The sequence below is a fragment of the Salinarimonas ramus genome (genome assembly GCF_014645695.1).
GTDB classification, from domain to species: domain Bacteria; phylum Pseudomonadota; class Alphaproteobacteria; order Rhizobiales; family Beijerinckiaceae; genus Salinarimonas; species Salinarimonas ramus.
Genome location: NZ_BMMF01000014.1, coordinates 55698 through 167986 on the forward strand (window position 1 = coordinate 55698; position 112289 = coordinate 167986).

The window sequence follows — 112289 nt, forward strand, 5'->3', positions numbered from 1 at the left end:
GGCGGCGGGGGCGTCGGCGCGGGGGCGGTACGCCTTCTGGATGAAGAAGATCGCCGCCGCGAGCCCGACGCCGATCGCGTCCGTCACGAGCCCGCCCTCGATCATGAAGAGGGCCGCTACCGCGAGCAGGACGCGCATGTACCAGGGCGAGCGTCCGCCCAGGAACCAGCCCTGCACCGAGGCGGAGAGCAGGAAGACGCCGACCACCGCCGTGACCAGCGCGCGGGCGATCTCGAGCCAGGTGCCGTCCATCAAGAGCGCGCCGTTGTAGAAGAACATGAACGGCACGATGAAGGCGGCGATGCCGATCTTGAAGGAGGCGACGGAGGTCTCCATCGCGTTGGCGCCCGAGATGCCCGCCGCCGCGTAGGAGGCGAGCGCCACCGGCGGCGTGATCGCCGAGACGACGGCGAAGTAGAACACGAAGAAGTGCGCCGTCAGCAGCGGGATGCCGAGCTGCACGAGCCCGGGCGCCACGACGGAGGCGGCGACGGCATAGGCCGCCGTCGTCGGCATGCCCATGCCGAGCAGGATCGCGATGAGCATGGCGAAGACCATCGCCAGCAGCTGGGAGGCCTCCGCGAGCCCCAGCAGCAGCGAGGAGAAGCGCGCGCCCACGCCCGTGAGCGAGATGACGCCGACGATGATGCCGGCGCAGGCGCACACGACGATGATCTGGATCGACATGATGCCGGCGAGCTCGAGCGCCTTGAGGATCGAGCGAATCCCCATCCGGTAGGGCGTGAGCCAGCTGACCACGGCCGCGGCCGCCGTCGCGAGCGTGCCGGCTCGGATGACGGAATAGCCCATGAACAGAGCCGCGATCAGGATGATGATCGGGATGAACAGGAACACCCGCTTGAGCATCGCGGGGAGCTTGGGCAGCTCGTCGTCGCGCATGCCGCGCATGCCGAGCTTCGCCGCCTCGAAATCCACCATGAAGTAGATCGAGGCGAAATAGAGGATCGCCGGGATGATCGCCGCGATGGCGATCTCGGTGTAGGGGATGCCCGTCACCTCGGCCATGATGAAGGCGCCCGCGCCCATGATCGGCGGCATGATCTGCCCGCCCGTGGAGGCCGCGGCCTCGATCGCGCCGGCGGTCTTCTTGTGGTAGCCGACCTTCTTCATCAGGGGGATCGTCAGCGAGCCCGTGGCGACGACGTTGCCGGCGGACGTGCCGTTGATCATGCCCATCAGGCCCGATGCGAAGACCGCGACCTTGGCCGGCCCGCCGCGGGCGCGGCCGGCGAGCGCGAAGGCGAAGTTGACGAAATAGTCGCCCACCTTCGAGGCCTGCAGGAAGGCCGCGAAGATGATGAACAGGATGATGTAGGTCGAGGAGACGGCCGTCGTGGGGCCGAGCACGCCGACGTCCGTGTAGAGCTGGCTGAAGAAGCGCTGCCACGTCACCCGCGGCGCCTCGAGGAAGCCTGGCAGCCAGGGCGCGACGAAGACGTAGGCGAGGAAGATCACGGAGATCATCACGAGCGCCATGCCCGCGACGCGGCGCGTGAGCTCCATGATGAGCAGCGTGCCGGCGACGGCCGCGAGCGAGATCCCGATCGGCGCGAAGGGCGTGCCGGTCGAGTTGCGCATCAGCGTGCCGTAGATGGTGATCAGGTAGGCCGCCACCGCGAAGCCGCACACGGCGAGGACGAGGTCCGGCGCGGTGACGCGGGCGCGCTCGCGCTTGTGCATCCACGACAGGACGATGGCGCCGATCGTCGCGAGAAGCAGCGGCGCGCCGTACAGCCAGGTCTCGCGGAACTTGATGGTGGCGTCGAGCCCGTTCCACATCACGCCGCCGTCGATGAGCCGTGCGAACCAGAGCGCGACGCCGAAGGCGAAGAGGGCGGGGATCATCAGCATCCAGCCGGCGATCTCGACCATGCGGGTCTCGCCCATCGCGTCGTCGGCGAAGCGCGTTCCGGCGAAGAGGACGAAGCCGAGCGCCAGCGCGCCCGCGACGTGGACGATGCGGAAGTTCCACGTCTCCATGGGGAGCGTGGGCAGGAAGCCCAGGCGGATGCCGGTCCAGTCGGAGATGGACAGGCCGTTGAGCGCCGCCAGGTGGAAGCCGGCATAGATCGCCGCCAGCGTCGCGACGACGAGGTAGAGCCGCGGCCCGAAGAGCCGGCGGTTGCTCTCGATGGGCTCCTCGTCGACGCCCTCCGCCAGGATGAGCGTATCGTCGGCGATCTTGTTGCCGGCCATCTTGTCGCTCGCCATCGTCTCGCTCGCTCGCTGTCCTGTCGCGTCGCGACCGCCCGCGCGGGATGCGCGGGCGGTTTCTCGTGTCGGGGTCGGCCGGATCAGCCGCCGTGGATCATGTCCTGCGGGATGGAGGCGCCGTTCTCGTTGAACCAGCGCGCCGCGCCCGGATGCCAGGGCAGGACGGTGTTCTTGTCGGCGTTCTCGACCGTCGTCGCCTCGGCGGAGCGGTGGATGCCCATCATCCGCTCGTTGTCCGACATCACCACGTTGGTGACCTCGTAGATGAAGCTCTCCGGCAGGTCGCAATTCGCGATCGCGAAGTTCCACATCGACACGGCGCGGGCCGGCTCCTCCAGCGTCGTGTAGGTCGAGGCCGGGATGTCGAAGGCCGCGACGGGGAAGGCGTCGACGATCTGCGCCTGCTCCTCCTCGGTGAACTCGATGATGTTCACGTCGGTCTGGACCTCGAGCTGGCTCACCGCCGGGACCGGCACGCCGGCCGCGAAGGCGATGACGTCGAGGAGCCCGTCCTGGAGCTGGCCGCCGAGATCGTCCCAGCCGCCGTTGCGGCGCTCGAAGTTCACGCCGAGCTCCTCGAGCATCGCCGGGAAGTAGGTGTCGGAGGTGGAGCCCGCCGGGCCGAAGCCGATGCGCGCGCCGTCCGGGATGTCGGAGATCTGCTCGATGCCCGAGGACGACAGCGCCGTGATCGAGAACGGCGTCTCGTACATCGGGAAGACGGCGCAGACGTTGTCCATGGCGAGGCCCGGGGCGATGGGGTTGTTGCCCTCCATCGACTCCCGAGCCGGGCCGAGCGTCGTCAGGCCGAGCGCGGCCTCGCCGGTGTGGACGAGGGCCATGTTCTGCATCGGCCCGCCGGTGACCTCGCCGGCGCCCGACACGCCGAGCTCCTCGGAGATCAGGTTGGCGACGCCCGATCCGTAGACGAAGAACGTGCCGCCCTGCGAGGCGGTGCCGATGGTGAAGCTGGAGGGCCAGCCCGAGCGGTCCTGGGCGGCGGCGGCGCCGGCGCCCAGCGCGAGAGCGGCTGCGGCTGCGGTGCAGACGAGATGAGACGTCTTCATTGCGTTCCTCTCCATGTCGATCGCTTATCGTGCGTTGGGCTCGGCCGTGCGCGGAGGAACGGACGCGCGTGTGCGCCCCGCGGGGCGCGAGCCTCGCGGGCGTGACGGCGAGCCGAAAATCGGGCACCTCGTCAAGCGCGGCGTCCCCCCTTGCCGAATGGTCGCACCCCTCTAAATCGAGGGTAGCGCCACTCGTGCGTGTGAGCGCGTGCCGCGGCGGCTTTCACCGCCTCGGCCAAGCTGCGTGCACGATAGGAGGGAATACGAGGTGGCGGCAAGCCACGCCGGTGCAATGTGGGATGATTTGACGTCGGGTCGAAGCGCGTCGTCTCGCCGCTGTCAGGCGGCGCGCTCGCGCTGAAGCCGACGCCGGCCCTTCTCGCGGTTGCCGCACACGTCCATGCGGCACCAGCGTCGCGACCCGTTCTTGGACGTATCGAGAAACAGCCATTCGCAGGTGGACGAGCCGCAGGTCTTCACCCGGCCCAGGCGCTCCGCCGTGAGCAGCGCTTCCGCGGAGGATGCGACGGGGACGAGCGCGTCGAGCAGGCGCGGTTCACCCTCGCCCGCCTGTGCGCGCACGAGCCCGTTCGCGCCCCAGGCGAGACGCGTCGGGCCGCGCGCAACGGAGAGAACACGGTCGAGCGCCGCGAGGTCCTGCTCCGCAGGCGCTCGCCCGGCGATCGCCGCGCGGAAGATCCGGGAGAGCGCCTCGCGCAGCGCCCGGACCTCGCGCATGAAGGCCTCGGAGGCGGCGTCGTCGCTCGCGGCGAGACGCACGAGCGTACGGAAGCGCGCCTCGTCCACCGCTTCGCGTCCGCGCAGCCAGGTCAGCGTCGCGAAGGCGTCGGTGAGGCTGTCCTCCCAGCGCCGAGGGGAACGTGCGCGGCCGGTCGTGCTGTTCACGAAGTCCAGGGCGAGGGCGCCCGACTCGAAGAGCGCTTCAACCGGTGATCCCAAAGTCATGGCATGACGCCTCGTTAGGTCGATGATTTCCAAGGCTATTTTTACATCTTAACCGCCTATGTGCAACACCCCGGACAATTAACCCCCAAAATACGGTTGACAGGATAAAGCGCGCTCGCATAACTACGTACACAACCAAGCCATGCGCTGCGGAACGATCAGGGGGTGTGTCACGGTCGCCCGCGACGAAGCGCAGAGGCACGACGAGCACGAACGCCGACGGGTCGGCGCTCGGGCAGGATCCTCGACCCCACGAAACCAGCGACCTGGAACGCAGACCAGGGCGCGGCCGCCGTGCCGTCGCCCTGACGGGAGATCGTGTGCCATGCGAAACGAACCCACCGCGCAGACGCCACTCACGGGTCTCGTCGTCTTCGATTGCGACGGCGTCCTCGTCGACAGCGAGACCGTGAGCGCCCGCGTCCTCGTCGTCATGGCCGCCGATCTCGGCCTGTCCTTCACCCACGAGGAGGCGCTCGCCTTCCTGCGCGGCCGCAAGGTCGCCACCTGGGTGGCCGAGCTCGAGGCGCGGCTCGACCGCGCCATCGCCGACGCGTTCATCCCCGCCTTCCGCAGCGCCGCCGCTTCCGCATTCGAGCGGGAGCTCGAGGCCGTCCCGCATGTCGAGAGCGCGCTCTCGCGCATCGCGGCACCCTTCTGCACCGCCTCGAGCGCGCCGCGCGAGAAGATCCGCCAGACGCTCGGGCTCACGGGGCTGCTGCCGCATTTCGAGGGGCGCATCTACAGCGCCTACGAGGTCGGCCACTGGAAGCCGGACCCGCGGCTCTTCCTGCACGCGGCGAAGGACATGGGCGCGGCGCCGCAGGACTGCATCGTCGTCGAGGACAGCCTCGTCGGCGTCCAGGCTGGCGTCGCGGCCGGCATGACCGTCCTCGCCTACGCCCCCGGCGACACCGCGCCGATGCTCGCCGATGCCGGCGCGACCCCCTTCTCCTGCATGACCGAGCTCCCCGGCCTCCTCGCCGAGTGGCGGCCCGGCTCGGTCCTGCCCGAAAACCAGAAAACGCCTGCCCCCCTCGCGGTCGCCGTCTGACCAGCACGAACCCGGAGCGCACCGATGCCCCTCCCGTCCGTCCTCGAGAAGCTGCAAGCCGCCGCCCCCGCCGCAGAGATCTGGTGGGATTCCTCGCCCCTCGTCTACCCGGCCTTCAAGGAGAGCACGCTCGCCCTGGCGCCGGACGCGCAGACGCGCACGCGCTGGGCGGCCCAGCTCGACCGCTTCCTCGACACCGCCCATCCCACGGGATCGCTGGTGCGCGGCGTGACGACGAACCCCTCGCTGATGGCCAAGAGCATCATCGAGGCGCCGGAGACCTGGGCGCCGGAGGTGCGCGAGGCGCATCTGCGCCAGGCGCGGCCCGACGTGCGGGAGACCTACTGGATCATCTACCAGGAGGCGCTGCGGCGCGCGGCGCAGGTGATGCTGCCGCTCTGGCGCGCCACCAACGGTAAGTACGGCTGGGTCTCCGGCCAGCTCGACCCGCGCTGCATCTTCGACGCCGACGCCATGCTGGAGCAGGGCCTCCAGCTCGCCCGCATCGCGCCGAACCTGATGGTGAAGGTGCCGGGCACCCGCCAGGGCTACGAGACCATCCGCCGGCTCGTCTCCCGCGGCATCTCCGTCAACAACACGCTCTCCTATTCCGTGCCCCAGTTCACGGCCTGCATCCGCGCCGTCGAGGCGGGCCTCGCGGAGGCGCGCCGCCAGGGCGTCGACACGAGCCGCTGGCGCACCGTGATCACGCACATGATCGGGCGCTTCGGCACGCAGGGCGATCTCCTCGACGAGGCGGCCGCGCGCGGGATGTCGCTCTCGCCGCGCGAGATCCGGCTGGCCGAGATCGCGATCCTCAAGCGCATCCAGCGCACCATCGTCGCGAACGGGCATCCCGTGACGATGCTGCTCTCCTCGCTCGAGACCGACGCGCCCGAGACTGGGGCGCTCTCCATGCACCTCGAGGAGACCGCCGGCGCGGCCATCGCCTACACCTGCAAGCCGAGCTTCGTCGCCGACCTGATGCGGCGCGAGGCCGAGTGCGGCGAGCTCGACCCCGGCGCGATCGACCGCGAGGTCCCCGCCGAGACGCTGCGCAAGCTCCAGCGCCTGCCGTACTTCGCCAAGGCCTACGACCCGGACGGCATGCCGCCGGAGGACTTCGCCAATTACGGCGCCTTCATCACGACCTACGCCGAGGTGGCGCGCAACGCCCGCAGGCTCGTCGACTTCGTGGCCCAGCACGCGATGGCGCCGGAGGCGGCCGAGGCGGGCGAGCCCGTGCTCGATCCCGCCTACGCCACCGCCGCCGAATGAGGGAGCCGACGATGCATCTCTCCATCGCCCTGTGGGGCCACCCGCGCTCCATGTCCACCGCGCTCGAGCGCTCCTTCATGGAGCGCGGCGACTTCAAGGTCTTCCACGAGGCCTTCAGCTACGTCTACTTCGTGCACGAGAGCCGAACGACCCTGCCGCACCAGAACCCCGACCCGGACCATCCGCGCACCTACGAGGCGGTGCGCGACATGATGGAGCGCGCGCGCCTGGAGAAGCCCGTCTTCCACAAGGACTTCCCCTACCACGCGCTGGAGCACCTGCTCGCCGATCCCGACTACCTGAAGGGCCAGATCAACACCTTCCTCATCCGCGATCCGGAGGAGGCGGTGCTCTCGCACGCCAACGTCCATCCCGACGTGACGCGCGAGACGCTCGGCTACGAGCAGCAGGCGCGGCTCTTCGATTTCGTCGTCGAGCTCACCGGCGAGATCCCCCTCGTCGTCAACGCCGCCGATCTCGCCGACGACCCGAAGGGCACCATCGCCACCTTCTGCGCCCGCACCGGCATCGACCTCGTGCCCGAGGCGCTGAGCTGGGATGCCGGCACACGGCCGGAATGGTCGACCTGGGAGGGCTGGCACAAGGACGTCATCGGCTCGAGCGGCATCGGCAAGCCGAAGAAGGCCTATCGCTACACCTACGAGGACCTGCCGCATCTGCGCGATTACGTCGCCTATTGCAGGCCCTTCTACGAGCATCTCGACCAATACCGGATCTCGCCGGTGAAGGAGGCAGCGGAATGAGCGTCTCGACCGTCATCGTCACGGGGGCCGCCGCCGGCGTCGGCCGCGCCCTCGTCGGCCTCCTCCTCGATCGCGGCATGACCGTGATCGCGAGCGACATCGACGAGCCCGGCCTCGCGAGCCTGCGCGACGCCCATGCGGGGCGCCCGCTCGCCGTCTCCACCTGCGACGTCGGCGTGCGCGCCGAGTGCGACGCCTTCATGGAGCGCACGCTCGCCGCCTTCCCGCAGGTCGACGGCCTCGTCAACAATGCCGGGCTCTACCTCGGCCGGCCCGTGTGGGACTACGACGACACGACCATCGAGCGCGTCATCGCCGTCAACGTGAAGGGCCCCGTGTGGCTCTCGCGCGCCTTCGCCGGGCACCTGCTGCCGCACGAGCGGCGAGGCGCGATCGTCAACCTCGCCTCGGTCGCGGGCGAGGTCGGCTCGTCGGACGCGCTCTACGGCACGGTGAAGGCAGGCGTCATCGGCCTCACCAAGTCGAATGCGATGAACTTCGCGCCGTACATCCGCGTGAACGTCGTGTCTCCCGGGCTCATCGTGAATACGGCCATCGCCGATCGCATCCCGGAATATCGCTACAAGGAATACAAGCGCCAGGAGATGCTCGACTACGACATCCTCCCCGAGGACGTCGCGCGCATCTGCGCCTACGCGCTCTCCGACGACGCGAAGTCCATGACCGGCGCCGTGCTGCGCGCCGACAACGGCTGCTACCCCCGCTGACGACAGACCCGGCGAGGCCCGATACGGCGCCCGAAGGAGACGAGATCATGCCTGGTACCTATCTCGAGGACGGCAAGCCCACGATCATGATCGTCGGGATGGGCGACCTCTCCTGCAATGTCCTCACGCTGCTCGCCCAGGACCCCGACACGAACCGTCTCGTCCTCGCCGGGCGGGACGTCGAGACGGTGCGCCGGCGCGCGAACCTCGTGCGCTTCACCGCCCACAATCTCGGCCACGTCCCGGAGATCGAGGCGGTCGGCATCGATCTCGACGACATCGACGCCACCGCCGAGACGCTGGCGCGGGTGCGCCCCGACATCGTCTTCATGGGGGCTTCGCTCCAATCGTGGCGCGTCATCACCGGCCTGCCGGCGGCGGTGTTCGAGGCCCTCGACGAGGCGCAGTTCGGGCCCTGGCTGCCCATGCACCTCACGCTGAACTACAAGCTGATGCAGGCGGTCCGCCGCTCGGGCGTCGACGCCAAGGTGGTCAATGCCGCCTTCCCGGACGCGGTTGGGCCCGTCCTCGCCAAGGTCGGCCTCGCGCCGACGATCGGCATCGGCAACGTCGCCAACATCATCCCCGCGCTCACCTACGGGGTCGCGCACGTCACCGGCAAGGACGTCGCCGACGTCGAGCTGCGGCTCGTGGCCCAGCACTACTTCAGCCACTACGTCCCGCGCTTCGGCGATGCGGGGCGCGGCGCCTACCACCTCACCGCGCGCGTCGGCGGCCAGCGGCTCGACGGCGAGCTCGACCATTCGGCCGTGTTCTCGCAGCTGAACGGGCGCCTCAAGCGGCTCGGCGGCGTCGCCGGGCAGCTGCTCACGGCCTCCTCCGCCGTGCGCGTCGTCGAGGCGATGGCCACCGACAGCGGCATCCTCGCCCACGCTCCGGCGCCGGACGGTCTGCCCGGCGGCTATCCGGTGCGCGTCTATCGCGACGGCGGCGTGCTCGATCTCGACGAGAGCCTGGACCGCGCGGAGGCGATCCGCATCAACGAGGATTGCCAGCGCGCCGACGGCATCGAGGCCATCGAGGACGACGGCACCGTCGTGTTCACCGAGCCCGAAATGGCGATCATGAAGTCGATGCTCGGCTACGAGTGCCGGCGCATGGCGCTCGCCGACGTCGAGGACTGGGCCGAGGAGCTCGGCTCCAAGTATCGCGCCTTCGCCGACCGGTATTCCTGACAATCTCGGAAACAGGAGGCCGATCATGGCCGACACGCAGACCCTCGCGCCCGCGCCGGCGCCCACCGGCGACGCACGCCCCGCGCCCGAGCGCTTCGCCGAGCAATACGTGCCCCGTTTCGTCGACAAGTGGGACGCCCTCATCGACTGGGATCGTCGCAAGGCCTCGGAGGCCGACTTCTTCGTGGAGCGCCTGCGGGCGGCGGGAGCGCGGCGTGTCCTCGACGTCGCGGCCGGGACGGGCTTCCACTCGGTCGCGCTCATCGAGGCGGGCTTCGAGGTCGTCGCGGTGGACGGCAGCGCGGCGATGCTGGAGCAGGCGCGCGCCAACGCCGCGCGGCGCGGGCACACGCTCGAGGCGATCCACGCCGACTGGCGCGAGCTCGGCACCAAGGTGACCGGCACGTTCGACGCCGTCGTGTGCCTCGGCAGTTCCTTCCCGCACCTGTTCGACGCGGGCGATCGCCGCCACGTGCTGGGCGAGTTCGCCGCCCGCATCGCGCCCGGCGGGCTTCTGATGCTCGACCATCGGAATTTCGACGCCATCCGGGCGCATCGCTACAAGTCGAGCGGCAATTTCTATTATTGCGGCACCGGCGCCAAGGTCAGCGTCGATCACGCCGACGAGACGCTCTGTCGCTTCCGCTACGACTTCGCGGATCGCGAGACCTATACGCTCGAGGTCTACCCGGTCCTCGAGAACGAGATGCGCGGCCTCCTGGAAGATGCCGGCTTCGAGGCGGTCGAGACCTTCGGCGACTTCAAGCGCGTCTTCGACATCTACGCCACCGACTTCGTCATTCACGTCGCGCGCCGGCCCTGAGGCCCCGCGCGCGAGCTTTCGTCACGAGACACCGAGGGGCATCGCCGTGACCACCGATACCAACGCCGCCAGCGGCACCACGAGCGCGCTCGCGGGCGTGCTGATCACGATCCTCCTGACGAGCTTCGTCGCCGCGACCTACGGGTTCGGGTTCTACCTGTTCTCGCAGCTCGTGCCGGACATGCGGGCCGATCTCGGCTTCGACATGTCGACGGTGGGCATCATCACCGCCGCGGGCCAGCTCGGCTTCCTCGCCTTCGCCGTCGCGGGCGCCTGGCTCGCGCCGCGCATCGGCGGCGGGCAGGTCGTCATCGGCTCGGTCGCGCTGTGCGCGGCGTGCCTGATGCTGCTGCCGATGACGGACTCGATCCTCGTCGTGGGCGCGCTGCTCACGATTCTCGGCGGCACGGCCGCGTCCGTCTACGTGCCGATGGTGGAGATCGTCTCGCGCGCCATCGGCTACCAGCACCGCGGCAAGGTGCTCGGCCTCGTCTCCAGCGGCACGAGCTACGGCGTCTTCGTCAACAGCCTGCTGGTGCCGATCTTCGTCGCCAACGAGGATTGGCGCGGCGTCTGGTTCACGGTCGGCGCGGGCACCTTCGTCGTCACCGCGATCGCGACGGTGACGTTCTGGAAGCTCGGCCTCTTCCGCCACACGCCCGAGCCCGCGCCCGCCGCCGGCGAGAAGAAGGGCGGCCTCCTCTCCGGCGCGACCGCCGTGATGGTGCCCTGGGTCCTGATCATCTGGGCCATCACCTTCATGAACGGCTTTTCGACGCTGCCCTTCCAGAACTACCTCTCGCCCTACCTGCGCGAGGAGCTGGGCTTCTCCGTCGAGTTCGCGGCGTGGGTCTGGGGCGTGATCGGCTTCATCGGCATGTTCGCCGGCTTCGTGGTCGGCTGGATGTCGGACAAGACGGGCGTGCGCCTCGCCCTCGTGTTCACCTACGTCTGCGTCTTCGCCGCCTCGACGATCCTCGTCGTCGCGCCCACCGAGACCCTCGCGATCGGGGCCGGCGTGCTCTTCGCGGTGGCGTTCTACCCGATCTTCGGCCTCGTGCCGGCCTACGTCGCCAAGACCGCCAAGGGCGCGCAGGCCACCGTGATCTTCGGCGTCGCCAACGTCACGCTCGGCGTCGGCGGCATGGTCGGAAACTACTTCTTCGGCGTCCTCGCCGACGTCACCGGCACCTTCGTGTGGATCTACGTGGCGATCGCCGCCTCGGCGGTCCTGCTCGGCATCCTCTCCGTCGTCCTCCCCACCGAGGGCGCCGCCGAGGAGAGCCGCGCATCCACCGACGACGGCGCCACCGACGCCGGCGCAAGACTCGACGCCGCCGAATGACCCCACCCGCGTCGGCGCATCGCCCGCGCCGGCGCGGACCTCTCCCATCGACGAGCCTTCAGGAGCCGAGGACATGACCGCGACCCTCGAACCCGAACGCATGCCCGCTTTCTACCCGGGACGTGCCGAGACCGACGCCGAGACCGCCGCCCACCTCGCCGAGCTGGAGGCGCGCACGATCTACATCCTGCGCGAGGCCTATGCCCGCGTCTCCCCGCTCGGCATGCTCTGGTCGATCGGCAAGGATTCGAACGCGCTCCTGTGGATGGCCCGCAAGGCCTTCTTCGGCCGCGTGCCCTTCCCGCTGGTCCAGCTCGACACGGGCATGGAGCTGCCCGAGGTCTACGCCTTCCGCGACCGGGTGGTCGCCGAGTGGGAGCTCGACCTGCGCGTCGAGCACTGCCCGCCCGAGGAGGACATGGACCAGACCCTGCCTCCCGCGACCCGCGCCGCCGCGCGCAAGACGGTGGGCCTGCGCAACGCGCTCGCCCGCGACAAGTATCGCGGGGTCATGGTCGGTATCCGTCGCGACGAGCAGGCGACCCGCGCCAAGGAGCGCGTCTTCTCGCCTCGCGCCCTCGACGGAGCCTGGGACTTCCGCAACCAGCCGCCCGAGTTCTGGGACCAGTACAAGACCGACTTCCCCGACGGCGTGCACGTGCGCATCCACCCGCTGCTCCATTGGAGCGAGCTCGACATCTGGCGCTACACCAAGGCCGAGGGCATCCCCGTCGTGCCGCTGTACTTCTCGCGCGACGGCAAGCGCTACCGCTCGCTCGGCGAGAAGAACATCACCTTCCCCGTCCCCTCCGACGCCTCGACGATCGACGAGATCATCGAGGAGCTGATGGTCACCAAGGTCTCCGAGCGCGCCGGGCGCACGATGGACAAGGAGACCGAGGACAGCTTCGAGCGCCTGCGCTCCAGCGGCTACATGTGAGGAGCCGAGATCATGACGACGCTTCTGAACCCCATGAAGATCTCGCCCATGAAGATCGTGGTCGTCGGCCACGTCGATCACGGCAAGTCGACGCTCATCGGCCGCCTGCTGCACGACACCGGCAGCCTGCCCGACGGCAAGCTCGAGGAGCTGACCGCGATGGCGGAGCGCCGCGGCATGCCGCTGGAATGGTCGTTCGTCCTCGACGCCTTCCAGGCCGAGCGCGACCAGGCGATCACCATCGACACGACGCAGATCAACTTCAAGTCGGACAAGCGCCCCTACGTCATCATCGATGCGCCGGGGCATCGCGAGTTCCTCAAGAACATGGTCTCCGGCGCGGCCTCGGCCGATGCGGCGGTGCTCGTCGTCGACGTGGCGGAGGGCGTGCGCGAGCAGTCGCGCCGCCACGCCTTCCTGCTGCACCTGCTCGGGCTGCGGCAGGTGGTCGTCGTCGTCAACAAGCTCGACCTCGTGGGGCGCGACGAGACGCGCTTCCGCGCCGTGGAGGCGGAGGTGCGGGCCTATCTCGCCGAGATCGGCCTCGAGCCCTCCGCCATCGTGCCCATCGCCGCCCGCGACGGCGAGAACCTCGCTGCGCGCGCCACCACCATGCCCTGGTACGACGGGCCGACGCTCGTCGAGGCGCTCGACGCGCTGGTTCCCCTCGCGCCGCCCCTGGAGCGGCCGCTGCGCCTGCCCATCCAGGACGTCTACAAGTTCGACGAGCGGCGCATCCTCGTCGGTCGCGTCGAGGCGGGCGGCTTCGAGGTGGGCGACGAGCTCGTCTTCTCGCCCTCGAACCGCCGCGCGCGGGTGAAGTCCATCGAGACCTGGAACGCGCCCGCGCCCAAGCTCGCGGCGCGCGCCGGCGAGGTCGTCGGCTTCACCCTCGACGAGCAGATCTTCGCCGAGCGTGGCGACGTGGCGAGCCACGAGGCGTCCGCGCCCAAGCTCACCAACGTCTTTCGCGCGACGCTGTTCTGGCTCGCCGAGCGCACGCTCTCGCCGGGCGACACGCTCAAGCTGAAGGTAGGCCCCGACGAGGCGAACGTCACGCTCGAAGCCATCGAGAACGCCATCGACACGCAGACGCTGGCGCGCGCGCCCGCCGTCGGCGTGGGGCACAACGAGGTCGCCGAGGTGGTGCTGCGCACCCGCGAGATGCTCTCGCTGGACGACCACCGCACCAACCCCGCGGGCGGGCGCTTCGTCCTCGTCGACGGCTTCGACACCGTGGCCGGCGGCGTGATCTCGACGGACGGCTATCCGGACCAGCGCGAGGCCATGCGCGTGAAGGGCACGAACCTCTACGAGGTCGATCACCTGCTCTCGACGCAAGGGCGCGCCTTCCGCAACGGCCATCGCGGCGGCGTGATCTGGATGACCGGACTCTCGGGGGCAGGCAAGTCGACGCTCGCCATGCGCGTCGAGCAGCGCCTCTTCGCCAAGGGCTACCAGGCCTTCGTGCTCGACGGCGACAACGTGCGCAAGGGGCTCAACGCCGATCTCGGCTTCTCGCCGGAGGATCGCGCGGAGAACATCCGGCGCGTGGGCGAGGTCGCCGCGCTCTTCGCCGAGGCGGGGATGATCGTCGTGACGGCGTTCATCTCGCCCTACCGCTCGGACCGCGACCGCGCCCGCGCGGCGGCGGGCGAGGCCTTCCACGAGGTCCACGTCGCCGCCGACCTCGCCACCTGCGAGGAGCGCGATCCCAAGGGGCTCTACCGGCGCGCCCGCGCCGGCGAGATCGGCGAGTTCACCGGCATCACCGCGCCCTACGAGGCGCCCGAGACGCCCGAGCTCGTGGTCGATACCTCGAAGGCGTCCATCGAAACCTGCGTCGACGCCATCGTCGCCTATGTCGACGCCCACCTCGCCGTGCGCGCGCGGGCCGTGGGCGCCTGAGCGTAGGCACGTCTCGGAACCGGTCCGGGCGCGCCCGCATTGGACGGCGGGCGCGCCCGTCCTCTATGTCTCATGCGCGGGTGCGCGTGAGAAAGGGGGCGCTTCGATGAGACGAGCCGCGATTTCGAGCCTCGCCGTCGCCGGTCTGGCGGCGGCGGCCATCTTCATCGGCACCGCGCGGGCGCAGGAAGACGCCGAGACCGGTGCCGCCGCCATCGGCGCCGCCCCCGGCGCCACAGCCGAGTGGGTCGACGTCGCGCTGCACTGGATCACGCGCACCATCGAGTTCGGCGGCATCGCCGTCATCGTCATCGGCGCGCTCGCCTCCACCATCGGCTACCTGCGCCGCAAGCTCGCCGGCGAGCGCGGCGAGGATCCCTACCACGATTACCGCGCGAGCCTCGGCCGCTCGATCCTGCTCGGGCTCGAGTTCCTGGTGGCCGCCGACATCATCGCCACCGTCGCCATCGAGCCCACGGTCGACAGCGTGCTCGTGCTCGCCGGCATCGTGATCATCAGAACCTTCCTGTCCTTCGCGCTCGAGGTCGAGATCGAGGGGCGCTGGCCCTGGCAGAACCAGGAGGACGCGCCCGGCGCGCGTCAGCGGCGCGCGCAGGACGCGCGGGAGTAGAGGCTCAGGTCGGCTCCGGCAGGAACTTCTCCTGCGCGGCGGCGATCGAGCCCGGCTCGCGCGCGCCCGCCGGCGTGTAGGCGTCGGGCTGGGGCTCGCCGAAGCGGGTGAGGATCGGCACCACGCCCGCCCACAGGTTCGAGGCGAGGTCCTCGTCGTCGTCGATCGGCGGACCGGTGCGCACCTTCATGGTGATTTCCTCGACGTCGAGGGCGACGACGCCCGTCGCCTTGCGCTCCTGCGCCGTCATGGCGCGGATCTCGCCCGTGCGGCCGGGCAGCAGATGGTCGGTGACGAGATCGAGCGCGCGGTCCATCTCCGCGCCCTCCACGGCGCGACCCGTGCCGTGCACGACGACGCCGCGATAGTTCATCGAATGGTGGAAGGCCGAGCGGGCGACGACGATCCCGTCCATGTGCGTGACGGTGAGGCACAGCTTCGCCGCGCGCCCCAGCACCACGAGCCGCGTCTTCGAGGCGCCGTGGAGGTAGAGCGTGTCGCCGTCGCGCGCGTAGATCATCGGGATGACCATCGGCCGGTCCTCGTGGACGAAGCCGACATGGCCGTAGAGGCTGCGGTCGAGGAGATCGTAGGCCGCCGCGCGCTCGGGCACCGCGCGCTTGGCGTTGCGGATGCGCGCGAAGGCGGGCTTGCGCTCGGAGGTCCGCGTGGAGGCGGGGGGAGAGGGCTGGCTCGGGATCTGGTCCATGATGCGGATCTTTCGCGGATGACGCCGGCACCTATCGCTGCCACACTGGTTCCCGTGAAGCTCCAATTCGGACGAATTTCATGGAACCAGCGGCCCTGCGCAGCCTCGTCGACGCCGCGGCGGCGACGTCCGAGCCCGGCACGATCGTGGCGCGGATCTTCGTCGCCCTGCGCGACGCGATCCGCGCGGGACGCCTCGCCCCCGGTGCGGACCTCGTCTCCAGCCGCCGCGCGGCGACGGCGCTCGGCGTCTCGCGCAATTCCGTGAACGCCGCCTACGAGCTGCTGAGGGCGGAGGGCCTCGTGACCATCGCGCAGGGGCGCACGCCCGTCGTCGCGGCGATCGGACCGTTGCCGGCGCAGGTCGCCGCGCCGGCGGACGCGATCGCGCTCTCGCGGCGCGGCGAGATTCTGTGCGCGGACCGCCGGGCCGACCTCTACAGCCGCGCGAGCGGCGCCTTCCGGCCGGGCGCCCCGGACGAGCCGCTCTTCCCGCGGGAAATCTGGGCACGCGCGCTGCGGCGCGCGGCGACGACGCGGCTCGGCACGGCCTCCGAATACGGGGACTATGCCGGGCTCCCGCGCCTGCGGCGTGCGCTCGCCGAGCATCTGCGCCGGGAGCGCGGGCTCGTCGCCTCGCCCGGGAGCGTCGTGATCACCACCGGCGCGCAGTCCTCCCTCGCGCTTCTCGCGGGCGCGCTCTCGGATGCCGGCGATCGGGCGCTGATCGAGGATCCCGGCTATCTCGGCGCGCGCGCCGCCTTCGAGAATGCCGGCCTCGCGCTTCTGCCGCTCCCCGTGGACGAAGCCGGCGCCGACATCGAGGGGGCGCCGGCGGAGCGAGCGAACGCGCGCCTCGTCTACGTGACGCCGTCGAACCAGTATCCGCTGGGCATCCGCATGGCCCTGCCGCGCCGGCTGCGGCTGATCGCGTGGGCGCGGGCAGCGGGCGGCGTCGTGATCGAGGACGATTACGACGGGGAGTTCCACTGGCACGGGCAGGAGACGGGCGCCATGCAGCCGCTGGCGCCCGACGTCGTCGTCTATGTGGGATCGGCGGCGAAGAGCCTGATGCCGGCGCTGCGCATCGGTTGGATCGTCGCGCCCGAGCCGCTCGCCGCGCGCCTCGCGAGCGCGGTGCGCAACGCCGGCGCCGCCGCCAACGTCCACGCCCAGCTCGCCTTGGCGAGCCTGATCGAGGAGGGGACGTGGAAGCTCCACCTGCGCCGAGTCGCCCGCGCCTACGAGGCCCGCGCGCGCATCCTCACGGACGCGATCCGATCACGGCTGGGCGAGCGCGTGCGCGTCGGTCTGCCGAACGGCGGGCTCCAGCTCGCGGTGCGCCTGCGCGACCGTGCCGCGGAAGACGCGGCCCTGCACGCAGCGGGGGAGGGCGGCTTCTCGGTGGCGCGGCTGTCGGGCTACGCGCTGGGCGCGAGCCCCGTCACCGGTCTCCTCGTCAGCTTCGCCGACGCCGACGAAACCCGCGCCGCAGCCTTCGCCGCGCGGCTGGAGGGGGCGGTCGGTCAGAACTAGGTGCAGCAGCGCGGCGTCGCTCAGACCGGCTCCCGGGCGAGCGCACGCTCGACGGCGTCCGGCTCCGCATCGATCACCCTGAGATAGGCGATCAGGGCGGAATCCGGCGTGTAGCGGCCCTGCTCCAGGTCCCGTAGCCGCGCGAGCCCGATCCCGAAGCGCTCGGCAAACTGGGGCTGGCTCAAGCCGAGCCGCCGACGGGCGCGACGGGCGATGGCGGTCGCCTCCAGGCGATCGAGCATCGGCCCCTCGAGCGGCGGATTGTCCGGGTCGCTGGCCGCCGCCGCCTCGATCTCCGCATCCGACATCACGCGACGCGTCGGCGCCGCACGGCTCGCGGCGGCGCGGATTTCCTCAGCGCTCCTTCGTACGATGGCCATGCCGACGTCGCTCCATCCTGCTCGCCCGGCGTGCCGAGATGATCCGGCACGTCTCTCCACGCATCGTATAGACCACCGCATGCAAGACGTCTTCGATATAGGCGAAACAGATGCGCCGTTGCTCGCCATAGGCATGTCGATCATCGACGACATCGGAGTACTCCTCGCTCAGCAGCACCAAGGAGGCCGTCTCGAACGAGACGCCGTGCTTCGCCTCGTTGCGCTCGGCCTTCGCCTCGTCCCACTCGAAGAAGCGTGGTCGATCCATAGAGTGCGGGATACCCGGATGCGTGTCAACGGTCGATTCGCGACCGGAGGATGCTACCCGATCCCCGCACCCCCCGCCACCCGCGTCAGCGCGCGGGAGAGCTCCTCCTGGCCGAAGGGCTTGGAGAGGCGCGCGTCCACGCTCGCGTCCGTCCCCTCGGGCAGCTCCGCGTAGCCGGTGGCGAGGACGAGCGGGAGGTCGGGGCGGCGGGCGCGGACGGCCTGGGCGAGCTGCAGGCCCGTCATGCCTGGCATGGCCTGATCGGTGATAACGACGTCGACGGCGAGGCCGCCGTCGATGAGCGCGAGAGCATCGGCCGCCGAGCCAGCCTCGATGGGCACGTGGCCGAGATCCTCCACCATCGTCGCCGCACCCATGAGGACGAGGGCGTCGTCGTCGACGACCAGGACGCGAAGCCGCCGGCTCCGCGTCGGCCCGGACGCGGTCGCGATCGCCGGTGCCGGCGGGAGCGCCTCGGCGAGGGCGGCTTCGGCGACGGGGAGCAGGATCTCCGCATTCGTGCCCTCGCCGGGCGTGCTCCTGAGGGTGAGGCGTCCGTTCGACTGCTCGGCGAGGCCGTAGACCATGGCGAGGCCGAGCCCCGTGCCCTTGCCCACGCCCTTCGTCGTGAAGAACGGCTCCACCGCCCGCGCCAGCGTCTCGGCGTCCATGCCCGAGCCGGTGTCGGACAGGCACACCCGCACGAAGCGGCCCTCCGGCCGGTCGTCGTTCCCGCCCTCCACGGCATCGACGCCGACGGTCAGGACGCCGCCGTCGGGCATGGCGTCGCGGGCGTTGACGGCGAGGTTCACCAGCGCGAGCTCGAGCTGGTTGGGATCGACCAGAGCCGGCGGCGTGCCCTTCGCAAAGTGTGTGCGAATGGCGATCTGCGGGCCGATGGAGCGGCGCAGGAGATCGGTCATCCCGGTGACGAGCGCCGGCACGTCGACGGCGGAGGGGGCGAGCGACTGGCGGCGCGCGAAGGCGAGCATGCGCTGGGTCAAGGAGACGCCGCGCTCGGCGCCCTGGACGGCGTTGGCGAGGAGCCGCTCCGCCCGCGCGTCCTCGGGGATGCGCTTGCGCAGGAGGGAGAGCGAGGAGAGGACGGCCATCAGGAGGTTGTTGAAGTCGTGCGCGATGCCGCCGGTGAGCTGGCCCAGGCTCTCGAGCTTCTGCAGCTGCACGAGCTTCGCCGCGCCCTCCGCGACCCGCGCCTCGAGGTCGGCGTTCAGGCGCTCCAGCGCGGCGCGGGCCTCGCGGCGCTCCGTGATGTCGTAGTTCACGCCGATCATGCGAACCGCGCGCCCAGTCCCGTCCCGGACGACCTCGCCGCGCCCGGCGAGCCAGCGCACGCCGCCGTCGGGGCGCACGATGCGGAACTCGATGTCCAGCTGCGCTTCGCCGGCGAGCGCGGCGCGGACCGCCTCCGCCACGCCGGCCCTGTCGTCCGGATGCGTCTGCTGCACGAAAGCGTCGTAGCTCGGCGAGCGGCTGTTCTCGGGAAGGCCCAGCAGCGGGCGCATGGGGCCCGTCCAGGTGATGTCGCCGGTGGCGACGCTCCATTCCCAGGTGGCGATCCCGCCCGCCTCCTGGGCGAGGCGCAGGCGTTCCTCGCTCGCGAGGAGCGCCTCCTCGGCGCGCTTGCGCTCGGAGACGTCCTCGAAGGTCGAGACGGAGAGGACGATGCGCCCGGTCTCGTCCCGGATCGGCGCGGCGGAGACCTCGAGATCCGTGAGCGTGCCGTCGCCGCGGCGATAGGCCATGGGCTCGCGATCGACGGTGACGCCGCGCAGGAGCGCGCGGGCGATGGGGTAGTGCGAGGGATCGTAGGGCGTGCCGTCCTCGTGCAGCGCGCCGTGGGCGGCATGGCCGCCATGCTTGTCCCAGGGGATCAGCGGGTGGCCCAGGATCGCCACTGCGCGGCTGTTGTGGAAGAGCAGCCTGCCCGAGGGCGCCTGCGCGACGGCGACGCCGGTCGTCATCTGCTCGAGCACGGCGCGCAGCCGCCACTCGTTCTCTTCCAGCGCCGCCGCCGCGCGCCGCTCCGCCGTCACGTCGCGGAAGAAGACGGTGAGGCCCTCGTTCGTCGGGAAGGCGTTGGCCTCGAACCAGGTCTCCAGCGGCTCGAAATAGGCGTCCGCGCGCGCCGGGCTGCCGGTGCACATGGCGCGGGTATAGGCGTCGAAGAAGGGCGTGCCGATGGCGGAGGGGAAGCTCTCCCAGATGTTGGCGCCCACGAGGTCGCGCCCGCCGGCGATCTGAGCCATCGCGCGCGGGTTGAGGTAGGTGAAGCGCCAGCTGCGATCGAGCAGGAAGACGCTGTCCGTCGTGCTCTCCAGGACGTCGGCGAGGCGTGCCTGCGAGCGCAGGAGCGCTTCCTTGCCGCGCCGCTCGTCGGCCGCCGCCGCGAGGACGAGAGTGACGAGCGCGGTGGCGGAGGCGAAGTTCTGCGCGAGCACGACGCGGGCCTCCGCCGTCTGCGCGAAGAGGTCGAAGGGCCCGCGCCCCAGCGTCGCGCCGAGCGTCGCCGCTCCCGCCGCGACGAGGAGCGCCGCCGACGCGCCGCGGACCTGAAAGGCCAGAGCCGCCCAGATCAGCGGCGGATAGACGAGCCAGGTGCCGAGCTCGCGCGCGGGCTCGCGCAGGAAGAGATGGACGCTCAGCCCCAGCGTGACCGCGAGAATGGCCGCGAGGTGCACGGCCTCGAAGGGCGTCGTCGCGCGCGCGCGCTCGTCGCTCCAGGAGAGGATCAGCGGGGCGATGGTGATGGTGCCGACGAACGCGCCGAGGAACCAGTTGGCGGCCGTCTCGAGAACGATCTCGGAGGGCAGCGCGATGGATATCCGCAGCGCCAGCGTGCCGATCACCGCCGAGATCGCGGCGCCGGCCGCGGCCGCGAGCGCCAGCGCGATCACGTCGCGCATGGCGGGGAGGCGCGGGTCGAGGCCGAGCCAGCGCCGCAGCGCCAGAGCGGGCACGGCCGCAGCGGCGGCGTTGCCGAGCGCGATCAGGAGCTCGACGGCGAAGGCGTGCTCCGAGCCGACGGTCAGCCCGGCGGCGAGACGCGCGACGGCGATCGCCGGCCACAGCCGCACACCCAGCAGCAGAAGGCCCGCCAGGCCGATTCCCGCCGCCGGCCAGACGCTCGAGCCCGCCCCGCCCACGGCCGCCCATTGCAGGCCGACGAGGGCGGCGATCCAGTAGGCGAGCCCGAGGCCCGCGGCTCGCCCGAGAGCGCGCGTCGTGCGTATCACGAATCCATCCGTTCCGCGCTCGTCGCGCGCGTTGGTTCCCGGCCCGGCCGATCGGCGCCGTCGACGGGGCCGGCCGGTCTCAGCCGTCGAGATAACCCCGCTCGCGCAGGTGCCGTTCGAGCACCTCGGGAAATGAAGCCGGTCGCTCGGCGCCGGGCGGGCAGGAGCCGTCCTCCGCACGCGGGGCGGCGCAGATCGTCAGCGGCCAGTCGCCGGAGCGATCGTGGCTCGCCGCGATGCGCGAGCGCGCCTCCTCCCAGCGCCCGAGCCGGGCCATGGCCGCGGCCCATGCGGCGAGGAAGCCGTTCTCGCGCCACAGGCCGGGGCTCTCGCGCGCCGCGTCCTCCATCCAGGCGAGGTCCTGCTCGTAGGCGGAGCGGAAGCGCGGATCGCGCGCGAGATCGACGATCTTCTTGCCGCCGAAGCGCTCCAGCACCAGCGGCGCGAAGGAGCCGGCATAGGGTGCGTAGGCGTAGAGGAAGGACTGGTCGAGGCTCGCGAGCTCGTAGATGCCGTCGCCGTCGACGTCGCGCAGGTCGTAGCCGCGCTCGCCGTCGAGCGTCGCGCCCTCGATCAGCACCCAGTCGTCGCCGATACGATTGGCGACGCGCGTCACCGCGCAGCAATGCGCCCCGCCGGTGAAGGCGCTCGCCACGATCTGGCGGGCGTCGGGATCCTGCGGATCGAGGGGGGCGATGGAGAGCCACGCCGTGGCGGAGAAGGAGCCCGCCTCCTCGAAGGGGATCGCGAAGGCCTCCACGCCGTTCTCGTAGGCGGCGAGGCGGGGGTAGAGGAGATCGCCCTCGTCGCGCAGCGTCTCCAGCACGAGGGTCGCGCCGTCCGCGCCGAAGACGAGGGGCGTCGTGCCGTCGAAGCGCAGCGTCTCGAGCCGCGGGCGCTCGGACGACCAGAAGGGCGCCTCGAAGCGCGCGCCGTCGGCGAGGAAGAGGTCGTCGGGCAGGCCGGGCTCCGCGCGCAGCCGCGCCTGCTGGGCGCCGGCATCGTCCACGGCGAGCGGGCCCGCGACGATGGCGTGCCAGCCGTTGGCGGAGGTGAGAACGTGCGTCGCGTCGAAGCGCCAGCGGAAGTCGCGCGCGAGCGCGATCGCTTCGCCGGGGTCCTGCCGGCTCGCGAGAACGACCCACATCCGGCCGTCGGGGAGAGCGCTCTGCGCCGCCGCCGGCCCGATGGACGGAGGCATCGCCGCGAGCGCTGCCGCGATGAAAAGGCCGCAGCCGATGAGGCACGCTCGCGCCGTTCGGCGCGCACCGTCACGCCAGAGCATCTCGACCTCCCCGCGTCCCGCACACGTCCGCGCCCGCGGGGAACCATGCCCCGCGACATCACGGCAGGCAAGGCCGCCATAAGCCCTGCGCGCGTCGCTCAGAGCCCGTCGTCGCGCGCGCCGTGCCCGATGCGGGCTGCGTCCTCCAGGCAGGCGACGGCCGTCGCGAGGTCGCCGTGCGCCTCCGCGAGGAGCAGGTAGGCCTTCACGAGCATGCTCTCGCGGTGGTCTTCGGGAATCGTATCGAGCCGGTCCGAGAGGTGCGGCATCAGCGCCTGTGCCGTGCCGCGGCCGCGCTCGCCCGAACCCGCCATCTCCTCGGTCTCCTCGAGGCGCCGTTCCGACATGGCGCTTCTTCTCCGTTCCCCAGCCTCACTGGCTACGCGATTCTGCTTAGCGGCCGGAGAGCCGCAGGACAACCCATGTTAAACGCGGGTTGTGCCGGGAGGGTTGCATGCTCGGCATGGCCGCGGCCGTGGAAGCCGAGCCGGCTCAAGGAGAGTAGGGCAGACGCTCCGGCGGCGGCCCGCTCGCCCGCGCCACCATGTCGCTCTCCTCCGCGAGCCCGCGGATCAGCCCCCAGCACATGAAGAGCATGATCACCGAGAAGGGCAGCGCCGCGATGATGGACGCGGCCTGCAGCGCACCGAGCCCGCCGGACACGAGCAGCACGGCAGCGACGAAGCCTTCGCCCAGCCCCCAGACGACGCGGTGGGGCGTCGGTGGGTCCATGTCGCCCACCGAGAGCAGCGTCGTGATGACGAGGGTGCCCGAATCGGAGGAGGTGATGAAGTAGGTGGCGATGAGCAGCGTCGCGACGACGGTGAACAGCCAGCCGACCCAGCCCGCCCCCATCGCCTCGATGGTGCGGTAGAGCGCGAGCGTCGTGTCCTCGTTGACCGCCTCCACGATGCCGCCGCCGCGCCACAGCTCCAGATGCAGCGCCGTGCCGCCGAAGACGGTCAGCCACAGCATGCCGAGCAGCGTCGGCACGAGGAGGACGCCGAGCACGAACTCGCGCACGGTGCGCCCGCGGGAGATGCGGGCGATGAACATGCCGACGAAGGGCGCCCACGCGATCCACCAGCCCCAGTAGAAGGCCGTCCAGCTCGCCTGCCAGCCGGAGGTGCCGGCGGCGTCCGCGCCCGCGTTCGTCCAGAACGAGAGCGGCACGACGTTGATGAAATAGTCGCCCATGCCCTGCACGAAGAGGTTCAGGAGGTAGCGCGTGGGGCCGAAGGAGAGGAAGAAGACGAGGATCGCGAGCGAGAGCCAGAGATTCAGCTCGGAGAGGATGCGCACGCCCTTGCCGACGCCCGACACGACCGAGATCGTCGCGATCACGGAGATGACGGCGATGAGCCCGAGCTGCCAGCCGACCCCGATCGGCATGCCCACGATCTGGTTGAGGCCGGTGTTCATCTGAACGACGCCGAAGCCGAGCGAGGTGGCGATGCCGAAGATCGTGCCGAACACCGCGAGCACGTCGACCGCGTGCCCCCAGAAGCCGTAGATCCGGTCCCCGATCAGCGGGTAGAGCACCGAGCGGATCGAGAGCGGCAGCTTGCGGCGGTAGCTGAAGAAGGCGAGCGAGAGCCCCACGATGACGTAGATCGCCCACGGGTGCAGGCCCCAGTGGAAATAGGTGAGCCGCATCGCGAGCGCGGCGGCGGCGTTGGTCCCCGCCATCGTGTCGTCGAGGAAGGGGTTGTCCTGGAAGTGATAGATCGGCTCGGCGATCGACCAGAAGACGAGGCCGATGCCCATGCCCGCGCCGAACAGCATCGAGAACCAGGCGAAATAGGAGAATTCCGGCTGCTGGTCGTCGTCGCCCAGCTTCAGCGAGCCGAACCGGCTGAACAGCAGGTAGACCGAGAAGAACAGGAACGAGGACACGACGAGGATGTAGTACCACTTGAAGCCGGCGATGATGCCGTCGCGTGCCGCGCCGAACCAGGTCGAGGAGGTCTCCGGCGCGACGGCGCCGAAGAGGAGGAAGGTGAAGGTGACGACGAGCGCGATCGTCGCCATCACCGGGTTGAGGCCCTTGAAGACGCCTTTCTCGGCTCGCACGTCAGCGCTCCTCTCGTCCGAGGTTCATGACGTCGTGCTCGGGCCCGACGACGGGATAGTATTCCTCGCCCACATGCGCGCCCGATCCGCCCACCGCGCGGTACGCCATGCGCCCGCGCACCACCTGGCGGTGGTCGATGAGGGAGACGGAGGGGCGGTTGTTCACCGCCGCGCGCTGGCCGAGGAAGACGACGATCGGCACACCGATATTGGCGGTGCCCGCGGTCATCCACAGCCGGTTCCAGTCGAACTGCCCGCCGATGAACTCCACCTGCCGCAGCGCGCCGTCGAAACCGGCGACGAAGAAGTCGCGGGCTTGGCGCGTGGGGAAGAGGTGGACGGTCATGTAGGCGAGCTCGAGCTCGGTCACGAGCCGGGGCAGGGTGAAACGCCCGGTCTCCTCGGCGGAGACGTGGCGCTCGGTGTTGGGGTCGATCTTGACCGAGAGGTCTTCCGGGTCCGGATCGAAGGCCGGGAGGTAGCGGACCCAGGCGGAGGTGTCCGGCATGAAGTAGCGGGCGCGGACCACTTCGAGGCGGGCGACCACGTCCTCGATGGTGAGCGCGCGGATCTCCGCCTCGCCGAGCCGCGACGCTCGGGCGGGGTGGGTCGTATCGGCCATGATCTCCTCTTTCGGGCTCGTGGAGCGCGCCGGTCGCGCGTCGCGTCAACGAGCCGGGCGCAACGGAGGTTTCATCTCCTCGCCACGACGTCGCCGCGAACGGAGCCGCGGCGTCCCCCGCAGCATCAGCCACCCTTGGCCGCCCGGCGCTTGCGCTTGATGCGGTAGACCAGCACCTGCAGCCCCACCGACAGCGCGAGCCAGGCGACGAAGGCGAGGCCGAGCAGCGCGAGCGCCCACGGGTCGGGCGAGGCGAGGACCTCGGCGAGGCGGGTGCCGAGCAGCGTCAGCATCACGAGGCCCGGCGCCATGCCGATGAGCGTGCCGGCGAGATAGTCGAAGAGCCCGATCCGGCTCGCGCCGACGACGAGGTTGACGACGCTGAAGGGCGCCACCGGCAGCATCCGCAGCGCCGCCACCGCGATGACGCCGCTGTCCGCGAGCGCCTTCGAGACGGCGCGGGTGCGCCGGCCCATCCGCCGCTCGAGCGCACCGCGCCCCACGGCGCGCCCGATCACGTACATCATCGCCGCGCTCAGCATGACCCCCGTCGTCGCGAGCGCGATCGCCGGCACGGGCGCGAACATCATTCCCGTGACGGTGATCAGCACCGTGACGGGAAAGACGAGGAGCCCGCCCACGACGAAGGCGAGGACGACGAGGAGCGGCGCGAAGGGCCCGGTGCCGAGCGCCTCGAGCCATTCCACGAGCTCGGCGGGGTCGGTGAGGGTCGAGGCCGGCGAGAAGCGCCAGAGCGCGACGATGGCGACGATCGCGAGCGCGAGAAGCACGAGCTGCCCGGTTCGCAGGAGCGAGCGCTGCGCCGGCTGGCCGGCGAACATCTCCGCCCCGAAGGCCGGCGTCGCGATGGGCGTCTCCGGGTCGGCGATCTCGCCGATGCGTCTCGCCAGCTCGCCGTCCTCGGCCGTGCCGAGGTCGATGGGCGCGAGGCGGCGGCCTCGCGCGGGAAAGCTCTCGATCGCCGCCAGCAGCGAGCCGTCGCGCGCCGTCGCGTCCGCGATCTCGTCGGGCGAAACGCCCGCATGCTCGGCCAGCAGCCCGTCGCGGATGCGGGCGATCGCCGCGCGCTCCGCCTCGCTGTGCGCCTCGATCGCGAGGTCGCATTCGCTGTCGAGGCCCATGGAGCGATTGTTCAGGTTCGAGGAGCCGATGCGCAGCAGGCGATCGTCGACGATCATGAGCTTGGCGTGGACCATCACGCCCTCGCCGGTCGGGTCGTCGGGCACGGCCGGGTAGAGCAGCCGCACCCGGCCCGCGCAGCCGGACGCCTCCAGGATCGCCATGAAGCGGCGCCGGCCGGCATTCATCGAGTGCTCCTCGTGCCAGCTCTGATGCACGTTCGGGCCGACGAGGACGACCTCGAGCGTCGGCACCTCGGCGAGGCGCGTCGCGATGGCGCGTGCGACGCTCTCGCGGGTGAGGAACTGGTTCTCGACGTAGATGGTGCGCTCGGCGGCGGCGACGCTCGCGAGGTAGAGCGCCTCCACCTCGCGAATGGCGGGCGCTCCGGCGAAATCCGGGCGCGTGCGGGCGATGCCGACGGCGACGTCGCGAAAGTCGGGGACGAGCCCCTCCGGCCAGGGATCCACGCTCGCCGGCGGGGCGCGGCGCAGGCGCGAGGGCGCCGCCGCCTTCGGCAGCTTCGGCGCCGCCGCGTACCCGCCCTCCGCCTGGCGCCAGCGCGCCTCGGCCAGCGCGGCGAGCGCATGCGCCGCCTCGCCGTCGACGATCATCTGCGCGTCGTGGAACGGGCGATAGGGCGCGCCGTCGGGGTCCCGGAGGCGGGTGTCGTCGATCGCGTGGGCGCGGGTGTCCCAGCGCCGGATGGCGAGATCGAGCCCGCCGCAGAAGGCGAGCGCGCCGTCCACGACGACGATCTTCTGGTGATGGCTCGCGCCGATGGGCAGCACGTCGTCGAGGCGCGCGCGGATCTGGCGCGGCATGGACCAGTCGAGCTTCACCTCCGGCAGGAGCTCGCGCTCGAGCCCGTAGAGCAGCGCATAGTCCCACAGGAGGAGATCGACCTTCAGCCGCGGGCGCCGCTCGACGAGCGCGCGCAGGAAGGGGCCGAGCTCGCGCGGGAGGCCGTCGGCGGGCTCCCATTCCTCGCCGACGAGCGGCGTGCGGCTGTCGATGTCCCAGCCCACGACGAGGATGCGCGAGCGCGCGTTCAGCATCGCGGCGCGCATGGCGCCGAAGGTCGCGGCCGCGTCGACGAGCGCCGCCGCGCGCCCGGCGCGCGCGATCGTCCAGACCGTCTCCCCTGGCCTCAGGATGCCCCCGCTCTCGCCCAACGCCATGCTCCTCAGCTCGCCTTCCTAACGCACGGGAGCCTCTAGCGCATCCGCAGCCGCGCCTCGGGGCTTTACGGAATTGCGCACGTCGCCGCCGCGCTGCACGGTCCGCGAGGAAGCAAACGCTCCAGGAGAGGATTTCGGCCATGATCTCGACCATCGTCGTCGCCGTGGACGGCTCGGAGCACCAGGACGCGGTCGTGGCGCTCGCCGCCGAGATCGCGCAGGCGCGCGGCGCGCGCCTCGTGCTGGCACACGCGCTCCTGCGCGGCGTGCCCTACGGCGAGCTCTATTCCGTGGCCGAGCGGCTCGGCTTCCTCGATCGCGTCAAGGCCGAGCTCGACCAGGCCTCCGCGACGCCGGTGATGCCCGCCGCCGCCATGGGCGGCGCGATCCCGGTGATCATGGTCTCGCCCGACACGCTCCACCACGTGGCCGACGAGGTCCTCGCCGCGGCGCGCAGAGCTCTCGAGCGTGAAGGCGTCGCGGTCGAGACGCGCGTCCTCGACGCCCCGCCGGCCGAGGCGATCCTGCAGATCGCGAGCGAGGAGGGCGCGGACCTCCTCGTCATCGGCAGCCGCGGCCTCGGCCGCGTCGCCGGCATGATCCTCGGCAGCGTCTCCCAGAAGGTCCTCCACGACGCGTCCTGCGCGGTGCTCGTGGTGAAGTGAGCGCGCGGTCTTAACGCTTCGTTCACCATCCCCCCGGCAGAACTTGCCTAGTCTGCGGAAAGAGGGGCGCGATGAGCGAGGCGGGGGCATCGGCGGCGAGCGCGGCGACCGGCGGCCGCGGGGCGGGCGGGCTCTCGGCGCTCGGCGCGCTGACGAAGCGCACCGACCTCTTCCTCGCGCTGGGCGTGATGGGCATCCTCGTGGTGCTCGTCTTCCCGCTGCCGGCGATCGTGCTGGACCTCCTGCTCGCCGTCTCGATCATCTTCTCCGTCCTGATCCTGATGACGGCGCTCTTCATCGAGGAGCCGCTCGAGTTCTCGTCCTTCCCGACGATCCTGCTCATCGCGACGATGCTGCGGCTGGCGCTCAACCTCGCCTCCACGCGCCTCATCCTGAGCTATGGCCACGAGGGGACGGATGCGGCGGGCCACGTCATCGAGGCCTTCGGCGGCTTCGTCATGGGCGGCAACTTCGTCATCGGCGTCGTCGTCTTCGCGATCCTGGTGCTCGTCAACTTCGTCGTCATCACCAAGGGCTCGGGCCGCATCGCCGAGGTCGCGGCGCGCTTCACCCTCGACGCCATGCCCGGCAAGCAGATGGCCATCGACGCCGACCTCTCGGCGGGCATCATCGACGACATCGAGGCCAAGCGCCGGCGCCAGAAGCTCGAGGACGAATCGACCTTCTTCGGCGCCATGGACGGTGCCTCGAAATTCGTGCGCGGCGACGCGATCGCGGGCCTGCTGATCACGCTCATCAACGTCATCGGCGGCATCGTCATCGGTGTCGCGCAGATGCAGATGTCCTTCGGCGACGCCGCGCATTCCTACACGATGCTGACGGTGGGCGACGGTCTCGTCTCGCAGATCCCCGCGCTCATCGTCTCCACCGCCGCGGGCCTGCTGGTCTCGAAGGCGGGCGTGAAGGGCGCCGCCGACAAGGCGCTCGGGCGCCAGCTCGCCGGCTACCCCAAGGCGCTGGGCATGTCGGCGGCGGTGATGGGCATGATCGCACTCTTGCCCGGCATCCCCTTCATCCCCTTCATGACGCTCGCTCTCGCCGCCGCCTACGGCGCCTGGCACTTCGGCAAGAAGGCGAAGGAGCGCGCGCTGGAGGAGGCCGCGAGCGCGGCGGCTGCCGCGGCGACGGGCGAGGCGGGCGACGTCGGGCCGGGCGAGCCGCCGATCTCCGACACGCTCAAGATCGACGACCTCAAGATCGAGATCGGCTACGCGCTCCTGCCGCTCGTCAACGGCAAGAACGGCGACGGCGTCGACCGGCTCACCGAGCAGATCAAGGCGCTGCGCCGTCAGCTCGCCGCCGAGCTCGGCTTCGTGATGCCCAGCGTGCGCATCCTCGACAACGTGCAGCTCGAGGCCAACGCCTACGTGATCCGGGTCAAGGAGATCGAGGCCGGGCGCGGCTCGGTCTTCCCCGACCAGTTCATGGCCATAGATCCGATGGGCGGCCAGGTGCAGCTGCCGGGCCAGCACATGCTGGAGCCCACCTTCGGGCTTCCCGCCACCTGGATCGATTCGGGGCTGCGCGACCAGGCGCAGCTCAAGGGCTACACGGTGGTGGACGCCGCGACCGTGCTCTCGACGCACCTCACCGAGGTGATCAAGGCCAACATGGCCGAGCTGCTCTCGCATCCCGAGGTGCAGAAGCTCCTGCGCGACCTGCCCAAGGAGCATGCCGATCTCGTCAAGGAGATGGTGCCCTCGCAGATCACGGCGACGGGCATCCAGCGGGTGCTGCAGCTGCTGCTGGCCGAGCGGGTGTCGATCCGCGATCTCGGCACGATCCTGGAGGGCATCTCCGAGGTCGTCGGCGCCACGCGCTCGCCCCGCGAGATCGTCGAGCACGTGCGCCAGCGCCTCGCCCGGCAGCTCTGCGCCCAGTATACGGGGCCGAACGGGACGCTGCCCATCGTCACGCTCTCGCCCTCCTGGGAGCAGGCCTTTCTCGAATCGATCGTGGGCAACGGCGACGAGCGCCAGCTCGCCATGCAGCCCTCCAAGCTCGGCGAGTTCGTCAACGGCGTGCGCGACCGCTTCGAGGACGCCGCGCGCCAGGGCGAGATGCCCGTCCTCGTCACCTCGGCCCAGGCGCGGCCCTTCGTGCGCTCCATCATCGAGCGCTTCCGCCGCGAGACGCCGGTGATCAGCCAGGCGGAGATCCACACCCGCGCGCGGCTGCGGACCGTGGGGAGCGTGTGAGGCGTGCGAGCGCGTTGATCGCCGTGCGCTTTCGCCATACCGTGCTGACGAACCGGAGATGCACCATGAGCGACACCGCAGACCGTATCGCCATCGAGGTTGAGCCACGCGTCGCGGAGGCACTCGACCAGCTGGTACGGACCGGCCGCTTCGGATCGCGCGACGCGATCCTCCAGGAAGGTCTTCGGCTCGTCCAGGGACGCGAGGCAAAGCTCGCCGAACTCGATGCGGCCATTGCCCGGAGCCTCGCCGAGGCCGATGCCGGCTTGGGAATACCCGCCGATGAGGTCTTCGCCGACCTCAAGGCGCGGTATCGCGATCCTGCGGATTGACCGCGAATGCTGCCGGTAATCTTCACGCCGGCTGCGCAAGCCGAGATCCTGGTCCTCGCCGATCGCATCGCTCTCTTCAATCGCAAGAGGGTTCGTCGAAGAGATCGAGGACGCGTGCTCGGGCTTGAAGGAATATCCTCTGCGCTTCTCGCTCGTTCCCCGCTACGAGCAGTTCGGCATTCGCCGTCGCGTCGTCGGAGACTATCTCGTGCTCTACAGGGTCTTGCAGAGCCGAATAGAGGTCATCCACGTGGTTCATGGCGCAACAGATTACGCAACGATCCTGTTTCCCGAGCACTGATCGACACCTCACCCGAGCATCATCACCTCCCCCAACGCCCGCCGCGGCGAGCGCGGCATCGGCGGGCCGTAGCCGATGCGGAGCACGAGGTTCGGGCGTCGGTCGCCCAACCCCAACAGGGCGCGCAGGGCGGCGCGCTGCGCGGGCACCTCGACGCATTGGTTGACGAAGGCGAGGGTCGCCCCCGCCGCCGTCGCCGCGAGCGCCGCCGCGGTATAGGCGCGTCCGGCCGCGGCCCAGCCGGCGGGATCGTCCGTGCCGGCGACGAGGACGACGAGGCCGCTCGACGAGCGGATCTGGGAGGCCACCTTGTCGTTCTCGCGTCCCTCGCGGAAGACGAGGTCGAACAGGATCGGGCCGAGCCATGTGGGCGAGGACGGGTTGCCGGAGGCGCCCGCGAAGAGCCCGTCGCCCGTCGCGAGCGCATGCCGCTCGTTCCAGCGCAGCCAGGATTTCAGCTCGGCGACGAAGGCGCGGTCGCGGATCTGCGCCGTGTTGCCGGCCAGGACGACGGCGAGGACGTCCTCGACCGCCTGCGTCTCGGAGAGGTACAGAAGCTCGACGCCGTGGCGCGCAGCCTCGCGGATCATGCGCGCGACGAGAGCCGGCGGGATCGGGCGGCCGTCGTAGAGGGCGCGGGTGGATCGCCGCCGGGAGATCGCGGCCGCGAGATCCGCCTCGTCCGCAGGGGCGCCGACGCCGGCTGCGAGGTCGACCGCGAGTCTCTCCCCGTCTGCGTCGGCGGCGAAGCCGGCATCCGCGGCGATGCCCCGCGAGCGGGCGGCGAGGACGAGGGTCTGGGCCGCGCAGCCCAGGCTCGCCCAGAGGTGATGGTCGTCGGGATCGACGACGGGCGTGCGCCGGGAGAGGTCGGGGAGGATGTCGACGCCGCCGGCGCGGGGCCGGAAGCGCCAGGGCTGCGTGTTGTGCCCGCTCGCCGCGAGCGTCGCCACGCGCAGCAGATCGCCGAGCGCCGGCTCGGCCGGGAGCGGCGCGTCGAGCGCGGCGAGGCGGGTCTCGTAGGATGCGGCCGCGCTCATCGCTTCCCTGCCTCCCTCGCGCGAGCTCTCACACCGCCCGCGAATGCCGCGTCGCCTGCGGCGCCCAATAGCCGTCGAGCCTGGCGGCGACGTTGCGGACGTGGAAGCGCGCGTGCGGCGGCACGCGCACGCGCCGGCCCTCGATCGTGCAAAGGCCGTCCGCCGCGAGCGGCGCGAGGCGGGCGAGATCGGCGTCGAGATGATCGCTCGCGAAGCCGCGCTCGGCGGCGAGGGCTCCGAGATCGACGTCGAAGGCGCTCATCAGCGCGTAGATCGCCGCACGCCGCAGCGCGTCCTCGGCCGTGACCGGAACGCCGCGCACCACGGGAATGCGACCCTCGTCGACGGCCTGCGCCCACTTGCCGAGATGCGGCTCGTTCTGGGCGTAGCCCTGCGGCAGCGCGCCGATGGAGGAGGCGCCCAGCCCGATCAGGGTCTCGGCTCGGTCGGTCGTGTAGCCCTGGAAATTGCGCTTGAGCGTGCCCTCGCGCACCGCGATCGCGAGCGGGTCCTCGGGCCGGGCGTAATGGTCGAAGCCGACCTCCACCCAGCCGGCCTCGGCGAAGGCGTCGGCGGCGGCCTGCGCCTGCGCGAGGCGCTCGGCGGCACCGGGCAGCAGGGCCGCGTCGATGGCCGCCTGGTGCTTGGCGAACCAGGGCACGTGCGCGTAGCCGAAGACGGCGGCGCGATCCGGGTTCATCGCGAGCATAGCGGCGACGGTGGCGCGGACGTGCGCGACGGTCTGCGTCGGCAGGCCGTACATGAGGTCGACGTTGATCCGGTCGATCCCGTGCGCGCGCAGCATCGCCACGGCGGCCGCGACCTGCTCGGTGGGCTGCACCCGATGGACCAGCCGCTGGATCTCCGGATCGACGTCCTGCACGCCCAGCGAGACGCGGTTGACGCCCGCACCCGCGAGCGCCGCAGTCATCTCCTGCGTGAGCGTGCGCGGATCGATCTCCACCGCGATCTCCGCGTCCGGCGCGAAGGGGAATTCCGCCTTCAGCCGGGCGATGACGCGCGCGAAATCCGCGGGCGCGAGGATGGTCGGCGTGCCCCCGCCGAAATGCAGGTGCGCCACCGGCCCCTTGCGCGGCATGGCGGCGGCGACGCGCGCGGCCTCCTCCTCCAGCCGGCTCGCGTAGCGGGCGATGCGGGCGTCGTCGTTGAGCACGCTCGTGTGGCAGCCGCAATACCAGCACAGCACCCGGCAATAGGGGACGTGCACGTAGAGCGAGAGCGGCGTCGTGCCGTCGAGCTCGGCGAGCCAGTGCCGGTAGAGCGCCTCGTCGATGCCGGGCCCGAACTGCGCCGCCGTCGGGTAGCTCGTGTAGCGCGGAACGGTCTCCAGCGCATAGGCGGCGGGGATCGCCGCCAGCGTGGAGGGGGAGAGGGACGGGCGAGGGGAGGGGGAGATCGTGCGCATGCCGGGAGTGAAGCGCGGCGGGCGGCGGGCGTCGTTGATCCAGCGCAAGGGGAGGGCGACCGCCTCCTCCGGACCCCTCTTCCCCCCCGGCGCGTTCCGTCCTAAACCCGCACACCCGTAACGCTCTCCCGCGTCGGCGCGTCTCGCGCGCCGGCGCCCGACGGACGAAAGGCGCCATGAACCTCTTCGCCCTCTTCGAGGCCCGCGTCGCCGAGGCGCTCGGCCGGCTGGTCGAGGCCGGCGATCTGCCCGCCGGGCTCGATCATTCCCGCGCCGTGGTGGAGCCCCCGCGCGACCCGTCGCACGGCGACCTCGCGACCAATGCCGCGATGGTGCTCGCCAAGGACGCGGGCGCGAAGCCGCGCGATCTCGCCGAGAAGATCGCCGCCGACCTGCGCGGCGATGCGCGCATCGCCGCCGTCGAGATCGCGGGGCCCGGCTTCATCAACCTGCGCCTCGACGCGTCCGCCTTGCACGACGTCCTGCGCGCCGCCGTGCGCGAGGGAACGGGCTATGCCCGCGGCGGCGCGCCGGGCGGGCCCGCGGTCAACGTCGAGTACGTCTCCGCGAACCCGACGGGCCCGCTCCATGTCGGCCACGGCCGCGGCGCCGTGTTCGGCGACGCGCTCGCCAACCTGCTCGCCTTCGTCGGCCGGGACGTGACGCGCGAGTACTACATCAACGACGCCGGTGCGCAGGTCGACGTGCTCGCCCGCTCCGCCTACCTGCGCTATCGCGAGGCGTTGGGCGAGGACATCGGCATCATTCCCGACGGGCTCTATCCCGGCGACTACCTCGTACCCGTCGGCCAGGCGCTGGCGGAGGTGCACGGCCCGGGCCTGCTCGAGCAGGACGAGGAGACCTGGCTCCCCATCGTGCGCGACACCGCCATCGACATGATGATGGCCATGATCCGCGCCGACCTCGCCGCGCTCGACATCAAGCACGACGTCTTCTTCTCCGAGCGCTCGCTCTCGGCCGGCGACACCGACGACATCGCCGAGGCGATCGAGGATCTGCGCGCGCGCGACCTGATCTACGAGGGGCGCCTCGCGCCGCCCAAGGGCGTCAAGGACGAGGAATGGGAGGACCGCGAGCAGACGCTGTTTCGCGCCACCGCCTTCGGCGACGACACCGACCGGGCGCTCTTGAAGTCCGACGGCGCCTACACCTATTTCGCCGCGGACATCGCCTATCACCGCTCGAAGTACCTGCGCGGCTTCCCGGAGATGATCGACGTCTGGGGCGCCGATCACGGCGGCTACGTCAAGCGCATGAAGGCGGCCGTGCAGGCGGCGACGAACGGGAAGGGCGAGCTCGACGTCAAGCTCTGCCAGCTCGTGAAGCTCCTGCGCGCCGGCGAGCCGGTGAAGATGTCCAAGCGCTCCGGCTCGTTCGTCACGCTGCGCGACGTCGTCGACGAGGTCGGTCGCGACGCGGTGCGCTTCATGATGCTGATGCGCAAGAACGACGCGCCGCTCGACTTCGACCTCGCCAAGGTGGTCGAGCAGTCGAAGGACAACCCGGTCTTCTACGTGCAGTACGCGCATGCGCGCTGCGCCTCGATCTTCCGCCAGGCGTCCGAGCAGATGCCGGGCGTGGATTTCGGCTCGCAGGTTCTCGCCGAGGCGGATCTCGCGCTCCTCGCCGACGACGCGGAGCTCGACCTCCTGCGGCGTATCGCCCTGTTCCCTCGCACCATCGAGCAGGCGGCGACCGCGCACGAGCCGCATCGTGTGGCGTTCTATCTCTACGAGCTCGCCGCTTCGCTGCATCAATTGTGGAGCAAGGGCAAAGACTTGCCGCAATTACGGTTTGTTAATCAAGCCGACCGAAAGTCCACCGAGGCGCGGCTCGCGTTGGCGCACGCCGTGCGTTGCGTGATCGCCTCTGGACTTTCAATATTGGGCGTCGCGGCGCCGGACGAGATGCGCTGAGGCGACGATCCGCGTCCGAGCCGCCGCAAAGGCGTGAGGCTGAGGTATCAGCGCGATGAGCGACAACGCGAAACGGCGGCTCTCCATCGATCTCGACGAGATCGAGCGCCAGCTCAGGCAGACGGGCGGTGACCCGCGCACGAGCGTGCCGGGCCAGCCGCCCGCGCAGAAGGCCGACCCGCTGGCGGAGCTCGCCCGCATCGTCGGCCAGGACGATCCCTTCGGCGCGCTCCTCGACGAGGACGCGGCCCGCCGCCGCGCGCCCCAGCAGGCGACGCAGGCGCGCCCGCCGGTGCCGGGCCGCCGCCCGGAAGCCGAGGACCCGCGCGCGGCCTATGCCGCACAGGGCTTCTCGGTCGACGAGCGCGACGCCTGGAGCCGCGGCGAGGACGGCCATGCCGGCGCGCAGCGCGATCCGCGGGACGCGTACGCCCAAGACGATCACGCCCAAGACGATTACGCGTACGACGAGGCCTACGACGATCGCACGGAATGGGACGAGCCCTATTCCGCGGACGGCCAGGCGCACGACGACGCGGCCGACTGGGCTGGCGGCGCCTACGGCGACGAGGCCTACGAGGACGAGCCGCCGCGCCGTCGCGGGCTCGGCCGCAAGAGCCTCGTCACCGCCGGGGCGCTGATCACCGTCGCTTTCGTGGGCGTCGGCACCGCGCTCTGGTTCGCCGGATCGGTGGATCAGGCGCCCGGCGAGCCGCCGCTGATCGCGGCCGATCCCGAGCCCGTGCGCGTCGCTCCCGAAAATCCCGGCGGCGTCGAGATTCCCAATCAGGACACCGCGCTCCTCGACGCGCAGGACAACGGCGAGACGCGTATCGTCGATCGCGAGGAGCAGCCCGTCGACATCGCCGGTCTCGCCCGAGAGCCGGCGGAGGCGCCGCGCGTCGTCCTGCCGGCGCCGGGCGCCGAGACGCAGGCGCCTGCCGCCGCCACCGACGATCCCATCGCCCAAGCGCTCGGCGAGGACGGCCTCGCCGGCCTCGATGCGGGTCTCGACGGGGGTCTGCAGCCGCCGCTCGTGAGCTCGCCCGCCGTCGCCGCGCTCGGCGAGCCGCGGCGCGTGCGCACGGTCACCGTGCGCCCCGACGGCACGATCATCCAGCCGACGGGGCTCTCCCCCGCCGCACAGCCGGCCACCGCCCCCGCCGAGACGGCGAGCGCCGCGCCGGCGCAGGCGCCCGGGACGCCCGCGCCGCTGGAGCCCCTCGCTCCCCTGGCGCCCGTGCCCGAGATCGGCGCTGGCAACGACCTGCCGTCCATGGATCTCCCCGCGACGGATCTCCCGGCGACGGAGCTCGCGGCCGTGGCGCCGGAAGCGCCCGCGCCCGTGCCGCCGCCGGCGCCCGCCCGCGACAGCTTCCCGGCGCCCGCGCCGGCCCAGCCGAGCGGGCCGCTCCAGCTCTCGGCCCTGCCGACGGTCTCCGCGCCGGTGGCGCAGCCGGCGGCGCCGACGGGCGGCTACGCCGTCCAGCTCGCCATCCGCGGGTCGGAGGATCGCGCCCGCGCGGCCTTCTCGGAGCTGCAGGCGCAGTATTCCTCGATCATCGGCGACGGCCAGCCGATCATCCGCCAGGCGGTGGTCAACGGCAGCACGATCTACCGCGTGCGCGTCGGCCCGTACTCGCTGGAGCGGGCCAACCAGGCCTGCGACCAGATCAAGGCCGCCGCGGGCGATTGCTTCGTCGCCTCCAACCAGTGACGGGCCGCTTTCCCGACAAGGTGATCTTATGCCGTCCGCCATGATCCTCGGCCTCGCCGGCACGGTCGTCACGCCCGAGGAGGCGGCGTTCTTCCGGGATGGGGACCCGTGGGGCTTCATTCTCTTCCGCCGCAACGTCGAGAGCCCAGACCAGGTGCGTGCGCTCTGCGCCGCCCTGCGCGCGGCGGTGGGACGCGATGCGCCGATCCTCGTCGACCAGGAGGGCGGGCGCGTGCAGCGGCTCGGTCCTCCCCATTGGGCGAAGCACCCGCCGGCGGCGGCCTATCATCGCCTCGACCTGTCCCTCGAGGAGAGACTCGCTCTGTGCCGGCTCGGCGCGCGGCTGATCGCGGCGGAGCTGGCGGACGTCGGCATCGACGTCGATTGCGTACCCTGCCTCGACGTGCCGGTGCCCGGCGCCGACGGCATCATCGGGGATCGCGCCTATGCGGACGTGCCCGATCTCGTGGCGCGCTACGGGCGCGCGGCGGCGCAGGGCCTGCTCGACGAGGGTGTGCTGCCCGTGATCAAGCACATGCCCGGCCACGGCCGCGCCGGCGTCGACAGCCACCTCGCGCTGCCGCGGGTCGACACCCCGCGCGCGGATCTGGAGGCGCACGACTTCCCGCCCTTCGCGGCGCTCGCCGATATGCCGCTCGGCATGACGGCCCACGTCGTCTACGAGGCGATCGACGACGAGGCGCCGGCGACGACCTCCGCTCGGGTGATCGCGGAGGTGATCCGCGGTGCGCTCGCCTTCGACGGGCTCCTGATGACGGACGATCTCGGCATGCACGCGCTGGCGGGCTCCTTCGACGCCCGCGCGCGCGCATCCCTCGCCGCCGGCTGCGACGTGATCCTGCATTGCTCGGGCGCCATGGACGAGATGCGCGGCGTCGCCTCCGTCACGCCGGCGCTCGCAGGTGATGCCGCCCGTCGCGCCGAGGCCGCGCTCGCCCGCCGCCGCAGGCCGGCGGAACCGCTGGATCTTGTGGACGCCCGCGCCCGCCTCGCCGCCGCGCTCGCACCGGTGCTTGCCCCGAGCGCCTGAAGCGGGTGATTCTCTTTCGCCCAGCGAGGAGAGAATCGGTCTTGGCCATCGGACGCACGATCGACTTCGACGACGACGATCGCGCCCCCGTCCGCGAGGACGGCGAGCCGGCGCTCGTCGTCGACGTCGGCGGCTACGAGGGACCGCTCGACCTCCTCCTCGATCTCGCGCGGCGCCAGAAGGTCGATCTGCGCGAGATCTCGATCCTGGCGCTCGCCGAGCAATACATCGCCTTCGTCGAGGAGGCGCGGCGCATGCGCCTCGAGCTCGCCGCCGACTATCTCGTGATGGCCGCCTGGCTCGCCTACCTGAAGTCGCGCCTGCTCCTCCCCGAGCCGCCCAAGGGCGAGGAGCCCTCCGCCGAGGAGCTCGCGAGCGCGCTCGCCGAGCGGCTGCGCCGGCTCGAGCTGATCCGCGCCGCGGCCAAGGCGCTGGACGCGCGCACGCGGCTCGGCCGCGACGTCCACGCCCGCGGCGCGCCCGAGCCCATGGCCGTGCGCACGCGCCCGCTCTACGAAGCGAGCCTCTACGATCTCCTGAAGGCCTACGCCGCCCAGCGCCAGAAGCAGGCGGCCTCGCGCGTCACGTTGCGCCGGCGCGTGGTCTGGTCCCTCGTCGAGGCGCGCGAGGCGCTGGAGCGCCTCGTCGGGCACGCCGTCGACTGGATGGTGCTCGACGATTACCTCGTGCGCTTCGTCTCGACGCCGTCCGAGCGGGCCACGGTGCGCGCCTCCGCCCTCTCCGCGACCCTCGAGCTCGCCCGCGAGGGGCGCCTCGCCCTGCGTCAGGAGCGCGCCTTCGGGCCGATCTGGCTCAAGGCCGCGAGCGCGCCGCGCGCCGACCCGGTGCCGGAGCCCGCAGCATGAACGCCGATCGCCGCTTCGCCGCGCTCTCCGAGCGCATGTCCGCCGAGATCGCCGAGGCGCGGCTCCACGCCGAGCACCTGCGCATGGCGGAGGCGCTGCTCTTCGCCAGCGCCGAGCCGATGACGGAGGCCGATCTCGCCGAGCGCCTGCCGACGGGAGCGCGGGTGGGTCGGCTCGTCGAGGACATCGCCGCCTATTATTCCGGGCGCGGCGTCAACCTCGTGAAGCTCGCGGGCGGCTGGGCCTTCCGCACCGCGGGCGACCTCTCTTGGATGATGGCCAAGGACGTGGTGGAGCCCCGCAAGCTCTCCCGCGCGGCGCTCGAGACGCTGGCCATCGTCGCCTACCACCAGCCGGTGACGCGGGCCGAGATCGAGGACATTCGCGGCGTCTCGACCTCCAAGGGCACGCTCGACACCTTGATCGAGGCGGGCTGGGTGCGCCTGCGCGGGCGCCGCCGCGCGCCGGGCCGGCCGGTCACCTACGGCACGACGCGCTCGTTCCTCGACCATTTCGGGCTCGACGCCATCGGCGATCTCCCGGGGCTCGACGAGCTCAAGGGCTCGGGCTTCTTCGAGGGCCGCCTGCCCACGGGCCTCGCCGTCCCGCTCCCCTCCGACGACGACGCGCTGCGCGAGGACGAGGAGCCCCTCGAGGACGGCGACCTGTTCATGCCGCTGGAGGTGGAGGGCGAGGACGAGGACGAGGAGGGCGAGGACGGCGCGCCTCCCTCCCTGTAGGGGAGGGGAATGCCGCCGTAGGCGGCTAGGGGTGGGGCCCGACGCCTGCCGCCCAACCCGCCCCTTTCGGCTTCGCCGAACGCGCCTCGCGGCGCGCCCCATCCGTCTCGCCGCCTTCGGCGTCGATCCACCTTCCCCTACAGGGAAGGAGGAGGCTGGCCGCTTTCTTCAACCCGTCGACAAACGCCCGTCGATGGCGCACATAACGGGCATCCCGTCCTCACCCGCGTTCCGGATCCGATGAAGCCGTCCACCCGCTCCGCCAGCATCGCCGATCGCCTCGGCTTCGGCCGTTTCGGCCAGCGCGGGACGGCGGGGGCGTCGATCCCGGCGCAGGTGGCGTTCGAGGACGTGCACGTGGATTACGGCGTCACCCGTGCGCTCGACGGGGTGAGCCTCGTCGTCGAGCCGGGCGAGCTCGTCTGCCTGCTCGGCCATTCCGGCTGCGGCAAGACGACGCTTCTGCGGGTCGCCTCGGGCATCGAGACGCCCACCGCCGGGCGCGTCATGCTCGACGGGCGCGAGGTGAGCGGGCAGGCGGCCTTCGTGCCGCCGGAGGCGCGGGGCATCGGGCTGATGTTCCAGGACTACGCCCTCTTCCCGCACATGACGATCCTCGAGAACGTGCTGTTCGGCTTGAAGAGCCTGCCCAAGGCCGACGCGCTGGCCTCCGCCACGCGGGCGTTGTCGCGCGTGGGCCTCGAGCGGCTGTCCGGCGAGCATCCCCACGTGCTCTCGGGGGGCGAGCAGCAGCGCGTGGCGCTCGCGCGCGCCATCGCGCCGCGTCCCGGCGTACTCCTGATGGACGAGCCCTTCTCGAACCTCGACCGGCGGCTGCGCGATACGATCCGCGAGGAGACGGTGGCGATCCTGCGCGAGACGGGGGCGACGACCATCGTCGTCACCCACGATCCCGAGGAGGCGATGCGCATCGCCGATCGCATCGTGCTGATGCGCGCAGGGAGGGTGGTGCAGGAGGGGCCGGCGGAGGCGATCTATCGCCGCCCGGCGGATCTGTTCGCGGCGCGGTTCTTCTGCGATTTCAACGAGGTGGAGGGGGTCGTGCGCCGCGGCGCGGTCGAGACGCCGATCGGGCGCTTTCCCGCGCCGGGACTCGCGGAGGGGGAGGGCGCGATCGTCTGCGTGCGGCCCCAGGCGATCCGCCTGCGGGCTCCGGGCTTCTGCCTGCCGGGACGGATCGTCGCGCGTCGCTTCCTCGGCGAGGTCGATCTCGTCCACGTCGCGGTCCAGGGGCTCGACGCCCCCTTGCAGGGGCGCTGCCGCGACGGCTTGCGGGCGGGCGAGGGGCAGGACGTGGGCGTCGACGTCGACCCCGCCGAAGTTCTTGTTTTCGCCACCCATCGCCATTAGGTTGGCGGCCTGTCGAGACGAGAGTTGCCGGAAGGCGACGGAGGGACGCTGATGGGTGGCGCAAGCATCTGGCACTGGATCGTCGTGGGTCTGATCGTGGTGCTCCTGTTCGGGCGCGGCAAGATCTCCGCGATGATGGGCGACGTCGCCCAGGGCATCAAGGCGTTCAAGAAGGGCATGGCCGAGGACGAGCAGCCGGCCCAGGGTCAGGCCTCGAGCGAGCCGGCACGCTCCATCGAGCACCAGCCCGGCGAGGCGGCGCCCAGCGCCCACAACACGAACGCCAACGCCAACAAGGCCGGCTGAGGCCGATCTTCCAGAGCGCGCGGCGCGACGCGGGCGGACGACGCCCGCGCATCGAGGCACGAGACGTCATGTTCGACCTGAGCTGGGGCGAGATGATGCTGGTCGGCGCCGTCGCGCTGATCGTCATCGGTCCCAAGGACCTGCCCGGCACCCTGCGCGCCGTCGGCCAGATGGTCGGCAAGGTGCGACGCATGGCGTCGGAGTTCCAGGGGCAGTTCAACCAGGCCATGCGCGAGGCCGAGCTCGACCAGGTCCGCAAGGACGTGGAGGGCATCAGCCGCGCGGCGAAGGCCGGCTACAACCCGGCCAAGGCCGCCCGCGACGAGCTCAAGCGAGCCATCGACGGCTCGCCGGGTGCCAAGGCGGCTTCCGGCGATGCCGGAGCGGCCTCCGCCGGCACGTCCGGGCCGAGCCTCGAGAAGAAGACGCCCGCCGCCGCGCCGAGCCTGGAGAAGGCCGCGTCGCCCGCCGCGTCCGCGGGTGACGATCCCGGCGCCGTGGCGGCCTCGCCGCCGGCTTCGGCGGCGACTCCCGTCGAGCCGGCGCCCGCTCCTGCCGCGGCGCCCGCGCCGATCCCCGCCGAGCCCGTGCGCGCGGACGAGAGAGAAGAGGTCAAGCCGTGACGCTCTCGGTCAAGCCCGACGACATCGAGGCGTCGCGCGCGCCGCTGATCGAGCACCTCATCGAGCTGCGCCAGAGGCTGATCCGCTCGCTGATCGCCTTCGTGGTCCTGTTCTTCGCCTCCTTCGGCTTCGCGAAGTACATCTACAACATCCTCGTCCAGCCCTACGTGAACGCGGTCGGCTCGCCCGAGCTGGCGCGGCTCGTCTACACGCACGGCCTGGAATACCTGTTCACGCAGCTGCAGGTCGCCTTCTTCGGCGCGGCCTTCCTCGCCTTCCCCATCATCGCGACGCAGATCTACAAGTTCGTCGCGCCCGGCCTCTACAAGAACGAGCGTCAGGCGTTCCTGCCGTACCTCGTCGCGACGCCGGTCCTCTTCGCGACGGGCGCGCTCGTCGTCTACTACATCGCCATGCCGCTCCTGATGAACTTCTCGGTGGGCATGCAGCAGCTGGCGGTGGAGGGCGCACCGACGATCGAGTTCCTGCCGAAGGTCAGCGAGTACCTGTCGCTGATCATGACGCTGATCTTCGCCTTCGGCATCTGCTTCCAGCTGCCGGTCGTGCTGACGCTGCTGGCGCGCGCGGGCATCATCGACGCCGCCTTCCTGCGCGACAAGCGCAAGTACGCCATCGTCTTCGTGTTCATCGTCGCCGCGCTGTTCACGCCCCCGGACGTGATCAGCCAGTTCGCCCTTGCGATCCCGACGCTGCTTCTCTACGAGCTGTCCATCTTCGCGGTCCAGATGGTCGAGAAGAAGCGTGCGGACGCCGAGGCCGCGCGCGACGCGGCGAACGATTGAGGCATTCTCGGTCCGGCGCCGCGCATCAGTCCCGGCGCCGGTTCGAGAGCCATGCACGACATCCGCGCCATCCGCGAGAACCCGACCGCGTTCGACGAGGGCCTGAGGAAGCGCGGGCTCGCGTCCCGCTCCGCCGAGCTGATCGCGCTCGATGATCGCCGCAAGAGCGTCATCGCCGAGGCGCAGGCCGCGCAGGAGCGCCGCAACAGCCTCTCCAAGGAGATCGGCGGCGCCAAGAAGGCGGGCGACGAGGCGCGCGCGCAGGCCCTGATGGCCGAGGTCGCCGGCCTCAAGGATCGTCTCTCCGAGCTCGAGGCCGCCGAGAAGGACGCCGTCGCCACGCTCGATCGCGAGCTCGCCGGCATCCCCAACCTTCCCGCCGACGACGTGCCGGAGGGTCCCGACGAGAGCGCCAACGTCGAGCGCTCCACCTGGGGCACGCCGCGCCGCTCGAATTCCGCGCGCGAGCATTACGAGCTCGGCGAGGCGCTGGGGCTGATGGATTTCGAGGCGGCCGCAAAGCTCTCGGGCTCGCGCTTCGTCGTCTTGCGCGGCCAGCTCGCCCGGCTCGAGCGCGCCCTCGGCCAGTTCATGATCGACCTGCACACCCGCGAGCACGGCTACACGGAAGTGGCGCCGCCGCTGATGGTGCGCGACGAGGCCTTCTTCGGCACCGCGCAGCTGCCGAAGTTCGAGGACGACCAGTTCTGGGCGATCAAGGGGGACGCGCTCGACGCGCCGCGCGAGAACCGCCTCGGCCTAATCCCCACCGCCGAGGTCCCCCTCACCAACCTCGTTCGCGAGGAGATCCTCCCCGAGGACGGGCTGCCTCGCCGCTTCACCGCGCTCACGCCCTCCTTCCGCGCGGAAGCCGGGGCGGCCGGGCGCGACACGCGCGGCATGCTGCGCCAGCACCAGTTCTGGAAGTGCGAGCTCGTCTCGGTCACGACGCCCGAACGCTCCAACGACGAGCACGAGCGCATGCTCGCCTGCGCCGAGGCCGTGCTGCGGGCGCTGGAGCTGCCCTATCGGGTCGTCACGCTCTGCGCGGGCGACATGGGCTTTTCCGCGAGGAAGACCTACGACATCGAGGTCTGGCTGCCGGGCCAGGATACCTATCGCGAGATCTCGTCCTGCTCGAATTGCGGGGACTTCCAGGCGAGGCGCATGCAGGCGCGCTTCCGTCGCGACGGCAAGCCGCATTTCGTCCACACGCTCAACGGCTCGGGCATCGCGGTCGGGCGTGCGCTGATCGCGGTGATGGAGACTTATCAGGACGAGGGCGGCGCCATCGCGGTCCCCGCGGCGCTCGCGCCCTATATGGGTGGCAGCACCCGCATCGAGAAAGCCTGAGAGCCGTGGCGGCTCCCCGGGCGAGCCCCCGACCGCATCCCTGAGAAGGCCCCCATGCGCATCCTCTGCACGAACGACGACGGCATCCACGCTCCGGGGCTCAAGAGCCTCGAGAAGATCGCCCGCAAGCTCTCCGACGACGTGACGGTGGTCGCGCCCGAGACCGACCAGTCCGGCGTCTCGCACTCGCTCTCGCTCAACGATCCGCTGCGCGTGCGCGAGACCGCGGAGGGCCATTTCGCCGTGAAGGGCACGCCCACCGACTGCGTGATCATGGCGCTTCGCCACATCATGGTCGACCGCAAGCCGGACCTGATCCTATCGGGCGTCAATCGCGGCCAGAACGTCGCCGAGGACGTCTCCTATTCCGGCACGATCGCCGCCGCGATCGAGGGCACGATGCTCGGCGTGCGCTCGATCGCGCTGTCGCAATCCTACGGCGCCGGCGGGCGCGGGGCGATCCAGTGGGGCTGCGCGGAGGCGCACGGGGCGGACATCGTGAAGAAGGTGATCGGCCTCGAGCTGCCGCGCCACACGCTCGTGAACGTCAACTTTCCCGATTGCGCGCCGGAGAAGGTCGAGGGCGTCAGCGTCACGCACCAAGGCCTGCGCGACCAGGATCTGCTCTCCATCGACGAGCGGCGCGACGGGCGCGGCAACCCGTATTTCTGGATCGCCTTCGCGCGCGCGCCCTTCACGCCGGGCCACGGCTCGGATCTGTGGGCGATCGCCAATCGCCGCATCTCCGTGACGCCGCTGAAGCTCGACCTCACCGACGAGCCGACGATGACGGCGCTCGCCGAGCTGTTCGACTGAGGCGCACGCGGCGCCTCACGCCGCGTGATCGGCCTGGCGCCCGGCGATGGTCTCGGCCACCCAGTCCGGGTCGCGGGCGATGAGCTTGACGTAGGAGACGAGCACCGGATCGGGCGCATGGCGGCCCTGCTCGACGTCGCGCACGCGCCCGAGCGAGATGCCGTAGCGCGCCGCGAAGGCCTCCTGGCTCAGGCCGAGGCGCTCGCGGGTGCGACGGAGGTCGCGGCCGACGACGCCGCGCTCGAGCATCTCGTCGGTCGCGGGAAGAGCGTCCGGATCGGAAAGGGCGTTGGCCTCGATCTCGTCCTCGGTCATCTGCCGTCGCGGGGTGTCGGCTTCCAGCCGAGCGGCGGCGCGGATCTCCTCGATCGTCTTACGTACGATTGCCATCGGCCTTGCCTCCTGCGTCGCTGTAGCGGCGGCGCTCCTTCCGGTTCGCCGGTCGCGCGGAGATGATCCGTACGGCCTCGCCACGCATCGTGAACGCCACGAACAGAACGCCCTTCGCGGTCACTCCGATCGCTGCGAAGCGCATCTCGCCGTAAGCACGTCGCCCGTCCTCGAAAACGACCCGATCGAGGTCGTCGAACACGGATGCGGCGGTTTCGAACGAAATGCCGTGCTTCGCCTCGTTCGCCGAGGCCTTGGCATCGTCCCATTCGAAGTCGTTCGGCGCATCCACGAGGCCATGGTACGGACGATCCGTACCCGTGTCCACACGCCATCCCGTCGCTTCCTCGCGCCCCCTTGACCTTCGCGCGCCGCTCCAGTCCAAAGAGCGGGCATCCACGCGAGGAGGTCGCCCGTGCTGTCATCCGTGCTCATCGCCAATCGCGGAGAGATCGCGGTCCGCGTCATCCGGACCGCGCGGCGGCTCGGCATGCGGACCATCGCCGTCCATTCGGACGCGGATCGCGACGCGCTCTTCGTGCGCATGGCCGACGAGGCGCATCGGCTCGGTCCCGCGCCGGCCTCCGAGAGCTACCTGAAGATCGATGCGATCCTCGACATCGCCAGGAGCACGGGGGCGGCCTGCATCCATCCCGGCTACGGCTTCCTGTCCGAGCGCGCCGCCTTCGCGCGCGCCTGCGCCGAGGCGGGGATCGTCTTCGTCGGCCCGCCGGCGGAGGCGATCGACGCCATGGGGCTCAAGGACGCCGCGAAGTCCCTCGTCCAGAAGGCGGGTGTGCCCGTCGTGCCGGGCTATCACGGCTCGCGCCAGGAGCCCGACTTCCTGCGCCAGAAGGCCTACGAGATCGGCTATCCCGTGCTGATCAAGGCGGTCGCCGGCGGCGGCGGCAAGGGCATGCGCCGCGTCGACAAGGTGGCGGAGTTCGACGCCGCGCTCGCCTCCGCCCAGCGCGAGGCGCAGGCCTCCTTCGGCGATCCGCGGGTGCTCGTGGAAAAATACGTGCTCTCCCCGCGCCACGTGGAGATCCAGGTCTTCGCGGACACGCACGGCAACGTCGTCCACCTGAACGAGCGCGACTGCTCGCTCCAGCGCCGCCACCAGAAGGTGATCGAGGAGGCGCCGGCACCCGGCATGACGCCGGAGGTGCGTGACGCGATGGGCCGCGCCGCCGTCGAGGCCGCCCGTGCGGTGGGCTATGTCGGCGCCGGCACCGTCGAGTTCATCGCCGACGGGCGCGAGGGGCTGCGAGCGGACCGCTTCTACTTCATGGAGATGAACACGCGTCTCCAGGTGGAGCACCCGGTCACCGAGGCGATCACCGGGCTCGACCTCGTGGAGCTGCAGTTCCGCGTCGCGTCGGGCGAGCCGCTGCCCTTCACGCAGGAGGAGGTGCCGCTCATGGGCCACGCCGTCGAGGCGCGGCTCTATGCCGAGGACCCCGAGCGCGGCTTCCTGCCCTCGACGGGGCGGCTCTTCGCGCTCTCGCTGCCCGAGGGCGAGGACGTGCGCGTCGATGCCGGCGTCGAGGCCGGCGACCAGGTCACGCCCTTCTACGACCCGATGATCGCCAAGATCATCACCCGCGGCGAGAGCCGCGAGGAGGCGCTCGCCGCGCTCTCGCGGGCCCTCGGCCAGACGGTAGTGGCGGGGCCGCGCACGAACGCGGCTTTCCTGGCCCGCCTCGTCGACGCGCCCGCCTTCCGCGCGGGGACGTTCGACACCGGCTTCATCGACGCCAACCTCGAGGCGCTCGGCGCCGTGCCGCAGGAGGCCGACCCCGCCGCGATCGCCGCGGGCGCGCTCTCGCTCGTCGCCGAGGACGTGGCGGCCGCGCGCGACGCCTCCCGCAGCGCGCTGCGCGAGGCCACGAGCCCCTGGCTCGCGGAGGACGGCTTCCAGCTGATGGGCCTGCGCCGCACGACGCTGCCGCTCCTCGTCGACGGCGAGCGCCTCGACGCGCACGTCTCCTTCGACGCCGAAGGCCCGGCCGTCGAGATCCCCGGCGCCACCGCCACGATGGGCGAGCCCGAGGCGACGCTCGTCGAGGCGGACGGCGACGTCCTCGTCCTGCGCGAGGGCCGCCAGACCCGCGTCGGGCTCTACGATCCCGCCAGCGTCGACCTCGAGCATCTCGACGCCGGCGGCCTCGTGAAGGCGCCCATGCACGGCAAGGTCGTCGCGCTCTTCGTCTCGGAGGGCGAGCGGGTCGAGAAGGGCCAGCGCCTCGCGGTGGTGGAAGCGATGAAGATGGAGCATCCGCTCACCGCGCCGATGGCCGGGACCGTCTCCGAGATCGCCGCCGCGGCGGGGGACCAGGTGGCGGAGGGCGCACGCATCCTCGTCATCGCCACCGACGAGGAGGGATGAGCCGTGCGCAAGCTCGCCATCGCGCTCGCGATCCTCGTCGTGGTCGGCGGGTTCGGGACCTATCTCGCGCTCCAGCTCCAGCAGCATGCGACCGAGTGCGATTCGGCGCTTCGCCATTGCGCCGTGCCGCGCGAGGAGATCGCCTTCCTGGAGGGCGAGTGGTGCCTCGAGAGCGATCCGGCGAGCCTGCGCGAGAGCGTCCGCTTCGAGGACGAGCGCATCCTGGTTCGCCAGAGCGGCGCGCGGGTCGGCGGCGAGCGGCCCTGGGTCGAGGCGCGGATCTTCCGCTCGATGGGTGTGCTCGTCTATTTCGAGCACGATGTCGAGACGGGCGAGCGCCTCTCCTCCGAGCTGACGCTGCTGCGCACCGGCGAGACCACGCGCCAGACGGCGCTCGGCCCCAACCGCGTCTCCTGGGCGCGCTGCTGACGGCACTCGCGGCGCTCAGCCCTCGTCCGCGACCTCCCGCGTCTCGATGAGCGAGGCGTGCTCCAGCGTGCGGTGGACGGGGCACATGTCCGCGATCTCGACGAGGCGCGCGCGCTCGGCCGGGGCGAGATCGCCCGTGATATTCAGGCGGCGCACGAAGCGGTCGACGCGCCGGTGCGCGCCGCCTTCGGCATCGTCGCTGTCGTGGGCGTGGACCTTGTCGTGGGTCACGTCGACGACGACGCTCTCCAGTGGCAGTTTCTTGCGGCGCGCGTACATCCTCAGCGTCATCGCCGTGCAGGCGCCGAGCGCCACCGACAGGAACTGGTAGGGCGTCGGCCCGAGATCCGAGCCCCCGACGGAGAGCGGCTCGTCGGCGATGAGATGAAAGCGCCCGTCCACGGAGACGTGCTGGAGGAGCCCGCCGGGAGCGTCCTCGCTCACGCGCACGACGCCCTCGTGCACAGCGCCCGCGTCCTCGTCCCGCCGCGCAGGCAGGTAGCGCGTCGCCCAGGCGGCGATGACGGAGGCGGCGTATTCCGCGTCCTCGGCGCGCGAGAGGAGGTGGTCGGCGTCGTCCAGCGAGACGAAGCTCTTCGGATGGCGCGCGGCGACGAAGATGTCGGTGGCGTTCTCGACGCCGACCACGGCGTCGCGCGGGGCATGGAGCACGAGGAGCGCCTTGCGCAGGTTGCCGAGCGCGTCCTTCAGGCCCTGGGCGCGGACGTCCTCGACGAAATCGCGCGTGATCGTGAACTCGCGCCCCGCGAGGCTCACCCGCGCCGAGCCGTCGCGCTCGATGTCCTCGAGCGAGGAGCCCAGCGCCTTCGTCACGTGGGCGGGCTCCGCCGGCGCGCCGATGGTGACGACGGCCTTCGCCTCCGGGATGCGGGCGGCGGCGGCGATGGTCGCCGCGCCTCCGAGCGAATGGCCGATGAGGATGGCGGGCGCCTCCAGCGTCTCGCGCATGTGGTCGGCGGCGCGCACGAGGTCGGCGACGTTCGTGGTGAAGTCCGTGTTGGCGAACTCGCCCTGCGAATGCCCGAGCCCGGTGAAGTCGAAGCGCATGACCGCGATGCCGGCGTCGGCCAGCGCGGCCGCGATGCGCCGCGCGGCGGCGAGATCCTTCGAGCAGGTGAAGCAATGCGTGAAGAGCGCGTAGGCCCGCGGCCGGCCCACCGGCCTGTCGAGGCGCGCGGCGAGCGTCTGGCCGTCGTGGCCGGGGAAAGCGATCTTCTCGATGGGCATGCGGGTCTCCGGCTGCATTCGGCGGAATGTCATCTGAAGTCCCCTTCGTCCCTTGCGCAACCCGCGTTACCCCGCCATCTCACGTCTCGCTACAGCGCCGGGCCCCTCTGGCGGAACGGGACACCCCCCTTCCGCGATGTCGGAGCTGTTCCCTCGTTCGGGATCAGCCGGCACCACCCGCGCCACGCGCGCGGTGACGACGGCGGTGCCGGGCGGGTCTCGTCCTTCGGCCCACCTTCGCGTCATCGGTGATCCTCCCAATGACAACCACCCTCCTCCTCGTCGCCACCGGCCTCGTGCTTCTCGTCCTGGGCGGCGATCTCCTCGTGCGCGGCTCGGTCAAGGCCGCGACGCGCCTGGGCGTCTCGCCGCTCGTCATCGGCCTCACGCTCGTCGGCTTCGGCACCTCGACGCCCGAGCTCGTCACCTCCGTTCAGGCCTCGCTCGCGGGCGCGCCCGGCATCGCCATCGGCAACATCGTCGGCTCGAACATCGCCAACATCCTGCTGATCCTGGGCATCTCCGCGCTGATCGCGCCGATCGCCATCGATTCGCGGGCGCTGCGGCGCGACGGCGTCGTGGCGCTCGCCGCGGCGATCGCCTTCGCCGCGCTCGCCTTCGTCTGGCCGCTCGATCGCGTGGTCGGCGCGGTCTTCGTCGTCGGCCTCGCCGTCTACATCTTCACGGCCTTCCGCCAGGAGCGGGCGGTCGTGGCCGCGCCCGAGCACGGGGCGCTCTACGACAAGGCCGTGGCGACCCAGGGCGCGGACGAAGCCCTCGTGCCCGATCCCGCGGAGAAGGGCGGCAGCCTCGTCTGGCCGATCCTGCTCGCGCTCGCGGGCCTCGTCCTCGTCGTGGGCGGCGGCAAGCTCCTCGTCGACGGCGCGACCGAGCTCGCCCGGGGGCTCGGCATCTCGGAAGCCGTGATCGGCCTGACCGTCGTGGCGGTGGGCACCTCGCTGCCGGAGCTCGTCACCTCGGTCGTCGCCGCGCTGCGACGCCAGGCCGACGTCGCCTTCGGCAACATCGTCGGCTCGAACATCTACAACATCCTCGGCATCGGCGGCGTCACCGGGCTGATCGCGCCCGTCGACATCCCCGTCGAGATCGCGCGCTTCGACGCGCCGATCATGGTGGGCGTGACCCTCCTCATGCTGCTCTTCGCCTTCACCAGCCGGCGCATCGTGCGCTGGGAGGGCGCGGTCCTGATCGCCGGCTACGTCGCCTACGTCTGGCTGCTCTGGCCCGCCTGAGCCGCCACGACGCGCCCGCCCGCCGTCCGCGCGACGGCGGGCGGGCGCCTGCGACATCCCGTCCGCCGCGTGGGAACGCGGCCATTGATCCCGATCAACGCGCCGGGGAGCGGGGCGCGCGAGGGTGCGGGGCGCAAAAGGAAAGCGCCACGGATCAGCGAGTCCCCCCGCCATGGCCGACACGGCAACCCCGAACCCCGCGCGAAACGCGGACGAGCTCCACGACGACACGGCCGAGACCCTCATCGAGGGCCCGCTCTACGTCAGCCGCCGGCAGCTCTACGTCCAATCCGTCAAGGGCACGTTCCGCAAGATCAAGTGGGCGGTCCTCGTCGCCACGCTCGGTGTCTACTACCTCCTGCCCTTCGTGCGCTGGGACCGCGGGCCGAACGCGCCCGACCAGGCGGTGCTGATCGACTTTCCCGCGCGGCGCTTCTACTTCTTCTTCATCGAGATCTGGCCGCAGGAGATCGTCTATCTCACCGGCCTCCTGATCCTCGCCTCCTTCGTCCTCTTCCTCATGAACGCGGTCGCGGGCCGTGTCTGGTGCGGCTATCTCTGCCCGCAGACGGTCTGGACGGACCTCTTCCTCGCGGTGGAGCGCTTCTTCGAGGGCGACCGGCGCGAGCGGCTGAAGCTGCACGAGGGCGGCTGGACGGGTAACCGGATCGCGCGCACGAGCGGCAAGCACTTCGTCTGGCTGATGATCGCCTGGTGGACCGGCGGCGCCTGGGTGCTCTACTTCGCCGACGCGCCCACGCTGGTGTGGAACCTCGCGACTCTGCAGGCGCCCGCCGTCGCCTATGTCTGGATCGGCATCCTCACCTTCACGACCTACACGCTCGCCGGCTTCATGCGCGAGCAGGTCTGCACCTACATGTGCCCCTGGCCCCGCATCCAGGCGGCGCTGACCGACGAGCATGCGCTCAACGTCACCTACAAGGTCGACCGCGGCGAGCCCCGCGCCTCCGTGAAGAAGGCCAAGGCGCTTCGCGAGCACGGCGAGCCCGCGGGCGATTGCATCGACTGCAATCAGTGCGTCGCCGTGTGCCCGACCGGCGTCGACATCCGCGACGGCCTCCAGCTCGGCTGCGTGCAGTGCGGCCTGTGCATCGACGCCTGCGACAACGTCATGGACAAGATCGGCCGCCCGAAGGGCCTCATCGCCTATGACAGCGAGTACAACCTCGAGCGCCGCGAGGCCGGCCTGCCCGAGGAGAAGCCGAAGATCGTGCGGGCGCGCACCATCCTCTACGCCGTGCTCATCGTCGGCATCTCGCTGTTCATGGCCTATCATCTCGCGATCCGCTCGAGCCTCGACGTCTCGGCGCTGCACGACCGCAACCCGCTCTACGTGCTGCTCTCGGACGGCTCGATCCGCAACGCCTACACGATCCGCGTCTCCAACAAGGAGCTCGAGGAGCGTGCGTTCACGCTCTCGCTCGAGGGCCTCGACGGAGCGCGGGTGGAGGCGGTGGGCGCCACCAACGTCGATCCGGACACGCTCGAGGTCGTCGTCGGCCCGGCGCAGACCCGCGAGCTGCGCGTGCTCGTCACCGACTCCGCCGCCGCGGGCGCGCCCGAGAGCCGCGCCATCGCCTTCGTCCTCGTCGCTCCCGACGGTGGAGAGAGCGCGATCGCGCAGGACCACTTCATCAAGCCCGCGCGGTGAGCGCGATCTCCCACAGGAGCCCGAGACCATGTCCTCCCCCGTCACGTCTCGCCCCGATCGGCTCGCGAGCGACTACGTTCCCGGCGGCAGTCCGCTGACCGGCCGCAAGGTCCTGATGATCATGGTGGCGTTCTTCGGCGTGATCTTCGCCATGAACGTGGTTCTGCTGAAGCTCGCCGCCACCACCTTCCGCGGGCTCGAGGTCGAGAGCGCCTACCGCGCCGGCCAGGAATACAACGACGTCTTGGCCGAGAGCGCCGCGCAGCGTGCGCGCGCCTGGGCCGTGGACGTGCGCGTGGCGCGCCGCGCCGACGGCCTCGTCGCCGCGGTGTTCGCCGTGAGCGATCCCGACGGCGCGCCCGTCGCCGGCCTCTCGGGCTCCGCGCGCCTCGCCGCCCCCGCCGACACGGCGCTGGACGTCGAGGGCGTCCTCGTCGAGACCGGCGCCGGCGCCTACGAGGCGATCTTCCCCGAGGAGACCGATCCCGGCCGCTGGACGCTCGTCACCGAGCTCTCCCGCGACGGCGACGTCCTCTTCCGCTCCCGCAACCGCATACTCCTGGATTGATCCCCGTGAGCGTCTCCCCCGCGCTCGCGGCCGGCGTCCCGACGACCGACCGCGTCGACTATTCCGCCTTCGTCACGCCCGCCGAGGACGGTGCCTGCCGCCTCGACCTCGCGGTGGACGGCATCACCTGCGCCGCCTGTATCCGCGAGATCGAGGACGGCGTGGCGGGCGCGCCCGGCCTGCGCGCCGCGCGGCTCAACTACACGACGCGCCGCCTCACGGTGACCCTCGACGAAGGCGCAGATGCCGCCGCCGCGGTGGCGCGGCTCGAGCGGCTCGGCTACCGCGCCTATCCCTTCACGCAGTCGCGCGAGGAGGCGATCGAGAGCGCCGAGACCAAGGACCTGCTGACGCGGCTCGGCGTCGCCGCCTTCGCGGCGATGAACATCATGCTCCTCTCGGTGTCGGTCTGGTCGGGCAACGTCTCCGACATCGACCCCGAGACGCGTGACCTCTTCCACTGGCTCTCGGCGCTGATCGCGATCCCGGCGGTGGCCTATTCCGGCCAGCCCTTCTTCAAGGCGGCGATCCGCTCGATTCGCGCCGGCGGGCTCGGCATGGACGTGCCGATCTCGCTGGGCGTCCTGCTCGCGGTGGGCGTCTCCCTGTGGGAGACCGCGCATTCGGCGACGCACGCCTATTTCGACTCCGCCGTGATGCTCCTCGCCTTCCTGCTCGCGGGGCGCGTCCTCGATCAGGCCATGCGCAAGCGCACGCGCGCGGTCGCGGGCAACCTCATCGCCCTTCGCGGGGACACGGCGCGGCGCATCGACGCCGACGGCGGCGTCACCGAGATCCCGGTCCTCGCCGTCAAGGCGGGCGAGCGCCTCGCCGTGCGACCGGGGGACAGGATCGCGGTGGACGGCATCGTCGAGGAGGGCACCTCCGAGATCGACGCCAGCCTCGTCACCGGCGAGACGGCGCACGAGCCCGTGGCGCCGGGCGCGACCGTGCATTCGGGCACGCTCAACGTCTCGGGCGCGCTGGTCGTGCGCGCCACGGCGGCCGCCGAGAGCTCCCTCGTCGCGGAGGTGAACAAGCTCCTCGATGCGGCGCTGCTCGCCAAGTCGCGCTACGTGCGCATCGCGGATCGCGCCGCGCGGCTGTATTCGCCCGTCGTGCACGCGACCGCGCTCCTCACGGCGCTCGGCTGGCTCGCCTACGGCGCGGGGCCGCATTTCGCGATCCTCACGGCGGTGGCCGTGCTGATCATCACCTGCCCCTGCGCGCTCGGCCTCGCCGTGCCGGCGGTGCAGGTCGTCGTCTCGGGCGCGCTGTTCAAGGCGGGCGTGCTGCTCTCGGCGGGCGACGGCGTCGAGCGCATCGCCGCCTGCGACACGGTCGTCCTCGACAAGACCGGCACGCTCACGACGCCGGAAGCCCGTATCGCCAACCGGGCGGACGCGCCCGACGACCTCCTCGCGCTGGCGGCGCGGCTGGCGCAGACCTCCTCGCACCCGCTCGCCCGGGCCCTGATGCTCGCCGCCTCCCGCGACGGGCTCGACACCAGCCCCCTCGCCGACGCGCGCGAGGAGCCGGGGCGCGGCGTCGTGGCGCGCTTCGAGGGCGTCGAGGCCCGCCTCGGCTCGGCCGATTTCTGCGGCGCCCGCGAGGAGGCCGCCCGCGCCCTCGCCGCCGATCCCGACGCCACCGCCATCGCGGTGTCGCTCGGCGAGCGTCGCGCGGTGCTGACGCTGCGCCAGACGCTCAAGGACGACGCCGCCGCCACCGTGGCGCGGCTGAAGGGGATGGGCCTTGCCGTCCTGATCGTCTCCGGAGATCGCGAAGGGCCGGTCTCGCGCGCGGCCGCGGCGGTCGGGATCGAGACGTGGCACGCCGGCGCGAAGCCCGGCGACAAGACGGCGCTCATCGAGAGCCTCACGGCGCAGGGCCGCCGCGTGCTGATGGTCGGCGACGGCCTCAACGACGCGCCCGCGCTGGCGGCGGCGCACGCCTCGCTCTCGCCGATCTCCGCCTCCCACCTCGCCCAGACCTGCGCCGACGCGCTCGTCGTCGGCGACCGGCTGCTTCCCGTCGCCGACGCCGTCGCGCTGACCCGTCGTGCGCTCCGCATCATGCGCCAGAACCTCTGGCTCGCGACGCTCTACAATCTCGTGGCCGTCCCGATCGCGGTCGCCGGCTTCGTGACGCCGCTCGTCGCGGCGCTGGCCATGTCGGGCTCGTCCATCGTCGTCACCGTGAACGCGCTGCGCGCGCAGGCGCGTACGCGCTCACGCGCGCCGGTTCGCGCGGGCCGTTCGGCGGCGCCGCGCCGTCGCCTGGAGGAGGTCGCCCCGTGAACGTGATCCTCTACCTGCTCCCCATCGCGCTGGGGCTCGGCCTGCTCGGCCTCGCCGCCTTCCTGTGGTCCCTCAAGAAGGGCCAGTACGACGACCTCGAAGGCGCCGCCGTGCGCATCCTCGACGACGACGACCTGCCGGAGGAGCGGCGGCCGGGGCGGGGGAGCGGCGACAACGGCGCGAAGCCGCGCGATCGGAGCTAGGCTTCGGAGGGGTAGAGCCTTCGCTCGCACCGCTCGATCGATCGCCGCCGCGGCGCGCTCCGCGCGCGACCTCCCGTCGCGCCCGCGGGAAAGCCCGCACGGGGCAGCCCGTATTGCCAGGTCTCCCGGATCCGTGCTAAGTCATTGAATATAAACGCAGTTTTTAGCGGTTCTAAACTGGAAGCCCCGATGATCGTCTGCTCCTGCAACGTGCTTTCGGACACGCAGGTCAAGGCCTGCATGGCGCCCGGCGGGGCGGGGCCGCGCACGCCCGCACAGGTCTATCGCTGCCTGGGCTGCAGCCCGCGCTGCGGGCGCTGCGCGACGACGATCCGCAAGATCATGAACGCGAGCTTCGCCGAGGCGTCGGCGGACGCCGTCGAGGGCTGCACGACGGCCTGCGCCGCCACCTGCCTGCACCAGGCGAAGGTGGCCTGAGCGGCGTTTCTCCCTCTCGTCTCGTCATCGAGCCGCCGCCTTCGGCGTTTCCCGCATTGCCATCGCGCGCATTCTGGTCGATAGTCCGTTCCCTGGAATCATTCTAAACTTTGAGAAGGGGCGACGCGAGCCATGAAGGGCGATCCCAAGGTCATCGACTATCTCAACCGCGGCCTGCGCAGCGAGCTGACGGCGGTCAACCAGTACTGGCTCCACTACCGCCTCCTGGACGATTGGGGCTACAAGGACCTGGCGAAATACTGGCGCAAGGAATCCATCGAGGAGATGGAGCACGCCGACAAGTTCGTCACGCGCATCATCTTCCTCGAGGGCTTCCCCAACCTCCAGGAGCTGGACCCGCTGCGCATCGGGCAGAACGTGCTCGAGGTGATCGAGGCGGACCTCGCCGCCGAGGTCGAGGCCCGGGCCCTCTACCTGGAAGCGGCCCAATACTGCGACAGCGTCAACGACCGCGTGTCGAAGAACCTGTTCGAGGAGCTCGCCGCGGACGAGGAGGGGCATATCGACTTCCTCGAGACGCAGCTCGAGCTGATCAAGCAGGTCGGGCTGCAGCTCTATGCGCAGAAGCACATCGGCGGGCTCGAAGGCGACGACTGAGGAGACCGGCGTTCCCCTGCGAACGCACGGTCCGGACCGTGCGTGAGCTCGAATCGAGCAACCGAAGAGGAGCGGGTGCCGACCGGCGCCTGCTCCTTTCCGTCCGTTCGCGTGGAAAGTGCGCATGAAGCCCGGTTGGGCCGCGGAATTTCCCGCTGAAGGCGCATTCTGCCGCCGGATCGGGCTTGATCACTTTTTTTGCACCAAGCTATGGACGGCACGTCCCCGACCGGCTTAATTGTGGCAGGTAGAAGAACGCCGCGAAAAGCGGTGGGGAACGGGATGCGGGCACGGATGGACGCCGTCGGGCGCCCGCACGGCACGAGGCTGTCGCTTAAATGGATTACTTTCTCCAGCAGCTCATCAACGGGCTGACGCTCGGCTCGATCTACGGGCTGATCGCCATCGGCTACACGATGGTCTACGGCATCATCGGCATGATCAACTTCGCGCACGGCGACGTGTTCATGGTCAGCGCCTTCGCGGCGCTCATCGCGTTCCTCGTGCTGCTCGCCGTCGGGATCACGGCGGTTCCGCTGGCGCTGGTCCTCGTGCTGATCTTCGCCATGCTGATCTCCTCGCTATACGGCTGGACCGTGGAGCGGGTGGCGTATCGGCCGTTGCGCGGCTCCTTCCGCCTGGCGCCTCTGATCTCGGCCATCGGCATGTCGATCGTGCTGCAGAACTACATCCAGATCGTGCAGGGCGCGCGCGTGAAGGCGATCCAGCCGGTCTTCACCGGCGGCATCACCCTCCACGAGGGCGAGCTGTTCGACGTGCGGATCTCGACGATCCAGATCCTGATCATCGTCACGACGATCGTGCTGATGACCGTGTTCTCGCTCATCGTCGCGAAGACATCGCTCGGGCGCGCCCAGCGCTCCTGCGAGCAGGACCAGAAGATGGCCGCGCTGCTCGGCATCGACGTCGATCGCACCATCTCCCTGACCTTCGTCATGGGGGCCGCGCTCGCGGCGGTCGCCGGCACGATGTACCTGATGTACTACGGCGTCATCGACTTCTTCATCGGCTTCATCGCCGGCGTGAAGGCCTTCACCGCGGCCGTGCTCGGCGGCATCGGCTCGCTTCCCGGCGCCATGCTCGGCGGGCTCCTGATCGGGCTCATCGAGGCCTTCTGGGCCGGCTATTTCTCGAGCGAGTACAAGGACGTGGCCGTGTTCGCCATCCTGGCGATCGTGCTCATCTTCCTGCCGACGGGTCTCCTCGGCAAGCCCGAGGTGGAGAAGGTCTGATGACGGCGACCCCTGCCAAGCCCGCGAGCGCCGTCGCGCCGCCGGCCCCCGCGCACGATCTCGCGCACGCGTTCAAGGACGCGCTGTTCTCCGCCCTTCTCGCGCTCGGCCTGTTCGGCGTGATCATGGGCCTCAAGACCGAGCAGGAGCCCACCGGGCTCATCCTCGAGCAGCATTGGGAGCGCGTCCTCTGGGCGGTCGGCATCGTCTTCGTGGGCCGTCTCGTGCTCAACCTGACGATCTGGCGCCGTCCCGGCGGAAAGCTCGACGACCTGATGCCGAAGGGCCTGCAGAAGTACGGCGGCTCCACCGGCACGGCGATCGGCGTCATCCTCATCGCGGTCGCGCTGACGCTGCCCTTCCTGCCCGGCGCCGAGCGCTACCACGTCGATCTGGGCACGCTCGTCCTCACCTACGTGATGCTGGGCTGGGGCCTGAACATCGTGGTCGGGCTCGCGGGTCTGCTCGACCTCGGCTATGTCGCCTTCTACGCGGTGGGCGCGTATTCCTATGCGCTGCTGGCGAGCTATTTCGATCTCGGCTTCTGGGCCTGCCTGCCGCTGGCCTTCATCCTGGCCTGCTTCTGGGGGATCATCCTGGGCTTCCCCGTCCTGCGGCTGAGGGGCGACTACCTCGCCATCGTCACGCTGGCCTTCGGCGAGATCATACGCGTCGTCCTCTTGAACTGGTCCGAGTTCACCGGCGGTCCCAACGGCATCGGCCAGATCCCGCGGCCGTCCTTCTTCGGGCTCGAGTTCTCGCGGGGCGACGACGGCTTCGCGGCCTATTTCGGCCTCGAGTTCTCGTCGATGCACCGGATCATCTTCCTCTACTACGTGATCCTGGTGCTCGCCTTCGTCACCCACCTCGTCAGCGTGCGGCTGCGCAAGCTGCCCATCGGGCGCGCCTGGGAGGCCATGCGCGAGGACGAGATCGCCTGCCGCTCGCTCGGCCTGTCGATCGTGCGCACGAAGCTCACCGCCTTCGCCATCGGCGCGGGCTTCGGCGGCCTCGCCGGCGCGTTCTTCGCCACCCGCCAGGGCTTCATCTCGCCCGAGAGCTTCACCTTCATCGAATCGGCGCTCATCCTCGCCATCGTCGTGCTCGGCGGCATGGGCTCGCAGCTCGGCGTCGCCATCGCGGCCGTGGTGATGATCGGCGGCTTCGAGTACTTCCGCGAGTTCGAGCAGTACCGCATGCTCGTGTTCGGAATGATGATGGTGCTCATCATGGTCTGGCGTCCGCGCGGCCTCGTGTCCTCGCGCGCTCCCTCGGTCTACCTGAAGGAACGCAAGAAGGTCGGCGCCGACATGGTTTCGCAGGGGCACGGCTGATGGCGCACGCGACGGACACGATCCTGCGCATCGATCATCTGACGATGCGCTTCGGCGGCCTCGTCGCCGTGGACGACCTCTCCTTCGAGGCGCGCCGCGGCGAGATCACCGCCCTCATCGGGCCCAACGGCGCCGGCAAGACGACGGTGTTCAACTGCATCACCGGCTTCTACAAGCCGACCGAGGGCCGCATGGCGCTCGCCCACGGCTCCAGCGACGCCTTCGCGCATACCGACGAGCTGACGGCCTCGCCGCGCCAGTCCTGGAGCGGGGAGGGGCAGGCCCTCTACCTGCTCGAGCGCATGGCCGACCACGACGTCAACGCCAAGGCCAAGGTGGCGCGCACCTTCCAAAACATCCGCCTGTTCGGCGGCATGACGGTGCTCGAGAACCTCATGGTGGCGCAGCACCATTACCTGATGCGCGCCTCCGGCTTCACCTTCCTCGGCCTCGTCGGCGCCCCGCGCTATCGCCATGCGGAGCGCGCGGCCATCGAGCGGGCGAAGGGGTGGCTCGAGCGCATCAACCTCATCCATCGGGCCGACGAGCCGGCGGCGAGCCTCGCCTACGGCGACCAGCGCCGGCTCGAGATCGCCCGCGCCATGTGCTCGGATCCCGTGCTCCTGTGCCTGGACGAGCCCGCGGCAGGCCTCAATCCGCGCGAATCGGCCGAGCTCAACGAGCTGCTGCTCGGCATCAAGCGCGAGGAGCAGACCTCGCTCCTCCTCATCGAGCACGACATGAGCGTCGTCATGGAGATTTCCGATCACGTGGTGGTGCTCGACTACGGCAAGAAGATCTCCGACGGCGCGCCGGACTTCGTCAAGAACGACCCGAAGGTCATCGCGGCCTATCTCGGCGTCGACGACGAAGAGGTGGATGCCGTCGAGGCGGAGGTGACGCAATGAGCCAGGCGATGCTCGACGTCTCCGGCGTCAAGACCTATTACGGCAACATCGTCGCGCTGCGCGGCGTGGACGTGACCGTCAACCAGGGCGAGATCGTCACGCTGATCGGCGCCAACGGCGCCGGCAAGTCCACCCTGATGATGACGATCTTCGGCAAGCCGCAGGCGCGCGAAGGCTCGATCACCTACATGGGCGAGGACATCACGCGCATGCCCACCCACAAGATCGCGCGGCTCTCCATCGCCCAGTCTCCGGAGGGGCGGCGCATCTTCCCGCGCATGACGGTGTTCGAGAACCTGCAGATGGGCGCCGCCATCACGGACGGCACGCATTTCCAATCGGACCTGGAGAAGGTCTTCGCCTTCTTCCCCCGCCTCAAGGAGCGCATGCACCAGCGCGGCGGTACGCTCTCGGGCGGGGAGCAGCAGATGCTCGCCATCGCCCGCGCGCTGATGAGCCGGCCCAAGCTGCTCCTCCTCGACGAGCCGTCGCTCGGGCTGGCGCCGCTCATCGTCAAGCAGATCTTCGAGAGCCTCAAGACGCTCAACGAGCAGGACGGGCTCACCGTCTTCCTCGTGGAGCAGAACGCGTACCACGCGCTCAAGCTCGCCCATCGCGGCTACGTGATGGTCAACGGGCTCATCACCATGACGGGCGGCGGGCGCGAGCTCCTCGCGAAGGAGGAGGTCCGCGCGGCCTACCTCGAAGGCGGACGGCACTGAGGGGAGGGGACGATGGGCATTCTCTGGGAGACGTCCTTCTGGGTCTTCTTCTTCGTGACGATCGTCCTCGCGGGCGGTGCGGCCTGGATGTCGGGGCGCGCCATCGCGCGTGGCTGGGAGCCGTACTGGCAGGCCGGAGCGTGGATGCTGCTGCTCGGCGCGGCATGCCGCTTCATCCACTTCTCGCTCTTCGGCGGAAGCCTCTTCAGCCTGCACTACTACGTCGTGGACACGATCATCCTGATGATCATCGCCTGGTTCGGCCACCGCGCCACGCTCGCGGGGCTGATGACGCGGCAATACCGCTTCGCCTTCGAGTCGGCCTCGCCCCTGACCTGGCGGCCGCGCGCGGGTGCGGCGAACGGGCGGACGGAATGACGGCGAAAGACCGTCGACAAGCTGCGCGAAACGCGCAGGAATAGCGGCTGCGGCGCGGCCGTAACCCGGAGGGAGCCCGCGAGCGGGCTCCCGCGCCGGGGGTGTCGAATCCGAAAGAAGGGAACGAACCGATGACCAAGAAGATGCTGACAGGTGTGGCGTTCGGCGCGCTGATGGCGGCCTCCGTGCCGGCCTCCGCCGAGATCGTGATCGGGGCCGCCGGCCCGATGACCGGCCAGTACGCCTCCTTCGGCGAGCAGTTCCGCCTCGGCGCCGAGATGGCGGTGGAGCAGATCAATGCCGCCGGCGGCGTCAACGGCGAGATGCTGCGCCTCGTGATCGGCGACGACGCCTGCGATCCCCGCCAGGCCGTGAACGTCGCCAACCAGTTCGTGGGCGAGGGCGTGGTCTTCGTGGCCGGCCACTTCTGCTCCGGCTCGTCGATCCCGGCCTCGGCGGTCTATTCCGAGGAGGGCATCATCCAGATCTCCCCGGCCTCGACCAACCCGGCCTTCACCGACGAGCGTCCCGGCCCGGGCATCTATCGCGTCTGCGGCCGTGACGACAAGCAGGGCGTCGTGGCGGGCAGCTACCTCGCGGAGAACTTCCCCGAGGGCAACGTCGCCATCCTCCACGACCGCACGGCCTACGGCCAGGGCCTCGCGGAAGAGACCCGCAACGCCATGACGGCGGCGGGCGTCGAGCCGACCATGTTCGAGGCCTACACGCCGGGCGAGCGCGACTACTCGGCGCTCGTGTCGCGCCTGAACGCCGAGGGCATCGGCGCGGTCTACATCGGCGGCTACCACACCGAGGCCGGCCTCATCCTGCGCCAGATGCGCGAGCAGGGCCTCGAGGCGCAGATGGTCTCCGGCGACGCGCTCGTCACCGACGAGTTCTGGTCGATCACCGGCGATCTCGGCAACGGCGTCATGATGACCTTCTCGCCCGACCCGCGTAAGTACGAGTCGGCCGCCGAGGTCGTCGCCGCCTTCGAGGAGAAGGGCGTGAACCCGGAGGGCTACGTCCTCTACACCTACGCCGCGATCCAGGCCTGGGCCGACGCGGTCGAGGCCGCCGGCTCGACGGACTTCGACGCGGTCGTCTCCGCGCTCGACGAGAACACCTTCGACACGGTTCTCGGCCAGATCGACTTCAACGAGGTCGGCGATCCGACCGAGGCGAACTACGTCTGGTACGTCTGGGAAGACGGCACCTATCGCGAGATGTGATCGGGTGCGGGCCTCGCGCCCGCTCTCGTTCCCCTCGACCGGGAGCCCCCGCGCCACCGCGCGGGGGCTTTCGCGTTCTCGGTCCGGTGTCGCGCGTCAGAGCAGGCTCGACCAGGGCAGAAACCCGACGACGTCGCCCGCGGCGATGGCGGTCGTGTCCTCCGGAAGCTCCACCAGCCCCGCGGTCTCCGTCAGCGAGGTGACGACGCCCGCCCCCTCGCGCGGGTGCTTGAGGGCCATGAGGCCGCCCGCCCCGTCCGGCGCGAGCGCACAGCGCACGTATTCGCGCCGCCCCGCCTTCTTGCGATAGGCGAAGCCGGATCGCACCGGGAAGGCGAGGGGGCGCCGCCAGGTCTCGCCGGCGAGCCGCGCGATCAGAGGGCGCGCGAGCATGGCGAAGGTCACGAGCACCGCGGCCGGGTTCCCCGGCAGGCCCACGAAAGCCGTGCCGCCGACGACGCCGAGCGCCACCGGCCGCCCGGGCTTGATTCCAACCCGCCAGAAGGTGAGCGCGCCGGCCGCCTCCACCGCCGCCTTGACGTGATCCTCCTCCCCCGTGGAGACGCCCCCCGAGGTGACGAGGAGGTCGACGTCCCCCGCGGCCGCGGCGAGCGCATCGCGCACCGCGTCCCGACCGTCCGGCAGGATGCCGAGATCGCGGGGCTCGCAGCCGGCCCGCGCGGCCAGCGCGAGGAGCATGGCGCGATTGGCGTCGTAGAGCTGCGCGGGCCCGAGCGGGCTCCCCGGCGCGACGAGCTCGTCGCCGGTGGAGAAGATGCCCACCCGCAGGCGTCGGCGAACCGCGACCTCGGACAGGCCGAGCCCCGCGAGGAGGGCGAGGTCGCGCGGCGAGAGGCGATGGCCGGCGCCCAGCACGCGCGCCCCCGCCTCCACGTCCTCGCCCGCGCGCCGCGCGTTGGCGCCGCGCGAGAGGCCCGCGGGCAGGACGACGTCGCCCTCCTCGCGCACGGCGTCCTCCTGCATGAAGACCGTGTCGAAGCCCTCCGGCATGGCCGCGCCCGTGAAGATGCGCACGGCCGATCCCGCGCCCGGCACGGCGCCCGCCGCAGCGCCGGCGGGGAGGCGTCCCGCCACCGGCAGGCGCGTCTCGGCGCCCGGCGTGAGGTCGGCGAAGCGCACGGCGTAGCCGTCGACGGCGGAGTTGAAGAAGGGCGGCAGCGGGATCGGCGCGCCGATGTCGTCCGCGAGCACGCGTCCGTCGGCGGCGAAGAGCGGGACATTCTCCACGCCGACCACCGGCGAGAGGCGCGCGGCGACGAGCGCGCGCGCCTCGTCGAGCCGCATCAAGGCGCCGCCGAAGGCGAAGCAATCATTGGAGAGCTGGGCCATCCGCGCCGTCCGCCTCGTATCGGTCTAGATCTCGTCGTCTCGTCGCTTCGGCCGTGCGAGCGTCATCACGGGGGCCTGGAGCGCGGGCAGGAGGGTGTCGCGTTCCTCCCCGTGGCGCAAGACCGCGTCGGCGATCGCCTCGACGTCGTCGAGGTCGATCACGGGCACGATGGCGTCGGGCAGGGGTACGTCGCTCGCGACCGCACGCACGGATGCGAGCGTTCCGTGCAGCGGCGGCGCGCCGTTGGCCGCGCGATGCACGGCGATCTTGGGATGCGCCCAGCCCTTCCAGCCCTCGACGAGGACCACGTCCGCCGGCGAGAGCCGGGCGAGCAGCGCGCCGAGGGAGGGCTCGGGCTCGTCGGGGGCGAGCTCGCGAACGAGGGCGACGCGCCGGCCCGAGGCCACCAGCACCTCGCGGCCGCCGGCATCGCGATGCAGGCGGCTGTCCTTGCCGGGCTGATCGACGTCGAAGCCGTGGTGGGCGTGCTTCATGGTCGCGACCGTGAGGCCGCGCCCGGCGAGCGCCGGGATCAGCTTCGTCACGAGCGTGGTCTTGCCCGCGCCGCTCCAGCCGGTGATGCCGATCACGCGCATGCGCGAACCCCGCTCGCGAGCATCTGCTCGGGAACGTTACGCCCACGCTCCCCGTTGAGGCGCCACACACGCCGAACGGAGGGATTTCCCATGAACGGCATCATCTACGCGGTCGGTCTCGTCGTCATCGTGATCGCGATCCTGTCGCTCGTCGGCTTCGTCTGAGACGAGCGGGTGAGACCAGCACGGGCGGCGGCTCCGGTGGGCCGCCGCCCGGCTGCTGTTCCGGACGGGGCTCTCGGGCGCCTCCGATCACCCCCCGCCTTTCGGGCCCTTGAGGTCCTTCAGCTTGTCGAAGGGCGAGACCTCCTCGTCCTCGATCACCGGGTCGAAATCGACGCCGGGCTTCCTCGGATAGGGATCGAGTCCCAGCGCCAGGAATTCCGCGGTCAGCGCGCCCAGGTCGATCTTGCCGTCGATGATCTCGTCGGGCGGATCGATCTCGCGCAGGGCCGCTTCCTCCTCCGTCGTCGGCTCGCTCGCGGGCGCGAAGTCGACGTCCACCTCCTCGACGATCTCCGCCTCGAAGGGCTCGAGCGTGACGACGCAGGTCTGCACCACGCGTCCGCGCACCGTCCCGGTGACGCCGGCGCGCTTGGCGTCCCCCGACACCCGGAACTCGCCGAGCAGCGCATGGATCGCCGGCAGCTTGAAGGCGCGCGCCAGCGCCTCGCGCTCGGCCTCGCTCGCCTCCACGCGCACGACCTCGCCGCGCCCCGGCAGGCGATCGACGGAGACGAGGCGGGAGAGGGGGAGGGTGTCTTCGCTCATCGTGTCTCTCCTGGCGGGTTCGCCGGCACGTCGTCGGCCGCGTCGCCCGCCTCCAGGGTGGGAAAGATCGGGCCGTCGGCGAGGATCGCGTCGAGATCCTGGCCCTTCAGCCCGGCTTCCGCGTCGAGCGCGTAAGCGGCGAGGCGCCGCGCGGGTTCCTCGCCGCCGGTGACGTTGCGCTGGAGCGACACCGCGAGCGCCTCGAGGTCGCGCGCGTCGAGCAGCGGATCGTAGGCGCGGGCGCGCCCGTAGAAGGCCTCCGCCAGCGTCTTCATCTTCTTGGGCACCGCGAGGTCGCCCACGCCCATCTCGCGCAGCGACAGGTCCAGCGCGCGAAACAGCGCGTCCGCGAGATCCTGGTTCACGTCCGCGGCGGGGGCGGGGAGGGTGCGCAAGTGCCGGAAGGTGAGGATGACGTGCAGGGAGAGGCATTCGAAGCGCCCCTCCACGGTGTCGGGCACCTCGGCCTCCGTATAGAGGCCCGGCTGGCGCGACGCTTGCGCGATGCGCGTGTACAGGCTCTCGACGAGCTCGCGGCGCGGGTCGCGCCGGAAGAAACGCAGGATCATCGGCCTCGCTCGGGTTGTCGCGCCTTGCCAAAGGGTCTAGGTCGGGGATAAGCCTACTCGCCGGCGCGGCGCAAGCTTCCTCGTGCCGCATCCCGAGCCCGGACACCCCGAACATGCGTTTCGACGAGCGTCATCCCGCACCGCAGATCAGCCGCCGCGGCCTCCTGCGCCTCGCCGCCGCCGGCGCAGCCGCGAGCCTCGCCGCCGGCTGCACGCAGACGATCGCGCCGATGTCCGAGGACTTCCAGCGCGGCTACATCCTCGACGAGGCCGCGCTCGAGCAGGTGACGCCGGGCATGGGCGCCCAGCAGGTGCTGGAGCTCATGGGCACGCCCTCCACCGTCTCCACGGTGGGGAACCAGTCCTGGTACTACATCAGCCAGACGGCGCGGCGCCGCGCGGCCTTCATGCGCCAGGAGGTCGTCGACCAGCGCGTCGCGGCGATCTACTTCACGCCCCAGCTGCGCGTCGAGCGCAAGGCGCTCTACGGGCTGGAGGACGGCGTGATCTTCGACTTCATCTCCCGCGAGACGCCCACCGGCGGCGCCGAGCAGAGCTTCGTGCGCCAGCTCTTCCGCGGCGTGACGAGCTGGAATCCGCTCGTCGGCGGCGGCAGCTGAGCGGACGCGCCTCGCGCATTCCGCCTTCCCTTGACATCCCACCGCCCGCATGAATGGTGCGCGCGGTCCAATTCCCGTGAACGAGGGTCGATCCATGACCGCCCCCAACCCCGCCGAGACGTCGATGCATCGCTATCGCTCCCACACCTGCGCCGGCCTGCGCGAGAGCGACGTGGGCGCGACCGTGCGCCTGTCCGGCTGGTGCCATCGCATCCGCGACCATGGCGGCGTGCTCTTCATCGACCTGCGCGACCATTACGGCATCACCCAGATCGTCGTGGACCCCGACAGCCAGGCGTTCAAGACGGCGGAGAGCTGCCGCTCGGAATGGGTGATCCGCGTCGACGGCCGGGTGAAGAAGCGCCCCGCCGGCACCGAGAACGCGGACCTGCCGACGGGGCAGATCGAGGTGTACATCACCGATCTCGAGGTGCTGGGCGCCGCGGCCGAGCTGCCGATGCCCGTCTTCGGCGATCAGGACTATCCCGAGGACATTCGCCTCAAGTACCGCTTCCTCGACCTGCGTCGCGAGAAGCTGCACCAGAACATCATGAAGCGCGGCAAGATCATCGATTCGATCCGCGCCCGCATGAAGGGGCAGGGCTTCTTCGAGTTCCAGACGCCGATCCTCACGGCCTCCTCGCCCGAGGGCGCGCGCGACTTCCTCGTGCCCTCGCGGCTCCATCCGGGCAAGTTCTACGCGCTGCCGCAGGCGCCCCAGCAGTTCAAGCAGCTCGTCATGATGTCGGGCTTCGACCGCTACTTCCAGATCGCGCCCTGCTTCCGCGACGAGGACGCCCGCGCCGATCGCTCTCCGGGCGAGTTCTACCAGCTCGACGTCGAGATGAGCTTCGTCACGCAGGAGGACGTGTTCCAGGCGGTCGAGCCCGTGCTGCGCGGCGTGTTCGAGGAATTCGCGGACGGCAAGCGCGTGACGCCGGTCTTCCCGCGCATCCCCTACGCTCAGGCGATGCTCGAGTACGGCGTCGACAAGCCGGACCTGCGCAACCCCATCCGCCTCGCCGACGTGACCGAGCTGTTCGCCCGCGAGGACGTGACCTTCAACGCCTTCAAGAACATCGTGAAGCACGGCGGCGTCGTGCGCGCCATCCCCGCGCCCGGCGCGGGCGGGCAGCCGCGCTCGTTCTTCGACAAGCTCAACGACTGGGCCCGCTCCGAGGGCGCTGCCGGGCTCGGCTACGTGATCTTCGAGGAGGAGGGCGGCGCCCTCGTCGGCAAAGGGCCGATCGCGAAGTTCATCCCCGCCGAGGTGCAGGGGCTGATCGCGCAGGCCGCCGGTGCGAAGGCGGGCGACGCGGTGTTCTTCTCCGCCGGCGACAAGGGCAAGGCGGTGGCGCTCGCCGGCAAGGCGCGAATCCGGCTGGGCGAGGAGCTCGGCCTCATCGACGCGGACCAGTACGCCTTCTGCTGGATCACCGACTTCCCGATGTACGAGTGGGACGAGGAGAACAAGAAGGTCGAGTTCTCCCACAACCCGTTCTCCATGCCCAACTACGATCTCGACGCGTTCCAGGCGCTCGACCCCGCCGATGCCGACGAGATCCTCGGGATCACCGCGTTCCAGTACGACATCGTCTGCAACGGGATCGAGCTCTCGTCGGGCGCCATCCGTAACCACCGCCCCGAGATCATGCGCAAGGCCTTCGGGCTCGCGGGCTACGGCGCGGACGTGCTCGAGGCGAAGTTCGGCGGCATGCTGCGCGCCCTCTCGCTCGGCGCCCCGCCCCACGGCGGCATCGCGCCGGGTATCGACCGCATCGTCATGCTTCTGTGCGGCGAGCAGAACCTGCGCGAGGTCGTGCTCTTCCCCATGAACCAGAAGGCCGAGGACCTTCTCATGGGCGCGCCCTCCGAGGTCACGGCGAAGCAGCTGCGCGAGCTGCACATCCGGCTCAACCTGCCGGAGTGATCGCGACCAGCGAGGGGCGGAGACGATCGGGGTCCGTTGGGCGTTTACCCGACGCTCAGCGGCCCCTATCATCCTGGGCAACGAGAATCACGACGGGAGCGCGTCGCAATGAATGCGAGCTTGCAGCACCTCATCTCCCTCGCGAGCAAGGTCCGCATGACGGATCAGCAGCAGGAAGAGCAGCGTCGGAGCTTCGCTTATGGCACGACGCATATTGAAAATGAAACCGTAACACGTGATATGGTCGACCGCGCTGCAGATAAGCTGAAGAGCGGTCAGAATGTCGAGCCGGCACAGCGAAGCCGATGAGCCCAGCCTCGTCACCGACCCGAGGCTGATCGGACAGATCGAATCCGAGAACGCCCTCGCCCAGTACGACGAAGCGATGTCGCTTTTGGAGCGGAAGCTCGCCACGGGTGAGCGCCGCATCCGCCAATACGAGATACTCTCTCTTCATCGCACGCTCATGGACCGCATCAGCGCCTCGGCGGGCAATTTCCGGCCCGCGGGCGTCAAGATCCGAGGCAGCGCACACGAGCCGCCGAGGGCGGACGAAGTCCCGCGCCATGTCGAGGAGCTGTGCGACTACGTCAACGAGAATTGGGAGCGCCGGACGTCGCTCCACCTCGCGTCCTATGCTCTCTGGCGCATCAATTGGATCCATCCCTTCGCCGACGGGAACGGGCGTACGGCTCGCATCGTCTCGTACCTGATCCTCTGCCTGCACAGCGGAACGAGGCTCCCGGGCACGCTCACCATTCCCGAGCAGATCTCGCGCAACAAGGCCCCTTATTACGCCGCGCTCGAGCATGCGGATGCGCGATCGGTCGCTGGTGACGTCGACGTCTCTCATCTGGAGGACCTCGTAAGCAAGTGCCTCGCGACTCAGCTTCTCGATTTCTACCAGAAGGTCAGCGGCCAGCCGGTCGGGGCGAACCTCGACGCGCAGACGCGGCACGAGCTCGACCGCGTTCTCGCGACCGTGGAGAAGCCGGCGAGCTTTGCTGCGGGGCCGGCCGAGCCGATTGTCGTCGACGAGGCGTCACGGCGCGGGATCATCGGATGGTTCGAGAAGCACCCCGCCATCACGGCGGGGCTCGCCGCGTTGCTCGCTGCGCTCATCCTCGGCACGTTCACGCTGCTCGCGGGCTGAACCGTCAGCGTCCCTCCTCCAGCCGCCGGCCCAGCTCCTCGAACGCGTCGCCGAGCGCGCGGCTGCTCTCGCGCAACGTGCGTTCGAAGCTCTCGCTCAGGCGGATGTCCGATTCCGGGCAGTCCGGGACGCCCTCCGCCCGCAGGCGCGGCGTGATGCCGGTGCCGGGCGCCACGAGATAGGCGCAGCCCGTGTCCGGATCGGTCCAGATGAAGGGATCGGCCTCGGTCTGCTGGGCGAGCGCGGGCGACGACGAGAGTGCGAGCAGGGCGGCGGCGGCGATCGTGCGGCGCATCGTGTCCTCCGGGTGGGTATGCGGTTGGGAGGGGTAACGCCCGGGCCGCGGACGTCGATCCCCGTTCCGGAACCGCTCGCCCCCACCGGTCCGCTTCGCGGCCCACCTCTCTGCGGGGAGGTATCGAGCGCGGCCGGCGCTCACGCGGCGCGGGAGAGGACGTGGCCGCCGTTCAGGGGGAGGTGGACCATGACCACCGTCCCGATCGAGACCTGCGAGCGGATGCGCAGCGAGCCTCCGTGGAGCTCGGCCAGCGACTTGGCGATGGCGAGCCCCAGCCCGGAGCCCTGGTAGGTCTTGGAATATTCCATCTCGACCTGCTCGAACGGGCGACCGATACGCTTCATCGCCTCGCTCGGGATGCCGATGCCGGTGTCCTCGACATAGACGTTGACCGCATCGCCCACGAGGCGGCTGCGCACCACGATGCGGCCGTGCTCGGGGGTGAACTTCACCGCGTTCTGCAGGAGGTTGACCAGGATCTGCTGGAGCGCGCGCTCGTCGGCGTGGAGATGCACGTCGGCCTGTGCGTCGACGACGAGGGCGAGGTTCTTGGCGCGGGCGAGCTCGGCGACCATGCGCGTCGCGCGATCCACCACCTCGGGCAGGACGACGTCGCGCTTCTCGAGCATGATCCGCCCCGCCTCGATGCGCGACATGTCGAGGATGTCGTTGATGACCGAGAGCAGGTACTCGCCCGACGAGCGGATGTCCTTGCAATAATCGCCGTATTTCGGCGAGCCCAGCGCACCGAAGACGCCCTGCTCCATCACCTCGGCGAAGCCGATGATGGCGTTGAGGGGCGTGCGCAGCTCGTGGCTCATGTTGGCGAGGAACTCGGACTTGGCGCGGCTCGCGCCCTCGGCCTCGGCCTTCTGCTCGAGGTAGCGCTCGGCTAGGTCGGCGAGCTGCTGGGCCTGCGCCTCGAGCTTCTGGCGGGACACGCGCAGGTCCGCGACCGTCTGCTTGAGCCGCCGCTCGCTCTCGAGCAGGCGCTCCTCGTGGCGCTTGAGCGTGGTGATGTCGGTGCCCACCGAGACGTAACCGCCGTCGTTGGTGCGGCGCTCGGAGATCTGCAGCCAGCGCCCGTCGGCGAGCTCCGCCTCGAAGGTGCGTGCGCCGTGCTCGGGGCGCTCCTCGCGCAGGATCTCGTGGGCGACGATGGGCTGGCGGCCCGAGCGCATCACTTCTGCATAGGTGCGGCCCGGCGCGGCGATGTCCGGCGTGAGGTCGTGCAGGCGGCGGAACTTGGAATTGCACAGCACGAGCCGGTTGTCCGCGTCCCACAGCACGAAGGCCTCGGAGATCGCGTCGACGGCGTCGCGCAGGCGGATGTCGGCGGCCGCGCTCGCCTCGGCGAGGCGGCGCTGCTCGGTGATGTCCACGGCGATGCCGACGAGGTGGCAGCCGTCGTCGTCGCGGTCCTGGACGAGCTCGGCGCGGGCCCGCAGCCAGACCCAGGCGCCGTTGACGTCGCGGATGCGGAACTCGTGATCGACGATGGTGGCGCGCGAGGCGGCGAGCTCGTCGGCGAGCGCGTAGAAGTCGCTGTCGTCGGGGTGGATCATGGCGTTCACGTCGCCGAAGGACATGAACTCGTCGGCGCGGGTGTAGCCCAGCAGCTCGTACATCGAGTCCGACCAGTAGATCCGCCCGCGGGCGATGTCCCAGTCCCACAGCCCGCAGCGGCCGCGGGAGAGGGCCGAATCGATGCGCCGGGAGACCTTCTCGCAGACGTTGTCGGCGGCGCGCGCGCGGTTCGCCTGGAGGAAGTAGGCGGCGCCGAGACCCGCCAGCACGACGATGGTTGCGGCGAGCAGCGTCATCTGGCCCGACGAGCGGGCGCGCCAGGGCGCGAGCACGGCGTCGACGGGCTGGACGAGGGCGATGCGCAGCGCCGGCGCGTTCTCCACGGTGCGAACCGTGGCGATGGCTTCCGAGCCGTCGGGCCGCAGGATCGTCATGACGCCGGCGCGATCGGCGAAGGCGGAGAGGGGCTGCGCCTCGCCGAGCACCTCGACGAGGGTCGCGGGAAGCATGGGCTGGGGCGGGTGGGCCGCGAGGATCGCACCCTCGGCGTTCGCCGCCAGCAGCACCCGGCCCCGGATGAGCGTCGCCTCTGGAAGATCCGCCGCGACGGCGAGGAGGCCCGCCTCGATGCGCTCGCGCTCGGCGGTGGCGCCGAGGCGCGCGAGGTCGAGCGCCGCGAAGCTCGCGATGACGTCGATCTCGATCGCCGCCTTGGCCAACGCCTCGAGACGCCCGTCCCGGGACTGCATCCAGGCGCTCGTGACGAGCGCGCCGAGGAAGAAGACGAGCAGGATGGGAACGGCGAGCCGCAGCCAGGGGTCGGCTCGATCGAGCCGGCCCAGCGCCGGATGCCCCAGGGAGCGTGCGACGCCCAATATCGTTCCCGCGCGCGCAGCAGCGCACGTGGTGTCTGCACCTGCCATAATGCAGACTCCCCCTCAGGTTCCGTTGACGTCTCGTTCGGGGAGACGTGCCGCATCTACCCGAATCGGTAACAATAGAATCGTGTTCGCGAAATTTGTCCAGGGTCGCCGTTCAGAAACACTTAACTTTTTCAATCCGGCCGCTGCCGTTACGAACACGTTTTGTTCTTGTGCATGCGCGAGACCATGGAATCCACGCTTGCGACCGGTGAATCGTTGCGACGGGAGAGACCGCGCGTACGGCGCCGTTCACGCCTCGTCCGGCCTCTGCATCCACTTGATGAGCGGCAGGACCGGGACCACCCACACGAGGCCGAGCAGCATGTAGACGACGGCCTGGCCGATGCCGGGAAGCTCGGCGATGCGGCTGTCGGCCAGCGTCATCGCGACGGGGCCGTAGATCATCACGAACAGGATGATGACGATCGTGCCGATGAGCTTGCGGGTCCGCTGCGTCATGTGTCTTCGTCCAGGCCGCGGGTGCGGCGTTGCGTGGGCTGGCGCGGGGCGCGCGCACCCTCTATGTGCGGCGAAAGACCGAGGATCAAGCGCGCGGACTGACGCGGCCCGTGCGCAGCGAGAGTTTCGATGCCGGGAATGACCACGCTCGCCGCCGCAAGCCCTTCCGCCGCCCCCTCTGCCGACGCCGACGGCCGCCTCGCCGCCGCCGTGCGCACCTGGGTGTGGACCCTCGTCCTCCTCGTCGTCGCCATGGTCGCCGTCGGCGGCGCGACGCGGCTGACCGGATCGGGCCTCTCGATCACGGAATGGAAGCCCGTCACCGGCGCGCTGCCGCCGCTCTCGCACGAGGCGTGGCTCGCGGAGTTCGAGAAGTACCGGCAGATCGACCAGTATCGCCTGCTCAATGCCGGCATGAGCCTCGCCGAGTTCCAGTTCATCTACTGGTGGGAGTGGGGACACCGGCAACTGGGGCGCCTGCTCGGCGTGGTCTTCTTCATTCCGCTGATCTTCTTCTGGCTGAAGGGCGCGGTGACGACGCGCCTCGCCGGCGGCCTCCTCTTCATCGGCGCGCTGGGCGGGCTCCAGGCGACCGTCGGCTGGATCATGGTGGCGTCGGGGCTGGAGCCCGGCATGACGGCGGTGGCGCCGATCAAGCTGACCGCGCACCTCACCATCGCGAGCGTGATCCTCGCGCTCCTCGCCTGGGTGGCGACCGGCCTCTCGACCCGCGAGCGCGCGCCCGTCTCTCCCGCGCTCGCGCGCGGCGCGAAGATCCTGGTGGCGCTCGTCTTCCTGCAGATCGCGCTCGGCGGCCTCGTCGCGGGCTCGCGGGCGGGCTTCACCTTCAACACCTGGCCGCTGATGGACGGCGGCTTTTCCCCGCCGCTCGCGACCCTGTTCGCCGTCGATCCGCTGATCGAGAACTTCGTCGACAACGTCGCGCTCGTGCAGCTGAATCACCGTCTCGTGGCCTACGCGCTCCTCGCCTTCGCGATCTGGCACGCGGTCCAGGCCTGGCGGGCAGGGCCCGCGACGTCGGCGGCGAAGCGCGCCGTCGCCCTCGCGGGGCTGACGAGCGCGCAGGCCGTGCTCGGCATCGTGACGCTGCTGCTCGTCGTGCCGCTCTGGGCGGGCCTCGCCCACCAGGTGCTGGCGATGATCCTGCTGATCATGGCCGTGGCGCACCTGCGCGCTGCGCGGGACGCGCGCGCGGGCTGAGCGCGTCAGCCCAGCCGCCGCGCGAGGAAGCCCGTCACCGCGTCGGCGAACACGTCGTTGGCGTCGCCCGCGACCATGTGGCGGGCCTCCGCCACGTCGACGAATTCCGCATCGGGGGCCATGGCGAGGAAGTCCTTTGCGGCCTCGGGCGTGACGAGCTCGCTCGAGCCGCCGCGCACGAGCAGCGTCGGCACGCAGAGCGTGCGGGTCGCGTGGTGGAGGCGCGCTTCCGCGTGCTCCCAATCGGCATTGACGGAGGCGGGGCCGTCGAGGAAGGCGGGGTCCCAGTGCCAGCGCCAGCGTCCGTCCTCGCTGAGCCGCAGGTTCTTGCGCAGCCCGTCGAGCGAGCGCGGGCGCGGGCGGTGGGGGAGGTAGGCGGCCACCGCGTCGGCGGCCGCCTCGATCGAGGCGAAACCCTCGCGGGCGTGGGCTCGCATGAAGCCCTGGATCTTGTCGACGCCGCGCGGGTCCATCCGCGGAACGATGTCCACTAGGACGAGACCTCGGAAGGGCGCGTCGGCCCCCGCCGGCGTCTCGCCGAGCGCGAGCAGCGAGGCGATGCCGCCGAGCGACGCGCCGATCGCGACGGGCACGTCGCCCTCCCGCGCCAGCGAGCGGCCCACATGAGCCGCGTCCGCCGCGAAGGCGAGGAAGGAATAGGCGCCGTCGGGCGCGCGCTCGCTGTCGCCGTGACCGCGCTGGTCGAGGCACAAAGCCCGCCAGCCCTCTGCGGCGAGGCGCTTCGCCGTCTCCTCCCAGGCGTGACGCGTCTGCCCGCCGCCATGGAGGAGAAGGACCGAGCGCGGGCCTTCGCCGAAGACGCTCGCGACGAGGCGGTTCCCGGCGGCGCCGGTGAAGGCGAGGGTCCCCGCGATCACGGCCGCGCCTCCAGGAAGGCCAGCACGCCGGCCTTGTGGGTCTTGTCGCCCACCGCGAGATTGTGGTCGCGGCCTTCGATGTCGAGCGCCTGCGCGGCCGGGATCAGCGCCGCGAGCGCCGGCCCGGAGCCTGCGACGTCGTCCTTCGTGCCGACCGAGACGAGGACGGGCGGGCGCAGCGAGGCGACCTCCTCGCGCGTCAGCGTCTGGCGCGAGCCGCGGATGCAGGCGGCGAGCGCCCGCAAATCGCTCTTCGTCTGCTCGGCGAAGGCGCGGAACATGCGCTGCATGGGGTCGGTGAGGACGTCGAGGGAGGGCGCCTCCATGGCGTCCGCGATACCCAGCGGCAGGCCCACGCCCTCGACGAGATGGATGCCGAGCCCGCCCAGCAGCGCCGCGCGCACGCGCTCGGGCGCGGCGAGCGCGAGATGCGCGGTGATCCGCGCGCCCATGGAATAGCCCATCACGTCGGCGCGCTCGAGGCCGAGATGGTCCATCAGGTTCAGCACGTCGCGCGCCATCACCAGAGAACCGTAGGCCTCCGGCTCGTAGAGCTTCTCGCTCGCCCCGTGGCCGCGATTGTCGAGCGCGATCACGCGCCGCCCGGCATGCGTCAGCGTCTTCGTCCACATCGTGTTGACCCAGTTCACCGCGTGGTTCGAGGCGAAGCCGTGGACGAGGACGATCGGCTCGCCGCGATCCTCGCCCGTGGGGGCGAGGTCGAGATAGGCGATCTCGACGCCGTCGGAGGAGAAGGTCTGCATCGGGTCCGGTGGGGCTGGTTGCGGGGGCGCGAGGGTAGTGCGGGGAGCGCGCGAGGGCAATTCGCGCAAAAGCGCGGCCGGGGGTGGACATCCGGGCTTACGCCGCTAGCCTCGCTTTCATCATAGGAGACCCGAATGGACGCCACCACCTCCGCCAGCGCCGTGCGGCGCGACGAGGCCGCGACCGAGCGCCTCGTCGCCTGGATCCAGGACGAGCTGCAGACCCATCGCCCCGCCTACGAGACCGCGCGCGTCGTCGCGGCACGGCTCGGTGCGCACCGCGCCGGCGACGTCTGCGAGGTCGTGTTCTGGGCCCCGGAGCTGCTCGAGCGGCGCGTGCCGGAGGGCGACGTCTTCATCGAGGTGCTCGACCCGGAGGAGGATCTCGTCCTCTCCCGCGCCCGTCAGACAATGGCCTTCCACCGCACCCGCGTGCCGATCACGCGCATCGAGAACTACTGCGTCGCGGCCATCTCCGGCATGCGTCCGGGCACGCGCGAGGCGATCGGCAGCTTCTATTCGCTGGTCTGGCGCGACGCCGAGAACACCTGGACGCGGATCTACGATCCGCTCGCCGCCTCGCTGCCCTTCGGCGTGTTCGCGCCGGCGGAGTATTACGACGTCGAGGCGATGCTCGCCGCGCGCACGGACGCGGCCTATTGGGCGGCTCTGCCCGAGGGAGACCCCGTCAAGCTGGGGCCGGCGACGAACATCCTGCAGATCCACGCGCCCACGGCGACTTCCTCGATGACCCTGGCAGGCCTGACGCGCCACATCGAGACGCTCGCGGATCGCGTGCGTCACGACGTGCCGCTCGCGCCCGCGGACCGCATCTTCCTCGGCTACGAGGCGATCCAGCTGCTGCCCGTCGAGCCCACCACCGTCTACGAGGCGGGGCCCGCCTTCTGGGCCGAGGAGGACACGCCCGACGGAGAGCCCGAGGACGACGCGCGGCTCGTCGTCGACCTGCGCCGTCCCGACACGACGAACTGGGGCTACGATATCGTCATCTCCGGCATGGCGGCGGTGAACCCGGCGCTGCTCGAGACGGGGCGCCCCGACGAGCTCGTCGATCTCGCCTGCGCGCTGCACAACTTCCCCGGACGCCCCAAGAAGCTCGTCTTCGACGTCGTCTTCGGGCATTCGGACAATCAGGGCCTCGACGTCCTCAGCTACCATTACTTCGCCGGGCCGAACATGTACGGCCAGAACGTCAACTATCGCAACCCGATGGTGCGGGCGATCCTGCTCGAGATGCAGCGGCGCAAGGTGAATTACGGCGCGGACGCCGTTCGCGTCGACGGCGCCCAGGACTTCAAGTGGTGGGACGCGGACGCGCAGGTGCTGCGCCACGACGACGAGTATCTCCAGGAGATGTCCGACGTCGTGCAGGAGGTGGCGGGGCGCCGCTATCGGCCCTGGTTCATCTTCGAGGACGGCCGGCCCTGGCCCGAGGAGGATTGGGAACTGTCCTCCACCTACCGCGCCGTGATCGAGAGCCAGCGCGACGACGACGTCTTCCAGTGGGGCCCGCTGACCTTCGCCCACAACACGCCGTTCCTCTATACGTTCTGGCTCACCAAGTTCTGGCGCATCGAGGAGATCCTGCGCCACGGGCAAAACTGGATCTCGGGCTGCGCCAACCACGACACGCTCCGGCGCGGCACGCAGATCAACCCCAAGCTCAACATCAACACGCGTCTCGGCGACACGCGCATGGAGATCCTCGACAAGGCCTACGACCATCCCGCCGTGCAGATGCTCACCTACGCCGCCTTCCCGGGCGTGCCGATGGACTTTCTCAACGCGATGGCGCGGGCCTCCTGGGGCTTCATCCGCAACCAGGACGATCGCTGGGGCGTGAAGATCGTGGCGGAGGAGGCGGTCTCGCTCGGCTGGCAGGTGGACGACTACACCTATTCGCTGCCGGGCTCGTTCACGCGCCTCAAGGACCTCGGCTTCTCCGACCGCGACGGGCTCGATCGCTTCTTCCGCATCGTCACGGCGCTGGTCGACGTCACCGACTACGATCTCGACGTGATGGCCAAGCTGTTGAACGAGGTCGACCCGCCGCTCGAAGGTCCATCGCCCTTCACGGCGCGCATGCTCAAGACCATCGCACGCGCGTGGATGGACGACATGCACGACTATTGCAACGTCTCGAAATACCTCGACAGGCTGGGCGAGGCGCATACGGAATACATGCTGGCCTTGCGCGAGTTCCGCATCGCGCGGCCGTGGCTGCGCGGGGCGCTGGGGCCGAGCGACCATTTCGACTACCAGGCCCCGACGCGTGGCTCCGTCGCGTTCCGCTCCCTGCGGCACGGGCCCGACGGCGAGCAGGTCTTCGTCGTCGCGCATCTGGAGGGCAAGCCGCTCCTCGGCCTCTCGCCGACGGAGCTGCCGATCCCGGGCCTCGATGGCGGCGGCTGGGAGGTCGCGCTCGCGACGCCGCCGATCGGTGCGGATTACAGGGGCGGGCCGATCGACCTGCACGACAGCATGGCCGTGCTGTTCACGCGCCGGCGCGGCTGAGGGCTCGCGCGCGCCGTCTCACGGGACGGCGCGTCCGCGCGCCGCCTCGAGCAGCGCGAACCAGTCCTGCCGCTCCATCTCGACGGCGTCGGCGGCGGCGAGCTCGCCGATGCGCGACAGGCTCGTCGTGCCGAGCACCGGCACGGGGCGCACGGGCAGGCGCAACAGCCAGGCGATGGCGAGCGGGCCCGGCCCGGCGAGCGAATACTTCTCGCACAGCTCCGCCATGGTGCGTCCCAGCGCGCCCTCCGGCGGGCTCGCGAACAGCCGCCCGCCGCCCAGCGGCGACCAGATCATCGGCGCGATGCGCTCCGCCTGCAGATGATCGAGGATGCCGCTCTCCAAGGGCTCGGTGTGCAGGACCGAGAGCTCGATCTGGTTCGTCACCAGCGGGAAGGGCAGGCGCGAGGCGAGGAGACGCATCTGCTCGACCGTGTGGTTCGAGACGCCCGCATGCGCGATCTTGCCCTCGGCGACGAGAATCTCGAGCGTGCGCGCCACCTCGTCGGCGTCCATCAAGGGGTCTGGGCGGTGGAGCAGCAGCACGTCGATGCGCTCCACCCCGAGCGCCGCGAGCGAGCGCTCCACCGAGGCGCGGATATGCGCCGCGCTGGTGTCGTAGTGCTTCACCCGGTTGCCCGGCCGGGCCGAGGAGACGAGAGCGATGTCGCACTTCGTCACGATCTCCATGCGGCCCTTCAGGGCGGGGTCGAGCCGCAGCGCGTCCCCGAACAGCGCCTCCACCTGGTACTGGCCGTAGATGTCGGCGTGGTCGAAGCTGGTGATGCCGTGCTCGAGGCAGGTTTCGATCATGCGCACGAGCCCCTGGGGCTCGGCCAGCGCGGCGGCGTCGCGCGCGCGCCACGCGCCCCAGACGAGACGCGAGAGCGTCGGGCCGTTGGGATGGAGCGCTCGGCGCGAGACCGTGTGGGGCGAGACCATCAGAGCACCTTTTCCTGTCGTCGCGCCCGAGCTATCGGCCCGGGACGCATCCCGCAACCCCGCAGCCGCATCTCGCCCGGGCGGGCCGCTTGCCGGGACGTGGAAATTTCCCGTAAGCCTTGCGACGAGGGAGGAACGCCCATGCAGCTCGTCGCCATCTCGGAGGAGCGGCCGGGAAACCGCTGGCTCGCGCGCTTCGAGGCGCTCTGGCCGGGCTATCGCGCCTGGATGGGCGATGCGGCCTTCGATCCGCCGCTCGCGACGCGGCGTGCGGCGCTCGCGCGGCACATGCCCGAGCTCGTGGCGCTCCACGATCACCTCTGCGGCCTCCTCGGCGACGATCCCGCCGCCCACGCCTTCCTCACGGGCTGGGCGCCGCCCCCCGTGATCACCGGCTGCTCCGTCGCGATCTCGCCCGAGGAGGAGCCGGTGATGATCCGCAATTACGACTTCACCTCCGATTTCTACGAGGGCACGCTCCATCACGGCCGCTGGAGCGGCGGCCCGAGCGTCATCGCCTCGAGCGAGGCGCTCATCGGCGCGCTCGACGGCATGAACGACGCCGGCCTCGCGGCCGCGCTCACCTATGGCGGGCGGCCGGTCCACGGCGAGGGCTTCGGCAATCCCTGGCTCGTGCGCTACGTGCTGGAGACCTGCGCGACGGTGAAGGAGGCGCTCGCGGCGCTCACCCGCATTCCCTCGGTCATGGCGACGAACATCGTCGTGCTCGATCGCGGCGGCGCGCATGCGGTGGCGATGCTCGCGCCCGATCGCGAGCCGGTGGTGCTCGATCGGCCGGTGGTCACCAACCACCAGGTCGCTCCCGAGCATCCGGCGGGGGATGCGCAGAGCGAGACGGTGCTGCGCTGCGATGTCCTCACCCGCCTGCGGGAGGCTCGCGGCACGACGCGCGCGGATCTCCTCGCGGCCTTCCTGCGCCCGCCGGTCCTGCGGAGCGACTATGCAGGCGTGATGGGAACCTTCTACACGGCGGTCTATCGCCCCGCCGCGGGCGCCGTCGACTACGTCTGGCCCGATCGCCCCGCCTGGGCGCAGAGCTTCGCACGCTTCGAGGAGGGCGCGCGCGAGATCCCGGGCTGAGCCCGCCCTTCACGCCTTCCAGAAGCCGGGCGTGAACAGGATCAGCACCGTGAACAGCTCGAGGCGCCCGAGCAGCATGGCGAAGGCGAGCACCCATTTCGCCGCGTCCGGCAGGGGCGCGAAATTGCCGGCGGGTCCGATGATCGGCCCGAGCCCCGGCCCGACGTTCGAGAGCGCCGTCACCGAGGCGCTGATGGCGGTGACGAAGTCGAGCCCGATCGCCATCAGGACGAGGGTGATCAGGCTGTAGCAGATGAAGAACAGCGAGAAGAACACGACGACGGAGGAGACCACGTCGTCGGGCAGCGGCCGCCCCGCATAGGTGCGCGGGAAGACGCCGTGCGGGTAGATCAGCCGGCGGAAATGCGAGCGCAGCATCTGCGCCATGATCTCGAAGCGGAAGATCTTCATGCCGCCCGAGGTCGAGCCGGTGCAGCCGCCGATGAAGGTCAGCGCGAAGAAGGCGCCCACCGCGAAATTGCCCCAGACGAGATAGTCCGTCGAGGCGTAGCCCGTCGTCGTCACCACGGAGACGACGTTGAAGGCGGCATGGCGGATCGCTTCCGCCTCCTCGTAGCCGCGGGTCGCCACGAGCCAGCCCGACAGGATCGCCGTCACCCCGACGAGCAGCGCGAGGAGGGTGCGCACCTGGCTGTCGCGGAAGATCTCGGCCTCGCCGCGCATGAGGCGCACGTAGAGGACGAAGGGCAGCGCCCCCGCCAGCATGAAGACCGTCGCGATCCACTGCGTCGCCGGCCCGAACCCGCCCATGGACAGGTCGGTCGTGGAATACCCGCCCGTCGAGACCGTGGTCAGCGCGTGCGCCACGGCGTCGAAGGGCGTCATCTCCACGCTCCAGTAGAGCACGGCGCACACGAACGTGAGCGCCACGTAGACCGCGCCGATGGCGGCGGCGATGTCGCGCACGCGCGGCAGGACCTTCTCTGAACGGTCCGAGCTCTCCGTGCGGAAGAGCTGCATGCCGCCCACCCCCAGCGCGGGAAGGATCGCGATGGCGGTCGCGATGATGCCGATGCCGCCGAGCCATTGCAGGATCGCGCGCCACAGGAGCACGCCCGGCGGCGCGGAATCGAGGCCGACGATCACGGTCGAGCCCGTCGTGGTGAGGCCCGACATGGATTCGAAGAAGGCGTCGGTGAAGCTGTCGCGCAGCTGCGCGTAATCAGAGAAGTAGAGGGGCAGGGCCGCGAACAACGCCACCGCCGTCCATGAGGCGGGGGTGAGCACGAAGGCCTGGCGGATGCTCAGCCCGCCCTCCAGCCCGCCGCGCCCCAGCGCCATCATCAGCGCGCCCGCCGCCGCCGTGACGAGGGCGGAGATCGCGAAGGCGCGCCAGTCCGGGTTTTCGACCCACAGATCGACGGCCATGGGAAGCGCCATCGTCGCCGCGAGCGCGACGAGCGTCCCGCCCACGAGCGAGGCGACCGGCTTCAGGCCGGGTATGGCGAATCCGAGACGTCTCGATCGGGCTGTCATGGCGGCGCTTCCATTGCACGTTCCGCGCGTCCTGTCGCGTTGGCGCGGACACGGACACGGCAACGCTCGCCGGCGCAGATCGCTCCGCGCGCACGGCGCGGCTGGCGCCGGGCGGGCACGCGCGCCATATCGAGGCGAGAGACCCCGAGCCCCCACGAGGATTTCGCGCCGATGGCCCGCATCATTTCCCCGGATACCGCCTCTGCGGAGGCGAGCGCCGGCGCGCCCTCCGCATCTTCTGACGGCGAGGGCGCGGCTCCTCGCAAGCCCGCGCGCGTCCTCGTCCTCGTCAACCCGCACAGCCGGCGGGGCGCGGACTGCATGCACGACGTCGCTGCCGCGCTCGAGGCGCACGGCATCGCGGTCGTGCTCGAGACCTTCTCGGCCGCCCGCGAAGTCTCCGACGACATCCGCCGGCTCGCGCCGGGGATGGATGCGGTGATCGTCTGCGGCGGGGACGGCACGATCAACGCGGCGCTTCCCGGCATCCTGGAGACGGGCCTGCCGCTCGGGGTCGCGCCCTGCGGCACTGCCAACGATTTCGCCCGCACGCTCGGCCTGCCGCCGGACCCCGTCGCCGCCATGAGCGCGATCGTCGGCGGGCGCACGCACCGCATCGATCTGGGCGTCGTGAACGGCCGCCCCTTCCTCAACGTCGCCTCGATCGGCCTCTCGGTGGATCTCGCCAAGGCCCTTTGCAAGCGCCGGAAGCGGATCTGGGGGCGGCTCGCCTATGCCCTCGCGGCGCTCGGCGTGGCGTTTCGCGCCCGGCCGTTCACCGCGACGATCCTCTCGGCCGAGGGCGAGGCGCGGGCGAAGACCTACCAGGTGGCCGTCGGCAACGGGCGCTTCTACGGCGGCGGCATGGTGGTGGAGGAGACCGCGACCATCGACGATGGCACGCTCGATCTCTACAGCCTGGAGATGAAGAACGTCTGGCGGCTGGTGCTGATGCTGCGCTGCTTCGCCAAGGGCGCGCACGGCGCCTGGGCGGACGTGCGCACGCAGCGCGGGGTGGATTTCGAGGTGCGCACGCGCAAGCCCCGCCACGTCAACGCCGACGGCGAGATCGTGGCGACGACGCCCGCGCGCTTCTCCATCCTGCCCGAGGCGATCTCGGTCTTCGTGCCGTGATCGCCGGGGGCGAGGGCCGGCGCCGGCTCAGACGTGCTGGCCGCCGTTGATGTGGAGCTCCGCGCCGTTCACGTAGGAGCTCTGGTCCGTGCACAGGAAGTAGATGGCGCGCGCCACCTCGTCCGTCGTGCCGAGCCGGCGCATGGGGATCTGCTCGACGATCTTGTCCGTGCCGGGCGAGAGGATCGAGGTGTCGATCTCGCCGGGCGAGATGGCGTTGACGCGCACGCCCAGCGGCCCGAAATCGCCGGCGAGCTCCCGCGTCAGCGCCGCGAGCGCGGCCTTCGACGTCGCGTAGGCGGCGCCCGCGAAGGGGTGCACGCGCGAGCCGGCGATCGAGGTGACGTTCACGATCGAGCCCTTGGCGCGCACGATCTCGTCGCGCAGGCCCTGCGCCAGCAGCATCGTGGCGAACAGGTTCACCTGGAAGACGTGCGCCCAGGTGTCGAAGGAGGTCTCGAGCGCGTTCAGCCGCGCGCCGCCGGGGCCCTTGGGCGAGATGCCGGCATTGTTGACGAGCGCGTGCAGCATCGAGCCTTCCATCTCCAGGCGCGTGCGCACGTCGACGATGGCGCGCACGGTGTCCTCCGCGCTCGACAGGTCGACCTGGAGATGGTCCTCCGGGCCCATGGCCCAGGGGCAGTTCTCGGGGAAGGCGTGGCGCGACGCGGTGATGACGCGCCAGCCGGCGGCGGAGAAGCGCTTGACCGTCGCGTGGCCGATGCCGCGGCTGGCGCCGGTCAGCAGCATGACGCGTCGGGGCGCGTTGGAGATACGGGTTTCTGGCACGGGAGCCTCGCGGGAATTCGTCGGCGGAAACTAGCACGGAACGAGGTCGCTGCCACGCGATCCCCGCATGCATCCGCGCACGAAGGCGCGAGCGGCCGCGCGATCGGCGCACCTCACCAGGTGCGGTCGGCCCAGAACTCCTCCATGGCGAGGTAGGTGTAGGAGGCCGACCAGCCGATCAGCACGAGGCCGTTGAGCGCCTCGATGCCGGAGAGGAGCCGCATCGGCCCCGTCGGGTAGAGGTCGCCGACGCCGAGCGTGGTGTAGCTCGTGAGCGAGAAGTACAGGAAATCCGCGAAGCCGCCCGTGAGCGCGCCTTCGAGGCGCCCGAGCCCGGCATGGTCGTGCATGGCCCAGTAGGCGAGGGCGTAGAGGGTGATCTCGACGAGATGCGCGACGAGCACCGCGCCGATGACGGCGACGACGCGGATCTGCCGGCGCAGGCGCAGCCGCGGAATGGCCCACGAGGCGCGCCGCAGGATCTCGTAATGGATGAGGACGGTGGCGCACACGAGCGCCGCCGCGATGGCGAGGGTGGGAAGCACGCGCGCGCCTCAGGCGATGGGCGCCGACGCCTTCGCGGTCGCGCCGATCTTGGAGGCGGCGATCACGGCCTGCGTGCGGCTCTCGACGCCGAGCTTCTGGAGGATCGCGGAGACGTGCGCCTTCACCGTCGCCTCCGAGACGCCGAGCTCGTAGGCGATCTGCTTGTTGAGGAGCCCCTCCGACAGCATCATGAGCACACGCACCTGCTGGGGCGTGAGCGTGGCCATGCGCTTGGCGATCTCGGCCGCCTCGTCGTCGTCGTCGGCCGTGAGATCGACGTCCGGCGGCGTCCAGCTGTCGCCGGCGAGCACCGCCTGCACCGCGGCGCCGATCTCGGCGGTGTCGAGCGATTTCGGGATGAAGCCCGAGGCGCCGAAGCCGATCGCCCGCCGGATGACGACCGGATCCTCGTTGGCCGAGACGATGACGACGGGGATGTCCGGGTGCTGGGCGCGCAGGTAGATGAGGCCCGAATAACCCTGGACGCCCGGCATCGTCAGGTCGAGGAGGACGAGGTCGACGTCCGACGTCGTGGCGAGCGTCGCGGTGAGCTCGTCGAGCCCGCCCGCCTCCACCACGTCCGGATCCTCCAGCACCGAGGTGACGGCCTGGCGCAGGGCGCCGCGGAAGAGCGGATGGTCGTCCGCGATCACGATCGTCGTTCGAGCCTTGTCCACGCGCACCTCCCCGAGCCCGTCGCGCGATCCGGCGGCAAGCCTGGCCGGGTCGCTTCCTCTTCGGGAAAGCGGAATTCGGCAGCCGGCGCAAGAGGGGATGAACACGCAGCGCGCGTGAGACCGCCGATCGCGCGCTAGCCGGGACTTTCGCCCGCGTCCCGCCGCAATGCGGCGGCGAGCGGCACGTCGGCGCGGGGCATCTGCCGCCCCTCCGTTTCGGCGCGCGCGCGGAACAGGCCGCGGGCGGCGAAATGCGGGTCCGCCGCCGCCTCGTCGAGCGTGCGCACGACGGTCGCGCAGCAATCGAGCGGCTCCAGCACGGCGCGCCAATGCGCCGCGTCGCGGGAGCGCACGATGGCGGCGACGGCGGCCTTCGTCGCGGCGGGATCGCGCGTGTCGTCGGCGAGCGCCGGTTCCAGGCCGAGCCCCGCGCAGGCGCGCGCCCAGAACTTGTCCTCCAGGGCGCCGAGCGCGAGATAGCGCCCGTCGGCCGTGGCATAGAGCCCGTATCGCGGGCTGCCGCCGGTGAGGAGCCCGCCGTGCGGCGCGGGCGGGCGGCCCGTCGCCTCGAGCTCGGCGCGCGCCAGCCAGGCGAAGGTGGCCATCGCGTCGGTCATGGCGACATCGAGATGCGACCCCTCGCCCGTGATCTCGCGCAGGCGCAGCGCGAGCAGGATGTCGATGACGGCCGGCAGCGACCCGCCGGCGATGTCGGCGACGAGGGCGGCGGGCGTCGCCGGATGCTCCGGCGAGCCGGGCGCGAGGGAGAGGAGCCCCGTCAGCGCCTGGTAGTTGATGTCGTGCCCCGCCTCCTGCGCCCGCGGCCCGTCCTGCCCGTATCCGGTGATCGAGCACACGACGAGACGCGGGTTGATCGCGTGGAGCGCGTCCGGCCCGAGCCCGAGGCGGCCCATGACGCCCGGGCGCATCTGCTCGACGAGGACGTCCGCCTCGCGGATCAGGGCCTCGAGCCGCGGCCGTTCGGAGGCGTCCTTCAGGTCGAGCTCGACGATCTCCTTGCCGGCGTTCAACATGGCATAGGCCAGAGAGCGCCCCTCCCGCATCGGCGGAAACCGCCGCATGTCCTCCCCGCCCGGCCGCTCCACCTTGATCACCCGCGCCCCGGCCTCCGCAAGGATCAGCGTCGCCAGCGGGCCGGGGAGCAGCGTCGAGAGGTCGAGGATGGTGATGCCGGACAGGGGCAGGGGGCGGCTGGACGAGCGGGATGCGGGCATGCGGGCGGGGCTCCTCGGTGGGCATTAGAGGGCATTCCGCAGCGGCAGAGAGGGCGTGTCAACGATCGGAGCCCGGGATGACATCGGGGGAGCGCGCGCCCGACTGTCAGAACAGATCGTGCGGCAGGATGCCCGTTTCGATCAGCCACAGGAAGCCCGTGAGTGTCACCACGGAGGCGACGGTGCCCACGAGGACGCAGGCGGAGGCGCGCTCGACGCCGACCCCGTACTGCGTCGAGATGACGAAGATGTTGAGCGCCGGCGGCAGCGCCGCCATGACGATGGCGGCGAAGACCCAGGGTGCCGCGAAGTCGCCGACCAGCGAGAGCAGCACCCACACGATCAGCGGGTGGACGACGAGCTTGATCCCGACGAGGAAGGGCACCTCGGGCGGGATCGCGCGCAGCCCGCGCTTCTCGGGCCGTCCGGGCGCGGGCTTCGGCCTGGGGCTCAGCGCCACCGTGACGCCCAGCAGGAAGAGCGCGCAGGGCGCGGCGGCGTTGGACAGCCACAGCGTCATCTTGTCGATGGCGGACGGCGGCGTCCATTCGAGGAAGCTCGCGGCGACGCCGATCATGGTCGCGACGTTGAAGGGATGCGTGACGATCCGGAAGGCGACCTCGCCCGCCGTCGTGAGGAGGCTCTTCTTCTCCACCCCGGCCACGGCCATCAGGAAGGGCACGAGCGAGAACAGGAGGAGCGAATCGAACACGAAGATGAGGACGACGGGCGGGCTCGCCTCCGGGCCGAGCGCGGCGAGGACGAGGGGTGGGCCCATGTAGCCGATGTTGGAATAGGCGCCCGCGACCCCCTGCATCACCGCCTGCGGCATCTCCCGCGCCACCGCGAGGCCCACCGCGAAGGCGAGCGAGAAGGCGATGTAGGTCGACAGCGTCGTCACCGCGACGAAGGGCCAGTTGGTCAGCTCCGAGAGCGGCTTGTCGGCGATGAGCCGGAAGAACAGGCACGGCAGCGCCACGTAGATGAGGAAGAACTGCATCCACGCGAGCCCGCTCGCCGGGCGCGCGCCGAAGCGCCCGCAGGCCCAGCCGAGCGCGATGAGGCCGAAGAAGGGGGCGAGGAGGTCGAGGAGCCCGACGAGATCGGACATGGATCTTCCCGGTCGGGTGCGCTGCCGATGCGCGCCCTTGTGGCAAAGATCGCCGCGTCCCGCAACGCGGACGCATGCAGGCGGGGCATGCGTCGCGCGCCCGCCCATCGGCTAATGGTCTCGCGGCGCGCGAGCGCCTATGTCGGAGGCCGGATCGCAGATCAGGAGCCGAGCCGATGAAGAGCCCCCGCCGCTTCTACCAGCCCCTCGCGCTGGGCGCCCCCGCTCCCTTCCGCGAGCCGCCGGTGCGGCTCGAGCGGATGATCCACTTCGTGCCGCCCCACATCGAGAAGGTGCGCGCCAAGGTGCCCGACCTCGTGACGAAGGTGGACGTCGTCCTCGGCAATCTCGAGGACGCGATCCCCGCCGACGCCAAGGAGGCCGCGCGCGCCGGCTTCATCGAGATGGCGAAGGCGACGGATTTCGGCGAGACGGGGCTTTGGACGCGCGTGAATGCGCTCAACTCCCCCTGGTTCCTCGACGACCTCATGGAGATCGTCGCCGCGGTGGGCGACAAGCTCGACGTGATCATGGTGCCCAAGGTCGAAGGGCCGTGGGACATCTTCTACGTCGACCAGCTCCTCGCCCAGCTCGAGGCGCGTCACGGGGTGAGGAAGCCGATCCTCGTCCACGCCATCCTCGAGACGGCGGAGGGCGTGAAGAACGTCGACGACATCGCCGCCGCCTCGCCGCGCATGCACGGCATGAGCCTCGGCCCCGCCGATCTCGCCGCCTCGCGCGGCATGAAGACGACGCGCGTCGGCGGCGGCCATCCCGATTACCGCGTCCTCTCCGATCCCGACGGCGACGCCCCGCGCGCGAGCGCGCAGCAGGACCTGTGGCACTACACGATCGCGCGCATGGTGGACGCCTGCGTCGCCTCGGGCATCAAGGCCTTCTACGGCCCCTTCGGCGACTTCTCCGATCCCGCCGCCTGCGAGGCCCAGTTCCGCAACGCCTACCTGCTCGGCTGCGCGGGCGCCTGGTCGCTGCACCCGAGCCAGATCGACATCGCCAAGCGCGTCTTCGCACCGGAGGTCGACGAGGTGCTGTTCGCGAAGAAGATCCTCGACGCCATGCCCGACGGAACCGGCGCCGTGATGATCGACGGCAAGATGCAGGACGACGCCACCTGGAAGCAGGCCAAGGTCATCGTCGACCTCGCCACCATCGTGGCGCGCAAGGACCCCGAGCTCGGCGCCGCCTATGGGCTGTGACGGCATATTCACATTTGAGAGCCGGCACATTTGAAAGCGCGGCGCCGACGGCCTATCTTGCCGGGTCGGAGGAGCTTCGAGCCTATGACCCTGCGTATGGCCAAGTTCGCGATCGGGCAGGTGGTGCGCCACCGCGTCTACCCGTTCCGCGGCATCATCTTCGACGTCGACCCGGTCTTCGCCAACACCGAGGAATGGTGGCTCGCCATTCCCGAGCACGTGCGCCCGCGCAAGGAGCAGCCCTTCTACCACCTGCTCGCGGAGAACGCGCAAACGGAATACGTCGCCTACGTTTCCGAGCAGAACCTGGTGCCCGACACCTCCGACGAGCCCCTGCGCCATCCCATGGTGCCGAACATGTTCGTGCGCGCGCCCGACGGGAGCTATCGCGCCAAGTCCGTGCCCGCGAACTGAGCGTCACGCTCTCGACGTCCGTCTTGTCTCCCCGCGTTGGCCGCCCCTATGATCGGAGCGTGCGGAGAGGCGAGCGACGGCGATGTACGGCATCCTCCTCTATGACGGCGTCGAGCCGATAGACGTCGGAGCGGCCTTCGGCGTCCTCTCCATCGCCAAGCGCGTCATCCCCACGCTCGCCTTCACCGGCGTCGCCGCGCGCGCGGGGGCGGTCACCTGCGCCAACGGTCTGCGCGTGATCGCCGATCACGGTTTTTACGATTGCCCGCCGCTCGACCTCCTCGTCGTCACCGGCGGCCCCGGCTGGACGCGGGTCGTGCAGGACGAGGCGACGCTGCGTTTCGTGCGCGGGCCGCACCGGCGCCTCGCCTCGCTGTGCACGGGCGCCATGATCCTCGAGGCGGCGGGCGTGCTCGACGGGCGTGCGGCGACGACGAAGGTCGCGGTGTTCGAGGGCGAGACGCCCCCGCTCGACCTGCTCGGACCCGCGGTGGATCGCCGGCACGCGGTCCTCGTCGAGGACGACGGGATCGTCACGAGCGGCGGCATCACGCTCGGCATCGACGCGATGTTCCACCTCCTCGCCCGCGACCACGGCGCGATCGCGGCGGCGGAGGTGGCGCGGGTCATGGAATACGACCGCGCGCTCGCCGCGAACAGAGCGGCGCTCGGCCACGGGGAGGGCGGATGACCATGGGATGGCGCGGCACGCTCCTGTCGATCCACATCGCCCCGGCGGCGAGCTACGAGATGGAGGAGCTCGAGGAGGCCGAGCTCGTCGCGGGCAAGGGCATCGTGGGCGACCGCTACTTCTACGGAACGGGCACCTATTCGCCCAAGCCCGACGCCCGCGAGGTGACGCTCATCGAGGAGGAGGCGCTCGACGCGCTCGCCGCCGACGATCCGCCGATGCAGGGCGCGCCGATCGCGCTCGGGCACGACGAGCACCGCCGCAACCTCACCGTCCGCGGCGTGCCGCTCAACCATCTGGTCGGCTGGCGCTTCCGCATCGGGGACTGCGTGCTCGCCGGCGGGCGGCTGAACTTTCCCTGCAAGTATCTGGAGGAGATCCTCGGCAAGCCGGTCTACCTGCCGCTCTACAATCGATCGGGCCTCAATTGCTGGATCGAGACGGGCGGCATCATCCGCAAGGGCGACGTGATCGAGCCGCTCGACGAGCGCACCGAGAAGCCGAACCGCGCCTTCCCGAGCCGCGACGTGCGCACGTCATGACGGCGCGCATCGTCATGAAGCTCGACGTCGTCGAGCGCACCGAGCTCGGCGACGACGTGGCGCGCCTCGTCTTTCGCCATCCGCGCCGGCCGACGCTGGCGGCCTGGACGCCGGGCGCGCATGTCGACCTGCGGCTCCCGGACGGGAAGGTCCGCCAATATTCGCTGATCGGCGATCCCGACGATCTCGCGACCTACACGATCGCCGTGAAGCGCGAGGCGAGCGGGCGGGGCGGCTCGCGCCTCGTGCACGAGGCGCTTTGCGTGGGCGCCGTCGCCCACGTCTCGGCGCCGCGCAACAACTTTCCCCTCGCGCCGGGGCGGGCGGTGCTGATCGCCGGCGGCGTCGGCGCCACGCCGCTGATCTCCATGGCGCGCGAACTCGTGCGCCGGGGCGAGGATTTCGCCTTCCACCTGTGCGTCCGCACAGCCGACTCGCCCTTCGCCATCATGGCCGAGGCGGTCGCCGGGGAGCGCCTGTCCGTCCATGCGTCGAGCGGGGAGGGGGCGCGGCGCCTCGACGTCGCCGCGCTGGTGGCGGGCCTTGCGCCGGACGTGCACCTCTATTGCTGCGGACCCGATCGCCTCACCGCCGCCGTCGCCGAGGCCGCCGAGGGGCGCGACGAGGACACGGTCCATTTCGAGGTCTTCGCCGCCACGGCGGACGAGAACTACAAGCCCGAGCCCTTCGATCTCACGATCGCCTCGACGGGGCGCACCTACCGCGTCCCCGCGGAGCGCTCCGCCCTCGACGTCCTGCGCGAGGAGGGCTTCGCGCTCCCCTCCTCCTGCGAGCTGGGCGTCTGCGGCTCGTGCGAATGCGGCTACACGCAGGGCACGGTCATCCACCGCGACGTCGTGCTCGAGCCCAGCGCCCGGCAGCATCGCATGATGCCGTGCGTCTCGCGCGCCCGTGTTGCGGTGACGCTCGACCTCTGAGCCGGGCCGAGCGCCGATGCGGCTCGTAGACGAAGAACGCCGAGCCCAAGGGCCCGGCGTTCCGGTCGTCGCGTTTCGTCTTCGAGGATCAGGCGGCGCGCTGGTCGGACTTCACCTGGGCGACGAAGCGGCTGACGGCGTCCGAGAGATCGGCCGAGCGGGCGGTGAGCTCGCTCGCAGCAGCGCCCACCTCCTCGGCCGCGGTGCTGGAGGTTCGCGCGGTGGAGAGGACGTTGGCGGCCGCGCCGGACACCTCGGCCGCCCCGCCGGAGGCTTCCTGCACGTTGCGCGCGATCTCGCGGGTGGCCGCACCCTGCTCCTCCACCGCGGCGGCGATGGAGCTCGCGCCGCTGGAGAGCTGCGCGACGAGCTCGGCGATGCCGCGCATCGCATCGACGGAATCGGCGGTGATCCCCTGCATGCCCTGGATCTGCTTGCCGATCTCCTCCGTCGCCTTGCCGGTCTGGTCGGCGAGGGACTTCACCTCCGCCGCGACGACCGCGAAGCCCTTGCCGGCTTCGCCGGCACGCGCCGCCTCGATGGTGGCGTTGAGCGCCAGCAGGTTCGTCTGGTCGGCGATTTCGCGGATGATGCCGACGATCTCGCCGATGCGCTGGGACGCTTCCGACATCTCGCCGACGCGCGCCATGCTCTGCTTGGCCTGATCGGCGGCCTTGCTCGCGAGGCTGCTCGTCGAGCCGACCTGCCGCCCGATCTCGGCGGTCGAGGAGGCGAGCTGCTCGGCGGCGGACGCGACGGTGTTGATGTTCGCGGCCGCCTGCTCGGAGGCGCTCGCCGCGGTCGTCGCCTGCGAGGTGGTGTCCGATGCGCCGCGGGAGAGGTCGCGCGCGGAGGCGTCGAGTCGTCGGACGGTGTCGCCGACGCTGGTCACGATGCCACCGACGGAGCGCTGGAACTCGTCGGCGAGGGCGTCCATGCTCGCCTTGCGCTCGGCGGCGGCGCGCGCTTGCGCTTCCTTCGCCTCGGCCTCGAGATGGGCGGAGCGCTCGTAGGTCGCGCGGAAGGCGTCGAGCGCGCGCGCCACGGCGCCGAGCTCGTCCTTGCTCTTCTCGGCGAGCGTCGTCGCCTCCGGGTGAGCGGACGCGTCGCCCTGCGCGAGCCGCGCCACGGCACGGGAGACGATGCCGAGCGGCTTCGAGATGGAGCGCGCGACGACGAGCGAGGTCACGACGAGGACGACGAGCACGAGCCCGAGCGACAGGAGGATGGCCCGATGTGCGGCGTCCTTCTCCGCGGCGAGCGCTTCCATGCTGGCCTGCTTCTCGGTTTCGATGCTCGACGCCAGCGCGTCGTACGCCTGCTGCACCGTCCCGTAAATCGTCGACAGGCGCCTCACGTCCTCGTCGAAGGTGAGGCTGCGGGCGACGAAGTCGTCGAACCGCGCCCCGTAATCCTCCACCAGGCCCACCGCTTCCGGCGCGCGCGGATCGCCCGATGCGGCCGCCGAGCGCAGGAAATCGGCGCGAACGGCGCGGTGCGCCTCGGCATAGGCGACGTCGCGGCGGGAGATGAAGTCCTTCTCCTCGATGCGCAGCATCAGCATCAGGGACGTCAGGCGCTCGTCCCCGATGCGACGCAGCAGCGCCTCCGCCTCGTGGGCGACGCCGCGCAACTCGCCCTGTCGCCCCATCTCCTCGTCGAAGCCGAGATCCCGGCGCTGCGCCACCACCGAGGCGAAATGCGGCTCGTATTCCGCGAGCGCCTGGCGGATGACGGCGAGATTGCTGCTCTGCGTCGCGGCTTCGGCGCCCTCGGCGGTCGCGAGCGCCGCCATCAGCGCGTCCTTTGTCTCGTCGATGCGCCTCATCGTCTCCGCGTGGAGCTCGACGTAGCTGTCGGCGCGCCGCGCGAGGAAGTCCTTCTCGTGGCGGCGGGCGTCGAGCGTGTCGAAGGCGAGCGTCTCGGAGATCGTGAAGCGCTCCGTCACCGCAGCGTTCGCCTCGTACGCCGCCTCGATGCGCGAGAGGCCGGAATAGAAGAGCGCACCGGCGGTGAGCAGCCCGACGACGCCGAGTGCGCCGAGGGCGGCGACGCGGAGGCTCACGCCGAACCTTTTGAGGACCATGATCGGACTCCGGAAGAGGGTTTGGACACTTCCAGAATAAAGCCGATCGGTTTAACTTTCGTTATACTATTAAACCTTTGAGACTGGTGTAATCTGTGTGCGATCCACAAGAACAGCATGGGGTTAGTGCGTGCCCGCACGCGGCGCACTAACGAAGAACGCCGAGCCCGAGGGCCCGGCGTTCCGACGATCCTGCCGTCCGGCGGCGACCCGCGAGGGCCGCGCGGGACGCGTCACTGCGGCGCCGCGGCCCCGCTCTCCTGCTCGAGGCGCTGGCGCAGCTCCTCGGAACGGCGCTGGAGCTCCTCCTGCAGGCGACGCTGCTGGGCCTCGAGCTCGGCCGGGTCGATCGGGTCGCCGTCCCAGCCGGCGGTGAAGCCGTCGAGCGGGACCTGGAAGGTGACGACCTGGGCGTTCTGGTTCTGCACCGAGATGTTGAGGTTCGCGCCGGCCTTCATCTGGTCGACGACCTGCTGGGTGATCTCCGATTCGGCGAAGCAGCCGTTGGGGAAGCAGATCGCGTAGGCGCCGTTCGTCGCGGCGTTCTGGTCGGCGGCGAAGCGGATGCCGGGCTGCAGCAGGAGGCCGAGCGGCATCAGGAAGCGGGCGACGAGCTGGTCCTCCTGCCCCTCCGGCGCGTCGATGTCGTAGACCGCGACGGCGAGCACCGGCTGGCCCTGGTCGGAGACGAAGTCGCGCGTGGTGTAGCAGATCTCGGCGCCGGAACCCTGGTCCTGGCCGCAGAGCTTGGTCCAGCCGGTCTGCGAGGGCTCGGGCACCACCGGCACGACGTTGGGCTGGCCCGGCTGAGCGGGCGCGGCGGTCTGGGCCGAGGCCGCGAGCGGCGCGAGCGCGCCGGCCGCCACGGCCAGGGCGGTCGCGAGGGTGACGCCCCGCTTGCGCGCGTATCGTGCCGAAAACGACATCCTGAAGTCCTCTTTCACGTCCGGAGGAAGAAACTGGCGGGCGAGCGGGATGTCCGCCCCGCCCGGCGGGCCGCTCATCCACGCGCAACGTGGCGAAGGCGTGACCGAGCCCGCGTCCTTTTAGCGGCTCGCGCCGGCATATTCCAGTCGTTAACGCTGTTGCGGTCTATGCTAGCGTAAATGCGCCGAATCGCGCCCGTGCGCGCACATCGCGTCGGCGCCGAGAACGCCGCGACACGCGACAGAGGAAGACGCCTCGTGCTCCTGCGACCCCTCACCGCCCGTCTCACCCGCACCGGCGGCCTCCTGCGCGCCGGTATGCTGGCCGCTCTCCTGATTCCCGTCCTCGCGCTTCCCGCCGCGGCGCAGGACGAGACGCCGGCGCCGAGCCACGGCATGTCGATGCACGGCGAGCCGGAGCTGCCCGCCGATTTCACGCACTTCCCCTACGCCGATCCCGAGGCGCCGGTGGGCGGGCGCGTCGCCATGGCGCTGCAGGGGACGTACGACGGGCTCAACCCCACGATCGTGCTGGGCGTCGCCCCGGATCTCGCGCAGAAATTCGTCTGGGAGAGCCTGATGAAGCGCTCGCTGGACGAGCCGTTCTCGCTCTACGGGCTCGTCGCGCGCAGCGTCACCATGCCGGAGGATCGCTCGTGGGCGCAGTTCGCGCTCGATCCGCGCGCCACCTTCTCAGACGGCGAGCCGCTGACAGCCGAGGACGTTAGGGTGTCCTTCGAGCTCCTGCGCGAGAAGGGCAAGCCCTATTTCCGCGGCAACTTCGCCAAGGTGACCGAGATCGAGATCGTCGACGATCACACGATCCGCTTCGATTTCGGCGACAGCGGCGATCGCGAATTGCCGCTTCTCATCGCCATGATGCCGATCTTCGCCACGCACACGATCGATCCCGAGACCTTCGACCAGACCTCCCTCGTCCCGCCGATCGGCTCGGGACCGTACGAATTCGCGGCTGTCGAGCCCGGCGAGCGCGTCGTCATGCGCCGGCGGGCGGATTATTGGGGCGCGGACCTGCCGGTGAACGTCGGCATGAACCTGCCCGAGGAGATCCGCTACGAGTTCTTCCGCGACGCCAACACCATGTTCGAGGGCTTCAAGACGGGCATCTACGACCTGCGCGTCGAGGGCGACCCGACGCGCTGGGCGACGGGCTACGACTTTCCGGCCATGACCGAGGGGCGCATCGTCAAGGAGGAGGTGCCCCAGCGCACGCCCCAGGGCATGAACGGCTTCGTGTTCAACACCCGCAAGGACCTCTTCGCCGATCGCCGCGTGCGCCAGGCGCTGGGGCATCTGTTCGACTTCCAGTGGGTGAACGAGAACCTGCTCTTCGGGCTGTTCCAGCGCGCGGGCTCCTATTTCGACGCCTCCGACCTCTCCGCCCGCGGGCGGCCCGCGAGCGAGGCGGAGCGCGCGCTGCTCGCGCCCTATGCCGATGCTCTCCTCCCCGAGGTGATGGACGGCACCTGGCAGCCGCCGCAGAGCGACGGCTCGGGGCGCGATCGCACGCTCATGCGCGAAGCCGTGCGGCTCCTCGGCGAGGCCGGCTGGCGCCTCGACGGCGGCGTCATGCGCAATGCCGAGACCGGTGCGCCCTTCGCCTTCGAGTTCCTGGCGGTGAACCGCCAGCAGGAGCGGCTCGCGCTCAACTTCGCCGATTCGCTGAAGCGGGTGGGCATCGACATGTCGATCCGTCTCGTGGACGACGCGCAATATTGGCGCCGTCTCGCGGATTTCGACTACGACATGATCCAGTGGACCTGGCCGGCCTCGCCCTCGCCGGGCAACGAGCAGGTCAATCGCTGGACGAGCGCCGCCGCCGAGCGCTCCGGCTCGCTGAATTTCGCCGGCGCGCGCGAGCCCGGCATCGACGCGATGATCGCGGCCATGCTCGCCGCCACCGATCGGGGGGAGTTCGAGACGGCGGTGCGCGCCCTCGACCGGCTCCTGATCTCGGGCGTCTACGTGGTGCCGCTCTACATCCAGTCGAACCTCTGGGTCGCTTACGACAGCGCACTGGAGCGGCCGGATCCCGCGCCGCTTCGCGGCTTGCCGATCGAGGTCTGGCGGCGCGCGGGAGACTGATCCGCGCCGTGACGGCGCTCCGACGAGAGCGTGAAGGGGAGGGGGTATGGTGGCCATCGCCGTCGACGGCGCGCGCAGAGGGGGCGATCCGCGGGAGGGTTCCGCTCCCGTGGCCGCGCCCTCGTTGAGCGCGCTCTTCGCCGAGCGTGCGGCGGCGACGCCGCGGGCGCTCGCCTTCGTCGACCAGGACGGGCGCGACGCCTGGTGCGGCCGCCCACGCATCGCCTGGAGCTACGGCGCCGCGATGCCGATGGTGGAGCGCCTCGCCGCCTTCTTCGCGAGCCTCGGCCTCGCGCCCGGCGCGCATGTCGCGATCTGCCTGCCGGGCGGCTCGGAGACCCTCCTGACCCTGCTCGCGCTGGAGCGCGCCGGGCTCACCCCCTGCCTCCTGCCCGTCGCCTGGACCCGCGACGACCTCGCCCGCGCCGTCGAGGCGACGGGCGCGGTCGCGGTGGTGACGCAGAGCGTCGTGGGCGCGCTCAAGCCGGCGGAGACCTTCCGCGACATCGCCATGGCCTATTACGGCCTGCGCTTCGTCACCGCCTTCGGCCCGCAGCCGCCGGACGGCGTGCTCGATCTCGACAGGGTCATGGTGGACGAGCGCCCGATCCTCGCCGGGCGCGGCGAGGTCGACGGAACGGCGCACGACGAGGAGCCCGCGCCGGCCGCGCCCCGCGAGGGCGGGATCGTCACCCTGGCGCGGCGCGGGGACGAGATCGAGGCCGCCTACCGGCCGATCTCGTCCTGGATCGCCGCCGCGAGCGCCTTCCTCGAGGTCGCGCGCTACGGCGAGGGCGAGCGCATCGTCCATCTCGTGGCGCCCGACGATCTCATGGGGCTCGCCACCGGCTTCGCCGCGACGCTCATGACCGGCGCGACGCTGGAGCTGCACGGGCTCTTCGACGGGCCGGCGCTCGCCGCGAGCCTCGCCCGCGAGGAGCCGACGCGCCTCGTGGTGCCCGGCTGGATGGAGGAGGCCCTCCTGCGCACGCCGCTGCCGCGCAGCGTCACGGGTCTCGTCTACCTCCACGGCGCGCCCGCGCGCTTCAGGGCGCGCAGCGGTGCCTCGCAGCCGGCGATCGACGTTCTCGCGCTGGAGCCGTGGGCCCTCGTCACCCGCGCGCGCGGGCGATCCGGGCAGGTCGCGATGCGCATCGAGGCGAAGGACGCGCGCGCCGGAGACCCGCTTGTGCGCCGCGACGAGGAGGGGCGCCTCTCCGTCGGCGGACCGGCCGCGCACGCCCGACGCGTCCTGCGCGGCCAGGTGGAGGCGGACGTGCCCGAATGGCGCGAGACCGCTTGGCGCGCCGACGTTTTCGCAGGCATCGTCATCGGCGTCGCGTGAGCGTGGCCGCCGCCCGGGCGGCCCGCGGAGCCGGGGAGCGCTCGCGTTGCGCAATGCACAATTTCCGTTCACCCAAACCTTGCTCGGGGCTGGAACGGGCGCGCGAAATGTGCGTTGATGAGGCGGCTCCGGAAAGCGGGGCCGTTGAACCGGCCGAGGCGATGACCCCTCTTCAACGCATCCTGATCGTCGACGACGGCGACCGCGAGGCCGATGCGGCCCTCTCCGCCGAGCTCGCCGAGCTCGGCTACGCGTCCGTCACCGCCTCGCTGGAGGCGGCGGACGAGGTGCTGGCGGTGATCCCGACGCCGAGCGCCATCGTGCTGCAGATCCCGCGCGGCGCCGATCGCGCGGCGCGCGCACGCTTCCAGAACCTGGCGGATCGTCTCTCCGCACGCCGCGGCGAGGCCGGCCCTCCCGTGCTCGTCGTCGACGCGCAGAGCCTCTCGGCACCCGGCGGCTTCGCGCGCATCCTCGAGACCCAAGTGGGCGTCGGCGCCTTCGCCGGCCCGCTGCGCTGAGGCGGAAATCCGCCTCGCGCCCGGCTCGGCGAATTTTCCTGTTTCCGGCAATCCTCCCTTAACCCTGACGCCCGATCCTGCCCGGCGGTTTGGAACCTTTGCCGGGAGGCGCCCATGTTCGGCTCTGGCCGTCCTTCGATGATCCTGACGACGCTCAAGATCACGATCGTCGTCGGCGCGCTCAGCTGGGTCGCCGCGGACTACATGTCGAGCACTTTCGATCGCGACGCGCTCGCCCGCCTCGCCTCCGACGGCCGTGAGCGCGAGCCGCTGATCACCGGCTCCGTGCCGCCCGACGCCCTTCGCCTGAACGCGCTGCGCCTCGATCCGTGCGGAGACCTCGACGCGCACTGAGCCCCGGCGTCACGTCGCCGCGAGCCAGGCTTCCAGCGCCGCGTTCACCCGCTCCGGCCGCTCCAGCGTCGCGAGATGGCCGCAGGCCGGGACGCGGGTGAGCGTCGCCCATTCGATCGCCTCCGCCATCTCCTCCGCCACTTCCGGCGGGGTGATGACGTCGCTCTCGCCGACGAGAACGAGGGTCGGGATCTCGATCTGCGGCAGGAAGGGGCGCTGGTCGGCGCGCGCCATGATGGCGCGCTGCTGGCGCACGAAGGTCTCGGGGCCGATTTCGTCCGCCATGGCCACGACGCGCCGGCGCAGGTCCTCGTCCCCGAGCCGATCCGGCGCCACGAGGCGGTGCCACAGGACGTCGTCGACCTCGGCGAAGCGCCCGGCCTCCGCGAGCGCGATCAGCCGACGGCGCGTCTCGCTCGCCTCCGGCGTGTCGGGGCGCGCGCTCGTGTCGAGGAGGGCGAGGCGCGCCACGCGGTCGGGCGCACGCCGCGCGGCCGCGAGCGCGACGTAGCCGCCCATGGACAGGCCGACGAGCGCCAGAGGCTCGCCGCGGGCCGCGTCGAGGAGCCGCTCGGCCATGGCGTCGATCATATCGTCGCGCGTCGTGTCGGCCACGACAACCGAGCCGTGCCGCGACAGGGGCTCGACCTGGGCCGCGAACAGGTCGCCGGTGCACAGGAGCCCGGGAATCAGGACGAAGCGCGTCATTTCGGGCCCTCCGAGGCCTCGCAACGATTGACATGGGTCGGCGACGACCTATGGTCCCCTCGCACGGTCGCCGCCAGCATTGGCGGGCGCGATACCGAGAAGCCCGCCCTTTCGTCGCCGTGCGGGGCTGGCACGTCAAGAAAGCGGCCTCGAGCCGTGAGAGTTCTCCACCTTCATGCCATTCGATGAACTCGGGCTGAGCGACAAGGTTCTGCAGGCCGTCGGGGCCGCAGGCTACACGCAGCCGACGCCGATCCAGGAACAGGCGATCCCGCACGTGCTCGCCCGCCGGGACGTGCTCGGCATCGCCCAGACCGGCACGGGCAAGACCGCGGCCTTCACGCTGCCGATGCTCACCGTGCTGGAGACCGGACGCGCCCGCGCGCGCATGCCGCGCACGCTGATCCTCGAGCCGACGCGCGAGCTCGCCGCGCAGGTCGAGGAGAACTTCGTCAGGTACGGGGTCAACCACAAGCTCTCGGTGGCGCTCCTCATCGGCGGCGTGTCGTTCAACGACCAGGACGTCAAGATCAACCGCGGCGCCGACGTGCTGATCGCCACGCCCGGCCGGCTGCTCGACCACGTGGAGCGCGGCAAGCTCCTGCTCACCGGCGTCGAGCTCCTCGTCATCGACGAGGCCGACCGCATGCTCGACATGGGCTTCATCCCCGACATCGAGCGGATCGTGAAGCTCACGCCCTTCACGCGCCAGACGCTGTTCTTCTCGGCCACCATGCCGCCGGAGATCCAGCGGCTGTCGGAGAAGTTCCTGTCGAACCCGGTCAAGATCGAGGTCGCGCGCCCGGCCTCGGCGGCGCAGACGATCACCCAGCGCCTCGTGGCGACGGGTGGCGATCCCGCCTCCAAGCGCGCGACGCTGCGCGGCCTCATCCGCGACGCCGTCGACCTGCAGAACGCCATCATCTTCTGCAACAGGAAGCGCGACGTCGCCGTGCTCCATCGCTCGCTGGAGCGCCATTCCTTCAAGGCGGTGGCGCTGCACGGCGACATGGATCAGCGCGCGCGCATGATCGCGCTCGACCAGTTCCGTACCGGCGAAGCGCCGATCCTGGTGGCGAGCGACGTCGCCGCCCGCGGCCTCGACATTCCCATGGTGAGCCACGTCTTCAACTACGACGTCCCTCACCATTCCGAGGACTACGTCCACCGCATCGGCCGCACGGGCCGGGCGGGTCGCTCGGGCGCGGCCTTCACGCTCGTCGCGCCCGGCGACGAGAAGTCGCTCGGCGCCATCGAGAAGCTCATCGGCGGCGAGATCGTCTGGGACGGCCCGCGCAAGGCCGAGCCCGTGGCGCGCGGCGCCGACGACGAGGGCGAGCGCGCGCCGCGCGGTCGCTCGCGCCGCGGTGGTCGTCGCGGGAGCGAGGAGGCTGCTTCGAGCAGGCCGTCGTCGTCGAAGCCGGCGCCCGCGCAAGCGGCTCCAGAGAGGGTTGCTGCAACTCGAGATGAGCGTCCGCAGCCGCGCGATGCGCAACCGCGGACGGAGCGCCCGGATCATCGACCGCGTCGCGACGCCGATCGCGGTCGCTCCCGCCGGGACGAGGACACTGTGGAGTCGCCCGGCTTCGGCGATCACGTTCCCGCCTTCCTGTTGCGTCCGGCGGTGATCAAGACCAGAAAATAGCACGTTCGCTTCGTGCCATTAACCTGGTCTTCGAAATTTCCATCCAATCTGCGTCCCCGGGGCCGACGCGCGGCCAGATGTTCGGTTGTGCGCACTGCGGGATGGAACAGATGACGTCGACGGGTGAGGATCTCCAGAGGACGTTCCAGGTCGGGCAGCGCGCCCTGGAACTGATGAAGACCTACGGTTCCTCTGCGAGCCCACGCTCGTACGAGGTCTGGTACACCTACGTCACCGGTCAGAAGCCCGTCATCAACGAGGCCATCAAGAAGATCGCCGGCGAGAGCGGACAGGTGCGCGACGACGACGTCCAGGCGCTGTTCGAGGAGCATCTCTCGCCCCAGCGCTTCGCCGAGGAGGCGGAGAAGACGGGCGCGAGCGTCATCGGCGAGATCGACGACGTCATGGAGATGCTCGAGATGGCCCTGGGCTCGACCGCCAAGTACGGCGAGTCGCTCGAGGCCTTCTCCAACGACCTCGCCATCACCATCGACAAGCGCCGCATCCGAGAGCTCGTCGCCGCCCTCGTCACGGCGACGAAGGACGTCGCCGCCACCAACAAGACCCTCGAGGCGCGCCTGCGCGAGACCCGCGGCGAGATCGAGGTCCTGCGCGAGACGCTCGAGGCGGTACGCATCGAATCCCTCACCGATCCGCTGACCGGCATCGCCAACCGCAAGCATTTCGAGGAGATGCTGGTCAAGACGCTCGACCAGGCCATCGTCGAGCGCGCGCCGCTCGCGCTGATCGTCATCGACATCGACCATTTCAAGCGCTTCAACGACACCTACGGTCACCTCACCGGCGATCAGGTGCTGCGCCTCGTGGGCATGACCATGCGCGAGCAGGTCAAGACCAAGGCGACGCTCGCACGCTTCGGCGGCGAGGAATTCGGCATCATCCTCCCCGACACCACCGTCGACACCGCCCGCGCCGCCGCGGAGCGGGTGCGCACCAGCGTCATGAGCCGCGAGCTCGTGAAGCGCTCCACCGGCGAATCGCTCGGCAAGGTGACGATCTCGGTGGGCTGTGCCGGCATGCGCAAGGGCGACACGGCGGTCTCGCTGCTCGAGCGCGCCGATCAGTGCATGTTCACGGCCAAGCGCGCCGGGCGCAACCGCACCGTCTGCGACACGGACGCCGAATTCACCGGCGTGCCGGAGGAGATCCCCCAGGCCGAGGTCGCTTGAGCGGGACAGTCGCCTGAGCGGGAAATCGCGTGACGGCGCGCCCTCAGGCGCCCTGCACGACGACGACGAGCTCGCGCCGGTGCGGCCGGTCGCGATGCTCGACGAGATAGATCCCCTGCCAGGTCCCGAGCGCGAGCGCCCCGTCCACGACGGGGATCGCGAGCGACGTGTCCGTGAGCATGGTGCGGATGTGGGCGGGCATGTCGTCGGGCCCTTCCGCGCCGTGGCGATAGGGTGCGTCGCGCGGCGCGAGATGATCGAGGGCGTCGAGCAGATCGCGGGTCACGTCCGGATCGGCGTTCTCCTGGATCGTCAGCGACGCCGAGGTGTGACGGCAGAAGACCGTCGCGAGCCCGAAGGCGACGCCGCTCTCGCCGATCGCGTCCCGCACCGCACGCGTCACGTCGACGAAGCCGCGGCCGCGTGTCGCGACCGTTATCTCGGCAACCGCCTGCTTCGCGAGCGCGCCCGCATGACGCAGGCGCGGGCCGTCGATCCCGCTCGATCGCATTCCGCTCGAGCCCATGGGCGGTGCCTCCTTCGCCTGCCGTCGATCGAGGAGCCTAGCGCCCCGCGCCCGCTCCGGTCGAGCCCGTACGGAACCCGTTTCGTGCGCTCTCGCTTCCCCCAGACGCGATGCGTCATGCAAGGAGGCCCGCCATGGACGACGTCGTTCGACTGCGCGAGCTGATGCCCGGCATCCGCACGCCCGATCCGAGCCGGGTGCCGCACGATCCGGGCAAGCCGCCGCCGCCGCTCCCGCCCGGCGGGCGCTTGCCGGGCGAGGTCCCGCCGGCGCCCGAGGAGGACGAGATCGAGCCCGGCGAGGACCCGCAGATCCGCGATCCCGGTCGTCGCGAGCCGCCGGATCATCTGCCCGGCGGCCCGTCGAACCCGAACCCGCATCACGCGCTACGGCGCATGTCCTGATCTGAAGGAAAGAGGATGTGGCCGCGGCTCAGCGGGTGCGGCGCATGGCGCGCACCCGCACGGGGGCCGGGCGGCGGCGACGCTCGCCGGCCGCGGCGGCGAGGCCCATCGTGGTGAGCGCGAGCGCACCCGCGATCGCGGCGATGGCGCCCGGCAGGGCCGAGGTGCTGGCCGCGCCCGTCAGGGCGAAGACGAGCGCCAGAACGATGAAGACGGCGCTGAAGCGCATCAGAAGATCGCGAGTATTCATGTCGTGTCTCCGGTCTCGATCGTTAACGCGCGGAAACGCTTCTTGTTTCATGCACGTGAGAAATACCGTGAAACAGGCATGATCCGGGTGCGCCCTCGGGGTCCGCCAAAGAGAAGAGCCGCAGGGGAGGCTGCCCCTGCGGCTCTTCTCATGCTCGCGATGCTCGTCGGGTGTTCGTCGTCAGCCGCTCGCGGCCTGAAGGGCCGCGCGGGTGATGCGATCGGCGCCGAGATCCTCGTCGCCGTCGACCGCGAGGATCTGCGTCAGGCGCGAGCGCGCGCGGTTGACGCGGCTCTTGATCGTGCCCACCGCGCATCCGCAGATGTTGGCCGCCTCTTCGTAGGAGAAGCCCGACGCGCCCACCAGCAGCAGCGCCTCGCGCTGGTCCGCGGGCAGCGTCGAGAGCGCGGCGCGGAAATCCTCGAAGTCGAGGCGCGCGCCCTGCTCTGGCTGGGCCTTGAGGCGTGCGGCGTAGGAGCCGTCGGCGTCCTCCACCTCACGCCGGCGCTTACGGTATTCCGAGTGGAAGAGGTTGCGCAGGATGGTGAAGAGCCAGGCGTTCAGGTTCGTCCCGCGCTCGAAGCGGTCGATGTTCGAGAGCGCGCGCAGGAGCGTGTCCTGCACGAGATCGTCCGCGCGATCGACCTGGCCGGTGAGCGAGATGGCGAAGGCGCGAAGGCTCGGAACGGCAGCGAGAAGGGCGTCGCGCAGCGCCGGTTCCGGCTGTGTCATCGCGAACGCTCCCTGGACTCGTCGTCCATCTTGGCGAGAAGCTCCACGAACCGGTCGGGCACCGGCTGATCCAGGAGCTCGGAATACATGGCGCGCAGCTGATCGCCGATCCGCGCCTGCGTGGCGCGATCGAGCCTCGGATCGGCAGTGTCCCGCGCCGGTGCATCCTCGTGCCCCGCGCGGGCGCCGAGCTCGTAGACCCCCGTGCCCTTGTTGACTTTCATTTCTTGACCCTCATCCTCGAGGCGTGAAACGAGCGCTCGCCGGCCTCAACGCACTGAACGCGCACTCGGTTCCATCATGGTGCGCCCATGCGGAACCTTTCTGTCCGCAACGCGTTCTCCAGCGTAGAGACCAGACGCCCTCGGGCGCGTGGGCCAATTCACCGGAAGGGTGCGGGTTCACGCGGCCGAGCTCGAAAGGGCGAGTTCATCAAGGGGATGTGCATGTCGACAGCTCAGCTCGTCGTCCAATACCTACCGTACCTGCGCCGCTACGCGCGTGCTCTCACGGGGAGCCAGCAGGCGGGCGACGCGTATGTCGCCGCGACGCTCGAGGCGCTCGTGAGCGAGCCCGAGACGATCGACCGGCAAGGCAACATCAAGGCCGACCTGTTCCGGGTCTTCACGCGCATCTGGAACTCCCTCTCCGTCAACGGCCGCGCCGAGGGCGTCGAGCGCGACCTGCCCGCCGAGGCGCGGCTGGGCCAGATCACGCCGCTGCCGCGCCAGGCCTTCCTGCTCTCCTCGCTCGAAGGCTTCTCGGAGGAGGAATCGGCGCGTATCCTCGCCGTCGATGTCCAGGAAGTGCGGTCGCTCGTTGAGGAGGCCGGGCGCGAGCTCGCCGCCGACATCGTCACCGAGATCATGATCATCGAGGACGAGCCGCTCATCGCCATGGACCTCGAGGCCCTCGTCGAAGGCCTGGGCCACAGCGTCACGGGCGTCGCGCGCACGCGCGACGAGGCGATCGCGCTCGCCGGCTCCAAGCGCCCGGGCCTCATCCTGGCCGACATCCAGCTCGCAGACGGCTCGTCTGGGCTCGACGCGGTGAACGACCTGCTCGACACGTTCCAGGTGCCGGTGATCTTCATCACCGCCTATCCGGAGCGCTTCCTCACCGGAGAGCGGCCGGAGCCGGCCTTCCTGATCGCCAAGCCTTTCCAGCCGGCCAACGTCTCCGCCGTGATCAGCCAGGCGCTGTTCTTCCAGCAGAGCGCGCATCGTCGCCGCCCGGAGCGCGCCTCCGCCTGAGGCGCGACCCCACGAGCGACGCGAACGAGACGGGCCTCCTCCGGGAGGCCCTTTTCTTTGCGCAGCGTAGAGCGCGACGGCGTCGCTGTTGCAGAGTCGCGACATGAAAAAGCGGACCGGCGATGCCGGTCCGCTGAGAGTTTCTGGCCGAGTTCAAGGGGAATGCGGGGAGGACCAGATGGCCAGGTGCTCATCGAACGAGCATGGAAGGGTTTGGTTCCGGACGCGAAACCTTTCGAGCCGTCAAGCTTTACATTACGGGCGTGTAAATCATCGGAGCATCGTTTGGCGACGCGAACCGAACAACTCTTCGGCACCGTGCTCGTGGTCGAAGACAGCATCATCATCTCTCTCGACACGGCCGATACCCTGCGGGATCTCGGCTTCGAGGACGTGATCGTCGCGCGCACGAGCGCGGAGGCGCTCGCGGCTCTCGCGGACGGTCTCGCCTTTCGCGCCGTGGTGCTCGACCTCGATCTCGACGGGGAGAGCGCGACGCCCGTGGCCCGTGCGGCGCGGGCCGCGGGGCTGCCCGTCATCGTCGCCTCCGGCCATGCCGATCCGGGGCTCGATCCCGCTTTCCAGGGCGCGCCGCGGCTGCGCAAGCCCTATGCCCGCGAGGCGCTGGCGCAGGCCCTGTTCCAGGCGCTCGGCATCCCCGGATGATCTCACCCGCCGCGATTACGGCGGTCGCGAGACCGGGTCGGAAAAGTAAACACTTTCTATAGCCACGCTCGGGAACGCGGGTCGCGCTTCTTCGTTGTACCGCATCATCCACCCCGATGCCGCCGGACGGCGGTTGCCGGAGACCTCGCGATGCCGCGCCTCGCTGCGCTCCTTCTCGCGACCTATGTCGGCGCGTTCGTGCTCACGAGCGCGCTCGCCGCGCCGCACGAGCTGCGCGCCACGTGGGATCGCATCGCGGGAACGGTGGCCGGCACCGTGGCGGCGCTTTCGGCGGGGCCGGCGGAGGCGCGCGAGCCCGCGCACGGCGTCGTGGCCACGAAGACCTCCGCCCGCATGCGCCTGCCGCAGCCCGCATCGGCGAGCCGCGCGGCGGAGATCGTCGCCTTCTCGTCGGGCGCCATCGGCGCCTTCGACGTGGACGGCCGGCTCGTCGCGCTCCACGATCCCGACGCGCGCACGACGACGGTGGTGCGCGGCGCCGAGGTGCCGCGTCTCCTCGTCGCCCCCGCCGCCGACGAGCCGCGCCTGCCGATCCGCCCCGCGCCCGCCGACGCCGAGCCGGTGCCGGATGCGGACGAGCCCCTCGCGGCGGGCTGCGAGAGCCCCGTGAGCCCGCTCGCGCGCACCCGCGCCGTCTCCTCGCGCACGCTCTGCCTCGCCTCGCTCTGACCACGATCGCAAAGAGAATCCGCCGACCGAGGCGTCGTGCCGCGGACGCGACGCTTTGCGTTCATGTTGCGGCCATCCACGGCGCTATAAGGAACGAGCGGATGCGGACGGCGAATCGGCCTGGCCGCGCCACGATCACGGCGGTGCGATGCGACAGGGTGTACTCTCCCGAACTCTGACGGCTCTCCTGATGCTTGCGATCCCCGGTGTCGCGGCGGCGCAGGACGCCTGCGAGCGCTATCGCGCGGAGCTCGCGCAGATCGATGCGGGCGGCGGGCGGGATTACGGGGCGCTGGCGCGTCAGCAGTCGATCGAGCTCGAGCGCATGCGTCGCTACGTCCAGAGCCTCGATTGCGGCGGCTCGCGCTTCCTCATCTTCGGCGCGCCCACCTCGCCCGAATGCCAGGAGGCGGAGGCGCGGCTCGGCGCCATGGAGGAGAACTACCAGCGCCTCCTCGTCGAGGCCTCGCGCTCGGGCAACGAGCGGCGCGCGGCGCTGGTCGCCGCGATCGAGCAGGTCTGCCTGCCGATCGGCCAGCCGCCGGTGGGCTTCGAGACGCCGTTCGATTCGGCCGATCCCTTCATGCAGGGGCCGGGCTTCCCCGACGAGGCGCGCCCGATCGCGGGGCAGGCGGTGTGCGTGCGTACCTGCGACGGCTCGTTCTTCCCCCTCGCCACCGTGCCGCGCGACAGCCGCGACGCCGCGCAGATGTGCCAGGCGCAATGCCCCGCCGCGCCGACCGCCTTGTTCTACAAGCCTCAGGGCGCAGCCATCGAGCAGGCGATTTCCGCGGATGGCCAGTCCTACATGAACCTGCCCAACGCGCTCGCCTTCCGCCGCAGCCACGACGAGACCTGCGCCTGCCGCGCGCCGGGCCAGAGCTGGGCCGAGGCGCTGGCGCAGGCCGAGGCCATGGTCGGCGGCGGGGCGGACATCGTCGACGAGGCGCGCGCCCGCGAGCTCTCGCAGCCCGCCGATGGCGCGACCCGCGCCTCCGCGACGCCGGTGCCGACCGGGCCCGACGCTGCGATCCCCTTCTTCGGCCTCGCGGACGGGGAATGGCGCGAGATCCGGACCGAAGCCGGCAGCCGGCGCGTTCGCGTGGTCGCGCCGGAGGTGATCCCCGCACCCGATGTCTGAGCGCCGCGGATGCGTCTCCGCCTCAGGCGCGCTCGCCGGCGAGGCGGCGCAGCGCCCTCTCGCGGCCGATGAGCGGCAGGAGCGCGGCGAGCTCGGGTCCGTGGTCGAGCCCCGTGAGCGCCTTGCGCAGCGGCATGAACAGCGCGCGCCCCTTGGCTCCGGTCGACGCCTTCACCGCGTCGGTCCAGGCCTTCCAGGTGCCCGCGTCCCAGGGCTCGTCGGGGAGCGCCGCGGACGCGGCCTCGCAGAAGGCGGCGTCCTCGATTACGGGATCGACGGGCCCCGCGACGACCCGCCACCATCGCGCCGCGTCGGCGACGGTCTCGAGATTGCCGCGCACCGCCTCCCAGAACGCCGCCCCGCCGCCGATACCCATGGCGGCGAGGCGCTCGGCCACGGCCTCGTAGGGCGTCTCGTGGACGATGCGGGCGTTGAGGCTCGACAGCTCCGCCTCGTCGAAGCGTGCGGGCGCGCGGGAGATGTGGCCGAGATCGACCAGAGCGGCGAGCTCGTCGAGGGAGGCGACCGGCCGCACCGCGTCCGACGAGCCGACGAGCACCGCGAGCGCCGCCACCGCGAGCGGCTCGAGGCCCGCCTCGCGCAGGCCCTTCAGCGAGAGATGGCCGAGCCGCTTGGAGAGGCCCTCGCCGCTCGCCGTGGTGAGGAGGTTGTGGTGCCCGAAATCGGGCGCCGCGTGGCCCAGGGCCTCGAAGATCTGGATCTGCACCGCGGTGTTGGTGACGTGGTCCTCGCCGCGCACCACCTGCGTCACGCCGAGCTCGGCGTCGTCGACGACGGAGGGGAGGGTGTAGAGGTAGCTCCCGTCCTCGCGCACGAGGACCGGGTCCGACAGCGAGCCGCATTCCACCGACGCCTCGCCGCGCACGAGGTCGTGCCAGACGACCGTGCGATGGTCGAGCTTGAAGCGCCAATGTGGGCGGCGGCCTTCCTGCGCGAGCCGGGCCTGCTCGTTCTCGGAAAGCGCCAGCGCCGCGCGGTCGTAGACCGGCGGCAGGCCGCGGGCGAGCTGCAGGCGGCGCTTGCGCTCGAGCTCGTCGGGCGTCTCCCAGCAGGGATAGAGCAGCCCCTTGGCCTTCAGCGTCTCGGAGGCGGCGTCGTAGAGCGCGATGCGGTCGGATTGTCGCACCGCGACGTCCGGCGGGATGCCGAGCCAGGCGAGGTCCTCGCGGATCGCCTGCGCGAATTCCTCCCGCGAGCGCTCGCGATCGGTGTCGTCGAGGCGCAGCACGAAGGTGCCGCCGGCGCGGCGGGCGACGAGGGCGTTCAGCAGCGCCGTGCGGGCGTTGCCGATGTGGAGGAGCCCCGTGGGGGAGGGGGCGAAGCGGAGGATCGGCGCGGTCATGCCGCGTATCTAGACCATCGGCCCGCCGAGTGGAATTCGGTTGGTGCACGCGACGATACCGCGAGCGCCGCGCTGCCGTGCGTCGCGCGGCGGGCGACAAGCGGGCCGGGCGTGCTATGGTCGGTGCATCGCGAAGGAGAGACCATGCACGAGCGCCGCGCGCGGACCATTCCCCTGCACGGACCGGAGGAGTTCGAGGCCATGCGCCGAGCCGGACGGCTCGCGGCGGCGACGCTCGACTTCGCCGGGACGCACGTGCGCCCGGGGGTGAGCACGGGCGAGCTCGACCGCCTGTGCGAGACCTTCATGCGCGACCACGGCGCCGTGCCCGCGACGATCGGCTTCCACGGCTATCGCCACGCGACCTGCATCTCGGTCAACCACGTGGTCACCCACGGCATCCCGGACGACGAGAAGATCCTGTCGGAGGGTGACATCCTCAACATCGACGTGACGCCGATCCTCGACGGCTGGCACGGCGACACGAGCCGCATGTTCACCGTGGGCGAGCCCTCCGTGAAGGCGCGCCGGCTCATCGACGCGGCGCATGCCGCCATGATGGCGGGCATCGCCCAGGTGCGCCCCGGCGCGACGCTCGGCGACGTCGGCGCGGCCATCGAGGCGGTGGCCAAGGCGAAGGGCTACACGGTGGTGCGCGACTTCTGCGGCCACGGCGTGGGGCGCGACTTCCATGCGCCGCCGGAAGTCCTCGCCTACGGCCTGCCGGGGCGGGGCGTGCGCCTGGAGCCGGGCATGTTCTTCACCGTCGAGCCCATGCTCAACGCCGGGCGCGCCGAGGTGAAGACGCTCTCCGACGGCTGGACGACGGTGACGCGCGACCGCTCGCTGTCGGCCCAGTTCGAGCATTCCGTCGGCGTGACCGAGAACGGCGTCGAGATCTTCACGCGCGGCGCCTGACCGCCACCCCTCACGGCCCGCCGCGCCAGCAAACGCACGAGACGCACCATGCCGCTGCCTTCCGTCTTCCAGGGCCGCCTGCGCCTGCCCGTCATCGCCGCGCCGATGTTCATCGTCTCGGGGCCGGACCTCGTCGTCGCCCAGTGCAAGGCGGGGATCGTCGGCTCGTTTCCCGCGCTCAACGCCCGGCCCGCGAGCCTGCTCGACGAATGGCTCGCGCGCATCCGCGAGGAGCTCGCCGCCCACGACGCCGCCAATCCCGAGGCGCCCTCCGCGCCCTTCGCCGTGAACCAGATCGTGCATCGCTCCAACGACCGCCTGGAGCAGGACGTCGCGCTCTGCGAGAAGCATCGCGTGCCGATCGTCATCACCTCGCTCGGCGCGCGGCCCGAGCTCAACGACGCCGTTCACGGCTGGGGCGGCGTCACGATGCACGACGTCACCAACATGACCTTCGCCCGCAAGGCGCTGGAGAAGGGGGCGGACGGCCTCGTCGCCGTGGCGGCCGGCGCCGGCGGGCATGCGGGCGGACTCTCGCCCTTCGCGCTCGTGCAGGAGATCCGCGCCGAATTCGACGGGCCGCTCGCGCTCTCGGGCGCCATCGCCACCGGCCGCGCGGTGCGGGCCGCCGAGGTGATGGGCGCGGACTTCGCCTATATCGGCTCGCCCTTCATCGCGACGCAGGAGGCGCAGGCGAGCGCGGCCTACAAGGAGATGATCGTGGCGAGCACCGCCGACGACATCCTCTACACGCCCCATTTCACGGGCGTGCCCGGCAATTATCTCAAGCCCTCCATCCGCGCCGCCGGCATCGATCCCGACACGCTCGCGGACAAGGAGCGCAAGACCATGGATTTCGGCGCGTCCGGCGCCGATGCGAAGGCGTGGCGGGACATCTGGGGCGCGGGTCAGGGCATCGGCGCCGTCCACGACGTCGTCCCGGCCGCGGAGCGCGTGGCGCGACTCGCCGCGGAATACGAGGCGGCGAAGGCCGCGGAGGGGCGCCTTCGCCTGCGCGGTGCGTGACGCTTCGTCGAGCGGCGCGACGTCTCAGCGCCCGGAGCGCCAGACGATGAGCGCGTGCGGGGCGAGGGCGAGGGCGACGAGCGCGGCGGCGGCGAGGCTCTCCGGGGCCGTGAGCGGCCAGACCGGCCAATCGCCGACGATGGGCAGGCCGAGCGCGGTCGGCGCCGCGACGACCATCGCCGCGAACCAGAGCGCGAGGAGACGCGCCGCGCCGCCGAGCGCGGCCCGCACGCCGAACGTCATGCGCGCCCGCGCAACGATAGCCGCCGCCCCGAGGCCCGCCGCGAAGACGAAGGCCGAGACGAAGGCGCCGACGGGATAGGCGATCGCGAGCGGCGTGCCCTGCAGGAAGGCCATGCCGCCGGTGAAGTAGGCCGCCCGGATCACGAGCCCGCCGAAGGTGGGATAGAGCGCCGGCACCAGCACGAGGGCGAGCGCGATCGGCAGGAGCGCGAGGCGCAGGAAGCGGCTCGGCCCCGGCGGGATCAGCGCCAGCAGCGCGACCCGCACCACCGCGTAGACCACGAGGAAGGCCGCGAGCGGGAAGCGCTCGACGAAGAAGCCGAAGGCGAAGGGCTCGAACGGCGTGCCGATGAGCCCCCGCGAATGCACCCCCGCGAGCCCCGCCGCCAGCGCCGCGATCGTCGCGACGGCGAGCGGCACGAGCGCGAGCACCGCCCGCGCCGCGCCGTCGTCCGCCGCCAGCGAGCCCGCGAGGGGGGCGCGAGTCTGCGCCGCCGCCATGCTCATGCCAGGCTGTTGCAGAAGCGCTGGATGCGGTTGCAGGCGTCCTCGAGCAGCGCGTTCGAGGTCGCGTAGGAGATGCGGAAGTTCGGGCCGAGCCCGAAGGCCGAGCCGTGCACGGCGGCGACGCCCTCCGCCTCGAGCAGCTCGGTGACGAAATCCTCGTCGGTCTCGATCGTCTTGCCCGACGGCGCCGTGAGCCCGATGGCCTTGCGGCAGGACGGATAGACGTAGAACGCGCCCTCCGGCACCGGGCATTCGAGCAGGCTCGTCTGGTTGAGCATGGAGACGACGAGGTCGCGGCGCGCCTCGAAGGCCTTGCGGAACTCGGCCAGATGATCCTGCGGCCCGTTCAGCGCCTCGACGGCGGCCCATTGCGAGATCGTCGCGGCGCCGGAGGTCTGCTGGCCCTGGACGAAATCCATCGCCTTGATCAGGTGCTCGGGGCCCGCCGCGTAGCCGATCCGCCAGCCGGTCATGGCGTAGGACTTCGAGACGCCGTTCATGGTGAGCGTGCGCTCGTAGAGGCCGGGCTCCACCTGGGCCGGCGTGACGAACTCGAAATCGCCGTAGACGAGATGCTCGTACATGTCGTCCGTGAGCACCCACACGTGGGGGTGCTTCATCAGGACGTCGGTAAGCGCCTTCATCTCGCTGCGCGAATAGGCGGCGCCCGAGGGGTTCGAGGGCGAGTTGAGGAGCACCCACTTGGTCCGGGGCGTGATCGCCGCCTCGAGATCCGCCGGCTGCAGCTTGAAGGCGCGCTCGAGCGTCGTGTCGACGAAGACCGGCGTGCCGCCGCACAGGGCCACCATCTCCGGATAGGAGACCCAGTAGGGGCGGGGCACGATGACCTCGTCGCCCGGGTTCAGGGTGGCGAGGAACGCGTTGTAGATCACCTGCTTGCCGCCGGTGCCGACGATGGTCTGCTTGGGCTCGTAGGTCAGCCCGTTCTCGCGGGCGAACTTCTTCGCGATCGCCTC

General features: G+C 70.9%; 109 protein-coding genes and 1 pseudogene (2 of these 110 cut by a window edge). 67 read left to right on the forward strand and 43 right to left on the reverse strand.

The genetic code is table 11. From position 1 onward, the window contains the following. From IEX89_RS20305 to IEX89_RS24290, 3 genes are all read right to left on the reverse strand, one after another. Nucleotides 1–2232 carry the 5' portion of a TRAP transporter permease gene (locus IEX89_RS20305; RefSeq protein WP_244645604.1) on the reverse strand. 24 nt of this gene lie to the left of the window's left edge, so only the first 2232 of its 2256 coding nucleotides appear in the window; its start codon is at nt 2230–2232; its stop codon lies beyond the left edge, outside the window. A gap of 83 nt (nt 2233–2315) precedes the next feature. Continuing rightward, nucleotides 2316–3302 (reverse strand): TAXI family TRAP transporter solute-binding subunit, encoded by a 987-nt coding sequence (locus IEX89_RS20310; protein ID WP_188915099.1) that lies wholly within the window; start codon nt 3300–3302, stop codon nt 2316–2318. A gap of 339 nt (nt 3303–3641) precedes the next feature. Then, nucleotides 3642–4268: a CGNR zinc finger domain-containing protein gene (locus IEX89_RS24290; protein ID WP_210317685.1), complete on the reverse strand. Its 627-nt coding sequence runs from the start codon at nt 4266–4268 to the stop codon at nt 3642–3644. A 325-nt stretch (nt 4269–4593) separates the two neighbouring features. Between IEX89_RS24290 and IEX89_RS20320 the strand changes: the two genes are divergently transcribed. From IEX89_RS20320 to IEX89_RS20365, 10 genes are all read left to right on the forward strand, one after another. Further along, nucleotides 4594–5322 (forward strand): HAD family hydrolase, encoded by a 729-nt coding sequence (locus IEX89_RS20320; protein ID WP_188915100.1) that lies wholly within the window; start codon nt 4594–4596, stop codon nt 5320–5322. Between the two features lie 24 nt (nt 5323–5346). After that, nucleotides 5347–6600: a transaldolase family protein gene (locus IEX89_RS20325; RefSeq protein ID WP_188915101.1), complete on the forward strand. Its 1254-nt coding sequence runs from the start codon at nt 5347–5349 to the stop codon at nt 6598–6600. Between the two features lie 11 nt (nt 6601–6611). Continuing rightward, complete coding sequence (locus tag IEX89_RS20330; protein WP_188915102.1) at nt 6612–7364, forward strand: sulfotransferase-like domain-containing protein; 753 nt, start codon at nt 6612–6614, stop codon at nt 7362–7364. Continuing rightward, nucleotides 7361–8092: an SDR family NAD(P)-dependent oxidoreductase gene (locus tag IEX89_RS20335; RefSeq protein WP_188915103.1), complete on the forward strand. Its 732-nt coding sequence runs from the start codon at nt 7361–7363 to the stop codon at nt 8090–8092. The genes IEX89_RS20330 and IEX89_RS20335 overlap by 4 nt, the downstream gene beginning before the upstream one ends. Nucleotides 8093–8139: 47 nt before the next feature. Continuing rightward, nucleotides 8140–9288, forward strand: coding sequence for a hypothetical protein (locus IEX89_RS20340; protein WP_188915104.1), 1149 nt, complete (start codon nt 8140–8142; stop codon nt 9286–9288). A 25-nt stretch (nt 9289–9313) separates the two neighbouring features. After that, nucleotides 9314–10111 (forward strand): class I SAM-dependent methyltransferase, encoded by a 798-nt coding sequence (locus IEX89_RS20345; RefSeq protein WP_188915105.1) that lies wholly within the window; start codon nt 9314–9316, stop codon nt 10109–10111. A 46-nt stretch (nt 10112–10157) separates the two neighbouring features. Continuing rightward, a complete protein-coding gene (locus IEX89_RS20350; protein WP_188915106.1) occupies nt 10158–11456 on the forward strand; it encodes an MFS transporter in 1299 nt (432 codons plus the stop codon). Nucleotides 11457–11556: 100 nt separating this feature from the next. Next, the gene (gene cysD / locus IEX89_RS20355) at nt 11557–12396 is read left to right on the forward strand and encodes a sulfate adenylyltransferase subunit CysD (RefSeq protein ID WP_188915223.1); all 840 of its coding nucleotides are present in this window, start codon (nt 11557–11559) and stop codon (nt 12394–12396) included. A gap of 12 nt (nt 12397–12408) precedes the next feature. Then, entirely contained in the window at nt 12409–14304 is a 1896-nt protein-coding gene (gene cysC / locus IEX89_RS20360; RefSeq protein WP_188915107.1) for an adenylyl-sulfate kinase, read from the forward strand. A gap of 106 nt (nt 14305–14410) precedes the next feature. Then, nucleotides 14411–14935, forward strand: coding sequence for a DUF1622 domain-containing protein (locus tag IEX89_RS20365; protein ID WP_188915108.1), 525 nt, complete (start codon nt 14411–14413; stop codon nt 14933–14935). Between the two features lie 4 nt (nt 14936–14939). Here IEX89_RS20365 and IEX89_RS20370 read toward each other — a convergent pair whose 3' ends face one another. Then, a complete protein-coding gene (locus IEX89_RS20370) occupies nt 14940–15644 on the reverse strand; it encodes a pyridoxamine 5'-phosphate oxidase family protein (protein WP_188915109.1) in 705 nt (234 codons plus the stop codon). Between the two features lie 80 nt (nt 15645–15724). Here IEX89_RS20370 and pdxR point away from each other — a divergent pair, with 80 nt between their 5' ends. Next, nucleotides 15725–17179, forward strand: coding sequence for a MocR-like pyridoxine biosynthesis transcription factor PdxR (gene pdxR, locus IEX89_RS20375; protein WP_188915110.1), 1455 nt, complete (start codon nt 15725–15727; stop codon nt 17177–17179). Between the two features lie 20 nt (nt 17180–17199). Here pdxR and IEX89_RS20380 read toward each other — a convergent pair whose 3' ends face one another. From IEX89_RS20380 to IEX89_RS20415, 8 genes are all read right to left on the reverse strand, one after another. Continuing rightward, on the reverse strand, nt 17200–17559 hold the full coding sequence (locus IEX89_RS20380) for a helix-turn-helix domain-containing protein (RefSeq protein WP_244645606.1): 360 nt from the start codon (nt 17557–17559) through the stop codon (nt 17200–17202). Continuing rightward, nucleotides 17534–17827, reverse strand: a complete 294-nt coding sequence (locus IEX89_RS20385) for a BrnT family toxin (RefSeq protein WP_188915111.1) — start codon at nt 17825–17827, stop codon at nt 17534–17536. The genes IEX89_RS20380 and IEX89_RS20385 overlap by 26 nt, the downstream gene beginning before the upstream one ends. Nucleotides 17828–17880: 53 nt before the next feature. Further along, nucleotides 17881–21081: an MASE1 domain-containing protein gene (locus IEX89_RS20390; RefSeq protein ID WP_188915112.1), complete on the reverse strand. Its 3201-nt coding sequence runs from the start codon at nt 21079–21081 to the stop codon at nt 17881–17883. Between the two features lie 79 nt (nt 21082–21160). Beyond that, on the reverse strand, nt 21161–22366 hold the full coding sequence (locus IEX89_RS20395; protein ID WP_188915113.1) for a hypothetical protein: 1206 nt from the start codon (nt 22364–22366) through the stop codon (nt 21161–21163). Nucleotides 22367–22464: 98 nt separating this feature from the next. Next, nucleotides 22465–22713 (reverse strand): hypothetical protein, encoded by a 249-nt coding sequence (locus IEX89_RS20400; RefSeq protein WP_188915114.1) that lies wholly within the window; start codon nt 22711–22713, stop codon nt 22465–22467. A 145-nt stretch (nt 22714–22858) separates the two neighbouring features. Then, complete coding sequence (locus IEX89_RS20405; RefSeq protein ID WP_188915115.1) at nt 22859–24439, reverse strand: BCCT family transporter; 1581 nt, start codon at nt 24437–24439, stop codon at nt 22859–22861. A gap of 1 nt (nt 24440) precedes the next feature. After that, the gene (locus IEX89_RS20410; protein ID WP_188915116.1) at nt 24441–25061 is read right to left on the reverse strand and encodes a hypothetical protein; all 621 of its coding nucleotides are present in this window, start codon (nt 25059–25061) and stop codon (nt 24441–24443) included. A gap of 125 nt (nt 25062–25186) precedes the next feature. Next, a complete protein-coding gene (locus IEX89_RS20415) occupies nt 25187–27382 on the reverse strand; it encodes a VTT domain-containing protein (protein ID WP_188915117.1) in 2196 nt (731 codons plus the stop codon). 140 nt (nt 27383–27522) lie between these two features. Here IEX89_RS20415 and IEX89_RS20420 point away from each other — a divergent pair, with 140 nt between their 5' ends. The 4 genes from IEX89_RS20420 to IEX89_RS20435 all read left to right on the forward strand — a co-directional run bounded on the left by IEX89_RS20420 (nt 27523) and on the right by IEX89_RS20435 (nt 30899). Continuing rightward, entirely contained in the window at nt 27523–28047 is a 525-nt protein-coding gene (locus IEX89_RS20420) for a universal stress protein (protein ID WP_188915118.1), read from the forward strand. Between the two features lie 71 nt (nt 28048–28118). After that, complete coding sequence (flhA, locus tag IEX89_RS20425) at nt 28119–30266, forward strand: flagellar biosynthesis protein FlhA (protein WP_188915119.1); 2148 nt, start codon at nt 28119–28121, stop codon at nt 30264–30266. A gap of 65 nt (nt 30267–30331) precedes the next feature. Then, nucleotides 30332–30598, forward strand: a complete 267-nt coding sequence (locus IEX89_RS20430; RefSeq protein ID WP_188915120.1) for a ribbon-helix-helix domain-containing protein — start codon at nt 30332–30334, stop codon at nt 30596–30598. Nucleotides 30599–30677: 79 nt separating this feature from the next. Further along, a complete protein-coding gene (locus IEX89_RS20435) occupies nt 30678–30899 on the forward strand; it encodes a type II toxin-antitoxin system RelE/ParE family toxin (protein WP_280513929.1) in 222 nt (73 codons plus the stop codon). Nucleotides 30900–30907: 8 nt separating this feature from the next. Here the strand turns inward: IEX89_RS20435 and IEX89_RS20440 are convergent, their stop codons facing one another. Both IEX89_RS20440 and hemN read right to left on the reverse strand, forming a co-directional pair. Further along, nucleotides 30908–31939: an Acg family FMN-binding oxidoreductase gene (locus tag IEX89_RS20440; RefSeq protein WP_188915121.1), complete on the reverse strand. Its 1032-nt coding sequence runs from the start codon at nt 31937–31939 to the stop codon at nt 30908–30910. A gap of 28 nt (nt 31940–31967) precedes the next feature. Continuing rightward, nucleotides 31968–33413 carry an oxygen-independent coproporphyrinogen III oxidase gene (hemN, locus tag IEX89_RS20445; RefSeq protein ID WP_244645608.1) on the reverse strand — a complete coding sequence of 482 codons (1446 nt, stop codon included), beginning with the start codon at nt 33411–33413 and terminating at the stop codon, nt 31968–31970. A 128-nt stretch (nt 33414–33541) separates the two neighbouring features. On the opposite strand from hemN, the gene argS reads away from it, so the two are divergent. The 11 genes from argS to surE all read left to right on the forward strand — a co-directional run bounded on the left by argS (nt 33542) and on the right by surE (nt 44948). Further along, entirely contained in the window at nt 33542–35302 is a 1761-nt protein-coding gene (gene argS / locus IEX89_RS20450) for an arginine--tRNA ligase (RefSeq protein WP_188915122.1), read from the forward strand. A 55-nt stretch (nt 35303–35357) separates the two neighbouring features. Continuing rightward, complete coding sequence (locus IEX89_RS20455) at nt 35358–37019, forward strand: SPOR domain-containing protein (protein WP_188915123.1); 1662 nt, start codon at nt 35358–35360, stop codon at nt 37017–37019. A 28-nt stretch (nt 37020–37047) separates the two neighbouring features. Beyond that, complete coding sequence (gene nagZ / locus IEX89_RS20460; protein ID WP_188915124.1) at nt 37048–38070, forward strand: beta-N-acetylhexosaminidase; 1023 nt, start codon at nt 37048–37050, stop codon at nt 38068–38070. A 47-nt stretch (nt 38071–38117) separates the two neighbouring features. After that, nucleotides 38118–38936 (forward strand): segregation and condensation protein A, encoded by an 819-nt coding sequence (locus IEX89_RS20465; protein ID WP_188915227.1) that lies wholly within the window; start codon nt 38118–38120, stop codon nt 38934–38936. After that, nucleotides 38933–39676, forward strand: a complete 744-nt coding sequence (gene scpB, locus IEX89_RS20470; protein WP_188915125.1) for an SMC-Scp complex subunit ScpB — start codon at nt 38933–38935, stop codon at nt 39674–39676. Before IEX89_RS20465 ends, scpB begins: the two co-directional genes overlap by 4 nt. Before the next feature lie 240 nt (nt 39677–39916). Next, nucleotides 39917–41047, forward strand: coding sequence for an ABC transporter ATP-binding protein (locus tag IEX89_RS20475; protein ID WP_188915126.1), 1131 nt, complete (start codon nt 39917–39919; stop codon nt 41045–41047). 51 nt (nt 41048–41098) lie between these two features. Further along, nucleotides 41099–41353: a twin-arginine translocase TatA/TatE family subunit gene (locus IEX89_RS20480; RefSeq protein WP_188915127.1), complete on the forward strand. Its 255-nt coding sequence runs from the start codon at nt 41099–41101 to the stop codon at nt 41351–41353. Between the two features lie 68 nt (nt 41354–41421). Next, complete coding sequence (gene tatB, locus IEX89_RS20485) at nt 41422–41976, forward strand: Sec-independent protein translocase protein TatB (RefSeq protein ID WP_188915128.1); 555 nt, start codon at nt 41422–41424, stop codon at nt 41974–41976. Beyond that, nucleotides 41973–42779 carry a twin-arginine translocase subunit TatC gene (tatC, locus tag IEX89_RS20490; protein WP_188915129.1) on the forward strand — a complete coding sequence of 269 codons (807 nt, stop codon included), beginning with the start codon at nt 41973–41975 and terminating at the stop codon, nt 42777–42779. The genes tatB and tatC overlap by 4 nt, the downstream gene beginning before the upstream one ends. A gap of 51 nt (nt 42780–42830) precedes the next feature. Then, nucleotides 42831–44132: a serine--tRNA ligase gene (serS, locus tag IEX89_RS20495; RefSeq protein WP_188915130.1), complete on the forward strand. Its 1302-nt coding sequence runs from the start codon at nt 42831–42833 to the stop codon at nt 44130–44132. A gap of 54 nt (nt 44133–44186) precedes the next feature. Further along, complete coding sequence (surE, locus tag IEX89_RS20500) at nt 44187–44948, forward strand: 5'/3'-nucleotidase SurE (protein WP_188915131.1); 762 nt, start codon at nt 44187–44189, stop codon at nt 44946–44948. A 15-nt stretch (nt 44949–44963) separates the two neighbouring features. Here surE and IEX89_RS20505 read toward each other — a convergent pair whose 3' ends face one another. Both IEX89_RS20505 and IEX89_RS20510 read right to left on the reverse strand, forming a co-directional pair. Further along, on the reverse strand, nt 44964–45338 hold the full coding sequence (locus tag IEX89_RS20505) for a helix-turn-helix domain-containing protein (RefSeq protein ID WP_244645609.1): 375 nt from the start codon (nt 45336–45338) through the stop codon (nt 44964–44966). Beyond that, nucleotides 45322–45666, reverse strand: coding sequence for a BrnT family toxin (locus IEX89_RS20510; RefSeq protein WP_244645611.1), 345 nt, complete (start codon nt 45664–45666; stop codon nt 45322–45324). Before IEX89_RS20510 ends, IEX89_RS20505 begins: the two co-directional genes overlap by 17 nt. Before the next feature lie 87 nt (nt 45667–45753). Between IEX89_RS20510 and IEX89_RS20515 the strand changes: the two genes are divergently transcribed. Together IEX89_RS20515 and IEX89_RS20520 are read left to right on the forward strand one after the other, a co-directional pair. Next, nucleotides 45754–47727, forward strand: a complete 1974-nt coding sequence (locus IEX89_RS20515) for an acetyl-CoA carboxylase biotin carboxylase subunit (protein WP_188915132.1) — start codon at nt 45754–45756, stop codon at nt 47725–47727. Nucleotides 47728–47730: 3 nt separating this feature from the next. Next, nucleotides 47731–48156, forward strand: a complete 426-nt coding sequence (locus IEX89_RS20520; protein ID WP_188915133.1) for a hypothetical protein — start codon at nt 47731–47733, stop codon at nt 48154–48156. A gap of 15 nt (nt 48157–48171) precedes the next feature. Here the strand turns inward: IEX89_RS20520 and IEX89_RS20525 are convergent, their stop codons facing one another. Then, nucleotides 48172–49404, reverse strand: a complete 1233-nt coding sequence (locus IEX89_RS20525) for a bifunctional alpha/beta hydrolase/OsmC family protein (RefSeq protein WP_188915134.1) — start codon at nt 49402–49404, stop codon at nt 48172–48174. 260 nt (nt 49405–49664) lie between these two features. Between IEX89_RS20525 and IEX89_RS20530 the strand changes: the two genes are divergently transcribed. The 13 genes from IEX89_RS20530 to IEX89_RS20590 all read left to right on the forward strand — a co-directional run bounded on the left by IEX89_RS20530 (nt 49665) and on the right by IEX89_RS20590 (nt 62283). Continuing rightward, on the forward strand, nt 49665–50657 hold the full coding sequence (locus IEX89_RS20530) for a calcium/sodium antiporter (RefSeq protein WP_188915135.1): 993 nt from the start codon (nt 49665–49667) through the stop codon (nt 50655–50657). A gap of 172 nt (nt 50658–50829) precedes the next feature. Continuing rightward, nucleotides 50830–52329, forward strand: coding sequence for a cytochrome c oxidase accessory protein CcoG (gene ccoG, locus IEX89_RS20535; protein WP_188915136.1), 1500 nt, complete (start codon nt 50830–50832; stop codon nt 52327–52329). A 28-nt stretch (nt 52330–52357) separates the two neighbouring features. Next, nucleotides 52358–52897: a FixH family protein gene (locus tag IEX89_RS20540; RefSeq protein WP_188915137.1), complete on the forward strand. Its 540-nt coding sequence runs from the start codon at nt 52358–52360 to the stop codon at nt 52895–52897. A 5-nt stretch (nt 52898–52902) separates the two neighbouring features. After that, nucleotides 52903–55197 (forward strand): heavy metal translocating P-type ATPase, encoded by a 2295-nt coding sequence (locus tag IEX89_RS20545; RefSeq protein WP_188915138.1) that lies wholly within the window; start codon nt 52903–52905, stop codon nt 55195–55197. After that, nucleotides 55194–55400 carry a cbb3-type cytochrome oxidase assembly protein CcoS gene (gene ccoS / locus IEX89_RS20550; protein WP_188915139.1) on the forward strand — a complete coding sequence of 69 codons (207 nt, stop codon included), beginning with the start codon at nt 55194–55196 and terminating at the stop codon, nt 55398–55400. Before IEX89_RS20545 ends, ccoS begins: the two co-directional genes overlap by 4 nt. Nucleotides 55401–55589: 189 nt before the next feature. Then, nucleotides 55590–55838 carry a (2Fe-2S)-binding protein gene (locus tag IEX89_RS20555; protein ID WP_188915140.1) on the forward strand — a complete coding sequence of 83 codons (249 nt, stop codon included), beginning with the start codon at nt 55590–55592 and terminating at the stop codon, nt 55836–55838. Nucleotides 55839–55970: 132 nt separating this feature from the next. Continuing rightward, on the forward strand, nt 55971–56456 hold the full coding sequence (bfr, locus tag IEX89_RS20560) for a bacterioferritin (RefSeq protein WP_188915141.1): 486 nt from the start codon (nt 55971–55973) through the stop codon (nt 56454–56456). A gap of 338 nt (nt 56457–56794) precedes the next feature. Further along, nucleotides 56795–57709: an ABC transporter permease subunit gene (locus IEX89_RS20565; protein ID WP_188915142.1), complete on the forward strand. Its 915-nt coding sequence runs from the start codon at nt 56795–56797 to the stop codon at nt 57707–57709. After that, nucleotides 57709–59043: a high-affinity branched-chain amino acid ABC transporter permease LivM gene (livM, locus tag IEX89_RS20570; RefSeq protein ID WP_188915143.1), complete on the forward strand. Its 1335-nt coding sequence runs from the start codon at nt 57709–57711 to the stop codon at nt 59041–59043. Before IEX89_RS20565 ends, livM begins: the two co-directional genes overlap by 1 nt. Next, the gene (locus IEX89_RS20575; protein ID WP_188915144.1) at nt 59043–59951 is read left to right on the forward strand and encodes an ABC transporter ATP-binding protein; all 909 of its coding nucleotides are present in this window, start codon (nt 59043–59045) and stop codon (nt 59949–59951) included. Before livM ends, IEX89_RS20575 begins: the two co-directional genes overlap by 1 nt. Continuing rightward, nucleotides 59948–60673, forward strand: a complete 726-nt coding sequence (locus IEX89_RS20580) for an ABC transporter ATP-binding protein (protein ID WP_244645612.1) — start codon at nt 59948–59950, stop codon at nt 60671–60673. The genes IEX89_RS20575 and IEX89_RS20580 overlap by 4 nt, the downstream gene beginning before the upstream one ends. Nucleotides 60674–60685: 12 nt before the next feature. After that, entirely contained in the window at nt 60686–61051 is a 366-nt protein-coding gene (locus tag IEX89_RS20585; RefSeq protein WP_188915145.1) for a DUF6867 family protein, read from the forward strand. A gap of 131 nt (nt 61052–61182) precedes the next feature. Beyond that, nucleotides 61183–62283, forward strand: a complete 1101-nt coding sequence (locus IEX89_RS20590; protein ID WP_188915146.1) for a branched-chain amino acid ABC transporter substrate-binding protein — start codon at nt 61183–61185, stop codon at nt 62281–62283. Nucleotides 62284–62379: 96 nt separating this feature from the next. On the opposite strand, the gene IEX89_RS20595 is transcribed toward IEX89_RS20590, so the two are convergent. The 4 genes and pseudogenes from IEX89_RS20595 to IEX89_RS20610 form a co-directional block, all read right to left on the reverse strand. Beyond that, complete coding sequence (locus IEX89_RS20595; RefSeq protein ID WP_188915147.1) at nt 62380–63633, reverse strand: molybdopterin molybdotransferase MoeA; 1254 nt, start codon at nt 63631–63633, stop codon at nt 62380–62382. 24 nt (nt 63634–63657) lie between these two features. Beyond that, nucleotides 63658–64236 (reverse strand): annotated as a pseudogene (gene mobB, locus IEX89_RS20600) (molybdopterin-guanine dinucleotide biosynthesis protein B); the annotation flags it as partial. Nucleotides 64237–64482: 246 nt separating this feature from the next. Further along, nucleotides 64483–65001: a YceD family protein gene (locus tag IEX89_RS20605; RefSeq protein ID WP_188915149.1), complete on the reverse strand. Its 519-nt coding sequence runs from the start codon at nt 64999–65001 to the stop codon at nt 64483–64485. Further along, nucleotides 64998–65570: a ubiquinol-cytochrome C chaperone family protein gene (locus IEX89_RS20610; protein ID WP_188915150.1), complete on the reverse strand. Its 573-nt coding sequence runs from the start codon at nt 65568–65570 to the stop codon at nt 64998–65000. Before IEX89_RS20610 ends, IEX89_RS20605 begins: the two co-directional genes overlap by 4 nt. Nucleotides 65571–65683: 113 nt before the next feature. Between IEX89_RS20610 and IEX89_RS20615 the strand changes: the two genes are divergently transcribed. The 4 genes from IEX89_RS20615 (at nt 65684) to IEX89_RS20630 (ending at nt 69273) form a co-directional block, all read left to right on the forward strand. After that, on the forward strand, nt 65684–66190 hold the full coding sequence (locus tag IEX89_RS20615; protein WP_188915151.1) for an outer membrane protein assembly factor BamE: 507 nt from the start codon (nt 65684–65686) through the stop codon (nt 66188–66190). Between the two features lie 124 nt (nt 66191–66314). After that, entirely contained in the window at nt 66315–68120 is a 1806-nt protein-coding gene (gene aspS, locus IEX89_RS20620) for an aspartate--tRNA ligase (protein ID WP_188915231.1), read from the forward strand. A gap of 108 nt (nt 68121–68228) precedes the next feature. Beyond that, nucleotides 68229–68429, forward strand: coding sequence for a hypothetical protein (locus tag IEX89_RS20625; protein WP_188915152.1), 201 nt, complete (start codon nt 68229–68231; stop codon nt 68427–68429). After that, nucleotides 68401–69273, forward strand: coding sequence for a Fic family protein (locus tag IEX89_RS20630; RefSeq protein WP_188915153.1), 873 nt, complete (start codon nt 68401–68403; stop codon nt 69271–69273). Before IEX89_RS20625 ends, IEX89_RS20630 begins: the two co-directional genes overlap by 29 nt. Nucleotides 69274–69277: 4 nt before the next feature. On the opposite strand, the gene IEX89_RS20635 is transcribed toward IEX89_RS20630, so the two are convergent. From IEX89_RS20635 to IEX89_RS20645, 3 genes are all read right to left on the reverse strand, one after another. Further along, a complete protein-coding gene (locus tag IEX89_RS20635; RefSeq protein WP_188915154.1) occupies nt 69278–69568 on the reverse strand; it encodes a hypothetical protein in 291 nt (96 codons plus the stop codon). A gap of 140 nt (nt 69569–69708) precedes the next feature. After that, nucleotides 69709–71973: a PAS domain-containing sensor histidine kinase gene (locus IEX89_RS20640; protein WP_244645613.1), complete on the reverse strand. Its 2265-nt coding sequence runs from the start codon at nt 71971–71973 to the stop codon at nt 69709–69711. A 297-nt stretch (nt 71974–72270) separates the two neighbouring features. Beyond that, nucleotides 72271–72480 (reverse strand): DUF2842 domain-containing protein, encoded by a 210-nt coding sequence (locus IEX89_RS20645; RefSeq protein ID WP_188915156.1) that lies wholly within the window; start codon nt 72478–72480, stop codon nt 72271–72273. Between the two features lie 138 nt (nt 72481–72618). On the opposite strand from IEX89_RS20645, the gene IEX89_RS20650 reads away from it, so the two are divergent. Then, entirely contained in the window at nt 72619–73701 is a 1083-nt protein-coding gene (locus IEX89_RS20650) for a COX15/CtaA family protein (RefSeq protein ID WP_188915232.1), read from the forward strand. Nucleotides 73702–73706: 5 nt separating this feature from the next. Here IEX89_RS20650 and IEX89_RS20655 read toward each other — a convergent pair whose 3' ends face one another. Further along, a complete protein-coding gene (locus IEX89_RS20655) occupies nt 73707–74579 on the reverse strand; it encodes an alpha/beta fold hydrolase (RefSeq protein ID WP_188915157.1) in 873 nt (290 codons plus the stop codon). Continuing rightward, nucleotides 74576–75343 carry an alpha/beta fold hydrolase gene (locus tag IEX89_RS20660; protein ID WP_188915158.1) on the reverse strand — a complete coding sequence of 256 codons (768 nt, stop codon included), beginning with the start codon at nt 75341–75343 and terminating at the stop codon, nt 74576–74578. The genes IEX89_RS20655 and IEX89_RS20660 overlap by 4 nt, the downstream gene beginning before the upstream one ends. A 135-nt stretch (nt 75344–75478) precedes the next feature. Between IEX89_RS20660 and gghA the strand changes: the two genes are divergently transcribed. Beyond that, on the forward strand, nt 75479–77878 hold the full coding sequence (gene gghA / locus IEX89_RS20665) for a glucosylglycerol hydrolase (RefSeq protein ID WP_188915159.1): 2400 nt from the start codon (nt 75479–75481) through the stop codon (nt 77876–77878). Between the two features lie 18 nt (nt 77879–77896). Here the strand turns inward: gghA and IEX89_RS20670 are convergent, their stop codons facing one another. Beyond that, nucleotides 77897–78820, reverse strand: a complete 924-nt coding sequence (locus tag IEX89_RS20670) for an aldo/keto reductase (RefSeq protein WP_188915160.1) — start codon at nt 78818–78820, stop codon at nt 77897–77899. Nucleotides 78821–78961: 141 nt separating this feature from the next. Here IEX89_RS20670 and IEX89_RS20675 point away from each other — a divergent pair, with 141 nt between their 5' ends. After that, on the forward strand, nt 78962–79921 hold the full coding sequence (locus tag IEX89_RS20675) for a C45 family autoproteolytic acyltransferase/hydrolase (protein ID WP_188915161.1): 960 nt from the start codon (nt 78962–78964) through the stop codon (nt 79919–79921). Between the two features lie 9 nt (nt 79922–79930). On the opposite strand, the gene IEX89_RS20680 is transcribed toward IEX89_RS20675, so the two are convergent. Beyond that, nucleotides 79931–81418 carry a TrkH family potassium uptake protein gene (locus IEX89_RS20680; protein ID WP_188915162.1) on the reverse strand — a complete coding sequence of 496 codons (1488 nt, stop codon included), beginning with the start codon at nt 81416–81418 and terminating at the stop codon, nt 79931–79933. Between the two features lie 171 nt (nt 81419–81589). Between IEX89_RS20680 and IEX89_RS20685 the strand changes: the two genes are divergently transcribed. After that, the gene (locus IEX89_RS20685; protein ID WP_188915163.1) at nt 81590–82552 is read left to right on the forward strand and encodes a lipid kinase; all 963 of its coding nucleotides are present in this window, start codon (nt 81590–81592) and stop codon (nt 82550–82552) included. A gap of 27 nt (nt 82553–82579) precedes the next feature. On the opposite strand, the gene IEX89_RS20690 is transcribed toward IEX89_RS20685, so the two are convergent. The 5 genes from IEX89_RS20690 to IEX89_RS20710 form a co-directional block, all read right to left on the reverse strand. Beyond that, nucleotides 82580–83302 carry an SDR family NAD(P)-dependent oxidoreductase gene (locus tag IEX89_RS20690; RefSeq protein WP_188915233.1) on the reverse strand — a complete coding sequence of 241 codons (723 nt, stop codon included), beginning with the start codon at nt 83300–83302 and terminating at the stop codon, nt 82580–82582. 152 nt (nt 83303–83454) lie between these two features. Continuing rightward, nucleotides 83455–83886, reverse strand: coding sequence for a potassium channel family protein (locus IEX89_RS20695; RefSeq protein ID WP_188915164.1), 432 nt, complete (start codon nt 83884–83886; stop codon nt 83455–83457). Between the two features lie 9 nt (nt 83887–83895). Beyond that, on the reverse strand, nt 83896–84564 hold the full coding sequence (locus IEX89_RS20700) for a response regulator (RefSeq protein WP_188915165.1): 669 nt from the start codon (nt 84562–84564) through the stop codon (nt 83896–83898). Nucleotides 84565–84698: 134 nt separating this feature from the next. After that, nucleotides 84699–85799: a CaiB/BaiF CoA transferase family protein gene (locus tag IEX89_RS20705; RefSeq protein ID WP_188915166.1), complete on the reverse strand. Its 1101-nt coding sequence runs from the start codon at nt 85797–85799 to the stop codon at nt 84699–84701. Nucleotides 85800–85905: 106 nt separating this feature from the next. Continuing rightward, a complete protein-coding gene (locus IEX89_RS20710; protein ID WP_188915167.1) occupies nt 85906–86910 on the reverse strand; it encodes an AEC family transporter in 1005 nt (334 codons plus the stop codon). Between the two features lie 176 nt (nt 86911–87086). On the opposite strand from IEX89_RS20710, the gene IEX89_RS20715 reads away from it, so the two are divergent. From IEX89_RS20715 to IEX89_RS20735, 5 genes are all read left to right on the forward strand, one after another. After that, nucleotides 87087–88127: an HpcH/HpaI aldolase/citrate lyase family protein gene (locus tag IEX89_RS20715; protein WP_188915168.1), complete on the forward strand. Its 1041-nt coding sequence runs from the start codon at nt 87087–87089 to the stop codon at nt 88125–88127. 84 nt (nt 88128–88211) lie between these two features. Further along, a complete protein-coding gene (hspQ, locus tag IEX89_RS20720; RefSeq protein ID WP_244645614.1) occupies nt 88212–88541 on the forward strand; it encodes a heat shock protein HspQ in 330 nt (109 codons plus the stop codon). An 82-nt stretch (nt 88542–88623) separates the two neighbouring features. Then, entirely contained in the window at nt 88624–89232 is a 609-nt protein-coding gene (locus IEX89_RS20725) for a DJ-1/PfpI family protein (RefSeq protein ID WP_188915169.1), read from the forward strand. A 2-nt stretch (nt 89233–89234) separates the two neighbouring features. Then, complete coding sequence (locus IEX89_RS20730; RefSeq protein WP_188915235.1) at nt 89235–89774, forward strand: MOSC domain-containing protein; 540 nt, start codon at nt 89235–89237, stop codon at nt 89772–89774. Beyond that, nucleotides 89771–90712 carry a PDR/VanB family oxidoreductase gene (locus IEX89_RS20735; RefSeq protein ID WP_188915170.1) on the forward strand — a complete coding sequence of 314 codons (942 nt, stop codon included), beginning with the start codon at nt 89771–89773 and terminating at the stop codon, nt 90710–90712. Before IEX89_RS20730 ends, IEX89_RS20735 begins: the two co-directional genes overlap by 4 nt. Nucleotides 90713–90800: 88 nt before the next feature. On the opposite strand, the gene IEX89_RS20740 is transcribed toward IEX89_RS20735, so the two are convergent. Both IEX89_RS20740 and IEX89_RS20745 read right to left on the reverse strand, forming a co-directional pair. Further along, entirely contained in the window at nt 90801–92798 is a 1998-nt protein-coding gene (locus IEX89_RS20740) for a methyl-accepting chemotaxis protein (RefSeq protein WP_188915171.1), read from the reverse strand. A 233-nt stretch (nt 92799–93031) separates the two neighbouring features. Next, entirely contained in the window at nt 93032–93724 is a 693-nt protein-coding gene (locus IEX89_RS20745) for an invasion associated locus B family protein (RefSeq protein ID WP_188915172.1), read from the reverse strand. 258 nt (nt 93725–93982) lie between these two features. Here IEX89_RS20745 and IEX89_RS20750 point away from each other — a divergent pair, with 258 nt between their 5' ends. The 4 genes from IEX89_RS20750 to IEX89_RS20765 all read left to right on the forward strand — a co-directional run bounded on the left by IEX89_RS20750 (nt 93983) and on the right by IEX89_RS20765 (nt 98050). Further along, nucleotides 93983–95830 carry an extracellular solute-binding protein gene (locus IEX89_RS20750; protein ID WP_244645615.1) on the forward strand — a complete coding sequence of 616 codons (1848 nt, stop codon included), beginning with the start codon at nt 93983–93985 and terminating at the stop codon, nt 95828–95830. Between the two features lie 46 nt (nt 95831–95876). Then, on the forward strand, nt 95877–97175 hold the full coding sequence (locus IEX89_RS20755; protein WP_188915173.1) for an AMP-binding protein: 1299 nt from the start codon (nt 95877–95879) through the stop codon (nt 97173–97175). 161 nt (nt 97176–97336) lie between these two features. Next, on the forward strand, nt 97337–97696 hold the full coding sequence (locus IEX89_RS20760) for a hypothetical protein (protein WP_188915174.1): 360 nt from the start codon (nt 97337–97339) through the stop codon (nt 97694–97696). Nucleotides 97697–97810: 114 nt separating this feature from the next. After that, nucleotides 97811–98050 (forward strand): hypothetical protein, encoded by a 240-nt coding sequence (locus tag IEX89_RS20765; protein ID WP_188915175.1) that lies wholly within the window; start codon nt 97811–97813, stop codon nt 98048–98050. Nucleotides 98051–98059: 9 nt separating this feature from the next. Here the strand turns inward: IEX89_RS20765 and IEX89_RS20770 are convergent, their stop codons facing one another. Further along, entirely contained in the window at nt 98060–98758 is a 699-nt protein-coding gene (locus IEX89_RS20770; protein ID WP_188915176.1) for an alpha/beta fold hydrolase, read from the reverse strand. 175 nt (nt 98759–98933) lie between these two features. Between IEX89_RS20770 and IEX89_RS20775 the strand changes: the two genes are divergently transcribed. Both IEX89_RS20775 and IEX89_RS20780 read left to right on the forward strand, forming a co-directional pair. Beyond that, nucleotides 98934–100403 carry a DEAD/DEAH box helicase gene (locus tag IEX89_RS20775; protein ID WP_188915177.1) on the forward strand — a complete coding sequence of 490 codons (1470 nt, stop codon included), beginning with the start codon at nt 98934–98936 and terminating at the stop codon, nt 100401–100403. Nucleotides 100404–100513: 110 nt separating this feature from the next. Continuing rightward, on the forward strand, nt 100514–101593 hold the full coding sequence (locus tag IEX89_RS20780; protein WP_244645617.1) for a GGDEF domain-containing protein: 1080 nt from the start codon (nt 100514–100516) through the stop codon (nt 101591–101593). A 43-nt stretch (nt 101594–101636) separates the two neighbouring features. Here the strand turns inward: IEX89_RS20780 and IEX89_RS20785 are convergent, their stop codons facing one another. Beyond that, nucleotides 101637–102119, reverse strand: a complete 483-nt coding sequence (locus tag IEX89_RS20785; protein WP_188915178.1) for a secondary thiamine-phosphate synthase enzyme YjbQ — start codon at nt 102117–102119, stop codon at nt 101637–101639. A gap of 134 nt (nt 102120–102253) precedes the next feature. Between IEX89_RS20785 and IEX89_RS20790 the strand changes: the two genes are divergently transcribed. Further along, complete coding sequence (locus IEX89_RS20790) at nt 102254–102523, forward strand: hypothetical protein (protein WP_244645618.1); 270 nt, start codon at nt 102254–102256, stop codon at nt 102521–102523. Nucleotides 102524–102551: 28 nt separating this feature from the next. On the opposite strand, the gene IEX89_RS20795 is transcribed toward IEX89_RS20790, so the two are convergent. The 3 genes from IEX89_RS20795 to IEX89_RS20805 all read right to left on the reverse strand — a co-directional run bounded on the left by IEX89_RS20795 (nt 102552) and on the right by IEX89_RS20805 (nt 103729). Then, nucleotides 102552–102773 (reverse strand): hypothetical protein, encoded by a 222-nt coding sequence (locus IEX89_RS20795; protein WP_188915179.1) that lies wholly within the window; start codon nt 102771–102773, stop codon nt 102552–102554. A gap of 180 nt (nt 102774–102953) precedes the next feature. Further along, nucleotides 102954–103505, reverse strand: a complete 552-nt coding sequence (locus tag IEX89_RS20800; RefSeq protein WP_188915180.1) for a sigma-70 family RNA polymerase sigma factor — start codon at nt 103503–103505, stop codon at nt 102954–102956. Beyond that, a complete protein-coding gene (locus tag IEX89_RS20805; RefSeq protein WP_188915181.1) occupies nt 103502–103729 on the reverse strand; it encodes a NepR family anti-sigma factor in 228 nt (75 codons plus the stop codon). The genes IEX89_RS20800 and IEX89_RS20805 overlap by 4 nt, the downstream gene beginning before the upstream one ends. A 222-nt stretch (nt 103730–103951) precedes the next feature. On the opposite strand from IEX89_RS20805, the gene IEX89_RS20810 reads away from it, so the two are divergent. The 4 genes from IEX89_RS20810 to IEX89_RS20825 all read left to right on the forward strand — a co-directional run bounded on the left by IEX89_RS20810 (nt 103952) and on the right by IEX89_RS20825 (nt 107255). Next, complete coding sequence (locus IEX89_RS20810) at nt 103952–104758, forward strand: response regulator (protein ID WP_188915182.1); 807 nt, start codon at nt 103952–103954, stop codon at nt 104756–104758. A gap of 285 nt (nt 104759–105043) precedes the next feature. Continuing rightward, a complete protein-coding gene (locus IEX89_RS20815; RefSeq protein ID WP_188915183.1) occupies nt 105044–105424 on the forward strand; it encodes a response regulator in 381 nt (126 codons plus the stop codon). Nucleotides 105425–105574: 150 nt separating this feature from the next. After that, complete coding sequence (locus IEX89_RS20820) at nt 105575–106114, forward strand: hypothetical protein (RefSeq protein ID WP_188915184.1); 540 nt, start codon at nt 105575–105577, stop codon at nt 106112–106114. 190 nt (nt 106115–106304) lie between these two features. Then, nucleotides 106305–107255: a DUF2865 domain-containing protein gene (locus tag IEX89_RS20825; RefSeq protein WP_188915185.1), complete on the forward strand. Its 951-nt coding sequence runs from the start codon at nt 106305–106307 to the stop codon at nt 107253–107255. A gap of 22 nt (nt 107256–107277) precedes the next feature. Here the strand turns inward: IEX89_RS20825 and gltX are convergent, their stop codons facing one another. Next, nucleotides 107278–108618, reverse strand: a complete 1341-nt coding sequence (gltX, locus tag IEX89_RS20830) for a glutamate--tRNA ligase (protein ID WP_188915186.1) — start codon at nt 108616–108618, stop codon at nt 107278–107280. Nucleotides 108619–108762: 144 nt separating this feature from the next. On the opposite strand from gltX, the gene map reads away from it, so the two are divergent. After that, the gene (map, locus tag IEX89_RS20835) at nt 108763–109536 is read left to right on the forward strand and encodes a type I methionyl aminopeptidase (protein WP_188915187.1); all 774 of its coding nucleotides are present in this window, start codon (nt 108763–108765) and stop codon (nt 109534–109536) included. Nucleotides 109537–109584: 48 nt separating this feature from the next. Next, entirely contained in the window at nt 109585–110562 is a 978-nt protein-coding gene (locus IEX89_RS20840; RefSeq protein ID WP_188915188.1) for an NAD(P)H-dependent flavin oxidoreductase, read from the forward strand. A 24-nt stretch (nt 110563–110586) separates the two neighbouring features. Here the strand turns inward: IEX89_RS20840 and IEX89_RS20845 are convergent, their stop codons facing one another. Continuing rightward, nucleotides 110587–111312: a hypothetical protein gene (locus IEX89_RS20845; RefSeq protein WP_188915189.1), complete on the reverse strand. Its 726-nt coding sequence runs from the start codon at nt 111310–111312 to the stop codon at nt 110587–110589. Next, nucleotides 111309–112289, reverse strand: the 3' portion of a protein-coding gene (locus IEX89_RS20850; protein ID WP_188915190.1) for a pyridoxal phosphate-dependent aminotransferase. Its footprint extends 222 nt past the window's final position; only the last 981 of its 1203 coding nucleotides appear in the window; its start codon lies beyond the right edge, outside the window — the gene reads right to left on this strand; it ends in the stop codon at nt 111309–111311. The genes IEX89_RS20845 and IEX89_RS20850 overlap by 4 nt, the downstream gene beginning before the upstream one ends.

Coding starts and splice junctions, on each gene's coding strand:
- IEX89_RS20310 (WP_188915099.1), bottom strand. CDS start 3,302: ATGAAGACGTCTCATCTCGTCTGCACCGCAGCCGCAGCCGCTCTCGCG.
- IEX89_RS24290 (WP_210317685.1), bottom strand. CDS start 4,268: ATGACTTTGGGATCACCGGTTGAAGCGCTCTTCGAGTCGGGCGCCCTC.
- IEX89_RS20320 (WP_188915100.1), top strand. CDS start 4,594: ATGCGAAACGAACCCACCGCGCAGACGCCACTCACGGGTCTCGTCGTC.
- IEX89_RS20325 (WP_188915101.1), top strand. CDS start 5,347: ATGCCCCTCCCGTCCGTCCTCGAGAAGCTGCAAGCCGCCGCCCCCGCC.
- IEX89_RS20330 (WP_188915102.1), top strand. CDS start 6,612: ATGCATCTCTCCATCGCCCTGTGGGGCCACCCGCGCTCCATGTCCACC.
- IEX89_RS20335 (WP_188915103.1), top strand. CDS start 7,361: ATGAGCGTCTCGACCGTCATCGTCACGGGGGCCGCCGCCGGCGTCGGC.
- IEX89_RS20340 (WP_188915104.1), top strand. CDS start 8,140: ATGCCTGGTACCTATCTCGAGGACGGCAAGCCCACGATCATGATCGTC.
- IEX89_RS20345 (WP_188915105.1), top strand. CDS start 9,314: ATGGCCGACACGCAGACCCTCGCGCCCGCGCCGGCGCCCACCGGCGAC.
- cysD (WP_188915223.1), top strand. CDS start 11,557: ATGCCCGCTTTCTACCCGGGACGTGCCGAGACCGACGCCGAGACCGCC.
- cysC (WP_188915107.1), top strand. CDS start 12,409: ATGACGACGCTTCTGAACCCCATGAAGATCTCGCCCATGAAGATCGTG.
- IEX89_RS20365 (WP_188915108.1), top strand. CDS start 14,411: ATGAGACGAGCCGCGATTTCGAGCCTCGCCGTCGCCGGTCTGGCGGCG.
- IEX89_RS20370 (WP_188915109.1), bottom strand. CDS start 15,644: ATGGACCAGATCCCGAGCCAGCCCTCTCCCCCCGCCTCCACGCGGACC.
- pdxR (WP_188915110.1), top strand. CDS start 15,725: ATGGAACCAGCGGCCCTGCGCAGCCTCGTCGACGCCGCGGCGGCGACG.
- IEX89_RS20380 (WP_244645606.1), bottom strand. CDS start 17,559: ATGGCCATCGTACGAAGGAGCGCTGAGGAAATCCGCGCCGCCGCGAGC.
- IEX89_RS20385 (WP_188915111.1), bottom strand. CDS start 17,827: ATGGATCGACCACGCTTCTTCGAGTGGGACGAGGCGAAGGCCGAGCGC.
- IEX89_RS20395 (WP_188915113.1), bottom strand. CDS start 22,366: ATGCTCTGGCGTGACGGTGCGCGCCGAACGGCGCGAGCGTGCCTCATC.
- IEX89_RS20400 (WP_188915114.1), bottom strand. CDS start 22,713: ATGTCGGAACGGCGCCTCGAGGAGACCGAGGAGATGGCGGGTTCGGGC.
- IEX89_RS20410 (WP_188915116.1), bottom strand. CDS start 25,061: ATGGCCGATACGACCCACCCCGCCCGAGCGTCGCGGCTCGGCGAGGCG.
- IEX89_RS20415 (WP_188915117.1), bottom strand. CDS start 27,382: ATGGCGTTGGGCGAGAGCGGGGGCATCCTGAGGCCAGGGGAGACGGTC.
- IEX89_RS20420 (WP_188915118.1), top strand. CDS start 27,523: ATGATCTCGACCATCGTCGTCGCCGTGGACGGCTCGGAGCACCAGGAC.
- flhA (WP_188915119.1), top strand. CDS start 28,119: ATGAGCGAGGCGGGGGCATCGGCGGCGAGCGCGGCGACCGGCGGCCGC.
- IEX89_RS20430 (WP_188915120.1), top strand. CDS start 30,332: ATGAGCGACACCGCAGACCGTATCGCCATCGAGGTTGAGCCACGCGTC.
- IEX89_RS20440 (WP_188915121.1), bottom strand. CDS start 31,939: ATGAGCGCGGCCGCATCCTACGAGACCCGCCTCGCCGCGCTCGACGCG.
- argS (WP_188915122.1), top strand. CDS start 33,542: ATGAACCTCTTCGCCCTCTTCGAGGCCCGCGTCGCCGAGGCGCTCGGC.
- IEX89_RS20455 (WP_188915123.1), top strand. CDS start 35,358: ATGAGCGACAACGCGAAACGGCGGCTCTCCATCGATCTCGACGAGATC.
- nagZ (WP_188915124.1), top strand. CDS start 37,048: ATGCCGTCCGCCATGATCCTCGGCCTCGCCGGCACGGTCGTCACGCCC.
- scpB (WP_188915125.1), top strand. CDS start 38,933: ATGAACGCCGATCGCCGCTTCGCCGCGCTCTCCGAGCGCATGTCCGCC.
- IEX89_RS20475 (WP_188915126.1), top strand. CDS start 39,917: ATGAAGCCGTCCACCCGCTCCGCCAGCATCGCCGATCGCCTCGGCTTC.
- IEX89_RS20480 (WP_188915127.1), top strand. CDS start 41,099: ATGGGTGGCGCAAGCATCTGGCACTGGATCGTCGTGGGTCTGATCGTG.
- tatB (WP_188915128.1), top strand. CDS start 41,422: ATGTTCGACCTGAGCTGGGGCGAGATGATGCTGGTCGGCGCCGTCGCG.
- serS (WP_188915130.1), top strand. CDS start 42,831: ATGCACGACATCCGCGCCATCCGCGAGAACCCGACCGCGTTCGACGAG.
- surE (WP_188915131.1), top strand. CDS start 44,187: ATGCGCATCCTCTGCACGAACGACGACGGCATCCACGCTCCGGGGCTC.
- IEX89_RS20505 (WP_244645609.1), bottom strand. CDS start 45,338: ATGGCAATCGTACGTAAGACGATCGAGGAGATCCGCGCCGCCGCTCGG.
- IEX89_RS20525 (WP_188915134.1), bottom strand. CDS start 49,404: ATGCCCATCGAGAAGATCGCTTTCCCCGGCCACGACGGCCAGACGCTC.
- IEX89_RS20530 (WP_188915135.1), top strand. CDS start 49,665: ATGACAACCACCCTCCTCCTCGTCGCCACCGGCCTCGTGCTTCTCGTC.
- ccoG (WP_188915136.1), top strand. CDS start 50,830: ATGGCCGACACGGCAACCCCGAACCCCGCGCGAAACGCGGACGAGCTC.
- IEX89_RS20540 (WP_188915137.1), top strand. CDS start 52,358: ATGTCCTCCCCCGTCACGTCTCGCCCCGATCGGCTCGCGAGCGACTAC.
- IEX89_RS20555 (WP_188915140.1), top strand. CDS start 55,590: ATGATCGTCTGCTCCTGCAACGTGCTTTCGGACACGCAGGTCAAGGCC.
- bfr (WP_188915141.1), top strand. CDS start 55,971: ATGAAGGGCGATCCCAAGGTCATCGACTATCTCAACCGCGGCCTGCGC.
- IEX89_RS20565 (WP_188915142.1), top strand. CDS start 56,795: ATGGATTACTTTCTCCAGCAGCTCATCAACGGGCTGACGCTCGGCTCG.
- livM (WP_188915143.1), top strand. CDS start 57,709: ATGACGGCGACCCCTGCCAAGCCCGCGAGCGCCGTCGCGCCGCCGGCC.
- IEX89_RS20575 (WP_188915144.1), top strand. CDS start 59,043: ATGGCGCACGCGACGGACACGATCCTGCGCATCGATCATCTGACGATG.
- IEX89_RS20580 (WP_244645612.1), top strand. CDS start 59,948: ATGAGCCAGGCGATGCTCGACGTCTCCGGCGTCAAGACCTATTACGGC.
- IEX89_RS20585 (WP_188915145.1), top strand. CDS start 60,686: ATGGGCATTCTCTGGGAGACGTCCTTCTGGGTCTTCTTCTTCGTGACG.
- IEX89_RS20590 (WP_188915146.1), top strand. CDS start 61,183: ATGACCAAGAAGATGCTGACAGGTGTGGCGTTCGGCGCGCTGATGGCG.
- IEX89_RS20595 (WP_188915147.1), bottom strand. CDS start 63,633: ATGGCCCAGCTCTCCAATGATTGCTTCGCCTTCGGCGGCGCCTTGATG.
- IEX89_RS20605 (WP_188915149.1), bottom strand. CDS start 65,001: ATGAGCGAAGACACCCTCCCCCTCTCCCGCCTCGTCTCCGTCGATCGC.
- IEX89_RS20610 (WP_188915150.1), bottom strand. CDS start 65,570: ATGATCCTGCGTTTCTTCCGGCGCGACCCGCGCCGCGAGCTCGTCGAG.
- IEX89_RS20615 (WP_188915151.1), top strand. CDS start 65,684: ATGCGTTTCGACGAGCGTCATCCCGCACCGCAGATCAGCCGCCGCGGC.
- aspS (WP_188915231.1), top strand. CDS start 66,315: ATGCATCGCTATCGCTCCCACACCTGCGCCGGCCTGCGCGAGAGCGAC.
- IEX89_RS20625 (WP_188915152.1), top strand. CDS start 68,229: ATGAATGCGAGCTTGCAGCACCTCATCTCCCTCGCGAGCAAGGTCCGC.
- IEX89_RS20630 (WP_188915153.1), top strand. CDS start 68,401: ATGTCGAGCCGGCACAGCGAAGCCGATGAGCCCAGCCTCGTCACCGAC.
- IEX89_RS20635 (WP_188915154.1), bottom strand. CDS start 69,568: ATGCGCCGCACGATCGCCGCCGCCGCCCTGCTCGCACTCTCGTCGTCG.
- IEX89_RS20645 (WP_188915156.1), bottom strand. CDS start 72,480: ATGACGCAGCGGACCCGCAAGCTCATCGGCACGATCGTCATCATCCTG.
- IEX89_RS20650 (WP_188915232.1), top strand. CDS start 72,619: ATGACCACGCTCGCCGCCGCAAGCCCTTCCGCCGCCCCCTCTGCCGAC.
- IEX89_RS20660 (WP_188915158.1), bottom strand. CDS start 75,343: ATGCAGACCTTCTCCTCCGACGGCGTCGAGATCGCCTATCTCGACCTC.
- gghA (WP_188915159.1), top strand. CDS start 75,479: ATGGACGCCACCACCTCCGCCAGCGCCGTGCGGCGCGACGAGGCCGCG.
- IEX89_RS20670 (WP_188915160.1), bottom strand. CDS start 78,820: ATGGTCTCGCCCCACACGGTCTCGCGCCGAGCGCTCCATCCCAACGGC.
- IEX89_RS20675 (WP_188915161.1), top strand. CDS start 78,962: ATGCAGCTCGTCGCCATCTCGGAGGAGCGGCCGGGAAACCGCTGGCTC.
- IEX89_RS20680 (WP_188915162.1), bottom strand. CDS start 81,418: ATGACAGCCCGATCGAGACGTCTCGGATTCGCCATACCCGGCCTGAAG.
- IEX89_RS20685 (WP_188915163.1), top strand. CDS start 81,590: ATGGCCCGCATCATTTCCCCGGATACCGCCTCTGCGGAGGCGAGCGCC.
- IEX89_RS20690 (WP_188915233.1), bottom strand. CDS start 83,302: ATGCTGCTGACCGGCGCCAGCCGCGGCATCGGCCACGCGACGGTCAAG.
- IEX89_RS20705 (WP_188915166.1), bottom strand. CDS start 85,799: ATGCCCGCATCCCGCTCGTCCAGCCGCCCCCTGCCCCTGTCCGGCATC.
- IEX89_RS20710 (WP_188915167.1), bottom strand. CDS start 86,910: ATGTCCGATCTCGTCGGGCTCCTCGACCTCCTCGCCCCCTTCTTCGGC.
- IEX89_RS20715 (WP_188915168.1), top strand. CDS start 87,087: ATGAAGAGCCCCCGCCGCTTCTACCAGCCCCTCGCGCTGGGCGCCCCC.
- hspQ (WP_244645614.1), top strand. CDS start 88,212: ATGACCCTGCGTATGGCCAAGTTCGCGATCGGGCAGGTGGTGCGCCAC.
- IEX89_RS20725 (WP_188915169.1), top strand. CDS start 88,624: ATGTACGGCATCCTCCTCTATGACGGCGTCGAGCCGATAGACGTCGGA.
- IEX89_RS20730 (WP_188915235.1), top strand. CDS start 89,235: ATGGGATGGCGCGGCACGCTCCTGTCGATCCACATCGCCCCGGCGGCG.
- IEX89_RS20735 (WP_188915170.1), top strand. CDS start 89,771: ATGACGGCGCGCATCGTCATGAAGCTCGACGTCGTCGAGCGCACCGAG.
- IEX89_RS20740 (WP_188915171.1), bottom strand. CDS start 92,798: ATGGTCCTCAAAAGGTTCGGCGTGAGCCTCCGCGTCGCCGCCCTCGGC.
- IEX89_RS20745 (WP_188915172.1), bottom strand. CDS start 93,724: ATGTCGTTTTCGGCACGATACGCGCGCAAGCGGGGCGTCACCCTCGCG.
- IEX89_RS20755 (WP_188915173.1), top strand. CDS start 95,877: ATGGTGGCCATCGCCGTCGACGGCGCGCGCAGAGGGGGCGATCCGCGG.
- IEX89_RS20760 (WP_188915174.1), top strand. CDS start 97,337: ATGACCCCTCTTCAACGCATCCTGATCGTCGACGACGGCGACCGCGAG.
- IEX89_RS20765 (WP_188915175.1), top strand. CDS start 97,811: ATGTTCGGCTCTGGCCGTCCTTCGATGATCCTGACGACGCTCAAGATC.
- IEX89_RS20770 (WP_188915176.1), bottom strand. CDS start 98,758: ATGACGCGCTTCGTCCTGATTCCCGGGCTCCTGTGCACCGGCGACCTG.
- IEX89_RS20775 (WP_188915177.1), top strand. CDS start 98,934: ATGCCATTCGATGAACTCGGGCTGAGCGACAAGGTTCTGCAGGCCGTC.
- IEX89_RS20780 (WP_244645617.1), top strand. CDS start 100,514: ATGACGTCGACGGGTGAGGATCTCCAGAGGACGTTCCAGGTCGGGCAG.
- IEX89_RS20785 (WP_188915178.1), bottom strand. CDS start 102,119: ATGGGCTCGAGCGGAATGCGATCGAGCGGGATCGACGGCCCGCGCCTG.
- IEX89_RS20790 (WP_244645618.1), top strand. CDS start 102,254: ATGGACGACGTCGTTCGACTGCGCGAGCTGATGCCCGGCATCCGCACG.
- IEX89_RS20795 (WP_188915179.1), bottom strand. CDS start 102,773: ATGAATACTCGCGATCTTCTGATGCGCTTCAGCGCCGTCTTCATCGTT.
- IEX89_RS20800 (WP_188915180.1), bottom strand. CDS start 103,505: ATGACACAGCCGGAACCGGCGCTGCGCGACGCCCTTCTCGCTGCCGTT.
- IEX89_RS20805 (WP_188915181.1), bottom strand. CDS start 103,729: ATGAAAGTCAACAAGGGCACGGGGGTCTACGAGCTCGGCGCCCGCGCG.
- IEX89_RS20810 (WP_188915182.1), top strand. CDS start 103,952: ATGTCGACAGCTCAGCTCGTCGTCCAATACCTACCGTACCTGCGCCGC.
- IEX89_RS20820 (WP_188915184.1), top strand. CDS start 105,575: ATGCCGCGCCTCGCTGCGCTCCTTCTCGCGACCTATGTCGGCGCGTTC.
- IEX89_RS20825 (WP_188915185.1), top strand. CDS start 106,305: ATGCTTGCGATCCCCGGTGTCGCGGCGGCGCAGGACGCCTGCGAGCGC.
- gltX (WP_188915186.1), bottom strand. CDS start 108,618: ATGACCGCGCCGATCCTCCGCTTCGCCCCCTCCCCCACGGGGCTCCTC.
- map (WP_188915187.1), top strand. CDS start 108,763: ATGCACGAGCGCCGCGCGCGGACCATTCCCCTGCACGGACCGGAGGAG.
- IEX89_RS20840 (WP_188915188.1), top strand. CDS start 109,585: ATGCCGCTGCCTTCCGTCTTCCAGGGCCGCCTGCGCCTGCCCGTCATC.
- IEX89_RS20845 (WP_188915189.1), bottom strand. CDS start 111,312: ATGAGCATGGCGGCGGCGCAGACTCGCGCCCCCCTCGCGGGCTCGCTG.